114 protein-coding genes and 1 tRNA gene (2 of these 115 only partly in view) are annotated in these 109,410 nt (G+C 69.1%); 43 read left to right on the forward strand and 72 right to left on the reverse strand.

Features of this window, described 5'->3' with window-relative positions; all coding sequences use genetic code 11:
- A protein-coding gene (locus tag AVJ23_RS04780) for a DUF6749 family protein (RefSeq protein WP_157772614.1) crosses the window boundary here: on the reverse strand, positions 1 to 440 show its 5' portion. It extends 160 nt beyond the left edge of the window; only the first 440 of its 600 coding nucleotides appear in the window; it begins with the start codon at positions 438 to 440; its stop codon lies beyond the left edge, outside the window.
- A 470-nt stretch (positions 441 to 910) separates the two neighbouring features.
- Between AVJ23_RS04780 and xth the strand changes: the two genes are divergently transcribed.
- The 4 genes from xth (at position 911) to AVJ23_RS04800 (ending at position 3,551) form a co-directional block, all read left to right on the forward strand.
- The gene (gene xth / locus AVJ23_RS04785; RefSeq protein WP_058861019.1) at positions 911 to 1,693 is read left to right on the forward strand and encodes an exodeoxyribonuclease III; all 783 of its coding nucleotides are present in this window, start codon (positions 911 to 913) and stop codon (positions 1,691 to 1,693) included.
- 76 nt (positions 1,694 to 1,769) lie between these two features.
- Positions 1,770 to 2,006, forward strand: coding sequence for a BolA/IbaG family iron-sulfur metabolism protein (locus AVJ23_RS04790; RefSeq protein ID WP_058861020.1), 237 nt, complete (start codon positions 1,770 to 1,772; stop codon positions 2,004 to 2,006).
- 349 nt (positions 2,007 to 2,355) lie between these two features.
- Positions 2,356 to 2,718 (forward strand): Grx4 family monothiol glutaredoxin, encoded by a 363-nt coding sequence (gene grxD, locus AVJ23_RS04795; protein ID WP_058861259.1) that lies wholly within the window; start codon positions 2,356 to 2,358, stop codon positions 2,716 to 2,718.
- Between the two features lie 128 nt (positions 2,719 to 2,846).
- A complete protein-coding gene (locus AVJ23_RS04800) occupies positions 2,847 to 3,551 on the forward strand; it encodes a hypothetical protein (protein ID WP_058861021.1) in 705 nt (234 codons plus the stop codon).
- A 24-nt stretch (positions 3,552 to 3,575) separates the two neighbouring features.
- On the opposite strand, the gene AVJ23_RS04805 is transcribed toward AVJ23_RS04800, so the two are convergent.
- Positions 3,576 to 3,983, reverse strand: coding sequence for a cell division protein ZapA (locus AVJ23_RS04805; RefSeq protein ID WP_058861022.1), 408 nt, complete (start codon positions 3,981 to 3,983; stop codon positions 3,576 to 3,578).
- Complete coding sequence (locus tag AVJ23_RS04810; RefSeq protein WP_058861023.1) at positions 3,983 to 4,975, reverse strand: coiled-coil domain-containing protein; 993 nt, start codon at positions 4,973 to 4,975, stop codon at positions 3,983 to 3,985. The genes AVJ23_RS04805 and AVJ23_RS04810 overlap by 1 nt, the downstream gene beginning before the upstream one ends.
- Positions 4,976 to 5,184: 209 nt before the next feature.
- On the opposite strand from AVJ23_RS04810, the gene tkt reads away from it, so the two are divergent.
- Entirely contained in the window at positions 5,185 to 7,203 is a 2,019-nt protein-coding gene (gene tkt / locus AVJ23_RS04815) for a transketolase (protein ID WP_058861260.1), read from the forward strand.
- Between the two features lie 246 nt (positions 7,204 to 7,449).
- On the opposite strand, the gene lpxB is transcribed toward tkt, so the two are convergent.
- The 11 genes from lpxB to frr form a co-directional block, all read right to left on the reverse strand.
- A complete protein-coding gene (gene lpxB, locus AVJ23_RS04820) occupies positions 7,450 to 8,598 on the reverse strand; it encodes a lipid-A-disaccharide synthase (RefSeq protein WP_058861024.1) in 1,149 nt (382 codons plus the stop codon).
- Positions 8,595 to 9,419, reverse strand: coding sequence for an LpxI family protein (locus tag AVJ23_RS04825; protein WP_058861025.1), 825 nt, complete (start codon positions 9,417 to 9,419; stop codon positions 8,595 to 8,597). Before AVJ23_RS04825 ends, lpxB begins: the two co-directional genes overlap by 4 nt.
- Before the next feature lie 5 nt (positions 9,420 to 9,424).
- Entirely contained in the window at positions 9,425 to 10,201 is a 777-nt protein-coding gene (lpxA, locus tag AVJ23_RS04830) for an acyl-ACP--UDP-N-acetylglucosamine O-acyltransferase (protein WP_058861026.1), read from the reverse strand.
- Between the two features lie 32 nt (positions 10,202 to 10,233).
- Complete coding sequence (gene fabZ, locus AVJ23_RS04835; protein WP_058861027.1) at positions 10,234 to 10,695, reverse strand: 3-hydroxyacyl-ACP dehydratase FabZ; 462 nt, start codon at positions 10,693 to 10,695, stop codon at positions 10,234 to 10,236.
- Between the two features lie 78 nt (positions 10,696 to 10,773).
- A complete protein-coding gene (locus AVJ23_RS04840; RefSeq protein WP_058861028.1) occupies positions 10,774 to 11,415 on the reverse strand; it encodes an OmpH/Skp family outer membrane protein in 642 nt (213 codons plus the stop codon).
- Between the two features lie 4 nt (positions 11,416 to 11,419).
- Positions 11,420 to 13,819, reverse strand: a complete 2,400-nt coding sequence (gene bamA, locus AVJ23_RS04845; RefSeq protein ID WP_084794300.1) for an outer membrane protein assembly factor BamA — start codon at positions 13,817 to 13,819, stop codon at positions 11,420 to 11,422.
- A 318-nt stretch (positions 13,820 to 14,137) separates the two neighbouring features.
- Positions 14,138 to 15,481 (reverse strand): RIP metalloprotease RseP, encoded by a 1,344-nt coding sequence (rseP, locus tag AVJ23_RS04850; protein ID WP_058861029.1) that lies wholly within the window; start codon positions 15,479 to 15,481, stop codon positions 14,138 to 14,140.
- A gap of 14 nt (positions 15,482 to 15,495) precedes the next feature.
- Positions 15,496 to 16,668 (reverse strand): 1-deoxy-D-xylulose-5-phosphate reductoisomerase, encoded by a 1,173-nt coding sequence (gene dxr / locus AVJ23_RS04855; protein ID WP_058861030.1) that lies wholly within the window; start codon positions 16,666 to 16,668, stop codon positions 15,496 to 15,498.
- Complete coding sequence (locus AVJ23_RS04860; RefSeq protein WP_058861031.1) at positions 16,668 to 17,456, reverse strand: phosphatidate cytidylyltransferase; 789 nt, start codon at positions 17,454 to 17,456, stop codon at positions 16,668 to 16,670. Before AVJ23_RS04860 ends, dxr begins: the two co-directional genes overlap by 1 nt.
- Positions 17,453 to 18,178: an undecaprenyl pyrophosphate synthase gene (gene uppS, locus AVJ23_RS04865; RefSeq protein WP_240484520.1), complete on the reverse strand. Its 726-nt coding sequence runs from the start codon at positions 18,176 to 18,178 to the stop codon at positions 17,453 to 17,455. Before uppS ends, AVJ23_RS04860 begins: the two co-directional genes overlap by 4 nt.
- Positions 18,179 to 18,348: 170 nt before the next feature.
- Entirely contained in the window at positions 18,349 to 18,912 is a 564-nt protein-coding gene (gene frr, locus AVJ23_RS04870; protein WP_058861032.1) for a ribosome recycling factor, read from the reverse strand.
- Between the two features lie 190 nt (positions 18,913 to 19,102).
- Between frr and AVJ23_RS04875 the strand changes: the two genes are divergently transcribed.
- Complete coding sequence (locus tag AVJ23_RS04875; RefSeq protein ID WP_157772615.1) at positions 19,103 to 20,062, forward strand: GlxA family transcriptional regulator; 960 nt, start codon at positions 19,103 to 19,105, stop codon at positions 20,060 to 20,062.
- On the opposite strand, the gene pyrH is transcribed toward AVJ23_RS04875, so the two are convergent.
- A complete protein-coding gene (gene pyrH / locus AVJ23_RS04880) occupies positions 20,053 to 20,811 on the reverse strand; it encodes a UMP kinase (protein WP_058861034.1) in 759 nt (252 codons plus the stop codon). The two genes, AVJ23_RS04875 and pyrH, sit on opposite strands and share 10 nt — an antisense overlap.
- Before the next feature lie 132 nt (positions 20,812 to 20,943).
- Between pyrH and miaA the strand changes: the two genes are divergently transcribed.
- The 6 genes from miaA to AVJ23_RS04910 all read left to right on the forward strand — a co-directional run bounded on the left by miaA (position 20,944) and on the right by AVJ23_RS04910 (position 29,402).
- Complete coding sequence (gene miaA / locus AVJ23_RS04885; RefSeq protein WP_058861035.1) at positions 20,944 to 21,852, forward strand: tRNA (adenosine(37)-N6)-dimethylallyltransferase MiaA; 909 nt, start codon at positions 20,944 to 20,946, stop codon at positions 21,850 to 21,852.
- Positions 21,849 to 22,706: an AraC family transcriptional regulator gene (locus AVJ23_RS04890; RefSeq protein ID WP_240484522.1), complete on the forward strand. Its 858-nt coding sequence runs from the start codon at positions 21,849 to 21,851 to the stop codon at positions 22,704 to 22,706. The genes miaA and AVJ23_RS04890 overlap by 4 nt, the downstream gene beginning before the upstream one ends.
- Positions 22,707 to 22,919: 213 nt before the next feature.
- Entirely contained in the window at positions 22,920 to 24,593 is a 1,674-nt protein-coding gene (locus AVJ23_RS04895) for an ABC transporter substrate-binding protein (protein WP_058861036.1), read from the forward strand.
- Between the two features lie 129 nt (positions 24,594 to 24,722).
- A complete protein-coding gene (locus AVJ23_RS04900) occupies positions 24,723 to 25,769 on the forward strand; it encodes an ABC transporter permease (RefSeq protein ID WP_058861037.1) in 1,047 nt (348 codons plus the stop codon).
- Between the two features lie 10 nt (positions 25,770 to 25,779).
- A complete protein-coding gene (locus AVJ23_RS04905; protein ID WP_058861038.1) occupies positions 25,780 to 27,222 on the forward strand; it encodes an ABC transporter permease in 1,443 nt (480 codons plus the stop codon).
- A gap of 92 nt (positions 27,223 to 27,314) precedes the next feature.
- A complete protein-coding gene (locus AVJ23_RS04910) occupies positions 27,315 to 29,402 on the forward strand; it encodes a dipeptide ABC transporter ATP-binding protein (protein WP_058861039.1) in 2,088 nt (695 codons plus the stop codon).
- Positions 29,403 to 29,448: 46 nt separating this feature from the next.
- On the opposite strand, the gene AVJ23_RS04915 is transcribed toward AVJ23_RS04910, so the two are convergent.
- Positions 29,449 to 30,405 carry a hypothetical protein gene (locus AVJ23_RS04915; protein WP_157772616.1) on the reverse strand — a complete coding sequence of 319 codons (957 nt, stop codon included), beginning with the start codon at positions 30,403 to 30,405 and terminating at the stop codon, positions 29,449 to 29,451.
- Between the two features lie 76 nt (positions 30,406 to 30,481).
- A complete protein-coding gene (locus AVJ23_RS04920; protein WP_058861041.1) occupies positions 30,482 to 31,099 on the reverse strand; it encodes a lytic transglycosylase domain-containing protein in 618 nt (205 codons plus the stop codon).
- A 146-nt stretch (positions 31,100 to 31,245) separates the two neighbouring features.
- Between AVJ23_RS04920 and ssb the strand changes: the two genes are divergently transcribed.
- Together ssb and AVJ23_RS04930 are read left to right on the forward strand one after the other, a co-directional pair.
- Positions 31,246 to 31,755, forward strand: a complete 510-nt coding sequence (ssb, locus tag AVJ23_RS04925) for a single-stranded DNA-binding protein (RefSeq protein WP_058861042.1) — start codon at positions 31,246 to 31,248, stop codon at positions 31,753 to 31,755.
- A gap of 96 nt (positions 31,756 to 31,851) precedes the next feature.
- Entirely contained in the window at positions 31,852 to 32,916 is a 1,065-nt protein-coding gene (locus tag AVJ23_RS04930) for a site-2 protease family protein (RefSeq protein WP_058861043.1), read from the forward strand.
- A gap of 213 nt (positions 32,917 to 33,129) precedes the next feature.
- Here AVJ23_RS04930 and cysE read toward each other — a convergent pair whose 3' ends face one another.
- Positions 33,130 to 33,936, reverse strand: coding sequence for a serine O-acetyltransferase (cysE, locus tag AVJ23_RS04935; RefSeq protein ID WP_058861044.1), 807 nt, complete (start codon positions 33,934 to 33,936; stop codon positions 33,130 to 33,132).
- Positions 33,937 to 34,001: 65 nt separating this feature from the next.
- Here cysE and AVJ23_RS04940 point away from each other — a divergent pair, with 65 nt between their 5' ends.
- Positions 34,002 to 34,358, forward strand: coding sequence for a TraR/DksA family transcriptional regulator (locus tag AVJ23_RS04940; RefSeq protein ID WP_240484524.1), 357 nt, complete (start codon positions 34,002 to 34,004; stop codon positions 34,356 to 34,358).
- Positions 34,359 to 34,368: 10 nt separating this feature from the next.
- Here the strand turns inward: AVJ23_RS04940 and AVJ23_RS04945 are convergent, their stop codons facing one another.
- The 18 genes from AVJ23_RS04945 to AVJ23_RS05030 form a co-directional block, all read right to left on the reverse strand.
- On the reverse strand, positions 34,369 to 34,662 hold the full coding sequence (locus AVJ23_RS04945; protein WP_058861045.1) for a DUF7742 family protein: 294 nt from the start codon (positions 34,660 to 34,662) through the stop codon (positions 34,369 to 34,371).
- Positions 34,659 to 38,597: a baseplate multidomain protein megatron gene (locus AVJ23_RS04950; protein ID WP_058861046.1), complete on the reverse strand. Its 3,939-nt coding sequence runs from the start codon at positions 38,595 to 38,597 to the stop codon at positions 34,659 to 34,661. Before AVJ23_RS04950 ends, AVJ23_RS04945 begins: the two co-directional genes overlap by 4 nt.
- On the reverse strand, positions 38,597 to 39,031 hold the full coding sequence (locus AVJ23_RS04955; protein WP_058861047.1) for an NlpC/P60 family protein: 435 nt from the start codon (positions 39,029 to 39,031) through the stop codon (positions 38,597 to 38,599). Before AVJ23_RS04955 ends, AVJ23_RS04950 begins: the two co-directional genes overlap by 1 nt.
- Complete coding sequence (locus tag AVJ23_RS04960) at positions 39,028 to 39,915, reverse strand: phage/gene transfer agent baseplate hub protein (protein ID WP_058861048.1); 888 nt, start codon at positions 39,913 to 39,915, stop codon at positions 39,028 to 39,030. The genes AVJ23_RS04955 and AVJ23_RS04960 overlap by 4 nt, the downstream gene beginning before the upstream one ends.
- Positions 39,912 to 40,544 carry a DUF2460 domain-containing protein gene (locus AVJ23_RS04965; protein ID WP_058861049.1) on the reverse strand — a complete coding sequence of 211 codons (633 nt, stop codon included), beginning with the start codon at positions 40,542 to 40,544 and terminating at the stop codon, positions 39,912 to 39,914. Before AVJ23_RS04965 ends, AVJ23_RS04960 begins: the two co-directional genes overlap by 4 nt.
- A 12-nt stretch (positions 40,545 to 40,556) precedes the next feature.
- Positions 40,557 to 41,219: an RcGTA-type gene transfer agent tail tape measure protein gene (locus AVJ23_RS04970; protein WP_058861050.1), complete on the reverse strand. Its 663-nt coding sequence runs from the start codon at positions 41,217 to 41,219 to the stop codon at positions 40,557 to 40,559.
- Positions 41,216 to 41,416, reverse strand: a complete 201-nt coding sequence (locus tag AVJ23_RS04975) for a rcc01693 family protein (protein ID WP_058861051.1) — start codon at positions 41,414 to 41,416, stop codon at positions 41,216 to 41,218. Before AVJ23_RS04975 ends, AVJ23_RS04970 begins: the two co-directional genes overlap by 4 nt.
- Complete coding sequence (locus AVJ23_RS04980; protein ID WP_058861052.1) at positions 41,403 to 41,735, reverse strand: gene transfer agent family protein; 333 nt, start codon at positions 41,733 to 41,735, stop codon at positions 41,403 to 41,405. The genes AVJ23_RS04975 and AVJ23_RS04980 overlap by 14 nt, the downstream gene beginning before the upstream one ends.
- Entirely contained in the window at positions 41,735 to 42,157 is a 423-nt protein-coding gene (locus tag AVJ23_RS04985) for a phage major tail protein, TP901-1 family (RefSeq protein ID WP_058861053.1), read from the reverse strand. The genes AVJ23_RS04980 and AVJ23_RS04985 overlap by 1 nt, the downstream gene beginning before the upstream one ends.
- A gap of 59 nt (positions 42,158 to 42,216) precedes the next feature.
- Complete coding sequence (locus tag AVJ23_RS04990) at positions 42,217 to 42,633, reverse strand: DUF3168 domain-containing protein (RefSeq protein WP_058861054.1); 417 nt, start codon at positions 42,631 to 42,633, stop codon at positions 42,217 to 42,219.
- Complete coding sequence (locus tag AVJ23_RS04995) at positions 42,630 to 42,968, reverse strand: head-tail adaptor protein (RefSeq protein ID WP_058861055.1); 339 nt, start codon at positions 42,966 to 42,968, stop codon at positions 42,630 to 42,632. The genes AVJ23_RS04990 and AVJ23_RS04995 overlap by 4 nt, the downstream gene beginning before the upstream one ends.
- Entirely contained in the window at positions 42,965 to 43,558 is a 594-nt protein-coding gene (locus AVJ23_RS05000; protein WP_058861056.1) for a head-tail connector protein, read from the reverse strand. The genes AVJ23_RS04995 and AVJ23_RS05000 overlap by 4 nt, the downstream gene beginning before the upstream one ends.
- 143 nt (positions 43,559 to 43,701) lie before the next feature.
- Complete coding sequence (locus tag AVJ23_RS05005) at positions 43,702 to 44,883, reverse strand: phage major capsid protein (RefSeq protein WP_058861057.1); 1,182 nt, start codon at positions 44,881 to 44,883, stop codon at positions 43,702 to 43,704.
- 27 nt (positions 44,884 to 44,910) lie between these two features.
- A complete protein-coding gene (locus tag AVJ23_RS05010; RefSeq protein WP_058861058.1) occupies positions 44,911 to 45,453 on the reverse strand; it encodes an HK97 family phage prohead protease in 543 nt (180 codons plus the stop codon).
- A 24-nt stretch (positions 45,454 to 45,477) separates the two neighbouring features.
- On the reverse strand, positions 45,478 to 45,705 hold the full coding sequence (locus tag AVJ23_RS05015; RefSeq protein WP_058861059.1) for a GTA head formation protein, RCAP_rcc01685 family: 228 nt from the start codon (positions 45,703 to 45,705) through the stop codon (positions 45,478 to 45,480).
- Positions 45,698 to 46,888 carry a phage portal protein gene (locus AVJ23_RS05020; RefSeq protein ID WP_058861060.1) on the reverse strand — a complete coding sequence of 397 codons (1,191 nt, stop codon included), beginning with the start codon at positions 46,886 to 46,888 and terminating at the stop codon, positions 45,698 to 45,700. The genes AVJ23_RS05015 and AVJ23_RS05020 overlap by 8 nt, the downstream gene beginning before the upstream one ends.
- Before the next feature lie 353 nt (positions 46,889 to 47,241).
- On the reverse strand, positions 47,242 to 48,504 hold the full coding sequence (locus AVJ23_RS05025) for a DNA-packaging protein (protein WP_058861061.1): 1,263 nt from the start codon (positions 48,502 to 48,504) through the stop codon (positions 47,242 to 47,244).
- Positions 48,505 to 48,523: 19 nt separating this feature from the next.
- A complete protein-coding gene (locus AVJ23_RS05030; RefSeq protein ID WP_058861062.1) occupies positions 48,524 to 48,889 on the reverse strand; it encodes a hypothetical protein in 366 nt (121 codons plus the stop codon).
- A gap of 246 nt (positions 48,890 to 49,135) precedes the next feature.
- On the opposite strand from AVJ23_RS05030, the gene AVJ23_RS05035 reads away from it, so the two are divergent.
- The 5 genes from AVJ23_RS05035 (at position 49,136) to AVJ23_RS05055 (ending at position 52,158) form a co-directional block, all read left to right on the forward strand.
- On the forward strand, positions 49,136 to 50,320 hold the full coding sequence (locus AVJ23_RS05035) for a pyridoxal phosphate-dependent aminotransferase (RefSeq protein ID WP_058861063.1): 1,185 nt from the start codon (positions 49,136 to 49,138) through the stop codon (positions 50,318 to 50,320).
- Positions 50,313 to 51,125, forward strand: a complete 813-nt coding sequence (locus AVJ23_RS05040; protein WP_058861064.1) for an isocitrate lyase/PEP mutase family protein — start codon at positions 50,313 to 50,315, stop codon at positions 51,123 to 51,125. The genes AVJ23_RS05035 and AVJ23_RS05040 overlap by 8 nt, the downstream gene beginning before the upstream one ends.
- A complete protein-coding gene (locus tag AVJ23_RS05045; RefSeq protein ID WP_058861065.1) occupies positions 51,122 to 51,472 on the forward strand; it encodes a TfoX/Sxy family protein in 351 nt (116 codons plus the stop codon). Before AVJ23_RS05040 ends, AVJ23_RS05045 begins: the two co-directional genes overlap by 4 nt.
- Positions 51,473 to 51,553: 81 nt before the next feature.
- Positions 51,554 to 51,733, forward strand: a complete 180-nt coding sequence (locus AVJ23_RS05050) for a YqaE/Pmp3 family membrane protein (RefSeq protein ID WP_058861066.1) — start codon at positions 51,554 to 51,556, stop codon at positions 51,731 to 51,733.
- A 5-nt stretch (positions 51,734 to 51,738) separates the two neighbouring features.
- The gene (locus tag AVJ23_RS05055; protein WP_058861067.1) at positions 51,739 to 52,158 is read left to right on the forward strand and encodes a DUF4112 domain-containing protein; all 420 of its coding nucleotides are present in this window, start codon (positions 51,739 to 51,741) and stop codon (positions 52,156 to 52,158) included.
- Positions 52,159 to 52,224: 66 nt separating this feature from the next.
- On the opposite strand, the gene ndk is transcribed toward AVJ23_RS05055, so the two are convergent.
- Positions 52,225 to 52,647, reverse strand: a complete 423-nt coding sequence (gene ndk / locus AVJ23_RS05060; protein ID WP_058861265.1) for a nucleoside-diphosphate kinase — start codon at positions 52,645 to 52,647, stop codon at positions 52,225 to 52,227.
- 198 nt (positions 52,648 to 52,845) lie between these two features.
- Between ndk and AVJ23_RS05065 the strand changes: the two genes are divergently transcribed.
- The 3 genes from AVJ23_RS05065 to AVJ23_RS05075 all read left to right on the forward strand — a co-directional run bounded on the left by AVJ23_RS05065 (position 52,846) and on the right by AVJ23_RS05075 (position 56,074).
- The gene (locus AVJ23_RS05065) at positions 52,846 to 54,696 is read left to right on the forward strand and encodes an ABC-F family ATP-binding cassette domain-containing protein (RefSeq protein WP_058861068.1); all 1,851 of its coding nucleotides are present in this window, start codon (positions 52,846 to 52,848) and stop codon (positions 54,694 to 54,696) included.
- Between the two features lie 104 nt (positions 54,697 to 54,800).
- Entirely contained in the window at positions 54,801 to 55,427 is a 627-nt protein-coding gene (locus tag AVJ23_RS05070; protein WP_058861069.1) for a MarC family protein, read from the forward strand.
- Positions 55,428 to 55,492: 65 nt separating this feature from the next.
- Positions 55,493 to 56,074: a retropepsin-like aspartic protease family protein gene (locus tag AVJ23_RS05075; RefSeq protein ID WP_058861070.1), complete on the forward strand. Its 582-nt coding sequence runs from the start codon at positions 55,493 to 55,495 to the stop codon at positions 56,072 to 56,074.
- Between the two features lie 246 nt (positions 56,075 to 56,320).
- On the opposite strand, the gene AVJ23_RS05080 is transcribed toward AVJ23_RS05075, so the two are convergent.
- Together AVJ23_RS05080 and AVJ23_RS05085 are read right to left on the reverse strand one after the other, a co-directional pair.
- Positions 56,321 to 56,779 (reverse strand): DNA polymerase III subunit chi, encoded by a 459-nt coding sequence (locus AVJ23_RS05080; protein WP_058861071.1) that lies wholly within the window; start codon positions 56,777 to 56,779, stop codon positions 56,321 to 56,323.
- Positions 56,780 to 56,833: 54 nt separating this feature from the next.
- Complete coding sequence (locus tag AVJ23_RS05085) at positions 56,834 to 58,303, reverse strand: leucyl aminopeptidase (RefSeq protein ID WP_058861072.1); 1,470 nt, start codon at positions 58,301 to 58,303, stop codon at positions 56,834 to 56,836.
- A gap of 152 nt (positions 58,304 to 58,455) precedes the next feature.
- On the opposite strand from AVJ23_RS05085, the gene lptF reads away from it, so the two are divergent.
- The 6 genes from lptF to rsmA are packed head-to-tail and all read left to right on the forward strand — an operon-like array spanning position 58,456 to position 65,842.
- Positions 58,456 to 59,571: an LPS export ABC transporter permease LptF gene (gene lptF / locus AVJ23_RS05090; protein ID WP_058861073.1), complete on the forward strand. Its 1,116-nt coding sequence runs from the start codon at positions 58,456 to 58,458 to the stop codon at positions 59,569 to 59,571.
- Positions 59,568 to 60,665 (forward strand): LPS export ABC transporter permease LptG, encoded by a 1,098-nt coding sequence (lptG, locus tag AVJ23_RS05095; RefSeq protein WP_058861266.1) that lies wholly within the window; start codon positions 59,568 to 59,570, stop codon positions 60,663 to 60,665. Before lptF ends, lptG begins: the two co-directional genes overlap by 4 nt.
- Positions 60,665 to 62,827, forward strand: coding sequence for an LPS-assembly protein LptD (locus AVJ23_RS05100; RefSeq protein WP_058861074.1), 2,163 nt, complete (start codon positions 60,665 to 60,667; stop codon positions 62,825 to 62,827). Before lptG ends, AVJ23_RS05100 begins: the two co-directional genes overlap by 1 nt.
- Positions 62,824 to 64,038, forward strand: coding sequence for a peptidylprolyl isomerase (locus AVJ23_RS05105; RefSeq protein ID WP_099045466.1), 1,215 nt, complete (start codon positions 62,824 to 62,826; stop codon positions 64,036 to 64,038). The genes AVJ23_RS05100 and AVJ23_RS05105 overlap by 4 nt, the downstream gene beginning before the upstream one ends.
- Positions 64,035 to 65,006 (forward strand): 4-hydroxythreonine-4-phosphate dehydrogenase PdxA, encoded by a 972-nt coding sequence (gene pdxA / locus AVJ23_RS05110; protein ID WP_058861076.1) that lies wholly within the window; start codon positions 64,035 to 64,037, stop codon positions 65,004 to 65,006. Before AVJ23_RS05105 ends, pdxA begins: the two co-directional genes overlap by 4 nt.
- Positions 65,003 to 65,842, forward strand: coding sequence for a 16S rRNA (adenine(1518)-N(6)/adenine(1519)-N(6))-dimethyltransferase RsmA (gene rsmA / locus AVJ23_RS05115; RefSeq protein WP_058861077.1), 840 nt, complete (start codon positions 65,003 to 65,005; stop codon positions 65,840 to 65,842). The genes pdxA and rsmA overlap by 4 nt, the downstream gene beginning before the upstream one ends.
- Before the next feature lie 88 nt (positions 65,843 to 65,930).
- On the opposite strand, the gene AVJ23_RS05120 is transcribed toward rsmA, so the two are convergent.
- The 18 genes from AVJ23_RS05120 to AVJ23_RS05205 form a co-directional block, all read right to left on the reverse strand.
- The gene (locus AVJ23_RS05120; protein ID WP_058861078.1) at positions 65,931 to 66,707 is read right to left on the reverse strand and encodes a DUF4167 domain-containing protein; all 777 of its coding nucleotides are present in this window, start codon (positions 66,705 to 66,707) and stop codon (positions 65,931 to 65,933) included.
- 219 nt (positions 66,708 to 66,926) lie between these two features.
- The gene (prmC, locus tag AVJ23_RS05125; protein WP_058861267.1) at positions 66,927 to 67,769 is read right to left on the reverse strand and encodes a peptide chain release factor N(5)-glutamine methyltransferase; all 843 of its coding nucleotides are present in this window, start codon (positions 67,767 to 67,769) and stop codon (positions 66,927 to 66,929) included.
- 70 nt (positions 67,770 to 67,839) lie between these two features.
- A complete protein-coding gene (gene prfA, locus AVJ23_RS05130) occupies positions 67,840 to 68,889 on the reverse strand; it encodes a peptide chain release factor 1 (RefSeq protein ID WP_058861079.1) in 1,050 nt (349 codons plus the stop codon).
- Positions 68,890 to 68,938: 49 nt separating this feature from the next.
- Positions 68,939 to 69,349: a DUF1499 domain-containing protein gene (locus AVJ23_RS05135; RefSeq protein WP_058861080.1), complete on the reverse strand. Its 411-nt coding sequence runs from the start codon at positions 69,347 to 69,349 to the stop codon at positions 68,939 to 68,941.
- 106 nt (positions 69,350 to 69,455) lie between these two features.
- The gene (gene speB, locus AVJ23_RS05140; protein ID WP_058861081.1) at positions 69,456 to 70,415 is read right to left on the reverse strand and encodes an agmatinase; all 960 of its coding nucleotides are present in this window, start codon (positions 70,413 to 70,415) and stop codon (positions 69,456 to 69,458) included.
- 71 nt (positions 70,416 to 70,486) lie between these two features.
- Positions 70,487 to 71,647, reverse strand: a complete 1,161-nt coding sequence (locus tag AVJ23_RS05145) for a M20 aminoacylase family protein (protein ID WP_058861082.1) — start codon at positions 71,645 to 71,647, stop codon at positions 70,487 to 70,489.
- 128 nt (positions 71,648 to 71,775) lie between these two features.
- Positions 71,776 to 72,537, reverse strand: coding sequence for a hydroxypyruvate isomerase family protein (locus AVJ23_RS05150; RefSeq protein ID WP_058861083.1), 762 nt, complete (start codon positions 72,535 to 72,537; stop codon positions 71,776 to 71,778).
- Positions 72,534 to 73,184: a 3-oxo-tetronate 4-phosphate decarboxylase gene (otnC, locus tag AVJ23_RS05155; protein ID WP_058861084.1), complete on the reverse strand. Its 651-nt coding sequence runs from the start codon at positions 73,182 to 73,184 to the stop codon at positions 72,534 to 72,536. The genes AVJ23_RS05150 and otnC overlap by 4 nt, the downstream gene beginning before the upstream one ends.
- Positions 73,181 to 74,440, reverse strand: a complete 1,260-nt coding sequence (otnK, locus tag AVJ23_RS05160) for a 3-oxo-tetronate kinase (RefSeq protein WP_058861085.1) — start codon at positions 74,438 to 74,440, stop codon at positions 73,181 to 73,183. Before otnK ends, otnC begins: the two co-directional genes overlap by 4 nt.
- A complete protein-coding gene (gene ltnD / locus AVJ23_RS05165) occupies positions 74,437 to 75,324 on the reverse strand; it encodes an L-threonate dehydrogenase (protein WP_058861086.1) in 888 nt (295 codons plus the stop codon). The genes otnK and ltnD overlap by 4 nt, the downstream gene beginning before the upstream one ends.
- 90 nt (positions 75,325 to 75,414) lie before the next feature.
- Complete coding sequence (locus AVJ23_RS05170) at positions 75,415 to 76,197, reverse strand: alpha/beta fold hydrolase (protein ID WP_058861087.1); 783 nt, start codon at positions 76,195 to 76,197, stop codon at positions 75,415 to 75,417.
- Complete coding sequence (locus AVJ23_RS05175) at positions 76,181 to 77,119, reverse strand: isopenicillin N synthase family dioxygenase (RefSeq protein WP_058861088.1); 939 nt, start codon at positions 77,117 to 77,119, stop codon at positions 76,181 to 76,183. Before AVJ23_RS05175 ends, AVJ23_RS05170 begins: the two co-directional genes overlap by 17 nt.
- A complete protein-coding gene (locus AVJ23_RS05180; RefSeq protein ID WP_058861089.1) occupies positions 77,119 to 78,117 on the reverse strand; it encodes an isopenicillin N synthase family dioxygenase in 999 nt (332 codons plus the stop codon). Before AVJ23_RS05180 ends, AVJ23_RS05175 begins: the two co-directional genes overlap by 1 nt.
- Before the next feature lie 78 nt (positions 78,118 to 78,195).
- Positions 78,196 to 79,569, reverse strand: coding sequence for an amidohydrolase family protein (locus tag AVJ23_RS05185; RefSeq protein WP_058861090.1), 1,374 nt, complete (start codon positions 79,567 to 79,569; stop codon positions 78,196 to 78,198).
- Positions 79,566 to 80,411, reverse strand: a complete 846-nt coding sequence (locus AVJ23_RS05190; RefSeq protein WP_058861091.1) for an ABC transporter permease — start codon at positions 80,409 to 80,411, stop codon at positions 79,566 to 79,568. Before AVJ23_RS05190 ends, AVJ23_RS05185 begins: the two co-directional genes overlap by 4 nt.
- Position 80,412: 1 nt before the next feature.
- A complete protein-coding gene (locus AVJ23_RS05195; RefSeq protein ID WP_058861092.1) occupies positions 80,413 to 81,192 on the reverse strand; it encodes an ABC transporter ATP-binding protein in 780 nt (259 codons plus the stop codon).
- 4 nt (positions 81,193 to 81,196) lie between these two features.
- Positions 81,197 to 82,189 carry an ABC transporter substrate-binding protein gene (locus AVJ23_RS05200; protein ID WP_058861093.1) on the reverse strand — a complete coding sequence of 331 codons (993 nt, stop codon included), beginning with the start codon at positions 82,187 to 82,189 and terminating at the stop codon, positions 81,197 to 81,199.
- A 41-nt stretch (positions 82,190 to 82,230) separates the two neighbouring features.
- Complete coding sequence (locus AVJ23_RS05205) at positions 82,231 to 82,701, reverse strand: nucleoside deaminase (protein ID WP_058861094.1); 471 nt, start codon at positions 82,699 to 82,701, stop codon at positions 82,231 to 82,233.
- A 113-nt stretch (positions 82,702 to 82,814) separates the two neighbouring features.
- Here AVJ23_RS05205 and AVJ23_RS05210 point away from each other — a divergent pair, with 113 nt between their 5' ends.
- The gene (locus AVJ23_RS05210) at positions 82,815 to 83,717 is read left to right on the forward strand and encodes a LysR family transcriptional regulator (RefSeq protein WP_058861095.1); all 903 of its coding nucleotides are present in this window, start codon (positions 82,815 to 82,817) and stop codon (positions 83,715 to 83,717) included.
- Between the two features lie 6 nt (positions 83,718 to 83,723).
- Here the strand turns inward: AVJ23_RS05210 and AVJ23_RS05215 are convergent, their stop codons facing one another.
- Entirely contained in the window at positions 83,724 to 84,212 is a 489-nt protein-coding gene (locus tag AVJ23_RS05215) for a toxin-activating lysine-acyltransferase (protein WP_058861096.1), read from the reverse strand.
- A 78-nt stretch (positions 84,213 to 84,290) separates the two neighbouring features.
- Here AVJ23_RS05215 and AVJ23_RS05220 point away from each other — a divergent pair, with 78 nt between their 5' ends.
- Together AVJ23_RS05220 and AVJ23_RS05225 are read left to right on the forward strand one after the other, a co-directional pair.
- Positions 84,291 to 84,485, forward strand: coding sequence for a hypothetical protein (locus AVJ23_RS05220; protein ID WP_058861097.1), 195 nt, complete (start codon positions 84,291 to 84,293; stop codon positions 84,483 to 84,485).
- A gap of 185 nt (positions 84,486 to 84,670) precedes the next feature.
- Positions 84,671 to 85,477, forward strand: coding sequence for an HpcH/HpaI aldolase family protein (locus AVJ23_RS05225; RefSeq protein ID WP_058861098.1), 807 nt, complete (start codon positions 84,671 to 84,673; stop codon positions 85,475 to 85,477).
- Positions 85,478 to 85,591: 114 nt separating this feature from the next.
- Here AVJ23_RS05225 and AVJ23_RS05230 read toward each other — a convergent pair whose 3' ends face one another.
- From AVJ23_RS05230 to AVJ23_RS05245, 4 genes are all read right to left on the reverse strand, one after another.
- Positions 85,592 to 86,536: a 2-hydroxyacid dehydrogenase gene (locus AVJ23_RS05230; protein ID WP_058861099.1), complete on the reverse strand. Its 945-nt coding sequence runs from the start codon at positions 86,534 to 86,536 to the stop codon at positions 85,592 to 85,594.
- A gap of 34 nt (positions 86,537 to 86,570) precedes the next feature.
- Positions 86,571 to 88,067: a tripartite tricarboxylate transporter permease gene (locus tag AVJ23_RS05235; protein WP_058861100.1), complete on the reverse strand. Its 1,497-nt coding sequence runs from the start codon at positions 88,065 to 88,067 to the stop codon at positions 86,571 to 86,573.
- 7 nt (positions 88,068 to 88,074) lie between these two features.
- The gene (locus AVJ23_RS05240; RefSeq protein WP_058861101.1) at positions 88,075 to 88,548 is read right to left on the reverse strand and encodes a tripartite tricarboxylate transporter TctB family protein; all 474 of its coding nucleotides are present in this window, start codon (positions 88,546 to 88,548) and stop codon (positions 88,075 to 88,077) included.
- A 104-nt stretch (positions 88,549 to 88,652) separates the two neighbouring features.
- Positions 88,653 to 89,624, reverse strand: coding sequence for a tripartite tricarboxylate transporter substrate binding protein (locus AVJ23_RS05245; RefSeq protein WP_058861102.1), 972 nt, complete (start codon positions 89,622 to 89,624; stop codon positions 88,653 to 88,655).
- 267 nt (positions 89,625 to 89,891) lie between these two features.
- On the opposite strand from AVJ23_RS05245, the gene AVJ23_RS05250 reads away from it, so the two are divergent.
- Positions 89,892 to 90,812 (forward strand): LysR family transcriptional regulator, encoded by a 921-nt coding sequence (locus AVJ23_RS05250; RefSeq protein WP_240484526.1) that lies wholly within the window; start codon positions 89,892 to 89,894, stop codon positions 90,810 to 90,812.
- An 84-nt stretch (positions 90,813 to 90,896) separates the two neighbouring features.
- On the opposite strand, the gene AVJ23_RS22170 is transcribed toward AVJ23_RS05250, so the two are convergent.
- The 7 genes from AVJ23_RS22170 to AVJ23_RS05285 form a co-directional block, all read right to left on the reverse strand.
- On the reverse strand, positions 90,897 to 93,266 hold the full coding sequence (locus AVJ23_RS22170) for an AAA family ATPase (RefSeq protein ID WP_058861104.1): 2,370 nt from the start codon (positions 93,264 to 93,266) through the stop codon (positions 90,897 to 90,899).
- Positions 93,267 to 93,448: 182 nt separating this feature from the next.
- Complete coding sequence (locus tag AVJ23_RS05260; protein ID WP_058861105.1) at positions 93,449 to 93,742, reverse strand: anti-sigma factor family protein; 294 nt, start codon at positions 93,740 to 93,742, stop codon at positions 93,449 to 93,451.
- A gap of 285 nt (positions 93,743 to 94,027) precedes the next feature.
- Entirely contained in the window at positions 94,028 to 95,449 is a 1,422-nt protein-coding gene (locus AVJ23_RS05265; RefSeq protein ID WP_240484527.1) for a dynamin family protein, read from the reverse strand.
- 310 nt (positions 95,450 to 95,759) lie between these two features.
- Positions 95,760 to 96,095, reverse strand: a complete 336-nt coding sequence (locus tag AVJ23_RS05270) for a hypothetical protein (protein WP_058861106.1) — start codon at positions 96,093 to 96,095, stop codon at positions 95,760 to 95,762.
- Positions 96,096 to 96,130: 35 nt separating this feature from the next.
- Entirely contained in the window at positions 96,131 to 97,144 is a 1,014-nt protein-coding gene (locus tag AVJ23_RS05275) for a DUF2333 family protein (protein ID WP_240484528.1), read from the reverse strand.
- A gap of 252 nt (positions 97,145 to 97,396) precedes the next feature.
- Positions 97,397 to 97,483, reverse strand: a tRNA-Leu gene (locus AVJ23_RS05280).
- A gap of 99 nt (positions 97,484 to 97,582) precedes the next feature.
- Entirely contained in the window at positions 97,583 to 98,086 is a 504-nt protein-coding gene (locus tag AVJ23_RS05285) for a DUF2306 domain-containing protein (protein WP_058861107.1), read from the reverse strand.
- Between the two features lie 99 nt (positions 98,087 to 98,185).
- Here AVJ23_RS05285 and AVJ23_RS05290 point away from each other — a divergent pair, with 99 nt between their 5' ends.
- Together AVJ23_RS05290 and lipB are read left to right on the forward strand one after the other, a co-directional pair.
- Positions 98,186 to 98,965, forward strand: coding sequence for a LytTR family DNA-binding domain-containing protein (locus AVJ23_RS05290; protein ID WP_157772617.1), 780 nt, complete (start codon positions 98,186 to 98,188; stop codon positions 98,963 to 98,965).
- 5 nt (positions 98,966 to 98,970) lie between these two features.
- The gene (gene lipB, locus AVJ23_RS05295) at positions 98,971 to 99,621 is read left to right on the forward strand and encodes a lipoyl(octanoyl) transferase LipB (protein ID WP_058861109.1); all 651 of its coding nucleotides are present in this window, start codon (positions 98,971 to 98,973) and stop codon (positions 99,619 to 99,621) included.
- 79 nt (positions 99,622 to 99,700) lie between these two features.
- Here the strand turns inward: lipB and AVJ23_RS05300 are convergent, their stop codons facing one another.
- Positions 99,701 to 99,907: a hypothetical protein gene (locus tag AVJ23_RS05300; protein WP_058861110.1), complete on the reverse strand. Its 207-nt coding sequence runs from the start codon at positions 99,905 to 99,907 to the stop codon at positions 99,701 to 99,703.
- Positions 99,908 to 100,157: 250 nt separating this feature from the next.
- On the opposite strand from AVJ23_RS05300, the gene ctaD reads away from it, so the two are divergent.
- The 3 genes from ctaD to AVJ23_RS05315 all read left to right on the forward strand — a co-directional run bounded on the left by ctaD (position 100,158) and on the right by AVJ23_RS05315 (position 103,544).
- The gene (ctaD, locus tag AVJ23_RS05305) at positions 100,158 to 101,831 is read left to right on the forward strand and encodes a cytochrome c oxidase subunit I (RefSeq protein WP_058861111.1); all 1,674 of its coding nucleotides are present in this window, start codon (positions 100,158 to 100,160) and stop codon (positions 101,829 to 101,831) included.
- Positions 101,832 to 102,126: 295 nt separating this feature from the next.
- Positions 102,127 to 102,618 carry a DUF2244 domain-containing protein gene (locus AVJ23_RS05310; protein ID WP_058861112.1) on the forward strand — a complete coding sequence of 164 codons (492 nt, stop codon included), beginning with the start codon at positions 102,127 to 102,129 and terminating at the stop codon, positions 102,616 to 102,618.
- Positions 102,619 to 102,635: 17 nt separating this feature from the next.
- Positions 102,636 to 103,544, forward strand: coding sequence for a hypothetical protein (locus tag AVJ23_RS05315; RefSeq protein ID WP_058861113.1), 909 nt, complete (start codon positions 102,636 to 102,638; stop codon positions 103,542 to 103,544).
- A 20-nt stretch (positions 103,545 to 103,564) separates the two neighbouring features.
- Here the strand turns inward: AVJ23_RS05315 and AVJ23_RS05320 are convergent, their stop codons facing one another.
- On the reverse strand, positions 103,565 to 104,029 hold the full coding sequence (locus AVJ23_RS05320; protein WP_058861114.1) for a GatB/YqeY domain-containing protein: 465 nt from the start codon (positions 104,027 to 104,029) through the stop codon (positions 103,565 to 103,567).
- A 194-nt stretch (positions 104,030 to 104,223) separates the two neighbouring features.
- Here AVJ23_RS05320 and carA point away from each other — a divergent pair, with 194 nt between their 5' ends.
- Positions 104,224 to 105,378 (forward strand): glutamine-hydrolyzing carbamoyl-phosphate synthase small subunit, encoded by a 1,155-nt coding sequence (gene carA, locus AVJ23_RS05325; protein WP_058861115.1) that lies wholly within the window; start codon positions 104,224 to 104,226, stop codon positions 105,376 to 105,378.
- 102 nt (positions 105,379 to 105,480) lie between these two features.
- On the forward strand, positions 105,481 to 107,373 hold the full coding sequence (locus tag AVJ23_RS05330; protein ID WP_240484529.1) for a glycosyltransferase: 1,893 nt from the start codon (positions 105,481 to 105,483) through the stop codon (positions 107,371 to 107,373).
- A 3-nt stretch (positions 107,374 to 107,376) separates the two neighbouring features.
- Here the strand turns inward: AVJ23_RS05330 and AVJ23_RS05335 are convergent, their stop codons facing one another.
- Entirely contained in the window at positions 107,377 to 108,027 is a 651-nt protein-coding gene (locus AVJ23_RS05335) for a GntR family transcriptional regulator (protein WP_058861116.1), read from the reverse strand.
- Positions 108,028 to 108,128: 101 nt separating this feature from the next.
- Between AVJ23_RS05335 and AVJ23_RS05340 the strand changes: the two genes are divergently transcribed.
- The 3 genes from AVJ23_RS05340 to AVJ23_RS05350 all read left to right on the forward strand — a co-directional run.
- Positions 108,129 to 108,797 (forward strand): pyrimidine 5'-nucleotidase, encoded by a 669-nt coding sequence (locus AVJ23_RS05340; RefSeq protein WP_240484530.1) that lies wholly within the window; start codon positions 108,129 to 108,131, stop codon positions 108,795 to 108,797.
- A gap of 108 nt (positions 108,798 to 108,905) precedes the next feature.
- Positions 108,906 to 109,112, forward strand: a complete 207-nt coding sequence (locus AVJ23_RS05345; RefSeq protein ID WP_058861118.1) for a hypothetical protein — start codon at positions 108,906 to 108,908, stop codon at positions 109,110 to 109,112.
- 55 nt (positions 109,113 to 109,167) lie between these two features.
- On the forward strand, positions 109,168 to 109,410 hold the 5' end (the start) of the coding sequence (locus tag AVJ23_RS05350; RefSeq protein WP_205626828.1) for a UbiH/UbiF family hydroxylase. The gene runs 945 nt beyond the window's last position; 243 of the gene's 1,188 nt are visible here — the first part of the coding sequence; the start codon lies at positions 109,168 to 109,170; its stop codon lies beyond the right edge, outside the window.

Below are 109,410 nucleotides of genomic sequence, written 5' to 3' on the forward strand. Positions count from 1 at the left end.
ACGTTGTCACCGGTTTTCGCGTCGCCGTTCGCGGGGCCCGACCAGCTGACGAAGGCCTCGACATTGTCGCCGGTCTTGGCATCGCCGTTCGCGGGGCCCGACCAGGAGACGAAGGCCTCGACATTGTCGCCGGTCTTCGCATCGCCGTTCGCGGGAGCCGACCAGCTGACGAAGGCTTCCACGTTGTCACCGGTCTTGGCGTCGCCGTTCGCGGGGCCCGACCAGGACACGAAGGCCTCGACATTGTCGCCGGTCTTGGCATCGCCATTCGCGGGGCCGGACCAGGACACGAAGGACTCGACATTATCCCCACACTCCATGCGACCCTCTTCCGGGCCCGACCAGGAGACGAAGCTTTCCACCAGATCACCGCACAAAGCGGAGGTTTCGGCCTTGGAAACGGTTTCTTGAGAGATGCTGTGCTTAAGTTGGGCGGTCATTTTCCTGAACTCCTTCAAGGGCTTGTGGTTGGTCCCTCAACGATGCGCGCAAAACGCGTTTGCAAAAAAGTTAATTCTTGTTAAGGTTGATTAATCTCGCGGTTATGCACAACCCAGGGGTTGCGCACCGATTTCGAATTTCGAAACAATGCGAGATATCCACAGAATTGAATTTCTTGGGGATAAGTTTGGACTTTGCAGCGCAACGGCTGTTTGCAAAGTCCAAAACCCCGAATCATCGCGCGAATCCGATGCGTTCCGGCGTCAGGAATCGGTCACGTCCTGCCGCGTGGCGGACGCGATTCGGCGCCGGTTCCGCGCCGGCAAGAGGCGGGTCCGGGTCAATCGGCTTGACCTTGTGGCAGCAAAGCGGTCTGGATTGCGCGGTATCGCACCGGGGCCGACCAAAGGAATTTTCCCCGGCTGCAAAGCCCGGGCCACGCCCCGGCCGGGACCGGACAGGAGGCGCCATGAAGATCGCGACGTTCAACATCAACGGCATCAAGGCCCGCCTGCCCGCGGTCACCCAGTGGCTGGACGAGGCGCAGCCCGACGTGGTGCTCTGCCAGGAGATCAAGTCGGTCGACGAGGCCTTCCCCCGCGAGCCCTTCGAGGAGCGCGGCTACAATGTCGAGACGCATGGGCAGAAGGGTTTCAACGGCGTGGCGATCCTCTCCAAGCGCCCGCTGGAGGATGTCTGCCGCGGCCTGCCCGGCGATGACAGCGACGAACAGGCGCGCTGGATCGAGGCCACGGTGATGGGCGACAGCCAGGCGGTGCGGCTCTGCGGGCTCTACCTGCCCAATGGCAACCCCGCGCCGGGGCCGAAATACGACTACAAGCTGGCCTGGATGGAGCGGCTGGAGGCGCGCGCCCGCGCCCTGCTGGAGGAGGAGATGCCGGCGGTGATGGCGGGCGACTACAACGTCATCCCGCAGGCCGAGGATGCCGAGCGCCCCGAGGCCTGGGCCGAGGACGCGCTGTTCCTGCCGCAAAGCCGCGCCGCCTTCCGCCGGATCCTGAACCTCGGCTTCACCGAGGCGTTCCGCGCCCGGACCGACGCGCCCGGGCAATACAGTTTCTGGGACTACCAGGCCCGCGCCTGGGAGCGGAACAACGGCATCCGCATCGACCACATGCTGCTGACGCCCGCGGCGGCCGACCTGATGACGGAATGCCGGATCGATGCCGAGATCCGCGGCCGGGAAAAGCCCTCGGATCACGTGCCGGTCTGGATCGAGCTGGCCGCCTGAGCCCCGGGCGCCACCTTGCACGCACCGCGGCGGCACACTAGGTTTTGGCGCAACCACAGCAGACACGGAGACGCCTATGCCCATGCATGCCCAGGAAATCGAGGATCTGCTGCGGCAGAGCTTCCCGGACGCGAAGATCGCGGTAGAGGGCGATGACGGGGTGCACATGTCGGCCATGGTCATCGACGAGAGCTTTCGCGGTTTGAACCGCGTACAGCAGCAGCGTGCGGTCTATGCCGCGCTCAAGGGCAAGATGGACGGCCCGGCCGGCGAGCTTCATGCGCTGGCCCTGACCACGAAGGCGCCCGACTGATCCCATGGATCTCGGCACCTGGGCCATTCTCCTTCTGCTGCCCTTCCTCGCGATCTTCGTCTACGCGGCCTGGCACGAGAACCGCCGCTATCGCAAGGAAGGCAAATCCACCTACGGTTTGACCTATGATCCCGAATCGAACACCACCTTCGTGGCCGCGATCCCGGAGGATTCCGAAAGCTTCGATCCCGAGGATTTCAACCCCGAGGACACGCCCGACCCCTCGGGCGACGGCCCCGACAAGGACGCTGATACGGACACTGAGACGGGCACTGAGACTGGCACCGACGGGCGGGACAGACCGGACACCCCAGACGCAACCGACGACATTGAACAGGATGGCCGCAACATGACGGACGCGAAGACCCAGATCGACGACACGGTCAAGACCAACGACGTGGTGCTCTACATGAAGGGCACCAAGACCATGCCGCAATGCGGCTTCTCCAACCGGGTGGCCGGCGTGCTGAACTACATGGGCGTCGAGTATACCGACGTGAACGTGCTCAGCGACGAGGAGATCCGGCAAGGCATCAAGGATTACTCGGACTGGCCCACCATCCCGCAGCTCTACGTCAAGGGCGAGTTCGTGGGTGGCTGCGACATCGTCACCGAGATGACGCTGTCGGGCGAGCTCGACCAGCTCTTCGACGACAAGGGCGTGGCCTATGACAAGGCCGCGGCCGAGCGGATCCGAGAAAGCAATTCGTGACCCTGCTCTCCGGGCGCGTGCGTCCCGGGGGCAGAGAATCCGGACTTTGACCGTCGGCACGGACGGTTAGGATGACCGGGCGGGGCCAGTCCCTGCCCGGTTTTTTCGTGTCTGTCCGAAGGTGTCCCATGGATCTGCTCATTGTCTTCGTCCTGCTTGCCGCGTCCTTCGCGGGGAGCGCGCTGATCTTTCTTGCCATCCGCAAGAGCCATCTGCGCCGCGAGGCGCAGGCCGCGCTGGCCGCCGAGAAGGGCTGGCGCTTTCACCACGCGCCCGGGCGTGGCGGTGCGCCCGCGCGCACCTCGATCTCGGACCCAGAGGAAGGCTGGGTGCTGACCCTGAACGTGACATCCAGCGGCCGCGGCGGTTCGGTCTCGCGCTGGACCCTGTTCGAGGATCCGCGCCCGGCGCTCGACCAGGGCATGGCCCTGCTCGGCCCCGAGATCCCCGACAGGACGGCGGCCATGGCCGACCGCATGCTGGATCGCGCGGACGCGGCCGGAGGGATTGGCGGGCGGATCATGCAGGTGATGATGAACAAGCTGACCGGCGGGCTCGGCGCCGAGGCGGCCGACCTGCGCGCGGTGCCCGGAGACGGGCCCGGGACGCTCTTTGCCACGCCGGGGGCCGAGCATGCGCTGGACGGGCTGCGCGACGCGCCCGAACTGGTGCGCGCCCGCGCCGAGGGCAACGAGATGACCCAGCCGGTGATCCTGCGCGGCCCCGAGGGCCTGCGGATCCGCCGCAACGTGGCTCTGCGCAGCCCCGAAGAGATCGAGCGTTACGTCGCGCTCTGCCGCGGCCTGTCGGCCCGGTTGCAGGCCCCCGCCTGACGGGGCCGGCAAAGGGCCCGCGCGTCAGGAGGCGGCCTTGGCCTTTTCCTCGACCGTGTCGGCCAGCGCCTCGGCCCGCGCGGTCAGCTCGGCCAGCGCCTCGCGCATGTCCTCGGGCACCACGGGCACCTCGACCTTGTCGGGTTTCGGGCCGGGGCGGGATTGCAGCTCCTTCAGCTCGGCCTTCAGCGCCGCGGCGCGTTCCTCGGATTCGCGCAGCCGCTCTTCCAGCCCGGCGGTCTTGTCGGCCAGCATCAGCCCCGCCATCAGCAGCATGCGCGCCTCGGGCATGCGGCCGATCTGGTTGACCAGCACCTGCGCCTCGGTGTCGAGGAAGCGGGCTGCCGCCAGCAGGTACTGTTCCTCGCCCTCCTGGCAGGCCACCTCGAAGCTGCGTCCGCCGATCTTGATCTCCACCTCGATCTGCGCCATCAGCGCGCCTCCTCTTCGATGCCGGGCGCGGCCTCGGCCAGAAGCGGCTCGAGCGCGTGCAGCACCGCACGGGTCTCGGCCGATTCCGCGGCGCGCGCGGCCCGGATGCTTTCCAGTTCGGCCGCCATGGCGGCGTTGATCAGCTCGGCATCGCCGACGCCCTGCGCATTGGCCTCGCGCAGCCGGGCGGCGGTCTCCTCGAGCGTGGCATTGGCGGCGCGCAGCTGCTGCAGCTCGGTATCCAGCGCCTCGAACGCGGCGCGCTGCGTGGCCTCCTGCGCGCGCAGGCTCTCGGTCTCCTCGGCCTGCCGGGCCTTGAGGCGGCGCAGCCGTTCCTCGAGCTGGGCATTGGCCAGTTTCTCGTCCTCCAGCGCCTCGCGCAGCTGCGCCAGCTCTTCCGGATCGGCTTCGGGGGCGGCCGGTGCCGGCTCGGGCGTCTCCGGCGCGTCCTCGACAGGCGCTTCTGCGCTCTCCGAATTCTCGGCACGCTCGGCCTCTGGGGCCGCGTCCGGCGTAGCCTCGGCCGCCGCGCGCAGCGCCTCGATCTCGGCCTGCGCGGCACTCAGTGCCGCCCGCGCCTCCGAGGCCTCGGCCCGCGCCTCGGCCAGCGCGGCATTGGCGGTGGCGGCCGCGGCGACCGCGGCGTCCTTCTCGGCCTCGGCCTCGGCGCGGGCCTGGCTCACCGCCATCTCCAGCGCCTCGGCCTGGTCGGTGCGCTGCGTCTCCTCGGCCTCGGCAAAGGCCTCGGCCCGGGCCGCCTCGATGGCGCCCGACAGCTCGGCCTTGGCGGCCTCGGCGGTCTCGGTCGCCTCGGCGGCCACCGTCTCGGCCTTGGCCAGCGCCGCCTGCGTCTCAGCCAGCCGGCTTTCCGCCTCGGCCAGCTTGTCGGCCAGCTTGTCGGACGATGCGCCCGTATCCCACGCCTCGACGCCGCGCGATATCCGGTCGAGCGCGCGCGTCATCCGGCCCTGCAAATCCTCGATCTGGGTCATTCGGTCCCCTTTGTCCCTGACGCCGCGCGTGTGCGAATCAGCCCGCGTCTTGTTTTGAAGAAGATTACCAAGCGAAAAAGAAAAATGCGCCCCCTTGTGTTCCAATACCTTAGGCGCCGGCCTTCATCCGCCTTCCGCCGGCTTTGCTTGAACTCTCCCGCCACGCTGCTATGCAGCCTGAAACGCCTGATCCGAAGGAACCTGTTTTGGTGGATATCCAAGAGCTCCGCACCCGCACTCCCGATCACTGGATGCGCGCCACCGCGCTTCGGGCCCTTGCGCTCGACGCGGTCGCCGCCGCCAATTCCGGCCATTCCGGCATGCCCATCGGCATGGCCGACGTGGCCACCGTGCTGTGGTCGAAACACCTGAAATTCGACGCCGCGACCCCCGACTGGGCCGATCGCGACCGGTTCATCCTGTCCGCCGGGCACGGCTCGATGCTGCTCTACGGGCTGCTCTACCTCTCGGGCGATCCCGAGATCACGCTGGAGCAGATCCGCAACTTCCGCCAATGGGGCGCCAAGACCGCCGGCCACCCCGAGAACTTCCTTGCCCGCGCGATCGAGACCACGACCGGCCCGCTGGGCCAGGGCCTGGCCAACTCGGTCGGCTTCGCCATGGCCGAGGAGATGCTGCGCGCGCGCTTCGGCCGCAAGCTGGTGGACCATTACACTTATGTCATCGCCGGCGATGGCTGCCTGATGGAAGGCGTCAGCCACGAGGCAATCGGCCTTGCGGGACGCCAGGCCCTGTCCAAGCTGATCGTCTTCTGGGACAACAACGGCATCACCATCGACGGCAAGGTCTCGATCGCCGACCGCACCGACCAGATGATGCGCTTCAAGGCGGCCGGCTGGCACGTGCAGGAGATCGACGGCCACGACCCCGAGGCGATCGACGCCGCGATCACCGCCGCCAAATCCGCCAACGCGCCCTCGATGATTGCCTGCCAGACGCATATCGCGCTGGGTCACGCCGCGCAGGACACCTCCAAGGGCCATGGCGCGCTCACCAATGACGAGCAGAACATGGCCGCCAAGGAGGGCTGGGGCTGGACCGCGGCGCCCTTCGACGTGCCCGCCGAGATCAAGAGCTGGTGGGAAGAGGTGGGCGCCCGCGGCGCCGCCGAGCGCGAGGCCTGGGAGGCGCGGCTGGCCGAGGCCTCGGCCGCGCGACAAAAGGAGTTCGCCCGCGTCATGGCCGGCGAGACACCCAAGAAGCTTTCGGCCACGATCAAGGCGCTGAAGAAGCAGGTCTCCGAGACCACGCCCAAGGTCGCCACCCGCAAGGCCTCCGAGATGGCGCTCGAGGTGATCAACCCGGTGATGCCCGAGACGGTGGGCGGCTCGGCCGACCTGACCGGCTCGAACAACACGCTGACGGGTGACCTCGGCGTGTTCGACATCGGCGAGCGCAAGGGTCGCTACGTCTATTACGGCATCCGCGAACACGGCATGGCGGCGGCGATGAACGGGATGTCGCTGCATGGCGGGCTGAAGCCCTATGGCGGCACCTTCATGGCCTTCACCGATTACGCCCGCCCCGCGATGCGGCTGGCCGCGCTGATGAAAACGCCCACCGTCTTCGTGATGACCCATGACAGCATCGGTCTTGGCGAGGACGGCCCGACCCACCAGCCGGTCGAGCACCTGGCGATCAGCCGCGCGACGCCCAACACGCTGGTCTTCCGTCCCGCCGACGCGGTCGAGACCGCCGAGGCCTGGGAGATCGCTCTGGGCCAGACCGCGACCCCCTCGGTCCTGTCGCTGACCCGCCAGGGCGTGCCCACCGTGCGCACCCAGCACAAGACCGCGAACCTCGTGGAAAAGGGCGCCTACGTGCTGGCCGAAGCCGAGGGCAAGCGGCAGGCGATCCTGCTGGCCACCGGCTCCGAGGTCTCGGTGGCGCTCGCCGCGCGCGAGCTGCTGCAGGCCGAGGGGATCGGCACACGCGTCGTCTCGATGCCCTGCTGGGAGCTGTTCGAGCAGCAGGAGGAGAGCTATCGCCGCCGCATCCTGCCGCCGGCGGGCCCGGTGCGCGTGGCCGTCGAGGCCGGCATGCGCATGGGCTGGGACCGCTGGCTCTGCGGCGAGCGCGGCCGCCACAACAAGGCGGGTTTCGTGGGCATGGACAGCTTCGGCGCCTCGGCCCCGGCCGGCACGCTGTTCGAGAAGTTCGGCATCACCGCCGAGGCCGTGGCCGCCGAGGTCAAGGCGCTGCTCTGATCATTTGCGCGGGCAAGGCCTTTCGAAAGGCCTTGTCCACGCGGTTTGAAACCGCGTCAAAGCCGCTTCGAAGCGGCTTGCCCCGGGACATCGGCCACGTGCCGCAACAGCCCTGGGTCTCGACCAAAGGGTGGTCCGGGTGCCAAGGCCTTTCGAAAGGCCTTGGAAACGCGGTTTGCAAACCGCGTGGAAGCCGCTTCGAAGCGGCTTTCCCCCGGCGCCACCGCTGCGCGACAAAAAGCTTCTTCAGCGCTCCATCCGGGACAGGACCGCCGCCGCCGCGCGCGTGCCGGGCGCGGCACCTCCGCGGCCCAACCGTTGCATGGTCAGCTCCATGGCGGCCTTCTGCGCCGCCGGTGCGTCGAGCACCTGCCCCACCCCCGCGGCGATCGGGCCGGGACGGCAGGCCGGGCCGATGAATTCCGGCACGGCGCGGGTCTCGGACACCAGGTTGACCAACGTCACCGTGTCCACCAGCAGCATGCGCCCGATGATCTGGCGCGACAGCCAGCTCATGTCATAGGCGATCACCATGGGCGTGCCCGCCGCGGCCAGTTCCAGCGACACCGTGCCCGAGGCCGCCAGCGCCACGTCGGCGGCGCGGAAGGCGGCACGTTTCGCCGAGCCGTCGATGTCCTGCCGCGGATCGATCACCAGCGGCGCGCCGGGCCAGCTCGACACCGCCTCGGCCACGAACCCCGCCACGGGCCCCGCCGCCGGCAGAACCAGCCGCAGCCCGGGGCGCGCGCGCAGCAGCTGTTCGGCCACCTGCCGGAAGATCGGCAGCAGCCGGGTCACCTCGGACCGGCGCGAGCCCGGCAGGAACAGCGCCATCTCGCCCCCGATCCCGTGCTGCGCGCGGAAGGCCCGGGCGTCCTCCTCGCTGGCCTGCGGGTCCGTCACCACCGGGTGGCCCACGAAATCGCAGGCGATGCCCGCGGCCTCCATGTAGGGCGGCTCGAAGGGCAGCAGCGCAAGCACCTGGTCCACATGGGCGGCCATCTTCGCGGCGCGTTTCGGCCGCCAGGCCCAGACCGTGGGCGCCACGTAATGCACGATGCGGATCTCGGGCGCGACGGTCTTGACCAGCCGCGCCACGCGCAGGCTGAACTCGGGCAGGTCGATGGTCACCACCACGTCGGGCCGCGCGGCGAGGATCGCGTCGGCGGTCTGGCGGATGCGCGCCTTGAGATGGCGATACTCGCGCAGGATCTCTCCGATCCCCATCATGCTGATCTCGTCCATGGGGAACAGGCTGTCGAGCCCGGCGGCGATCATGCGCTCGCCCCCCACGCCCTGGAACGTAACATCTGGCACCAGCCCCTGCATGCCGCGCATCAGCGCCGCCCCCAACCTGTCGCCCGAGGGCTCTCCGGCGGTGAGGAAGACCTTCACAGGCCCAGCTCCCGCGCCACCACGGTCACGCCCTGCGCCTCGGCCTCGGCCAGCAGCGCTTCGCGGTCGAGCAGCAGCGTCCGACCCGCCTGCACCACGATCGCGCCCAGCCCGCCGCGGGCGGCGTGGCGCAGCGTATCCGGCCCGATGGCGGGCATGTCGACGCGCAGGTCCTGTCCCAGCTTGGGGCCCTTGACCAGCACGCCGGCCGGGCCGCGGCGGAAGCGCGGCTCGCTTGTCGCAACAAAGCCCAAGAGCGCATCGGTGCCCTGTGCCGTCTCGATGCCGAGGCACCCGGCCGCGCCGATCACCACCGACTGGCCAACATCCAGCGGCGAGAGCGCCTGCAGGATCGCGGCACCCTGCCCGATCATCGGCTCAACCGCTTCCGGCAGCGGCTGCGGCCCCGCGGCAAACCCCGCCGGCGCGACCAGCTCGGGGCAGATCTCATGCGCGGCGCGCACCGCCATGCCCGCCTCTTCGAACAGTCCCATCACCGCGCGCAGCGCGGCGTCGTCTCCGCTGGAAAGCGCCTTGAGGATCCGCTCCACCAGCGGCGCGGTGGCGGCGTCGATCTGCGCGGGGTCCAGCGCCGGGCGGGCGATGGCGCCGGCAAAGCAGATCTCGGTCACGCCGGCGGCGCGCAGATCCTGCAGCACGCTGCCCAGATGTTCGATCCGGAAGCTGCGCCACGTGGCGGCGGTGGGCAGATCGCTGCCCACGCCCTCAAGCGTGGCGACCAGCGGCGCACGGCCCCCGGCGCTCAACGCCCGGTTCAGTTCCACCGGCAGCGCGCCGCGGCCTGCGATCAGCGCCAGCACGCGGCTCAGCCCGGCGTCAGGAAATGACGGTCGCTGTCGCCGAGGATGAACTCGACGATCTCGCGCACGTAGTCGCTCTGGGTCTCGTCGCCCAGCCGGCGGGCGCGGTCGGCAAAGGCGCCCTCGCCCTGCGCCAGCATCTGGAAGGCGGCGCGCAGCGCGGTGATGTCCGAGCGCGCCACGCCGCGGCGCTTGAGCCCCACGAGGTTCAGCCCGTCCAGCTTGCCGCGCGGCGCCTGCACCAGCCCGTGCGGGATCACGTCATTGGTGACCATGGTGACCGCGCCGATGATGGCGCCGCGCCCGATACGGACGAATTGGTGCACGCCGGACAGCCCGCCCACGATCACCTCGTCCTCCAGCACGCAATGCCCGGCCAGCGCGGCATTGTTGACGAGGATCACCTTGTTGCCGACCTGCACGTCATGGGCCACGTGGCAGCCGGCCATGAACAGCCCGTCATCGCCCACGCGGGTGACGCCGCCGCCGCCCTCTGTGCCGGTATTCATGGTCACATGCTCGCGGATGCGGTTGCGCGCGCCGATCTCCAGCGCGGTCTTCTCGCCCTGGAATTTCAGGTCCTGCGGGATCTCGCCGATCACCGCGAAGGGGAAGATCACCGTCTCGGGGCCGATCGTCGTGCGGCCGGCCACGACCACGTGGGATTTCAGCTCGACGCCGTCGCCCAGCACGACCTCGGGGCCGACATGGCAGAACGGGCCGATGCGCACGCCCTCGCCCAGCTGCGCGCCCTTTTCGACCACGGCGGCCGGGTGGATCATCGTGCCGCCGCCCGGATCCTGACTGCCGCCGGTCAAGACGGCAGGTCCATCATCGCCGTGAACTCGGCCTCGGCGGCCATCTCGCCCTCGACCTCGGCGACGCCCCCGAACTTCCAGACCTTGCCGCCGGGCTTGCCGCGCAGCGTGGTCAGGCGCATGCGCAGCACGTCGCCCGGCACCACCTTGCGGCGGAACTTGCAGCGGTCGATCGCCATGAAATAGACCTTCATCTCGCGATCGGCCATGCCCAGCGAGGTGCCCACCATGACCGCGGCGGTCTGCGCCATGGCCTCGACGATGGTGACCCCGGGCATGATCGGCAGGCCCGGGAAATGGCCCTGGAAATGCGGCTCGTTCATGGTGACGTTCTTGATGCCCACGGCCGAGGAGGTGCCGTCGATCTCGTCGACCCGGTCCACCAGCAGGAACGGGTAGCGATGCGGCAGGATCCGCTGGATCAGCTGGATATCCGCGCTCCGGGGCGTGTCACTCATGGGGTCCGACCTTCCTGAAGAATGCGTCTTGCGTGGACCTTCCCCTAGCAATCGCGGGCCGAGGGGGCAAGCGGGCGGTCACTCGGCCGGCAGGCGGGGCGGCGCGGGCTCGAGCGTATCGCCGGGCTCGGCCTCGGGCTCGGGGGCGGGCGGCGCCGGGGCGAGGCCCGAGCCGTCGCCGATGGCCGCGTCGATGGCGGCGATGGCCTCGTCTGTGACGTCGATGGCGCCCGCGGCGGCAAAGACGGTGCGGCGTTCGAGGATCACGGCGGCATTACTGTCGCGCATCAGCCGCTCCAGCACGGGCTGCGCGGCAGCAAGGAAGCGGCGCTGCGCCTCGTCCCGCCGCGTGGCCAGCGAGCGCGCCTTGGCATCCTGCGCATCGCGCAGCGACTGCACCTTCTCGTCGAAAGCATCGGCCAGGGCGCGGAATTCCTCGGGCGGCAGGTTCGGCCGCTCGTCGGTCAGCGCGCGCTCTTCCTCGGTCAGCTCGGCCTCGATCCGGCGGTTCTCGGCGGCGATGGCCGCGCCGTCCTGCTCGATCTGCGTGGCGACGCGCTGGCCGAAGGCGCTTTGCGAATAGACGCGGTCGAACTCGATCACAAGGATCGGGCTCTGCACCACACCCGAGGCAAGCGGCCCGCCCTGCGCCTGTTGCGCGGCGCCCGGCAGGCCGGTCAGGCCAAGGCCGAGCGCCAGCAGGATCGCCGTCAGGCGCATGGGATCAGAACCGGGTCGAGACGGTCAGGTTGAAGTTCAGCGGCTTGTCCCACTTGGTCTTCTTCAGCGGTTCCGAGAAGTTCAGCCGGAGCGGCCCCAGTGCACTGTCCCAGAAGACCGAGACACCGACCACGTGGCGCAGGTCGAAATCGGGCGACACGACCGAGTTGCCGGCCGTGGTGGCGATGTTCGAATAACCGTCATTCACGCCCCAGACCGAGCCCACGTCGTAGAACACGCCGCCCGAGATGCCGTATTCCTCGGGCAGGCCCAGCGGGAACTCGGCCTCGAACTTGGCCACGGCGTAGAAATTGCCGCCAAGCGCGTCATCCACGCCGCCCGGCCCCACTTCGCGCGGGCCGATGCCGCCATATTCGAAGCCGCGCATGATGTTCGGCCCGATCAGGAAACGGTCGGTGGTACGGCTTTCGCCCTGCGAATAGTTCAGCGCCCCGCCCTGGAAACTGGCGCGCAGCGTCACTTCCTCGCTCAGGACCTTGGTCTGCGCGATGGCCCGGACCGAGGTCTTGATATGGGTGGTGTCGCCGCCCACCCCGGCGAAATCCTGGCCGAATTCCAGCAGCACGCCGGCATTGGGGTTCAGACCGGTGCGGCGCGTGTCGTAGCTGTAGGTATAGCCCAGCGAGCTGTCGATCCGCTCGCCGCTGGTCGCCTCGGCGAACACGATGCCGCCCAGATCGGCGGGCTTGGGCTGCGAGGGGTCGATATTGCTGAAATCGGTGTATTCCAGCGTGTAGCGCAGCTGCAGCTGGCCGTTCTCGGAGACCGGGAAGCCGATGAAGGGCTGAAACACGCCGCGCGTGGTGTTGTAAACCGAGTCCTCGTAATCCGTCTCGGTGTAGCTCAGGTTCACGCCGAAGGTCAGGTCGCGGCCCAAGAAGGCCGGCTCGATGAAACCGATGGAGTAGCGCTGCGCCGAAGAGGCAGTGTTGATGGAAAAGTTGAATGACTGCCCGCGGCCGAGGAAGTTGGTCTCGGAGAAGGAGATCGCCGCGCCGAACCCGTCGGTCGTCGAGTAGGAGCCGCCGAAGGAGAGCGAGCCGGTGGGCTGTTCCTCGACATCCACGTCGATGATCACCTGCTGCGGGGTCGAGCCCTCGCGCGCCTCGACATCGGCATTGGCGAAATAGCCCAGGGCCCGGATGCGCTCGGCGCTTTCGCGGATGGCGCGCGGGTTGAACGGGTCGCCCTCGACCACCTCGAACTGGCGCCGGATCACCCGGTCCATCGTGGTGGTATTGCCCTCGATGTCGATGCGCTCGATGAAGACGCGCGGCCCGCGGGTCAGCATGAACTCGACATCCAGCGTCAGGTCGCGGTCGTTGCGGTTGATGCTGGGCTCCACCCGGACGAAGTTCAGCCCCTCGCGGATCGCCAGCCGTTCCAGCCGGGCGATCTCGTTCTCGACCAGCGTCGGCGAATACACCACGCCCTCGCGCAGTTTCACGCGCGAGCGGAACAGGTCGGGATCGACATCCGGCAGGTCCGAGGTGACCGAGACGTCGCCGACACGGAATTGCTGGCCTTCCTCGACATTGAAGGTGACGAAATAGGCGTCACGCTCCTGCGCCAGCTCGGCATTCACGCCGGTGACGCGGAAATCGACATAGCCGCGGGACTGGTAGAAGTCGCGCAAGAGCTGTTTGTCGAACTCGATCCGGTCCTCGATGAAGGTGTCGCGCCGGATCAGCGCGCGCAGCAGCCCGGCCTGCTTGGTGTCCAGCACGCGGCGCAGGCGCCGGTCGGAATAGTTGCCATTGCCGACAAAGCCGATGCGCTCGATCTCCGAGACGCCGCCCTCGAAGATCTCGAAGACAAGGTCGACGCGGTTGTCGCTGCGCCGGATCACCCGCGGGCTGACCCGCGCGGCCAGCCGGCCCTCGGTCGAATAGGCCTCGGAGATGGCCTGCGCATCGGCCTCGGCCACGCGCGGGCTGAACACCCGCCGCGACTGCGACTGGATCACCCCGGTCAGGTCCTCGTCCTTGATGCGCTGGTTGCCCTCGAAGGCGATGCGGTTGATCGTCGGATATTCCACGACCCGGATCACGAGGCGCGAGCCCTGCGGCTCGATCACCACGGTCTCGAACAGGCCGGAATTCAGGATCCGCTGATAGGCGTCGTTCAGCTCGGCCGCGGTGACCGCCTGCCCCCGCGCGATACCCGCATAGGACAGGATCGTGCCGGATTCGATCCGGCGATTGCCCTCGATCGTGACGCTGTTGAAGCTGTAGGTCTGCGCCACCGCCATCTGCGGCAGGGTCGCGATCCCGCCGGCGCCGGCGCCCAATGCGATGGACAGCGCGACCACCCTGGCGGCCTGGCCGATACGCGCCGTGTTCTTGTTCTCTTGCGCACTGCGCGCGCCAATGACCCCCGCCATTCTCGCACTCCACTCAGACATCCCTCGGAAAGTGAGTATCGGGAATGCCGGGGCTTGTCAAAAGCCTGCGCGGGTCATTTTCGCCCCCTGTCGCGGGGCCGCCCCTCAGTGCAGCAGCGAGCCCAGATAGGCGCCGAAGAACAGCGCGAAGACGATGGTGGACACGTAGAGCAGCCGGTCCCAGTTGATGGAAACCAGCAGGCTCATGCTGCGATATCCGGCCTGAAGCGTGTGCATCGATTCTTCCCCTTTCGGATCTGCCCGACCTTGATGACAGGTGAATCGGGCAGATTTTGGGCGAAGCGCCGGAAAACGTCCTCAGGGGCAGAACAGATCGTTGGACAGCGCGAAGACCATCAACGCCAGCACGACGGTCAGCCCGATCGACATCAGCACGCGCAGCGCCTTGTCACTGGGCGGACGCCCCGAGACCGCCTCGTAGGCGTAGAAGACCAGGTGGCCGCCATCCAGCGCCGGCACCGGGAACAGGTTCAGCAGGCCCACGGCGGTGCTGAGCACGGCGATGAACCAGATGAAGTTCGTGGTGCCCTGGCTGGCCATGTCGCCGCTGGTCTCGGCGATGCCGATCGGGCCGGACAGGTTGCAGGTGCTGATCGCGCCGGTGGCCATGTGCCACAGCCCCGAAAGCGAGCCCTCCATGATGCGGCCGACCTGCGACACGCCCCCCCAGAGCGCGGTGCCCACGCCCGGTGTCTCGGTGGCGGGCTCGAACAGGATGCCGCCGACGATGCCGATCCGGTAATAGGTCTGGAACCCGCCCTCGGGCTGGGGTTCGTCCACGCGGCGCGGGGTCAGCTCCATCGGCAGGATGTCGCCATCGCGCCACACGTCCAGCGCCAGCGTGGCGCCCTCGGACCCCTCGACCCGCTCCTTGAGCTGGTCGAAGGCATAGATCTCGTCGCCGTCGATTCGCACGATCACGTCGCCGGCGCGCATGCCGGCATCGCCCGCGGCCGAGCGCGGCGCGATCTGGGTGGCGATGGGCGGGTAGACATAGGGCCCCTCGACCACCTCTTCGCGGCCGTCGCGCAGCACGGTGTAGTCGAGCACCGGCTGCTGCGGCAGGCCTTTCATGAAGGCCTCGTAGGCGACGGGGTCGTCGAAGCTGGGCGGCGCCTTGTCGGCGATGGCCAGGATCCGGTCGCCCTCCTGCAGCTCCTGCGCGGTGGGCAGGGTGCGCAGCTCGCCCACGGTCAGCGGCTCCGCCACGGTGCCGCGGAACAGGATCACGGCGGTGAAGATCACGATGGACAGGGCAAAGTTGAATAACGGGCCCGCCGCCACGGTGGCGGTGCGCGCCCAGAGCGGCGCGCCGCTCATGGTCGAGCGGCGTTCCTCGGCATCGAGCCCCTGCATCGCCTCTTCGTCCACCCCGCCCGAGGGGTTGGCGTCACCGCGGAACTTGACGTAGCCGCCAAAGGGCACGGCGGCGATCTGCCATTTGGTGCCGTCGCGGTCAAAGCGCGACCAGATCACCGGCCCGAAGCCCAGCGAGAAGACCTCGGGGTAGATGCCCGTCTTCTTGCCCACGATGTAATGGCCGTATTCGTGGATCGCGATGATCACGGACAGCGCAAGAACGAAGAACACGACGGTCCAGAGAAAACCCCCGAATTGCGGGATCAGTGTCGTCAGGTCCAAGTCTCGCCCCCTTGTTATGCCCTGCGGGCCGCCATCACGTCGTCGGCCACATGCCGAGCGAGATGGTCCGCCTCGGCAACGTTATCAAGTGTAATCGCGTCGGGATTATGTCGCGCCTGGGACGAAAGCCGGTCCAGGACCTCCTCGACCACGGCCGCCATCTCGCCGAATCCGATGCGTTCGGCGATGAAGGCGTCCAGCGCGCGCTCCTTGGCGGCGTTGAACACCGCCCCCATCAGGCCGCCCGCCTGCATCACCTCGCGCGCCAGCCGCAGCGCCGGCCAGCGCGTCTCGCACGGCGTGCGAAAGCTGAACTGCCCCAGCGCGACAAGGTCCAGCCGCTCGACCGGCAGGTAGGCGCGGGCCGGGTAATGCAGCGCGAAGCCGATGGCATGGCGCATGTCCGCCGGGCCCACATGCGCCATCAGCCCGCCGTCGCGGAACCCCACCAGCGCGTGGATCATCGATTCCGGGTGCACCACCGCCTCGATCTGCGACGGCTTCAGCCCGAAGAACTCGCGCGTCTCGATCAGCTCCAGCGCCTTGTTGAACATCGAGGCGCTGTCGATCGTGATGCGCTGGCCCATGTCCCAGTTGGGATGCGTGGCCGCCTGCGCCGGCGTGGCCCGCGCGAGGTCCTCGAGCGGCCAGTCGCGGAAGGCGCCGCCGCTGGCCGTGATGATCACGCGTTCGACCGCACCGATATCCTCGCCGATCAGCGCCTGGAACACGGCCGAATGCTCGCTGTCCACCGGCAGGATCTCGGCGCCCGAGCCGCGCGCGGTGCGCAGCATCAGGGGCCCGGCGCAGACCATGCTTTCCTTGTTGGCCAGCGCCAGCGTGGCGCCCTGTTCCAGCGCGCGCAGCCCCGGCTCCAGCCCGGCGGCGCCCACGATGGCCGACATCACCCAGTCTGCCGGGCGGTGCGCCGCCTCGACCAGTGCCGCGCGCCCCGCCGCGGCCTCCACGCCCGAGCCTGCAAGCGCGGCGCGCAGATCCTCCAGCCGGCTCTCGTCGGCGGTCACCGCGATCTCGGCCCCCAGCGCGCGCGCATCGGAGGCCAGCTGCGCGATATTGGCGCCACCCGTCAGCGCGACCACGTCATAGCCCGCCGCGTCGCGCCGGATCAGGTCGATCGTGTTCTGCCCGATGGAGCCGGTGGCCCCGAAAATCGACACCCTGCGCATCACACCCCCGGCGGGAAGCCCACCGCCTGCCCGGCGATCATCAGGAAGACCGAGGCGCCCAGCATCCCGTCGAACCGGTCCAGCAGCCCGCCATGGCCCGGGATCAGCGACGAGCTGTCCTTGACGCCGGCGCGCCGCTTGATCGCGCTTTCCGAGATGTCGCCGATCTGGCTGGCCATGCTGACCGCGATCGAGATCCCCGCCAGCCCGGCCCCCGCCGGCGTCACTCCGGCAAAGAACAGCCCCACGATGGCGGCGCCAGCCCAGCCCGCGATGGTGCCCGACCATGTCTTCTTGGGGCTGACACGCGGCCAGAAGAGCGGCCCGCCCAGCGACTTGCCCGCGAAATAGCCCGCCACGTCGGTGACCACGACCACCGTCACCAGCCACAGCATCCAGCGCAGGCCGATATCGTCGCGCAGCACGATCATCCCGTAGCCCGCCAGCAGGATCAGCGCGGTGAAGACCGCGTAGGTCACCCCGCCCTTCTCCATCCGCGAGAAGCCCAACATCGAGGGAAACAGCAGCAGCGGAAAGGCAAAACCCGGCGGCACCCAGGCCACCACCAGCGCGGTTGCGAAACCGGCGGCGCCCAGCACGTACTGGCTCTTGGTGCGGCCGCTGTCGACCATGCAGACCAGTTCCCAGATCATCATGCCGCAGATCAGTGCCACCAGCAGGTGGAACCAGACCCCGCCCAGCCAGACCGCCACCAGCCCCACGGTGACCATGGCCGCGCCCGAGGCAAGCCGCGGCGCGAGATCGTCCCAACGGCGTCCGGCGCTCATACGGGGACGGCTCCGAAGCGGCGCTCGCGCCCGCCATAGGCTTCGACCAGCCGCCGCAGCTCATCCTTGCTGAAATCGGGCCAGAGCGTGTCGACGAATTCGTACTCGGCATAGGCAGATTGCCACAGCAGGAAGTTCGAGATCCGCGCCTCGCCGCTGGTGCGGATCACGAGGTCGGGATCGGGCAGCACATGCGTGTCCAGATAGCGCGGCAGCGTCTCCTCGTTGACATCGGCCGGGTCCAGCCGCCCGGCGGCCACATCCTGCGCCAGCCGCTGGGTGGCGCGCGCCACCTCGTCACGGCCGCCATAGTTCAACGCGATGGTCAGGTTGGTGCCGGTGCAATGCGCGGTCAGCGCCTCGGCCTCGTCCATCAGCCCGCGCAGCTTGGCATCCAGCCGCGGCCGGTCACCGATGAAGCGCACGCGGACGTTCTCCTTCACGAAGGCCTGCATCTCTTTCATGATGTAGCGCCGGAACAGGCTCATCAGCCCGGCCACCTCGACCTGCGTGCGTTTCCAGTTCTCGGTCGAGAAGGCGAAGATGGTCAGGTATTTCACGCCCAACTCGGGGCAGGCCTCCACCACCTCGCGCACCCGCCGGGCGCCGGCATGGTGCCCGAACAGGCGCGGCCGCCTGCGCTGCGTGGCCCATCGCCCGTTGCCATCCATGATGATGGCGATGTGGCGCGGTCCGCCGGTGAATTCGCGCGGTGCGGTCATGCCCGTGGTCCTCGTGATCGGTCGCGGCGTCTGCGTCATTCCCTCGTCATAGAGCATGGCCGCGCCGAACATAAGGGGGCGCGACCGGCGGATTTCCCCACCCCGGAAGGCGCCCGTTTCGTACGCTTCGGCGAAAATCGCCGCCGTTTCGTGCGAAACGGACACAAAGCTCAGACCTGCATGATCTCGTCCTGCTTGGTCTCCAGCATCGCGTCCACCTTCTTGATGTAGGTGTTGGTCAGCTCCTGCACCTCGGATTCCCAGATCTTCTGGTCATCCTCGGACATGCCGTCGGCCTTGGCCTTCTTGATCTGGTCCATGCCGTCGCGGCGCACGTTGCGCACCGACACGCGGGCATGCTCGGCATATTGCGCGGCGACCTTGGACAGCTCGCGGCGGCGCTCCTCGTTCAGCTCGGGGATCGGCAGCATGATGATCGTGCCGTTCATCTGAGGATTGATGCCCAAGCCACTGTCACGAATGGCTTTTTCTACCTTGTTGACCAGCCCCTTGTCCCACACGTTGATGGTGACCATGCGCGGCTCGGGCACGTTCACGGTGCCCACCTGGTTGATCGGGGTCATCTGGCCATAGGCCTCGACCTGCACCGGTTCCAGCATCGAGGCCGAGGCGCGCCCGGTGCGCAGGCTGGCGAATTCGGTGCGAAGATTGGCCATGGCGCCGTCCATGCGGCGCTCGAGATCGTCTGTGTCGAGGATGAAGTCGTCTGACATGTTGCAGTCCTGCCTGAAGTTCTGGGGCCCTGGGACAAGACGCTTATCCCGGTCGGGCGTCCAGATCAATTGCCCAGCGGTTTCCGGGCCGTAGAAGCCTGCATGGCCCCGCGATCATGCAGGAAAGGCCGCAGATCATGCGGATTGCGCCGAATGGCCCGGCGCGCGGTAGCCATATGTTAATTCTTGGGTGGCAGAGAGAGCGGGTTCCCGCGCGGATGCGACGCCGATGCATGTCTGCCTGATCCTCTTTCCCGGCTTCCCGATGCTGGCCCTGTCGCTGGCGCGCGAGGTGCTGCGCCGGGCCAATGCCTGCGCCGGGCATCAGCTGCTCTCTTGCCACACCCGTACGGTCACCGGCGCCCCCGTGGACTGCGCCGACGGCACGAGCGTGGCCCCGGATCGCAGCGGCTGGTCCGGCGTGCAGGGGATCGACCTTGTCCTGCTGATCGCGAACCCCGCCCCATCGCATTTCTTGCCACTGGGTCTGCGCAGCTTCCTTGAAGAGGCGACCCGCGCCGGAGCGATGCTGGGCGGTGTCTCTGCCGGGGTCGGGATCCTCGACCGGCTGGGGGTCCTCTCGGAGCCTCCGACGGAGCCACGCTGCAGAATGCAGATTACGAATTTAAATCAGCACCCTGCAGGAAACAGCTCATCCTTCACCCTGGATCGGCGCCGCTTGCTCGTTCCCGACAGCTTCGGCCTGGCCGAGGCGCTGATCGGCTGGATCGCGCGGGCGCATGACCCGGGCCTCGCGCTGAAGACTGCCGCATCGCTCGGGCTGGATCACGTGGCCCATCCGCATGCGACCGCGGTGCGCGATCCCGATCTCACGCGCATGCAGGCGATCATGGCGGCGCATCTCGATGTGCCCCGGCCGCTGCCCTGCATCGCCGAGGATCTCGGGCTCAGCCCCAAGCAGCTGCGCAACCGCTGCCGCGCCGCCCTTGGACGGACCCCGGCACAGGTCTACACGGAAATGCGGCTGGCGCGCGCCGATGCGCTGGTGCAATCCACCGCGCTGCCAGTCGGGGCCGTGGCGCGCGCGGCGGGGTTCGCCTCACCCTCGGCCTTCACCCGCAGCTATCGCGCGCATTTCGGGCAGGCGCCGCAGGACCGACGCCGCCAACGCGCCCCGCCTCAGGCGTAATCGGTGCTCGCGCGGCTTTCGCCATGGACCCGCGTATAGGTGCCCTGCCCGGCGAGGATGCCCTGGAAGCCGCCCGGCTCGTCCAGCGAGAAGACGATGATCGGCAGGCTGTTGTCGCGCGCCAGCGCGATGGCCGAGGCATCCATCACCTTGAGATTGCGGGCCAGCACCTCGTCATAGGTGACCGTGTCATAGCGCACCGCGTCGTCATGCTTGACCGGGTCCTTGTCATAGACGCCGTCCACCTTGGTGCCTTTGAAGATCGCCTCGCAAGCCATTTCATTCGCACGCAAAGTTGCCGCCGTGTCCGTGGTGAAATAAGGGTTGCCCGTACCGGCCGCGAAGATGCACACGCGCTTCTTTTCAAGGTGGCGCACGGCGCGGCGACGGATATAGGGCTCGGCCACCTCGTCCATGCGGATGGCCGAGATGACGCGCGTGAACACGCCTAGCCCTTCCAGCGCGGACTGCATGGCCAGCGCGTTCATCACCGTGGCAAGCATGCCCATGTAATCGGCCGTCGTGCGCTCCATTCCCTGCGCGCTGCCGGCCAACCCGCGAAAGATGTTGCCGCCGCCGATCACCATGCAGATCTCGACGCCCATCTCGTGCACCGATTGCACCTCGCGGGCGATGCGCTGGACGGTCGGCGGGTGCAGGCCGAAGCCCTGGTCGCCCATCAGCGCCTCGCCCGAGATCTTGAGCATCACGCGGCGGAAGGTCGTCTTCGGCGTGTCGCTTTGGCTCATGTTGCGCTCCGTCCTGGCCCCGGGATATGATGCGCGCAGTCTTGGCGGAAAACCCGGCCGTCTGCAATGCCGCGGCGGTCAGAACCGGGCAGCGCCGCGCAGGGACGGCACGGGGACAGGAGGCGGTACGGCATGACGCGGGCAGCGGCAGCGATCGAGGCATGCGTCGACGGGCTCGATCCGGCGCGTCCGGTGCTGATCGCCGGGCCCACCGCCAGTGGCAAATCCGCGCTCGCGCTGGCCATCGCCGAACGGCAGGGCGGCGTGATCGTCAATGCCGATGCGATTCAGGTCTTCTCGGACTGGCGCGTGCTGACGGCGCGCCCCTCGCCGCAGGACGAGGCGCGCGCGCCGCATGCGCTCTACGGCCATGTTTCGGGCAAGACCCCCTATTCCGCCGGGCACTGGCTGCGCGATCTGGCGCCTTTCCTGCATGATGGCCCGCGCCCGATCATCGTGGGCGGCACCGGGCTCTACTTCACGGCGCTGACCGAGGGGCTGGCCAGGATCCCCCCGATCGCGCCCGGGATCCGGGCCGAGGCTGAGGAGAAATTACGCGCAGATGGCCCGGCGGCGCTGGTCGCCGAGCTCGATGCCGAGAGCGCGGCGCGAATCGACCAGCGCAACCCCGCCCGCGTGCAGCGCGCCTGGGAGGTGCTGCGCCAGACCGGGCGCGGCATCGCCGAATGGCAGGACGAGACGCCGCCACCGCTACTGCCGCTGCAGAACGCGCAGCCGATCCGGATCGACGCGGGCAAAGAGTGGCTGACCCCGCGCATCGCGGCGCGGTTCGACCGGATGCTGGAGGACGGCGCGCTGGAAGAGGCGCGTGCCAACCGGCCCGGCTGGGACCCCGCCCAGCCCTCGGCGAAAGCGATCGGCGCGGCCGAGCTGATGGCCTGCCTCGACGGCGACATGACGTTGGAGGCCGCGGCCGAGCGCGCCACCATTCTGACCCGCCAATTCGCCAAGCGGCAGCGCACCTGGTTTCGTGCGCGCATGGCGCATTGGCCGGGACTCGACGCGGCCGCGCTGGCATGAGCGGCCGTCCCGGCTTTCTGCGCAACCCGATGCCGCCTGCGCCGCGGCGCCCATCCGCCCCGATCCGCTGCGGCTCGTTCCAGGTGATGCAGCAAGGCGCCAGCTGGCGCTTTGCCCTCTGCCATGCGCGCGACCGCAACCTGCTGATCTGGGTGACGCGCGGCCAGGGCCGGGTGATCGTGAACGGCATCCGCCGCGGCATCAGCATGAACAACGCGCTCTATCTGCCTGCAGGCACGCTTTTTTCCGTCGATCTGCCCCAGGGCGTTCAGGCGCTGTTGGTGGAAAGCCCCGCCGGGCTGACCGGGCGGTTGCCGCAGGCGCCGCTGCTTCTGCGGGTGCGCGACAGCCTGGCCCAGGCCGAGCTGACCGGCGAGATCGACGCCATGAGCCGAGAGCTGTCCCGCGACCGGCCGCATCTGCAGGAGGCGCTCGAGGCGCATGTGCGGCTGATCGCGGTCTGGCTGCACCGGCAGGTCGCCGCGGGCGCCGCCGACCAGCCGCCCGAGAGCGCGGCCGAGCGCCTGGCGCGACGCTACGCGATGGCGCTGGCGCGCGGGTTCCGACGCGGCGCGGGCATGGCCGGCTATGCCGAGGCGCTGGACGTGACGCCGACCCACCTGTCGCGCACCTGCCGTGCAACCTGCGGCAAGACCGCGGCCGAGCTTCTGACCGAATGCCGGCTGCATGCCGCGCGCTCGGCGCTGGAGGCCCCCGCGCCGGGCGTGCAGGAGATCGCGCGCGACCTGGGCTTTGCCTCGCCGGCCTATTTCTCGCGCTTCATCCAGACCCATACCGGGCGGACACCGACGGCCCTTCGGGCCGCGTGGCAGGCCCGGCAGGGCCGTGGCTGAGACGCCGCCGCCCCCGGTCATGTCGCTTTTGGATTGTCTTGATGTCGTTTTTGTGGTCCGAAACGACGAAACCAACCGTTGACGGGACACTGGATCTCATGCGCAATGGGCACAGAGCCTGGGGCGCACGACGCCGGACAGGGCCACTGCGCCCCGACCGGACCGTTCAATGACCCCGGCGATACCAGAAAACGACACAGGGAGACCCACCACATGACATCCATGGACACCGTGCGACAGGTCCATCCGGCCGCCAAGATGTATGCCCGCGAGTTCAAGCAGGGCCAGATGAGCCGCCGCGAGTTCCTCGCACGGACGACGGCGCTGGGGATGACGGCAAGCGCGGCCTACGTGCTGGGCGGCCTGGGCCAGCCGGCGCAGGCAGCGGGGCATGCACAGCGCGGCGGCACGATCCGCCTGCAATCCGAGGTGCGCGCCCACAAGGACACCCGCACCTATGACTGGACCCAGATGGCCTATGTCACCCATGGCACGCTGGAATACCTGATCGAATACAACAATGACGGCTCGTTCCGGCCGATGCTGCTGGAAGGCTGGGAGGTCAATGACGACGCGACCGAGTTCACGCTGAAGGTTCGCCAGGGCGTCACCTGGAACAATGGCGACGCCTTCACCGCCGAGGACGTGGCACGCAACATCACCCGCTGGACCGACAGCACGGTCGAGGGCAACTCGATGGCCGCGCGCATGGCCTCGCTGGCCGATGACGAGACCGGACAGGCGGCCGATGGCGCGATCACCGTGGTCGACGAGCACACCGTGGTGCTGAAGACCAAGCGGCCCGACATCACGCTGATCCCCGGCATGGCCGACTATCCCGCGCCCGTCGTGCACAGCAGCTACGACCCGAACGCGGATCTGTCGGAACTGGTCGGCACCGGCCCGATGCAGGTGGTCCAGAACGAGGTCGGCGTTAAGGCCGTGCTCGAGAAATCCGGCCACCCCTGGTGGGGCGACGAGGCGCTGGAAGGCGGCGGCTGGTTCATCGACCGGCTCGAGATCATCGATTACGGCCAGGACCCGGCGGCCTGGATCGCGGCGGCCGAATCCGAGGAGGTCGACGTCTTCTACGAGACCGTGGGCGATTTCATCGACATCATGGATGCGATCGGCTGGCAGAAATCCGACGTGGCCACCGGCTCGACCATCGTGATCCGGCCCAACCAGCTGGCCGAGGACGAGAACGGCAACAAGATCTACGGCGACAAGCGCGTGCGCCAGGCGCTGGCCATGGCGGTGGACAACGCGGTCTGCCTTGAGCTCGGCTATGCCGATCGCGGGCTGGTGGCCGACAACTGCCACGTGGGGCCGGTGCACCCGGAATATGACGACAGCGTCACCCGCCTGCCCCATGACCCGGCCAAGGCGCTGCAGCTGATGGAAGAGGCCGGCATGGCCGATTTCGAGCACGAGCTGCAGTCGATCGACGATGACTGGCGCAAGAACACCACCGATGCCGTGGCCGCGCAGCTGCGCGATGCCGGCATCAACGTGCGCCGCACCATCCTGCCCGGCTCGACCTTCTGGAACGACTGGACGAAATACGCCTTCTCCTCGACCAACTGGAACCACCGCCCGCTGGGCACGCAGGTTCTGGCGCTGGCCTACAAGTCGGGCGTGGCCTGGAACGAGTTCGGCTTTGCCAATGACGAGTTCGACACGCTGCTGGCCGAGGCGAACTCGATCGCCGACGTGGACGCGCGCCGCGAGGTGATGGGCAAGCTGCAGGCGATCCTGATCGACGAAGGCGTGACGATCCAGCCCTACTGGCGGTCGCTCTACCGTCACTCGGCCCCGAACATCCAGGGCGCCGACGCGCATATCGCCTACCTGCCGCAGGCCTACAAGTGGAGCCTGAGCGCGTAACGCGCCCCACGGGCTGATCGGGCCGCCCCGCTTCCCCGGGGCGGCCCTTTTCCGGACGGCGCCATACGGGCGCGCCAGCATCGGTGACGCGGGCCCGCCGCCGGCACCGAGCCAGCACAGGGGGCTGACATGGGCATGTTCATATTGCGGCGCGTGGGGGTGATGCTGCTCACCGCGCTCTGCCTGACCTTCCTGGTCTTCTATCTGACCAACCTCTATCCCAATCTCGAAAAGCTCGCCAAGACGCAGGGCAATTTCCGCATGTCGGACGAAGCCGTGGCCTCCTGGCTGGAGAAGGGCGGCTATCTTCAGCCCACGCCGGTGAAATATGCCGAGTGGCTGGGCGTCGTGCCCTCCTACCGCTTCGAGGCCGAGGACGGCACCGTCACCGGGCGCTGCATCCTGCCGGGCATGGAGGCCAGCGAGGCGCCGCGCTATTGCGGCATCCTGCAGGGCTACTGGGGCTGGTCCACCGTGTTCCGCGACCCTGTCTCCGAGATCATCAGCACGCGCCTGGCGCTGACCGGCAAGCTGATGCTCTGGGTGATGCTGCTGATGGTACCGGGCGCGCTGATCATCGGCGTGCTGGCCGGCATGCGCGAGGGCAGCCCGCTGGACCGGTCGCTGTCGACCTTCTCGATCACAACCACGGCGACGCCGGAATACGTCTCGGGCGTGCTGTTCATCGCGGTCTTCGCCTCGTCGGCGGTGGGGCTGAAATGGTTCAAGGGCACCGCGACCAGCGCCATGGAGAACGCCACCTTCGAGAATTTCTTCCTGCCGGTGCTGACCATCGCGCTGTACGGCATGGGCTATATCGCGCGGATGACGCGGGCCTCGATGGCCGAGGTGATGACCGCGCAATACATCCGCACCGCGCGGCTCAAGGGCGTGTCCTTCCCGAACATCGTCCTGAAACACGCGCTGCGCAACGCGCTGATCGCGCCCTTCACCGTGATCATGCTGCAATTTCCATGGCTGCTGAACGGCGTGGTGATCGTCGAGACCCTGTTCAACTACAAGGGCTTCGGCTGGACCCTCGTGCAGGCGGCCGGCAACAACGACATCGAGCTGCTCCTGGGCGTCTCGGTCGTCTCGGTGATCGTGGTCCTGGTGACCCAGCTGATCTCGGATATCGGCTATGTCTACCTGAACCCCCGCATCAGCGTGACATGAGGAGGCTGACATGGAAGACCTGACCTGGACCGGCAGTCTCGGGACGTTTCTCGACCCCCTGCTCTTCGTGCTGGTGCCGCTTTTCGCGCTGGCCGTCGTGGCGCGCATCCTGCTGAGCTTCTTCGAACCCGATACGGGCACGCAGGCCAATCCCGACGGCACGCTGGTCGCCACCGGCGGCATCTGGAGCCTGTCGGCGCGGATCATGACCTGGCTGGGCGCGGCGCTGGTCGTGCTGGTGCTGCTTTATGTCGTGCTGGGCGTGGTGATGGGCACCGGCGCCGGCATCCTCGGCGGCATCAGCCAGCGGCTCACCCCCGTCTGGATCGCGTTGATCGTGACCTTCTGGGTCTCGATCCATTTCAAGCGGCGGCTGGGCCTCTACGGCAAGCTCTTCGACTCGACCATCGGCATGATCGGCTTCGGCCTGGTGATGTTCTGGGTCTTCGTCGCCGTCTTCACCGGGCTGTTCGACTGGATCGCCACGCATGACGCGCTGAGCCAGGTGTCGGGGATGAAGAACAAGGGCCCCGGCATCCCGCTGCGCGGCGCCGAGCAGGGCGAGTACCCCTATTACCTGCTGGGCGGCGACAACCTGGCGCGCGACGTGTTCAGCCGGGTCATCAAGGGCTCGACCATCGTGATCGCCATCGCACCGCTGGCCACGCTATTCGCTTTCATGGTGGGGATCACGCTGGGCCTGCCGGCGGGCTATTACGGCGGCAAGCTGGACACGCTGCTGTCCTTCCTGGCCAACCTGATCCTCGCCTTCCCGGTGATCCTGCTGTTCTACCTGCTGGTCACCCCCGAGATCGTGCTGACCGGCCTGCCGCAATACATGGGCGTGGTGCTGTTCGCCTTCCCGCTGATCTTCTTCGGGGTGCTGATCCAGTCGCGCTTCCGCACCCAGCCCGAGAAGAACTCGCTCTGGCTGGCCATCGTGCTGATCCCGCTCTTCCTCGCCTACATGTCGCTGATCAACGAGGACGGCTCCAAGATCTCGTTCTGGCCGCTGGACTTCTTCGACATCAATGCCGGGATCCTCGTGGTCTTCGTCTCGGTGGTCTTCGTGAACTCGCCCACCGTGTTCCGCATCGTCCGGGGCCTCGCCATGGACATCAAGACGCGCGACTACGTGGCCGCGGCGCAGACACGGGGCGAGCGGCCCTGGTACATCATGCTGTGGGAGATCCTGCCCAATGCGCGCGGGCCGCTGATCGTCGATTTCTGCCTGCGCATCGGCTATACCACGATCCTTCTGGGCACGCTGGGCTTCTTCGGGCTGGGCCTGCCGCCGGAAAGCCCGGACTGGGGCTCGACCATCAACGAGGGGCGCAAGCTGCTCTCGATCTACCTGCACCCCGCCCTGCCGCCCGCCATCGCGCTGCTCAGCCTCGTGCTGGGGCTGAACCTGCTGGCCGATGGCTTGCGCGAAGAGAGCCTGCGGGATTGAGACCGGGCCTGCGGGCGCGGGCGGACATCGCTTCGCGCCCGCGCCACATGTGACATTTCTCGGGCGCACCGGCCCGACAGGGAGAGACGGACATGAAAGACGCCCATGACGGCCCCATCCTCGAAATCGACGAGCTGTCGATCTCCTTCTTCACCCGCCTGCGAGAGATCCCGGCGGTGATGGACTTCTCGGTCCGGGTCATGCCGGGCGAGGCCGTGGGGCTCGTGGGCGAGTCCGGCTGCGGCAAGTCCACCGTGGCGCTGGGGGTCATGCAGGACCTCGGCAAGAACGGCCGCATCGTCGGCGGCTCGATCAAGTTCAAGGGCCAGGACCTGAACACGATGAGCCAGGACGAGCTGCGCGAGATCCGCGGCAGCCAGATCGCGATGATCTACCAGGAGCCCATGGCCAGCCTGAACCCGGCGATGAAGATCGGCAAGCAGCTGATGGAAGTGCCGATGATCCATGCCGATGTCAGCCAGAAAGAGGCCTATGACCGCGCGCTGCAGGTGGTCACCGACGTCAAGCTGCCCGACCCAAAGCGCATCCTCGACAGCTATCCGCACCAGCTCTCGGGCGGGCAGCAGCAGCGCATCGTGATCGCCATGGCGCTGATGGCCGAGCCCTCGCTGCTGATCCTCGACGAACCCACCACCGCGCTGGACGTGACGGTCGAGGCGGCGGTGGTCGAGCTGGTCAAGGAGCTGGGCCAGAAATACGGCACCTCGATGCTGTTCATCAGCCACAACCTTGGCCTCGTGCTGGAGACCTGCGACCGGATCTGCGTGATGTATTCCGGCGAGGCGGTCGAGACCGGCGATATCGAGGACGTGTTCGACCAGATGCGCCACCCCTACACGCAGGCGCTGTTCCGCTCGATCCCGCTGCCCGGTGCCGACAAGAACGCCCGCCCGCTGGTGGCGATCCCGGGCAATTTCCCCCTGCCCCATGAACGCCCGCCCGGCTGCAATTTCGGCCCACGCTGCGACTATTTCGAGGAGGGACGCTGCGACGCGGTCGAGCGCGTGCCGATGGAGACGGTGCCGGGCGACGAGCGTCACCGCTCGCGTTGTCTGCGCTTCAAGGAGATCGACTGGGACGCGCCGCCGCTCAACGTCTCGACCAAGGAAAAGTCAGAGCCGGGCCGCGTCGTGCTCAAGATGGACGAGCTGAAGAAATATTACGAGGTCGCGGCCAACGCGCTGTTCGGCGGCTCGGGCGCCAAGAAAGTGGTCAAGGCGAACGAGACGCTCAGCTTCGAGGCGCGCGAAAGCGAGACGCTGGCCATCGTGGGCGAATCGGGCTGCGGCAAGTCGACCTTCGCCAAGGTGCTGATGGGGCTGGAGACCGCGACCGACGGCGCCATCGTGCTGGACAACCGCGAGATCCAGGACATCCCGATCGAGGCACGCGACACCAAGACGGTCGCGGACGTGCAGATGGTGTTCCAGAACCCGTTCGACACGCTCAACCCCTCGATGTCGGTCGGCCGCCAGATCATGCGCGCGCTCGAGATCTTCGGCGAGGGCAAGGATGATGCCGAGCGCCGCGAGAAGATGCTGCGGCTGCTGGATCTGGTGAAACTGCCGCGCGAATTCGCCGACCGCATGCCGCGGCAACTCTCCGGCGGGCAGAAGCAGCGCGTGGGCATCGCGCGCGCCTTTGCCGGCGGCGCGCGGATCGTGGTGGCGGACGAGCCGGTCTCGGCGCTGGACGTCTCGGTGCAGGCGGCGGTGACCGACCTGTTGATGGAGATCCAGCGCGAGCAGAAGACCACGCTGCTGTTCATCAGCCACGACCTGTCCATCGTGCGCTATCTCAGCGACCGGGTGATGGTCATGTATCTGGGCCACGTGGTCGAGCTGGGCACGACCGAGCAGGTCTTTGCCCCGCCCTACCACCCCTATACCGAGGCGCTGCTGTCCGCCGTGCCGATCGCCGACACCCATGTCGAGAAGAAGCACATCGTGCTCGAGGGCGACATCCCCTCGGCAATGAACCCGCCTTCCGGCTGTCCCTTCCAGACGCGGTGCAGCTGGAAGCAGAAGGTGCCCGGCAATCTCTGCGAGACCGAGGTGCCGCCCGTGCGGATCATGGCCGATGGCCACCAGATCAAGTGCCACCTGGCCGATGCCGAGTTCGACAACATGGAGCCGGTCATCAAGATCGCAGCGGAGTGAGGCGCCAGACGGATCGGACGGGGCGCGACGACACGCGCGCCCCTTTTCAGACAAGCTCGTCCGCAAGGCCCGGATCCGCGCCGAACCCCTTCTTGATGTAATAGGGCGAGATCGTGGACTGGGTGAGCAGCGCGCGCTGCGCCTTGAGCGACAGCGCCCGGACAAACCGGAAATCGGCCACCGGCCCGTGGATCGCGCTGATGCGCGCGGGCAGGACCGTACCCTCGAGGTCGACGGCCTGTTCGCCCGCGGCCAGCCCGGGCAGCGCGGATTCGAACGCCTCGAAATCGGTCGGGTAGAACCGGCAGCCGCCCCGCCCCAGCGTGATCACCAGCCCTTCGATGCGGGCGTCGGCCACCAGAAGGACGGCCGGGATCCGGCAGGCCTTGCGGTTGTAGACCAGCGCCATGATCCAGCGGAACCCGGCATCGAAGAGGATCAGCGCCGCGGTGAAGCCCAGCACGCCCGACAGGATCACGCCCAGCCCGACCACGCCGCTGCCATTGGCGCGGCGGGCCAGTTCCTGCAAGTCCACCCCGTCATCGAACAGCCCACCCACGCGATCCTGCTGAAGGCGCTGGTAGATCGTGCTGCGGCTTTCGGCACAGGCCCGCATCAGCGCCGCATCGAACTCGGCCAGCACCTCGTCGAGATAGCCGGGATTGCGCCGCGTGCCGCTGTCGGCGAGGTGCCGCGCCTCGGCCAGCAGGCTGAGCACGCTGGGGGTCAGCGCCTGCAGCCCGCCGGCGTCGAGCGCCGCCAGCATCCGCCGTTCGTTCAGCCCGTCCAGGATTTCACCGATGCGCGCGCGCCGCCCATCGCTCAGCCGATCGCTGCCCGGTGGCAGGGCCGACAGCGTGGCCGCAAGGCCCAGCAATTCCGCGGGCGGGCGGCACCAGTTCTGCGCGCTGGCCATCGGCACGGCAGCGTATAGCAGCACCACGGCCAGCATCAGGGTCCGGACCAGCCCTGCCCCGCATCGCCACGCCTTGTCTGCCTGCATTCGCCCTGCCCCGCACCGGTCCCGTTCGCGGGCCAGTCTGGCAGCAAAGCCATAAGGACAGATTAAGCGCCGCGGCTCAGCTGCCCCAGATGATCTTGACGTAGTTGCGGGTCTCGCGGAAGGGCGGGATGCCGCCATGTTTCTTCACCGCGCCCGGCCCCGCATTATAGGCCGCCAGCGCCAGCTTCCACGATCCGAAGGCGCGGTACTGCATCTTGAGATAGCGCGCACCTCCTTCGAGGTTCTGGCGCGGGTCATGCGGATCCACCCCCAGCACCTTGGCGGTGCCCGGCATCAGCTGCGCCAGCCCGATCGCCCCCTTGTGCGACCGCGCCTTGGCGTTGAAACGCGATTCCTGGTGCACCAGCCGCAGGAACAGGTCCTCGGGCACACCATGCTTGCGCGCCGCGACGCGCGCCATGTCGGCATAGGGCCCGTTGTAGCGGCCGCGATACTTGGGGATCACCCCGCCCTCGCTGCCCGGCGCGGGCCCGTACTTGGTGGGCGTGACCACCCGCGGTGGCTGCAGCCGGACCGAGTTGTTGTATTGCTGCGAGGCGCGCGAATCCAGCACGCTGGTCTGGCTGGAGAAGAGCCGCGCGCGGCTTTTCGTCGACAGAATGTCCGCGGCTGCCAACTGGGCACTCAGCCCGAAGACAACGGTCAGGCTTACGCCAAGGCGCGTTGCAATCATCCCTCGTCACCGCCTGTTGTTCCTCGTTGCGGGGGACTATAACGAATTCTGCCGAATCCGCCAGTCCGACGGGGCCCCTTATGGTCGCCCGGTCGCTGGTATAGGGTCGGCAGACATTCGCCGACGCAGATTCGAAAGGACAAGGCATGGCAGGTTCGGTCAACAAGGTGATCCTGGTGGGCAATCTGGGACGCGACCCCGAGACGCGCACCTTCCAGAACGGGGGCAAGGTCTGCAACCTGCGCATCGCCACCTCGGAGAACTGGAAGGACCGCAATACCGGCGAGCGGCGCGAGCGCACCGAGTGGCACTCGGTCGCGATCTTCTCGGAGCCGCTGGCCCGCATCGCCGAGCAATACCTGCGCAAGGGCTCCAAGGTCTATCTCGAGGGCCAGCTCGAGACCCGCAAGTGGCAGGACCAGTCCGGTCAGGACCGCTATTCCACCGAGGTCGTGCTGCGCCCCTATCGCGGCGAGCTGACCCTGCTCGACAGCCGCTCCGACAGCGGTGGTGGCGGCGGCGGGTATGGCGGCGGCGGGGGCGGCGGCTATGACGACCCGGGTTATGGCGAGCCCGATCGCGGCTATGGCGGCGGCTCGGGCTCGGGCCCCTCGCGCGCGCCGGCCCGCGACATCGACGACGAGATCCCGTTCTAGGACGTCACGCCGCGCCCCCGGCCAGGCGGCGCGGCTTTGGATCACCGGCGGGCGGGCCTATGTAGAGGGCACGAACAGCCCGATACGGAGATCGTCATGACCTGGTCCTTTCCCCTCGGCCGCCTGCTGGGCTCGGAGCTGCGGGTGCATGCCACCTTCTTCCTGCTGATCGCCTGGGTCGCGGCTTCGGCCTGGGCCGACGGGGGCGCGGCGGCGGCGCTGTCCAACACGCTGTTCATCTGCGCGCTTTTCGCCTGCGTGGTGGCGCATGAATACGGGCATGCGCTGATGGCGCGGCGCTACGGCATCGCGACGCCGGACATCACCCTGCTGCCCATCGGCGGCATGGCGCGGATGGAGAAGATGCCCGACAAGCCCGGGCAAGAGGTCGCCGTGGCGCTGGCCGGTCCGGCCGTGAACGTGGTGATCTGGGCGGTGCTGATGGGCGCGGGCGCCTCGACCGAGTTCGACGCGCTGACCGATCCGACGACGACGCGCGATTTTCTCGGCCGGCTGGCGGCGGTCAACCTGTTCCTTGCCCTGTTCAACCTGATCCCGGCCTTCCCGATGGATGGCGGACGTGTGCTCCGTGCGCTGCTGGCCTCGCAAATGGACCGGGTGCGCGCCACGCGGATCGCGGCGACGGCGGGCCAGGTCGCGGCCTTCCTCTTCGGCTTCTGGGGGCTGAGCTCGGGCAACCTGATCCTGCTGCTGATCGCGGTCTTCATCTTCCTCGCCGCGCAGGCGGAATCGAACGATGTGGCCAGCCGCGACATCGCCCGCGATCTTGCGCTGCGCGACGCGATCATCACCAGCTACGAGACCCTCTCGCCCTCGGACCCGCTGCATGTCGCCGCCCAGACCCTGATCCGCACCACGCAGCACGAGTTTCCGGTACTGGATGCCGAGGGCCGGCTCGCCGGGTTCCTGACCCGCACGGCGCTCTTCACTGCCATGGCCGAGGGGCAGAACACGCGCCCCGTTGCCGAGGTCATGGTGGCCGAAATTCCGACCCTGCCGTTGGCTGCCCCGCTGGAGGAGGCGCTGAACGCGCTGGCCGAGGCGCCGGCCGTGGCAGCCGTCGACCGGTCGGGCCATGTGCTGGGGTACACGACGCGCGAGAATGTGGGCGAGTTGATGGTCTTGCGCGGGCGCCGCTAGGGGCAAGGCGCTTCGAAGCCCTTACCGCCCGGTCCACGGGTGCGCGCTGTCCAAAAGGCAGCGCGGTCTTCACCGGCCCAATGCCACGCCTGCCAAAGAAAACCTGTGTTGGAACGTCTGATCCGGTTCCCAAGGGGCACCAAGGCGCTTCGAAGCGCCTTGCGGGAAGCGGCTTGCAAGCCGCTTCCGCCGCCCGACCGGAAAAGGGCCGCCTTATTCCCCGCGGAACAACTGGTCCATCTCGACCGAGGGCTGGTCGCAACCTGCCTCGCCCACGATCCGCGCCGGAACGCCCGCCACCGTCTTGCAGGGCGGCACCTCGCTCAGCACGACGGACCCGGCAGCGATGCGCGAGCAATGGCCCACCTTGATATTGCCCAGCACCTTGGCCCCCGCGCCGATCAGGACGTTGTCACCGATCTTGGGATGGCGGTCCTGCTCTTCCTTGCCGGTGCCGCCAAGCGTCACCGAATGCAGCATCGAGACATTGTCGCCCACCACGGCCGTCTCGCCGATCACGATGGAATGCGCGTGGTCGATCATGATCCCGCGCCCGATGCGGGCTGCGGGGTGGATGTCGATACCGAAGACCTCAGAGCAGCGCATCTGGAAGAAATAGGACAGGTCGCGCCGCCCTTCGCGCCACAGCCAGTTGGCCACGCGATGCGCCTGCACCGCCTGGAACCCCTTGAAGAAGAGCAGCGGCTGCAGGAAGCGGTGGCAGGCCGGATCGCGCTCAAACGTGGCGGTGATATCGGCCCGTGCCGCCAGCGCCAGGTTTGGATCCGCGCCATGGGCCTCGTCGCAGATCTCGCGCAGCATCTGCTCGGACATCTCGCCATTGGCGAGCTTGAGCGAGATGCGATAGCTCAGCGCCCGTTCGATCGTGGGGTGGTGCAGGATCGAGTAATGCACCATCCCGCCCAGCAGCGGCTCATCGGCCACGGCGGCCTCGGCCTCGCCCATGATACGGGCCCAGACCGGGTCCAGTTGGGCCAGTTTCGCGCGTTTCTCTGCCATCGGGTCCCTCCTTTGACGACGCCAACCTAGCAGATAGGATCGGGGGACCGAAACGCAAATCCGTGATGACGGGGATCGCAACCATGGATGACAGCGACGCGGACGCCTTTCGCGCCCGGATCGCCGCGCGGCTGGAGGCGCTGGACGAGGAGGATGCGCTGGGACGCCAGGGGCAGGCCACGGTCGAGCTGGACCAGCAATCGGTGGGCCGGCTGTCCCGGCAGGACGCGCTCTTGAACCAGTCCATGGCCAAGGCGACACAGGCAAGGCGCGACGCCGAGCGGCGCGCCCTGCGCGCTGCGCTGGCCCGCCTCGACCAGGACGCGTTCGGTTGGTGCGAGGAATGTGGCGAGCCGATCGCGATCAAGCGGCTGGAGCTCGACCCGACCGCCCGGCGCTGCATCTCCTGCGCCAGCGGGTGACGGGCTCCGGTCAGCCGGAGCGTGTCGCCTTTCGCGCTTGCAACCGCGCCAGAACGGTGGTCAGGCAGTGGATATAGTCCGGATCGTCGAGCCGCGGCTCGCAAGGCACGTCCCCCACCAACGCCGCCGCGCGCAGCGTGCCGTTGCCCCAGAGGTGGTGCGCGCGACCGAACCGGCGGCGATAGCGGTCGGCCGCATCGGCCGCGTCGAGCAGCCGGTCCGCCGCGGCGGCCCGCATACCGGGCGGCAACGGCAGCAGCGCACGCGCCGCGGCCGACAGGTCGCCCGGCCTGACCGGCCTCATGCGCTCAGCGGCAGCCGCGCGAAGAGACCCGGCCCGTAGCGCTCCGACAGCTGCGCCACCGTGATCTCGAAGGCGCCGCTCAGCCCGTCATCGCTGACCATCGCGCCGGTATAGGTCCAGCCCGGGGTCGAGACCTCTGCCTCGCGGATGACCGTCTCGCTCTGCATGACGCGCACGAGATATCGTTCGCGCGCCTCGCCCAGCGGCACCTCGGCCAGGTCCCAGCTGTCGCCGTCGATCCGCGTGCGGCGGATCCAGCCGATCTGCCAGCCGCCGCCCTGCGGCGTGGCGCGCAGGTGCACCGGGCTGTAGGGCCGCAAGCCGTTGCCGTCGAAGGCCTGCACCGTGTGGACATAGGACGGGTCGTCGATCGGGCGGCGCGCCGGGCCGATCCGGTAATGCCGTGCCAACCGCCGCTGCGCCGCGGCCAGGCCGATCTGCGTGGGCGCGCCGTTCATCAGCACCACGACCGAGCCCGCGGGCCAGACCTCGGGCATCAGCGCATCGCTGCCCGCCTGTCCGCGCAGCCGGTGCGACAGCAGCCAGCGATTGTCCAGAAGCGGCGCGGCATCGCGGAACTGGAACAGCTCCCACCGGTCGGACGAGCCGTCGCCGATCGCCATCAGGTTGCCGCCATTCAGCAGCCCCGCATCCGAGATAGACTGCAGCGCCCCATCCAGCAGCCGTACTTCCAGCGGCGCCCCCCGGTCGATCCGCCCGGCGGGCGCGGCGAAGAGCGGCGTCTCGGTGACGCCCACCACCGATTCCGCGGCGATGATCTCGTTCAGCGCGTAGTCGGCATCCTCGGCCGCATCGTAGACCGCGACCGATCCGGGCCAGGGCTCGGCCGTCAACGCGAGATGCGGCGCGTGGGGCACCTCCTCGCCGGTCATCAGCGGCAGGTCCATGAAGAAGGGTGTCACCGGCACGGCGGGGGTGAAAGGCCGCAGGGCGGCGGCATCCTCGGGGAACTCCGAGGGCCGGAACACGTCGGGCTCGATCCGTACCGCATCGATCACCTGGTGCTCCATGACCTCGACCTTGTCGATGCGCGCAAGAACCGGGCCGGATTTCGCCGGCAGCCGCACCACGTCGCCGGCACCCAGCGCCAGCTGCGAGGGCGGCAGGGCAAAGCGCATCGTGTCGCGGGCCACCCGTGCCTCGGCCAGCCAGCGCTCGGCGGTCTGGCGCCCCTCGGCGCGGGTCAGCACCATGGACAGGTCCGAGGCCGAGACGGCATGGGTCTCGTGATCGGGCAACACGGCCTCCTCGCTGGCCACCTGGTGGTCGGAATCGGCCTGGAAAAAGCCTACGCGCACCCGGCCCGACATCTCGGCTTCGCCGGCGCGGGTCTCGGCCAGCGCGCCCTCGATCTCGTCGCTGACCGCCAGCGTGTCGGGCGAGACGTCGATCGCCTGCCGCCCGTCGCGCATGCGGAACACCAGCTTGCCGTCCCGCTCGATCGCGTCGAACCCGTGTGCCAGCATCAGCGGCTGCAACGCCTGCCGCGCGTCGCCCACATGCGGTACCAGATAGCCCTTCACCGTGCCCAAGAGCTGGCTGGTGTCGATCTCGGTCAGGCCGACCCGGGCGCAGATCTCGCGCACCACAGAGGCAAGGCTGCGATGCGAGATCCGCCCGTTCAGCCAGTGTCCGCGGCGATAGTTGGGCCCGTCGCTCCACAGCGCGTCATTGCCGGGAAACCACGGGTAGGGCCGCGCATCCCAGGCCCAGACAAAGGCCCGCGACATGTCCAGCATCGGCCCGCCATAGACCTCCGAGACCGGGTTCACCCCCGGATCACCCCAGTAGCCCAGCACCGCCTGCAGGTAATGCCGCTGGATCAGCTCGTCGCGCAACCCGTTGGAATAATGCGGCAACTGCGATTCCGAGCTCTTGGGATCGAGGAACTTGTTGGGCTGGTTCGTGCCCTTGTCCACCGCGGCGCAGCCCAGCTCGGTGAACCAGACCGGTTTCGACTGCGGCTGCCAGTCGGTAGGCAGTTTCTGCCGCACGCCGCCGATGCGCTCGAAATGGCGGTTCTGCCACCAGTTTCGGATGTCCTTGTAGCGCCAGACCCAGGGCTCGCCATGGGCGTCATCGGTGATCGGGTCGCGGCGCTGCGCATCGCGCGCCTCTGGCGTCTCGTAATACCAGTCATAGCCCTCGCCGCCCTCGATATTGGCGCGCAGGTAATCGGGGTTGTAGATCGCCCCCCAATGCGCATCCGCGTGCTCCGTGCCCTCGCGCCAATCCGACAGCGGCATGTAATTGTCGATCCCGATGAAATCGATCTCGTCATCGGCCCAGAGCGGATCGAGATGAAAGTACAGATCGCCCGACCCGTCCTGCGGGTGATAGCCGAAATATTCCGACCAGTCCGCAGCATAACCGATCTTGACCTCCGGCCCCAGCAGGGCCCGGCATTCGGCCGCCAGCGCGCGCAGCGCCAGCACGGCCGGAAAGCCCGCCGCGCCGCGGATCTGCGTCAGGCTGCGCATCTCGGTGCCGATGCAGAAGGCGGTCACGTTGCCTGCCACGGCGCAGAGCGCCGCCTGGTGCAGGATGAAGCGCGAAAAGCTCCACTCCTCCGGCCCGCTATACGAGACCGACTTGTTGCCGATGCCGAAATCCGCCGCCGTGGCGGTGCCGAAGAAGGCCGCGACCTCGGCCTCGGCCGCCTGCGTGCCGTCCGGGCTGTCCTCTCGTCCCGGCGCCACGCTGGTGGTGATGTGCCCGCGCCAGGGCAGCTTCGGCTGGTCCTCTGCGCCGGTCCAAGGATCGGTCCGGCCATTGCCCGGCATCTGATCCATCAGGATGAACGGGTAGTAGAGAACCTCGAGCCCCTGCTCGCTCATGCGCCGGATCGCCTGAATGACCGAGGCATCGCTGGGCGTGCCGCCATAGACCGGGCGGTCGGCCTCGCGCGGGACGGTCTGCGCCTCGGCGCGGGTCAGCCCCGAGACGCTCCAGCGGTGTTTCTCCTTGGTGGCGTCGAACTCGGTCTGCTCGACCTTGGGCCGGATCGTGCAGCGGTCGCAGCGCAGGTCATCGCCGAACCAGCTGACCACCAGCGACACGGCCCGGCAATTGGGCGCCTCCTCGGTCAGGTGGTTCAGCGAGACCTCGAAGTCGGGCAGCTCGCCCGGCGTGTTGACGTTCTCGACCTTCTTCTTCGCAAGATCGGGCGCGAAGACCAGCGTGCCGATATTGGTCGTGCCGCTATAGACCGTGCTGGTCGACAGCGCATATTCGCCCGTGCCGGGGATCATCGCGACGCCCTCGACCAGCGCGGGCACATCTGCCTCGGACAGGTCGGGGCGCGTCACCTCGAAGCTGAACTGCGGCACGCGGTTGCCATAGGCCTTCAGCCTGAGATCCTCGATCACCACATAGGCCGTGCCGCGATAGGCAGGCACCAGGCCCACGCCCTCGACCGCCTCCATCTTGGGATCGGGCAGCTGGTCCGGTGTGCCGTAATGCACGCGCATGTTCAGATCGCTCAGCGGGATCTCGGCCCCATCGGCCCAGACCCGGTGCACGCCGGTGATCTCGCCTTCGCACAGCGCCAGCGCAAGGCTGACCGAATAGCTGTAGGTCTTGACCTCGGGCTGCGAGGGCGCGCCCTTGCCGCCACCACCCCGCGTCTTGACGTGCTCGCGGAACTCGGTCGACCAGATCACGTGCCCGCCGACGCGCATCCGGCCATAGACCTGCGCGATCGGCGCCCCCTCGCCCGCGCCGGTCAGGCGGAAGCGCTCGATCTTGCCGGTCTCCACCGTCTCGGAGCCCTGCCCCATCAGACGCTGGTCGATGGCCCGGCCGACCGAGGCGCCGACGAAGCGGCCCACCGCCATCATCGACAGGCCCAGGAAGGATCCGCCGATGGACGAGCCGATGGCCGCACCGGCCGCGGAGAGAAGGATAGTCGCCATTAGTCGTTCTCCGTTGGAAGCGCGAACCGTGCCACGATCCGCCGGGTCCAGCTCCGGCCCAGCGGGCTCTCGATCACGCCGTGCCCGCTATAGGCATGGATGACACTCGCCGCCGGGCCGATCCGTGCCTGGATGCCCACATGTTTCGCCACCGCACCGTCGCGCATCCGGAACAGCAGCACGTCGCCCAGCGCCGCGCGGTCCAGCGGCCTTGGACGCAGATGTTCCAACCCCGCACGCCACAGCCGTTCATCGCCCTGCGGCTCGGACCAGTCGCGGCTATAGGCCGGCACGGGTTCCGGCTCGGGGCCGATCACCTCGCGCCAGACCCCGCGCAAGAGCCCAAGGCAGTCGCAGCCCGCCCCCTTGACCGAGGCCTGGTGCACATAGGGCGTGCCGATCCAGCCGCGCGCCACGTCGACCACCCGGCTCATCGCCGGCTCCCCCCGTCCTTGCGCCGGGCCAGCGAGGGATGCACCGTCACCCAGTCCTCCTCCGGCAGGTCGGGAAAGCCCTGGAAGTTCAGAAGGTTGTTGAATTTCAGCCGGCAGGTCTCGAACCGCTTGTCGCAGCCGGCCTCGATCCGCACGCTGTCACCCGGCACCACCGGCGCGCGCAGCGGCTCCCAGATCTCGATCACCCGCCGCCCATCTTCGCGGAACCGGTCGCGCTTGATCGCACCGCTCAGCCCATGCGCGGCGCCGTCCTGCACCACCAGCCGGCCGCGTTGAAACCAGCCCGGCTCGAAGCCCGGCAGCGGGCCGAACAGGAAGACCCGACCCTCCTCCACATCCTCCAACGCGCCGGTATGGACATAGCCGGGCGTGTCGAGGTCGAAGCGGCAGCTGTCATCGCCCAGCACCGCCGTACAGGGTTTCTGGAAGGCCCGTCCCACGGGGCGGTTCAGCGTCTCGGTCAGGCCGCGCAGCTCGGCATGGAACGCGCCCGCGCCGCGGCGCAGCTCGCCGATATGACCGCGGAACATCACCCGGCGCGCCGTGACATCGGCCCAGTTGACCAGCCAGGCCACCACCTCGGCCCCGTCGAAGCGGCCCGCGGCGATATCCTCCTCGCGGATCGCGGCATCGCTCAGCGCGCCCATCGCCTCGGTATTGTCCACCGACAGGCCCGTCGCCTGGCTGAGCGCGCGCGCCGACAGGCCGGTATCGGCGCGAAAGGTAATCCCGTCAAAGACCAGGTCCCGGTCGTGATCGGTAAAGCCGTAGCGCACCCCGTCGGTACGCGTCACGGCCCAGGCCCGCGCGACCGTGGTCTGCCCGGTCGCGAGGTGGTCATGCAGCGCCTCCTGTCCTGTCACAGCCGCACCTCCATCACCGGCACGTCCGGCACCTGTCCGGCCCGAAAGCTTGCCACGCTGACATTGATCCGGTCGGTGTCGAAGCGCACCGGCACATCGAACTCATAGCCGGCGGTGATCTCGGCCTGCGCCAGCGGCGGCTCGGCGAAGGTGATGACACCGCTGCCGGGCGCGATCTCGAAATGCACACCCTCGCGCATCTCGACATTCTGCACCGCCGCGGTGACGCTGCCCGCCACCGGCTTGGCAATGGGCCTGGCATAAACCTGCGCGCCCGAGCGGTAGGTCTTGATCAGGGGAAAGCTGCGCGTGACCCCGTCCCCCCGCGCGATCACCTGGTCGGTGGGTTCCGGCTTGCGCGAGGGTTTGCACGACTTGTAGTCGGCCCAGTCCTTCCAGCGGAAGCCGTAAAGCTGGCCCTGCCGCGCCTCGAAGAAGGCGATCAGCGCCGCGACATCGTCGAGCGAGCGCAGCCCAAGCCCGGCATCGTAGCGCCGCCGCGAATGGGCCCAGGGCGTGTTGCGCTCCTCGAACCCGCTGGTCAGCGCCACGATATCCGTGCGCCGCTCGGGCCCGCCCACCGAGCCAAAGCTCAGGTCGGCGGGAAATCTCACCTCGTGAAAGGCCATGCCATCCTCCTATCAGCGATTGCGCGCGCCACGGCTCAGCGCCTGGCTCATGCGGGCGGCGATCTGGCTCTGGCTGCGCTGGAACCCGGCCACATCCGGGGTCTGCACGTTCATCACCACGGTGACCGGCTGGCCGCCGCCTTGCGCGCGCACGCCCAGCTTGCCGTCCGGGCCGCGGCTCAACGGCATGATCGCCTCGGGCCCCGCCTCGCCCATCAGCCCTGTGCCGCCGCGCATCGGGAACGTGGTCGGCCCCAATACGACACCGCCATTGGCAAAGGGCATCACGCGCCCCTGTACGAAGGACCCGCCATAGGCGAAGGGTGACAGCCCGCCGAACACCGCCGAGACACCGCCCGCCAGCATGCCACCCACGTGGTCGGCCACCGGCTTGACCGCTGCCTTCCACGCCGCGTCGATCATCGACTGCGCCACGGTCTGCAGTGCGTCCGACAGTTTCATGCCGTCCAGCACCACCCCGTCGATGGCGCGCGCCACGCCGCGGCTCAGCGTCGCCTCCAGCCGGGCCGCACCGCGTCCCGTGGCCGAAAACGTCTCGTGGATGCGCTTCAGCTCGGCATCGAACTGCGCCGCCATGCCCACCGCGCCGCCCAGCGACGTCTCGAGCGCGGCAACCTCGTCATCCAGCGCCTCGATCATCTCGGTCTCGCTCATTCCGCCTCACCTCCCTGTGGATCGGGAAAGGCCGCCATCAGCTCGTCGAGCCGCGACCGTCCCATCGGTGCCGCGCCCGAGCCCTCGCCCAGGAGCAGCTGCAACTCGGCCGGGGTCAGCGCCCAGAACTCGTGGGGCCGCAGCCCCAGCCCGCGCATCCCCGCCCGCATCAGCGACGGCCAGTCAAACCCCGCCATCGCCCGTCTCCGGCAGCATGAAGGCCCGCGCCAGCAGCTCGGCCGCCGCCCGGGCCGCGGCCATCGGCCCGCCCTCGATCTCGGCCGACAGCAGGTCCGGCGCCCGGCCCTGCCAGCCGCCGCCGCGCAAGCCCGCCACGATCAGCGCCAGCACGTCGCGCGTGCTGAAACCGCCCGCCTCGAAGCGCTGCACCAGCTCCACCAGCGAGCCGCGCTCCAGCCCGGCCTCCAGCTCGGCCAGCGCGCCCAGCGTCAGCCGCATGACGTGGCGCTCGCCATCGATGGTCAGCGCCACGTCTCCCCGCCACGGATTGACCATCAGGCCACCGGCACCGCGACGAATTGCAGCTCGCCCGCCGAGGCCAGCGAGAGCTCGTAGGTCGCCTCGCCGTTATGCGAGCCGGCATATTCGATGCTGGCCACCTGAAACGGCCCCTCGACGGTGCCGAAATCGGGGATGATGACCTGGAAATCCGGCGTCTCGCCGTCAAAGAAGATCTGGCGCGCGCGCTCGTCCGTGTCGTCATCCTTGAACACGCCCGAGCCCGAGATACTGGCCGTCTTGACCCCGGCGCCGGCCAGCAGCTCGCGCCAGCCGCCCTGGCTTTCCAGCGTGGTCACGTCCACCTGTTCTGCGTTGAAGCTGACGCGCGTCGCGCGCAGCCCCGCCATCGTCCGGAACTGTCCGTCGCCGGTCAGGTCCACCTTGATCAGAAGATCCTTGCCGTTCTGAGCACCCATCTTGAAACTCCTTCGCTGGGATCCGGGCCGCGCCCGTGTCGTGATCGTGCCGCCGCGGATCAGGCCGCGGCGCTGTCCTCCACGCGGGCGCGGAAGGTCAGGTCGATGCGCCTGAGCCCGCCCGTCTCGCGCGCGGCCTTGGCCTTGAGAAACCACAGCCCCACCACCTGGCCGCGGCTCAGCGTCATCTCGGCACCGCAGAGCGCATCGCTGATCGCCGCGGCCGCCTGCTTGGCGCCTTGGAACCCCGCGCTGCCGGTCACCACCGAGACGATGAAATCATGCAGCGCGCCGCCATCGCTGCCATCGCTGGCATCGCGCACCCGCTCGGGGCCGAGCGCCACGTAGAGCGCGGGCAGCGGGCCCGCCGGCAGTGCGTCATAGACATGGTCTCCAACCAGCGCATCCAGCGCCGCATCGCCGCTGAGCCGGGCATAGACGGCCGCCTGCAGCGGTCCGGACAGGGCATAGGTCATGCCGCGACCTCCTCTTCGCAGTGGCAGATCAGGTACAGGCCGCGCGGCTCGTCCTCGGTCACCGCCTCGATGCGGAAGATCCGTCCCGCCATGCGGAAGCGCTGCCCCGGCTCCGGCCGGTTCGACTGGCCCACGGGCGCGCCGCGCACGCGGATCCGGAACCCGCCGACCGAGACGGCGCCGGTCTCGCCATTGGCCAGCCGCCCGCTGCGCGGTGTGATCTCGGCCCAGAGCGTGCCGAGCGCGGTCCAGCTCTCGGTGAACCCGCCGGCGCCGTCGCTGCTGCGCACCGCGTGCTCCAGCACCAGTTGCCGGTTGAGACGCGCCCCGCTCATGCGCCCAGCCCCAGCCGCACGGGACGGTAGCGCGCGATCAGGCTGGTGACGCCGAAGGGCATGCAGCCCTCGCTCAGCGCGGTCTCGTCGCGATACTCGTAGTAATGCGCGGCCAGCAGCAGCACGGCCTGTTTCAGGTCGTCCGGCAGCGCGTCGAACGCGGCGCCATAGCCCGCCTCGAAACGGATCTCGGCCGCGCCCCCCTCGGGGATGCTGGGCAGGTAGCTCGCCTGCGGCACCAACCGCGGCGCAAAGCTGTCGGGCTGCAACCGGTAGGCGCCGGGCGCGATCTGCGTGGCGCCGCCGAACCGGTCCACGATGGTCAACTCGGTCACGGCGGTGACCGGCGCCACCGGCAGGACCTGCCCGGTCATGTCGCGCCAGGTGCTGAACGTGGCCAGGAAACCCCGCGTGATCAGCGCCTTGCCGGTGCGCGCCTCGATCGCGGCCAGGGCGGCCCGCAGGAACGAGCCCAGCACGGCCTCCTGCACGTCATCCTCGGCAAAGCCGCTGCCCAGCCGCAGGTGCCGCTTCAGCGCCTCGACCGGAAGCGCCGCCTCGGGCACCTGAGTTTCTTCGACCAACATCATGTTTCTTCTCCGAAATCCTGACCCGCCCCGCGGATGTCCCCGGGCCCGTCGCGCCGCCATGATCCGCCCGGGCACCCCCGGCAGCCGCCACCGGCACAGACCCGACGGGGGGCGGCGCACCGCCCCCCCAAGGCCGCGCCGCCTTACGCGGCCACGCAGCTCAGCAGCTTGATCGCCGCGAAGTCGCTGACATCGCCGCCCACGCGCTTGGTGGCGTAGAACAGCACATGCGGCTTGGCGCTGAACGGGTCGCGCAGCACGCGCAGGTCGGGACGCTCGGCGATGGTGTAGCCGGCCGAGAAATCCCCGAAGGCGATCGGGCTGGCCCCGTCGGCAATGTCGGGCATGTCCTCGGCGATCAGCACCGGGTAGCCCAGCAGCCGCGCCGGCTCGCCCGAGGCGAACCCGTCGCTCCACAGGTGGCGCCCGTCGCTGTCCTTGAGCTTGCGCAGCGCGCCCGCGGTCTTGGAGTTCATCACGAAGGTCGCGTTGGCGCGGTAGCGCGCACCCAGCGTGTAGACCAGCTCGATCAGGTCGTCGCCGCCGGCGAAATCGGTGCCCAGCGTCGAACTCACGCTGCCCAGGTTGCCCCAGCTCCAGCTGGCATTGTCCACCGTGGGATGATCGAGGAAACCGCGCGGCTTGTCATTGCCGTCACCGCTGACAAAGGCCGCGGCCTCGGCCCGGGCGAACTTGTCGGCGATGCGGCCCGCCAGCCAGGCCTCCACGTCGAAGGCGCTGTCATCCAGCAGCCGCTGCGACACCTTGGGCAGCGCGTTCAGCTCGTAGAGCGCGATCGAGATGCGCTCGATCCCCGGCGTGCCCGTCTCGGTCGTGGCCGAGGTCTCGTCCGCCCAGCCCGCGCCGGTATCGTTGCGGTCGATCAGCACGTCGAAGGCCGAGGCCTCGACATTGACCACGTTCGAGATCGCGCGGATCGAGGCGGTGGCGGCCAGTACCGACTTGATGCTGTCGGCGGTGACCGGGTCGACGAGATAGCCGCCATCCGAGTTCACCTGCGTCGACATGGCCTTGCCCTCCATCTCGAGCCCACGCAGCCCGGCATCGTCGCCGGAACGCAGGTAGGCGTCGAACGCCTTCTGGTGGGGCGCCTCCACCTCGGCCGAGGTCGAAAGCACGGGGCGGCCCGCACGGGCGGTCTTGTGATCCAGCATGGTCAGTCGCTCTTCCTGTTTCTGAAGTCTGTCTTGAAGATCGGCCTGCAAGGCCTTGAAATCCCCGACCAGTCCCGCCATCGCGGCACTCACCCGGGCGACCGGAGACGCATCTTCCCCGGTCCGAGACTTGGTCTCGGCTGTGCTCATCGTCGTTTCCCTCATGAGTGGCGCGCGTCAGCCGCCCGCCAGGTTGCGGCGCAGCCCTTCGAGGGTCTCCGCCAGGTCACGCAGGCCGTCCTCGACCGGGCTCTCGCCCTTCGAGGCCACCCGCGCACTGGGCAGCATCGGAAAGGTCACCAGCGACACCTCCCAAAGCTCCAGCTCGTGCAAGAGCCTCTGGCCCTTGTCGTTCTTCGCGGCCGTCACGGTGCGATAGCCGATCGACAGCCCGTCGATCGCGCCCGCCGCGATCAGCGCGGCTGCCTCGCGGCCGCGGGCGACGCTGTCCAGCAGCCGGCCCTTGACGTAAAGGCCGCGCGCATCCTCGCAGACCGTGTCCCACAGCCCGATCGGCTGCGCCGGGTCGTGCTGCCACAGCATCTTCACCGCGCGCCCCTCGTCGATCATCCGGCGCAGCGAGCGTGCATAGGCGCCCTTCGAGACGATATCGCCCCCCTGGTCCACCGTCCCGAAGAGCGAGGCATAGCCCTCGATGATCGTGCCGTCCTTCACCGTCACATCGGCGCCCAGCCGGCAGAACTTGTGCTCAAGATCCATGGAAAATCCCCTTGTTCCGGCGCGTTACGGCGCCGCGTTCATCAAGCCCTGGAAGGCCTCGGCCAGGATCACCCCGGCCACGCCGTAGACGGTCAGCCACAGCCGCCGTTCCAGCCGCTCCAGCAGCGCCTCGAGGCGCGCCAGCTTGTCGTCGAGCGCGGCGAATTGCAGGCTGCTCAGCCGCTCATGCGCCTCCAGCCGCAGGCCCGGCGCGCAGGCAAAGCTCTCGTGGCGCGCGCGCGGCTCAGTCACCGCCCGCCTCCTCGGCCAGCGCCGGCAGGCCCAGCATGCGCCGCTTCTCGGCCGCGGTCAGGAAATCGGCGCCGGCCACGCGCGACCATTGCGCATCGCGCTCGGCCGCCAGCGCCGGCACCTGGTCCAGGTCGGGACCCAGCGCCACGTCCTCGCCCGTGTGCGCGGCCAGCCAGCGGCCCACCTGCGCCGTCACCTTGGTGGCCAGCGGCAGCACGGTCTGGCGATAGAAGGCGCGGTGCGCCTCGGCGTAATTGGCATAGGTCGCCTCGCCCGGGATTCCAAGCAGCATGGGCGGCACGCCGAAGGCCACGGCGATCTCGCGCGCCGCCGCCTCCTTGGTCTTCTGGAACTCCATGTCGCTGGGCGAGAAGCCCATCGGTTTCCAGTCCAGCCCGCCTTCCAGCAGCATCGGCCGGCCAGCATTGCGCGCACCCTGGTGATGGCTCTCCATCTCGACCACCAGCCGGTCATATTGCTCGGCCGACAGCTGGCCCTGGCCCTCGGCCCCTTTCCAGACGATCGCGCCCGAGGGCCGCGCCGCGTTGTCCAACAGCCCCTTGGACCAGCGCGAGGCGCTGTTATGCACGTCCACCGCCTGCGCCGCCGCCTGCAGCGGCGACAGCCCGTAATGGTCGTCCTGCGGGTGGAAGGCCTTGACGTGGCAGATGGGCGCCACCGGCCCGCTCATGTCGAAGCGATGGCTGCGCGCGCCGACGCTGTAGGTATAGGCCACGGGCCAGCCATCAGCCCCGGGCACCACCCGCATCCGGTCCGAGCGCAGAACGTGCAGCTCCAGCGGCAGCCCGGTCGCGCCCGCGACCGCCTCGACATAGCCGTCCCCCGACAAGAGCAGCTGGCTATAGAGCGCCTCGAACAGTTCGGCCCGCCCCTGCACCCCGTTGGGCGCCCCGATCAGGCGCAGAAGCGGATGATCGGAGAACCGCGTCTCGGGGCTCTGCAGCACCAGCGGCAGCGCGGCGGCGGCCTCGGCGATCAGCTTGACCGCGCGAAACCCCACCGGGTTGCCGGTAAAGGCCTGCCGGGTGAGCGAGACGGTGTCCCGCGGGCTCCAGGCCACGTGCCCCGCGCTGACATGCGCCACCAGAGGCCCGGTCGCAGATGCCTTGCCTTCCGGCGCCCCGCCCGCATCGCCGCGCTGCCGCAGAAAATCGAAAACCATCCAGCTCGCTCCTGTCTGACCGTGGTGACGGGGCCGTCCCCCGACGTTGAAAAACACCCTAGGCGGCGCGGATTAACGCGGGTTCACGGCACCGCGCGGTGGGTGTTGCACCAAAGGTGCACAAAAACGAAGCCACCGAAGGTGCACGAAAAATGAATCCGCCGAAGGTGCACAAAGTAGACCCCGCCACACCCGCACGCAGAAAACCCGCCACTGCACAAACGCCTTCCCAACCAAACCAACCGCCAGCCCAACCAAGCCCAAAGACCCTTTCATCTTTCCGAAAATACTCCGGGGGGCCCGCAGGGCGGGGGCAGCGCCCCCTCCAGCGCCCGCCACGCAGACCGGCCGGTTCATCCCAGCACCCGCAGTTTCGGCTGCTGCCAGCGTGCTGCCGGCTCGATCATCAGCTCGGTCAGCGCCCAGACCAGCGCATCCACCCGGTCCGGGCTGCCCGCGCCCTCGAAACCGCCCTGCGTCATCAGGCACATCTGCGCCTCGAGCGCGTCCAGCCCCGGCCCGTGCCACACCCGGCCCTGCTCGTAGAGCGCGGCCACCGGCTCGGCGCGCGCCGCCTTGCCGCGCGTCGCGTGGACCAAGCGCATGGGCAGCAGCGGGTCGACCTGGCGCAGCACGGCTTCGACCATGGCGCCGCCCTGGTTGACCTCGGCCACCACCCGCTCGGCCTGCCAGCGTCGCGCGGCGGCCACCGCCGCCGCGGCCCAGCCCGCGGGCGAGCAGCCCTGCACGCTGGCATCCTCCAGCACGTAGGCCCGCCACTCCTGCGGCGGACCGTGGGCCACCACGCCGGCCACCACGATGCCGCAGGCATCCGCGCCGGTGCTGGCCCCGGCCGGCGGGTCGACCGCCACGACCACGCGAGTCAGCTCCGGCACCGGCCCGCTGCGGCAGGCCACCAGCCCCTCGCGCGACCACAGCGCGCCGTCGATCTCGTCCAGCAGGATCCCGTCCAGCTCCTGCAGCCCCAGCCGCGAGCCCGCGTAGCGCGCCCGCACCTCGGACAGGAAGGACGCCGCCAGGTTGGCGCGGTTGGCCTCGGTCGGCGCCCGCGTCACCACGGTCGAGGGCAGCTCCAGCAGCGCTTTCAGCACCGCGACATTGCGCGGCGTGGTGGTCACGCAGACCCGCGGATCATCGCCCAGCCGCAGCCCGAACTGCAGCATGTCCCAGGTCTCCTGCGCCTTCTTCCATTTGGCCAGCTCGTCCACCCAGGCGCCGTCGAATTGCGGCCCGCGCAGGCTTTCGGGATCATGCGCCGAGAACACCATCGCCTCGGCCCCGTTCGGCCAGACAAGGCAGCGCCGGGTCGAGACCCAGCTGGGTTTGCGATCGGGCGGCGAGCAGGCCATGATCCCGCTGTCGCCGAAGATCATCACCTCGCGCGCCTGGTCCAGCGTCTCGCCCACCAGCGCAAGCCGGCGGCAGCGCCCGGGGTCCAGCGGCTTCGCCCCCTCGACCATGCGGCGCACCCATTCCGCCCCGGCCCGCGTCTTGCCGGCACCGCGCCCGCCCAGGATCACCCAGGACCGCCAGTCCCCCTCGGGAGGCAGCTGGTGGTCATGCGCCCAGAACTCGAACAGGTAGGGGAGCGCCATGCGCTCCCCTGCTGTCAGCTCATTCAGGAACGCGCTCTGCACCGCAGCAGGTGCGGATGCGATGAAGGCGGCACCCGATCGCACGCTCGGCCGCGTCGAGGTCGAGCCCGTATCCGTCGCCGATTCCGGCCTGTTTTCGTCTGATCGCTTCAAGTTCAGCCTCCGTATCCCTGGCCGCCCGCAGCCAGTATCTCAGGTCGCCCAGCAACTTGCCGGTCTCGGTCCTGCTCTCGAACGTGCCCTGTCGCAGCCGCGACTGGATCTCGCGGATGTCGCGGACCAGCTCGCCCAGCGTCTGTTCGATCTCGGCGCGCTGCGCCTCCAGCCGCCCGGCCTCGTCCGCCGCGGTTACAAGAACCGGACGGTGCTCTTCAGGTCTTTCCATGCTCGACACCTTATTTGCCTGTATGACGTGCCTGCTCTGGCCGGTGGCGGGGGCCCGTCTGCGCAGACCTCCCGCACCGACCGGCACGCGCTCATCCTGCGGCACAGGTCTTTCCACCGGCTTCCCGCACCGCGCGGCGCGGCCCGATCCGCGTTTACTTTCCCCCGGGGGCTGGATTAACCAAGGGGCGACCGCACCGTGGCGCGCCCCGCACCCCTGCGCCAAGATATTGAAAGGTTTACCGAAATGCCCCAGCTCTCGCCCCGCATCACGCAGCTCAACGAGGGCGGCTCCGACGGGTGGGAGGTGTTCTACCGCGCCCGCGCGATGGTCGCCGCGGGGACCGACGTGACCGAGTTGACGATCGGTGAACACGACATCCGCACCGCGCCCGCGATCCTCGACGCGATGCACGAGGCGGCGCATGGCGGTCACACGGGCTATGCCATGGTGCCCGGCATCCCCGCCCTGCGCGCAGCACTGGCCCAAAGGTTGACCGAGCGCACCGGCGTGCCGACCACGGCCGAGAACATCCTCGTCACGCCGGGGGGCCAGGCCGGGCTCTTCTCGGCCCATATGGCGGTGCTCGATCCCGGCGACGCGGCGCTCTATGTCGACCCCTACTACGCCACCTACCCGGGCACGATCCGCGCCGCCTCGGGCCGTGCGGTGCCGGTGCAGACCCGGGCGCGCGATGCCTTCCTGCCCGATCCCGCCGCCGTGTCCGAGGCGGCGGCAGAAAGCGGCGCGAAAAGCCTGCTGATCAACACGCCCAACAACCCCACCGGCACGATCTATCCGCAAGCGACGCTCGAGGCGCTGGCAGAGGTCTGCCGCGACCGCGATCTCTGGCTGATCTCGGACGAGGTCTATGACACGCAACTCTGGGAGGGTGCCCATCTCAGCCCGCGCACCCTGCCCGGCATGGCCGAGCGCACCATGGTGATCGGCTCGATGTCGAAAAGCCACGCCATGACAGGCTCGCGCATCGGCTGGATCGTCGCGCCGGCGCCGGCCATCGAGCGCCTGATCGACCTCGCCACCGCCACCACCTATGGCGTGCCGGGCTACATCCAGGATGCCGCGCTCTTTGCCCTGACCCGGGGCCCCGATCTCGAGGAACGCATCGCCGCGCCGTTCCGCCGCCGCCGCGCGCTGGCGCTGGAGGTGATCGCGCGGCAGGATACCGTGACCGCGATCCCCTCGCAGGGCGCCATGTACCTGATGCTGGACATCCGCGCGACGGGCCTGTCGGGGCGCGATTTCGCGGACCGGCTGCTGGACGCGCATCACATCGCTGTCATGCCCGGCGAAAGTTTCGGGCGCTCGGCGGCCGGCCATGTCAGGGTGGCGCTGACCGTGGACGATGCCCGGCTGGACGCCGCCCTCGGGACCCTCTGCGCCTTTGCCGAAAGCCTGACCCATGAATGACACCGCGACCCGCTTCCGCGACCTGCACCGCCCCGGCGACCCGTTCATCCTCGCCAATGCCTGGGACGCGGGCAGCGCGCGGATGCTGCAGGCGCTCGGCGCGCCCGCGATCGGCACGTCTTCGGCGGCGCATGCCTTCACGCTGGGCCGGCCCGACATGGGCCGGGTCACCCGGGACGAGGCGCTGGCCCATGCGCAGGATCTGGTCGCCGCCGTCACCGTTCCCGTGTCGGGCGATTTCGAGAACGGCTTCGGCGCCGCCCCCGAGACCTGCGCCGAGACCGTGCGGCTGGCCGCCGAGATCGGGCTGGCCGGCATCTCGATCGAGGACACCGCCTTGCCCGATGCCACACCCTATGACGCCGCGCTCGCAGCCGAGCGCATCCGCGACGCCGCCGCGGCCGCCCGCGCCCTGAAGCGGGACTTCGTGCTGGTGGCGCGCGCCGACGGGGTGATGAACGGGCAATACGACCTCGACGAGGGGCTGGCCCGCATCGCCAGTTTCGAGGACGCCGGCGCCGATTGCCTCTACATCCCGATGCCGCCCGCCTTCGCGGATCTCGCCCGGATCTGCGCCGCCACGACGCTGCCGGTCAACGCGCTGGTGGCCGGCCCCTATACCGCCCATGACCGCACCGCCTTCGCCCGGGTCGGGGTGGCGCGGCTCTCGCTGGGCTCGTCGCTGGCACGCGCCACGCATCGCGTGATCCATGATGCCGGGAAACAGATGTTCGGCGAGGGGCGCTTCGACCTGCTCTCGCATTCGATCGGCGGCGACAGGATCGACGCGCTTCTGGGGTCATGAGCGGCACGCCCGTCTCCACCATCCGCAATCTCGGCCCCGCCTTCCAGGCCGAGTGCACCCGCGCGGGCATCCCCGATGCCGAGACGCTGCGCAGCCTCGGCGCGCACGAGGCCTATCGTCGCCTGCTGGCGGCCGGCACGCGGCCGCATTTCATCGGCTATTTCGTGCTGCACATGGCGCTGCAGGGCCGGCCGTGGAACGACTGCCGCGGCGCCGAGAAGACCGCCCTGCGCGCGCAGTTCGACGCGCTGCGCGCCGAGGCCCGTCCGGCACCCGAGGATGCGTTTCTCGCCCGTCTCGACGAGATCGGCGTGATCGCCCCGCGCCGCCCCGAAACCGACGGCTGAGCCACTCTCCCGGGACGGCAAGGGAACGATCCGGGCCCGCGCCTCGTTTCCCCGCCGAAGACTTCGACACGGAGAGACATCATGGACATCCTGCGCATCATCCTCGCCATCCTGCTGCCGCCCCTGGGCGTGTTCCTGCAGGTCGGCATCGGCAAGCATTTCTGGATCAACATCCTGCTGACCATCCTCGGCTACATCCCCGGCATCGTGCACGCGGTCTGGGTCATTGCCCGCACCGGCCCCGACATCCAGCGGGTGTAAGCGCCATGGCCGCCGCGACGCAGACCCGCCCCGCGCAGGCCGATTTCGACCGCGTCGAGACGGCCGAGCGCGTGGCGCGCCGCATGGACAGCGCCTTCCGCCTGCCGCTGACCCGGATCACCATCGGTTGGGATTCGATCATCGGCCTCGTCCCGGGCGTGGGCGATGCGCTGGCACTGGCGCCCGCCGCCTACATCCTCAAGCTGGCCCATGACAGCGGCGCATCGCGCCCGCTTCTGGCCCGGATGGCCGGCAATGTCGGGCTCGACTGGCTGATCGGCCTCGTGCCGCTGCTGGGCGACGTGCTCGACGTGGGCTTCAAGGCCAATCTGCGAAACGCCGCGCTGCTGCGCGCCCATGTGGAGGCCCGCCACGCCACCGTGGCCCGCCCGCCGGTCGCCCCGGTCGAGGCGGCCCCGGCCTGACCCAGAATATAGACACAAAAAAGCGCCCCGCGGGGCGCTTTTTCACGTCTTGCGAACCGTACCGGTTCAGCCGACCAGTTCGAGGCCCGAGAAGAAGAACGAGATCTCTTCCTTGGCTGTGTCCGGCGCGTCCGAGCCGTGGACCGAGTTCTCGCCGACCGATTCCGCGAACTCGGCGCGGATCGTGCCCGGCGCCGCGTCGGCGGGGTTGGTCGCGCCCATCACTTCGCGGTTCTTGGCAATGGCGCCCTCGCCTTCCAGCACCTGCACGACGACCGGCTCGGAGGCCATGAACTCGCACAGCTCGTCGTAGAAGGGACGCTCCTTGTGCACGGCGTAGAACTGGCCGGCCTGCGCCTTGGTCAGCTGGATGCGCTTCTGCGCGACGATGCGCAGGCCCGCCTCCTCGAACTTGGCATTGATCTTGCCGGTCAGGTTGCGGCGGGTGGCGTCGGGCTTGATGATCGACAGGGTGCGTTCGGTGGCCATGCTGTGCTCCATAGAATGACAGGCCGGACCCCGTGCCCGGCCGAAATACCGCGCGAGCGCCTAGCACGCCCCCCGCCCCTTGAAAAGACCCGGAGCGCGCGGCCCGCGGGTCGGCGGGCGGGCGCCTTTGCGCAGCAAACAGAGCCGCCCGTCGACAGCCACTGGCCCCGCCGCACAGGCTCTGCTACAGCCCGCCCCATGCTGCGCATCGAGAACATCGCCTATTCCGTCGAAGGCCGCCCGCTCTTCGAGACCGCCTCCGCCACCATCCCCGAGGGGCACAAGGTCGGGCTGGTCGGGCCGAACGGCACCGGCAAGACCACGCTGTTCCGCCTCATCCGGGGCGAGCTCACGCTGGATTCGGGCGAGATCTCGCTGCCCAGCCGCGCCCGCATCGGCGGTGTCGCGCAGGAGGAGCCCGCCACCGAGGACAGCCTGATCGAGACGGTGCTCGCCGCCGATACCGAGCGCGCCCGCCTGATGGAGGCCGCCGAGACCGCCACCGGCACCCACATGGCCGAGGTGCAGACAAGGCTGGCCGATATCGACGCCTGGTCGGCCGAGGCCCGCGCCGCGACCATCCTCAAGGGGCTGGGCTTCGACGACACCCAGCAGCGCCGCCCCTGCTCGGCCTTCTCGGGCGGCTGGCGCATGCGCGTGGCGCTGGCCGGCGTGCTCTTCGCCCAGCCCGACCTTTTGCTGCTCGACGAGCCGACCAACTATCTCGATCTCGAGGGCGCGCTCTGGCTGGAAAGCTACCTCGCGAAATATCCCCACACGGTGATCGTGATCAGCCATGATCGCGGGCTGCTCAACCGCGCGGTGGGGTCGATCCTGCATGTCGAGGACCGCAAGCTCACCTTCTACCAGGGCCCCTACGACCAGTTCGCCCGCCAGCGGGCCGAACGCCGCGCCCAGGCCGCCGCCATGGCCAAGAAGCAGGAGGCGCGCCGCGCTCATCTGCAATCCTATGTCGACCGCTTCCGCTACAAGGCCGACAAGGCCAAGCAGGCGCAATCCCGGCTCAAGATGATCGAGCGGATGGAGATGGTCTCGGCCCCCGAGGATGCGGCGAAACGCGTCTTCACCTTCCCCCAGCCCGACCAGCTCTCGCCGCCGATCATCCACATGGAGGGCGGTGTCACCGGCTATGGCGACACCACCGTGCTGCGCCGGCTCGACCTGCGCATCGACCAGGACGACCGCATCGCGCTGCTGGGCCGCAACGGCCAGGGCAAATCCACCCTGTCCAAGCTGCTGGCCGACCGGCTGCCGCTGATGATGGGCAAGGTGACGCGCTCCTCCAAGCTGCGCATCGGCTATTTCGCCCAGCACCAGGTCGACGAGCTGCATCTCGACGAGACGCCCCTGCAGCACCTGCAGCGCGAACGCCCCGACACGGCCCCCGCGAAACTGCGCCCGCTGCTGGCCGGGTTCGGCCTGATGGCCGCGCAGGCCGAGACCGAGGTGGGCCGGCTCTCGGGCGGGCAGAAGGCGCGGCTGTCGCTGCTGCTGGCCACGCTGGACGCGCCGCACCTGCTGATCCTCGACGAGCCCACCAACCATCTCGACATCGAGAGCCGCGAGGCGCTGGTCGAGGCGCTGAACGCCTATTCCGGTGCGGTGATCCTCGTCAGCCACGACATGCATCTTCTGTCGATGGTGGCCGACCGGCTCTGGCTGGTCTCCGACGGCACGGTCAAGCCCTATGAGGACGATCTCGACGCCTACCGCGCGATGCTCTTGTCGCGCGACACGCCCGCCAAGGCCGAGAAGCCCAAGGAGGCCAAGCCCAAGCGCCCCTCGCGCGACCAGATCCTCGACCTGCGCGCCGAGCTGCGCAAATGCGAGGCCCGCGTCGCAAAGCTCGAGGAGATGCGCGAGAAGCTGGCCGCCAAGCTCGCCGATCCCGCCCTCTACGAGGATGGCCGCGTGAACGAGCTCGAGACCTGGAACAGGAAATATGCCGAGGTCATGGAAGGGCTCACCCGCGCCGAGGCGCTCTGGGAAACCGCCGTCGAACGCCTCGACGCGGCCGAGAACGCCTGACAACCGCGCCTTCCACCGGGCCCCTGTCATCCGCCCCCCATATCCACGCGCCTCGTCCCTTGCGGGCCTTGCCCCGCGGGGCCAAACATGCTTGAGCGCATGACATGGACCCGGCCTTTCTCATCACCGCCTTTGCCACGCTCTTCGTGATCATCGATCCGATCGGGCTGACGCCGATCTACATCGCGCTCACTCAGGGCATGGAGACCGCGGCTCGGCGGGCCATCGCGCTGAGGGCCTGTGTCATCTCCTTCGTCCTGCTGACGCTCTTTGCCTTCTTCGGCGAGGCGGTGCTAGGCTTCATCGGGATCACCATGCCGGCCTTCCGCATCGCCGGCGGCGCGCTGCTTTTCCTGACCGCGCTGGACATGCTGTTCGAACGGCGCACCAAGCGGCGCGAGGACCAGGCCGAGGATATCGAGGATCCCGACCCGTCGGTCTTTCCCATCGCCATCCCGCTGATCGCCGGGCCGGGCGCCATCGCCACGATGATCCTGCTGGCCGGACAGGCCGAGGGCGCGGCCGGCATGGCGGCGGTGCTGGGCGTCATGGGCGCGGTGCTCGTGCTGGTGATGGGGCTCTTCCTGCTCGCCGCCCCGATCGAGCGCGCGCTGGGGCGGATCGGCATCAACGTGGTCACGCGCCTGCTGGGCATGCTGCTGGCCGCGCTGTCGGTGCAGTTCATCCTCGACGGGCTGCGCGCCTTCGGGATCGGCGGCTCGGCCCCCTGAGCCGCCCGGCCCCCTGACATTCCGCGCCCGGGCCCCTACATTGCCCATAGCGAAGAGGGCAATCCATGACCGGCGATCAAACCGCATCCCTGATCTATCTCGTGCTGCTGGGCGGCGTGATCCTGACCTGGTACGTCGTGGCGAACCGCGGCGGGCTGGGCAAGATGGCGCAGCACCTGGCCGCCTGGGGGCTGATCTTCCTGGGCGTGATCGCGGCCTACGGGCTCTGGGCCGATATCCGGCAGACCGTGATGCCGCAGCAATCGGTCTTTGCCGAGGAAGGCCGGATCGAGCTGCCGCGCGCCCCCGACGGGCATTACTACGTCACGCTGGACGTGAACGGCCAGCCGCTGCGCTTCGTGGTGGATACCGGCGCCTCGGCCATGGTACTGACACAAGAGGATGCCGCGCGCGCGGGGCTGCAGCAGGACGAACTCTTCTTCTTCTCCGAGGCGATGACCGCCAATGGCGCGGTGCAGACCGCCCCCGTCACGCTGGACCGCGTCGCGCTGGGGCCGGTCACCGACCGCAACGTGCGCGCCTATGTCAACAGCGGCGAGATGAGCCAGTCGCTTCTGGGCATGTCCTATCTCGACCGTTTCGCGCGGATCGAGATCTCTGGCGGCAAACTCGTGCTGGAACGCTGATCCCCGACCCTCGCGCCCGGATCCCGCCCGGCACCGTCAAAGAACCTCAACACGCCCCCCGCCAAACAGGCCCCCGCCCCCGACGATCCGACGCGCCCATGCAGCGCCAAACCCGAGCCACAGCCCCGCGCCGAAACACCGCTCATCTTTGGTCCCCAAATATCCCGGGGAGCGCGAGGGGCTGGCCCCTCGCTCCCGCCCTCTCAGCCAACACTGCGCGTCACCAACACACCAAACCGAAGCCCCTCAGGCCTCGGCCTTCTTCTCCCAGCGCCCCGATTCCTCGGACCAGTACTGCGCCGCGCAGCCTGCCCCGGTCAGCGTCTTCCATTGTACCCGGGCGGCCTGCATCGCGTCGGGGTCGTGCCCGTCGAAGAGGATGCAGACCCGTTCCAGCGCCTGCACCTCCTCCGCCGCCACCTCGGCGCCGTCGATGCTCATCAGGCAGGCGGGGCGGTTGGGCGCGGTACGGTCCAGCGTCAGCAGGACCGGCTGGTCGGCATCATGCGGCCCGCCCGCGACGCCGTGCGGCAGGAAGCCGTCCTCGGGGCCCAGCCACAGTTTCTGATCCAGCCAGTCCAGCCGCTCGGCGGCGCGGGCGCGCACCGCCACGCGCCAGCCCGCCTGAAGCGACTTGCCCAGCAGCGTGGCCAGCGTGTCCTCGACCGGGCGGCGGGTCAGGTGGTAGAAATAGGCTGCGCCCATGGGGTCAGCCCCGGACGGGCGCCCGCCCGTCGCGGGCGCGGGATCCAGCGGCGATCATTCCTTGCTCTCGAACCGGTCGCGCACCAGCCGGTCCAGCGCCATCACGCCCCAGCCCGTCGCGCCCTTGGGCGACAGTTCGGTGTCCTTGGAGACCTGCGCCACCCCGGCGATGTCGAGATGGATCCATGGCATGCCGTCCTTGACGAAACGCTGCAGGAACTGTGCCGCGGTGATCGAGCCCGCGGGCCGCCCGCCCACGTTCTTCATGTCGGCCTTCTGGCTTTTCAGCTGGTCGTCATAGGCCTGGCCCAGCGGCAGGCGCCACGCGCCCTCGCCCTCGCTCGCGGCGGATTTCAGGAAATCGCCGGCAAAGCCGTCATCATTCGAGAAGACAGCCGCGTTCTCGTGGCCAAGCGCGATGATGCAGGCCCCGGTCAGCGTGGCGAGGTCGACCATCGCGGCCGGCCCCTCGGCCGCCTGCGCGTGCCACATCACGTCGGCCAGCACCAGCCGGCCCTCGGCATCGGTGTTGATGACTTCGATCGTGTCGCCCTTCATCGAGGTGACGATGTCGCCGGGGCGCTGCGCGCGGTCCGAGGGCATGTTCTCGACCAGCCCGACAAGGCCCACCACGTTGGCCTTGGCCTGCCGCAGCGCCAGCGTCTTCATCACGCCCGAGACGACGCCTGCGCCGCCCATGTCCATGGTCATGTCCTCCATGCCCTGCGCGGGCTTGAGGCTGATGCCGCCGGTGTCGAAGACGACGCCCTTGCCGATCAGCGCCAGCGGCGCGCCTTCGCCGCCCTTCCAGCGCATGATCACCAGCTTGGAGGGCATGGCCGATCCCATGCCCACGCCCAGAAGCGCGCCCATGCCCAGCTCGGCCATGCGGTCCTCGTCCAGCACTTCGACCTCGACGCCCAGCTCGCGCAGCGCCTCCAGCCGGTTGGCGAACTCGACGGTGCCCAGCACGTTGGTGGGCTCCGAGACGAGGTCGCGGGTGAAGAACACGCCCTCTGCCACGGCGCGGCGGTCGGCATAGGCCTCGGCGGCCTCCTCGGGGGTCTTGCACTGCACCGTCGCGCCCGCGGGCGTCTCGGCAGGCGCGGATTTGCGCGCGGTGAAGGCATAGCCGCGCAGCACGAGGCCCAGCGCCAGCTCTTCGGGGAAGCGGGTGTTCTCGGCCAGCACGCACAGGGCCGACTTGCCCGCCGCGACGGCCAGCGCGGCGCCGGCCTTGCGCGCCTCGGCGCGGGTCGGGCGGCGTTCGAGCTTTACAAGGTCGACCGCCTCTGCCGCCATGCCAGCCGGCCAGGCCAGCGTCAGCACCTCGCCGGGCTTCAGCCCCGACCAGCCTTCGCTCTCGACGGCGCGGGCCACGGCGCCCTTGGTCAGCCGGTTCAGCCGGCGCGCGCCCGGGCTCAGCGTGCCCTCGGCCGGGATCAGCACCGCGACCCGGCCCTCGGCCCCGGCCAGGGCCTCCAGATCCACCCCGGCGAATTCCACGCTGCGCAGCTCGGTCATGTCCCACTCCCTTTCAGCCAAACCTTGCCCAGACCTAGCCCCCTGCCGTCCGGATGACCAGAGCACCTTTCCCCCCGCGATGCGATCCATTAGGCTCCGGCCCAAGATTTGTTCCGGGGGGGGACGCAGGCTTGCAAAGATTCGACAGATACGTGCTGTCGCAACTCATGGTGCTGTTCGGCTTTTTCGCCCTCGTCCTCGTGGCCATCTACTGGGTGAACCGGGCCGTGATCCTGTTCGACCGGTTGATCGCGGACGGCCATTCCGCCGGCGTTTTCCTCGAATTCACGGCGCTCTGGCTGCCCTCGGTGATCGCGCAGGTGCTGCCCATGGCGTCCTTTGCCGCGGCGGTCTACGTGACCAACCGGATGATGGGCGACAGCGAGATGACCGTGGTGCAGTCGACGGGCTATTCGCCCTGGCGGCTGGCCCGGCCGGTGCTCGCCTTCGGGCTGATGATCACCGTGATGATGTCGATCCTTACCCATGTGCTGATGCCCGCCTCGCTCGAGCAGCTGCGCCTGCGCGAACAGGAGGCCTCGGGCTCGGTCACGGCGCGGCTGCTGCGCGAAGGCGCCTTCCAGCACCCCGCCGAGGGCGTCACCTTCTACACCCGCGGCATCAGCGCCGAGGGCGAGCTGCGCGACGTGCTGCTGTCGGACCGGCGCGTCGAGGGCCGCAATGTCATCTTTACTGCGGAGCGCGCTTATCTCGTCAGCGACGACGAGGGCTCCAAGCTGGTGATGCTGGCGGGCATGGCGCAGACGTTGGACGTGGCCGAGCAGCGCCTGTCCACGACGAATTTCACCAACCTGACCTATGACATCTCGACCCTGCTGATCCCGCCGGCGAAGAAGCGTCGCAAAATCGAGTACATATCCACGCTGGAGCTGCTGACCCGGACCGCTGCAGTGGCCGAGGAGGTCAATGATCGCCCCGGCGAGGTGCTGGAAGAGGCGCATATGCGCTTCGAGGGGCCGCTCCTTTGTCTTGTCGCGGCGCTGATCGGCTTCTCGGCGCTGATGGTAGGCGGCTACTCGCGCTTCGGCGTGACCAAGCAGATCGTCTTCGCGATCTTCCTGATGATGAGCGTCAAGGTCGTCGAAGGCGCGGTGACCGATCCGGTGCGCGGCAACCCGGCGCTCTGGCCGCTGACCTACCTGCCCAGCGTGCTGGGCGGACTGGTCGCGACCACGCTGCTGTGGCGCGCCGCCCGGCCCTTCCGGCCGCGGCGCGCCGCCCTGCCGGAGGCGGAGGCGCCGGCATGACGCTGCATCTCTACTTCGCGCGCCGTTTCCTGTGGACCTTCCTCGCCATACTGACGGTGCTGGCGATGCTGCAGGCGCTGGTCGACCTCGTGGACGAGCTGCGTCGCACCGATGACAGCGTCAGCTTCGGGCAGGTGCTGCAGCTGGTCGCGCTGAAACTGCCCGAGGGGATCTACGGCATCCTGCCGCTGGTCATGATCCTGGCCACGGTGGCGCTGTTCCTGGCACTTGCGCGCTCGTCCGAGCTGGTGGTGGCGCGCGCCTCGGGGCGCTCGGGGCTGGCCTCGCTGACCGGGCCGCTGGCCGTGTCGCTGATCCTCGGCGGGCTGATCGTGGGCATGTTGAACCCGATCGTGGCGGCCACCTCGAAACGCTATGCCGATCTCAGCGAGAGCTTCGAGAATGGCGGCGCCTCGGCCCTGTCGATCGGGGCCGAGGGGCTGTGGCTGCGCCAGGGCGGGCCCGAGGGCCAGGCCGTGATCCGCGCCACCCGCGCCAATCCCGAGGCCACGGTGCTCTATGATGTCAGTATCGTCACCTACGCGCCCGACAATGGCGGCCCGACCCTGCGCGTCGTGGCCGAGGAGGCCGCGCTGGCAGAGGGCCAGTGGCGGCTGAGCAATGCCAAGGCCTGGCCGCTGGCCCCGGGGCTGAACCCCGAGACCGGCGCGCGGCGGCACGAGACGCTGACCCTGCCCTCGACGTTGACGCGGGAGAGCATCCGCGACCGGTTCGGCAAGCCCTCGGCGATCTCGATCTGGGACCTGCCGCAGTTCATCTCGGATCTCGAACAGGCCGGGTTCTCGGCGCGGCGCCACGTGGTCTGGATGAATATCGAGCTGTCGCGCCCGCTCTTCCTGGCCGCGATGGTGCTGGTGGGGGCCGCCTTCACAATGCGCCCCGCGCGTCTTGGCCGCACCGGGCTGATGGTGCTGTCGGGGATCCTGCTGGGCTTCGGCCTGTACTACGTGCGCAACTTCGCGCAGATCCTCGGCGAAAGCGGGCAGCTCTCGCCCCTGCTCGCGGCCTGGGTGCCGCCCGTGGCCTCGATCCTGCTGGCGCTGGGGCTGGTGCTGCACATGGAGGACGGCTGATGCGTGCCCTGCTGAGCCTTCTGCTCGCCCTCGCCCTTGCGCTGCCCGCCCAGGCCCAAACCCAGGCCCAGACCGACGAAACCGCCGATGCCGCCCTGCTGGTCGCCGACCAGGTCTTTGTCGAGGGCGAGGAGCGGCTGGTCGCCACCGGCAATGTCGAGGCGCTTCAGGGCGACACCCGGCTGACCGCCACGCGCATCACCTATGACGGGACGACCGATACGCTGAGCATCGACGGGCCCATCCGCATCGTCGACCCCGCAGGCAACGTGCTGGTGGCCGACCAGGCCGAGCTCGACCAGGAGCTGACCAACGGGCTGCTGGTGGGCGCGCGGCTGGTGCTGGACCAGCAGCTGCAACTGGCCTCGGTCGAGGCGCGGCGTGTCGAGGGGCGCTATACGCAGCTCTCCAAGGTCGCGGTGACCTCCTGCCAGGTTTGCGCCGACAGCGGCCCGCCGCTCTGGCAGATCCGTGCCCGCCGCGTGGTGCATGACCAGGAAGAGCGCCAGCTCTATTTCGACGGCGCGCAGTTCCGCGTGCTGGACATCCCCATCGCCTATATCCCGCGCCTGCGCCTGCCCGACCCCACGCTGGAGCGGGCGCGCGGCTTCATGATCCCCTCGGTGCGTTCCTCCAGCCTGCTGGGCTTCGGCATCAAGATCCCCTATTTCATCCCGATCGGCGACCACCAGGACATCACGCTGACCCCCTACCTCGCGCGGGAAAGCCGGACGCTGGAATTCCGCTATCGCCGCGCCTTCTACCGCGGCGACCTGACCGTGACGGGGGCCATCTCGGACGACACGCTGATGCCCGACACGGCGCGCGGCTATCTCTTTGCCGAGGGCGCCTTCCGGCTGGAGAACGACTACCAGCTGGAATTCGACCTCGCCGCCGTCTCGGACATCTCCTATCTCAACGATTACGGCGTCGCGGGCGGCGACCGGCTGGACAGCACGCTGTCGCTGACGCGCATCCGGCCGGACGTGTTCTTCCAGACCAACCTCGTGCATTATCAGTCGCTGCGCGCCTCCGAGGACAATGACACCCAGCCGACGCTGGTCGGCGACATCCGCTACGAGCGGCGGCATTTCCTCGACCGGCTGGGGGGCGAGCTGCGCCTGACGGGCGAGGCGCACACGCATTACCGCTGGTCTTCGCTGAACGTGGACGGGCCCGATGCCGATACCGAGGTGGACGGCCGCGACGTGGCCCGCGTCAATGCCGAGATCAGCTGGCGCGACCGCTGGACCCTGCCGGGCGGGCTGCGCGCCGGGCTGTCGACGCATCTGTGGCTCGACCATTACAGCACGCGGCAGGACGCGACCTCGGCCGCCGAGGTGTCGCGCGCGACGCCCGGCGTGGCGGTGGAGCTGCGCTGGCCCTTCCAGCGGCAGGGCGCATCGGGCGGGCGCACGCTGATCGAACCGGTGGTACAGATGGGCTGGGTCGGCGGGTCGCGCCCGCGAAACCCCAATGACGAAAGCACCCGGGTCGAGTTCGACGAGGCCAACCTGCTGTCGCTGTCGCGCTTCCCTGCCGCCGACCGGCGCGAGCATGGCGCCACGCTGGCCGCCGGGCTGCGCTGGATGCACCGGGCGCCCGCCGGCTGGACCACGGCGCTGACGCTGGGCAAGCTCTGGCGCGAGGACACCGATCCCGAGTTCAGCCGCTCCTCGGGGCTGGAGGGCGAGGAAAGCGACTGGCTGCTGGCCGGCCGCTTCGCCCACCCGGTGGGGCTGACCCTGTCGGTGCGCGGCCTGCTCGACCGCGAGGCGCGCCTGTCCAAGGGCGAGGCACGGGCCGGCTGGTCGAATGCGCGCATGGATCTCGGCGCCTCCTACCTGCTGCTGGTCACCGATGCCGACGAGGACCGCGCCACGGCCCAGTCGGAATGGACCTTCGACGGGCTCTGGCGCGTGAACGAGCGGTGGTCCACCTCGCTCGAGGCGCGCTATGACCTGGCCGATGCCCGGCTTGACCGCACGGGGATCGGCCTGCAATACCAGAACGAATGCGTTCAGGTGGATTTCTCGGCCTCGCGCAGCTACGCCTCGGCCACCAACCTGGAACCCTCGACCGATTTCGACCTGACCGTCGCGCTGAAAGGCTTCAGCACCGGCGGCAGCGCCAAGGAGTATCGACGCTCATGCGATCAATGACCCGCCTTCTTTCGCCGCTCATGACCGCGCTCGCCCTGGCGCTGGCCCCGGTCGGCGCCTCTGCCCAGGGGCTTTTCGCGCCGGCGATCATCGTCAACGAGAAGGTCATCACCGGCTACGAGCTGGAACAGCGCGAGCTGATGCTGCGCGTGCTGAACGCGCCGGGCAACGTGGCCGAGGTCGCGCGCGAGCAGCTGATCGACGACCGGCTGCGCCAGCAGGCGGCCGAGGATGCCGGTATCCGCCCCTCGGAAGAGGACATCCTCGAAGGGATGGAGGAATTCGCGCAGCGCGCCAATCTCAGCCGCGAGGAATTCACCCAGGCGCTGGCGCAGCGCGGCGTGTCCGAGCAGACCTTCCGCGATTTCGTGCGCGCGGGTCTTGGCTGGCGCGTTCTGGTACGCCAGCGCTTTGCCGGCCGCTCGGCGGTGAGCGAGGCCGAGGTCGACCGCGCCCTGTCGGCGCAGGGCGGCGGCAGCGAGGTGCGCGTGCTGGTCTCGGAGATCATCATGCCCGTCACTCCCGGCAACGAGGCGCAGGTGCGCGCCCGGGCCGAGCGGATCTCGCAGCTGACCTCGCCCTCGGCCTTCTCGGCCCAGGCGCGGCGCTTCTCGGCCACGGCCACGCGCGGCAATGGCGGCCGCCTGCCCTGGCAGCCGCTCAGCGACCTGCCGCCGCCGCTGCAACCCCTGCTTCTGGGCCTGCGCCCGGGCGAGGTGACCGACCCCATCCCGCTGCAGGGCGCCGTGGCGCTGTTCCAGCTGCGCGACATCGAGGAATCGGGCTATACCGCGCCCGAGGTCACGGCCGTGGAATACGCCGCCTATTACATGCCGGGCGGCCGCTCGGACGAGACGCTGGCGCGGGCCCGCGTGCTCGAGGGCCGGGTCGACCGCTGCGACGACCTCTACGGCGTGGCCAAGGGCCAGCCGGCCGAGGTGCTGGATCGCGGCACGCTGCCCCCGAGCGAGATCCCCACGGACATCGCCTACGAGCTGTCCAAGCTCGACCCCGGCGAGGTCTCTACCGCGCTGACCCGCGCCAACGGGCAGACGCTGGTCTTCCTGATGCTCTGCGGCCGCAGCACCGCGATCAGCGAAGGCGCCGACCGGCAGGAGATCACGCTGGGCCTGCGCAACCAGCGCATCTCGCAACTGGCCGAGGGCTACCTGGCCCAGCTGCGCGCCGACGCCCGCATCATCGACCAATGAGCCCGGCGCCGCTCGCCGTCAGCTGCGGCGAACCGGCCGGGATCGGCCCGGAACTGGCCGAGGCCGCCTGGGCAACCATGCGCGGCGCTGTGCCCTTTGCGTGGATCGGCGACCCGGCCCACCTGCCCGGCACCGTGCCCGCGCAGGTGATCGACGCCCCGCAGGACGCGGCCCGGGTGGCGCAGGACGCGCTGCCCGTGCTCGCCCTGCCCTTCGGCCCGCCCCGCCGCCCCGGCACGCCCGACCCGGCCCATGCCGCCGGCGTCATCGCCGCGATCGAGCGTGGCGTAGCGTTGGCGCAGGCGGGCGCGGTCTCGGGGCTGTGTACCCTGCCCATCCACAAGAAGGCGCTGGCCGACGGGGCGGGGTTCGCCTTTCCCGGCCATACCGAGTTTCTCGCCCATCTGGCCGGTGTCGAGGAGGTGGTGATGATGCTGGCCTCGGACCAGCTGCGCGTGGTGCCGGTGACGATCCATATCGCGCTGGCCGAGGTGCCCGCAGCGCTGACGCCCGCCCTGCTGGAGCGGCGTATCCGCATCACCCACGAGGCCCTTGTGCGCCACTGGGGCCTGTCGCGCCCGCGCCTCGCCGTGGCCGGGCTGAACCCCCATGCAGGCGAAGGCGGCAAGATGGGCCGCGAGGAGATCGCGCTGATCGCCCCGGTGATCGACCGGCTGGCGGCCGAGGGGATGGACATCACCGGCCCGCGCTCGGCCGACACCATGTTTCACGCCGCCGCGCGCACGGGCTATGACGTGGCCATCGCCATGTATCACGACCAGGCGCTGATCCCGATCAAGACGCTGGATTTCGACCGCGGGGTGAACGTGACGCTGGGCCTGCCCTTCATCCGCACCTCGCCCGATCACGGCACGGCCTTCGACATTGCCGGGACCGGGCAGGCCAACCCCTCCTCGACCATCGAGGCGCTGCGGCTGGGCTGGCGGCTGGCGGGCGGCACGCCATGAGCGGCATCGACACGCTGCCGCCCCTGCGCGAGGTCATCGCGCATCACCAGCTTTCGGCGCGCAAGGCGCTGGGGCAGAACTTCCTGCTGGACCTGAACCTGACGGCGCGGATCGCGCGGGTGGCGGGCGATCTTGGCCAGACCGACGTGCTGGAGGTCGGCCCCGGCCCCGGCGGGCTGACCCGCGGGCTGCTGGCCGAAGGCGCGCGCCGCGTGCTGGCGATCGAAAAGGATCCGCGCTGCCTGCCCGCGCTGGCCGATATCGCCGCCGCCTATCCCGGCCGCCTCCAGGTGATCGAGGGCGATGCGCTGAAGATCGACCCGCTGCACCACCTGACCGCGCCCTACGCGATCTGTGCCAACCTGCCCTACAACGTGGGCACCGAGCTCTTGGTGCGCTGGCTGACCCCGCCCAGCTGGCCGCCGGACTGGCGCTCGCTGACGCTGATGTTCCAGCGCGAGGTGGCCGAGCGGATCGTGGCCCAGCCGGGCAGCAAGGTCTATGGGCGGCTTGCCATCCTGTCGCAATGGCGCTGCGAGGCGCGCATCGCGCTGACCCTGCCGCCGGGAGCCTTCACGCCGCCGCCCAAGGTCAGCTCGGCCGTGGTGCACCTGACGGCGCTGCCCGAGCCGCGCTTTCCGGCGCAGGCGAAACTGCTGGAGCGGGTGGTGGCCGCGGCCTTCAACCAGCGGCGCAAGATGCTGAGGGCCGCCCTGAAGGGTCTCGCCCCGGATATCGAGGATCGCCTGCAGGCCGCCGGGATCGCGCCCACCGAACGGGCCGAGCAGGTGCCGCTGGAGGCGTTCTGCGCGCTGGCCCGCCAGTTCGAGAGCTGATCAGTCCAGCCCCGTGGTCTGGCGCGGCGGCGTCGTGGGGCTGCCGCCAAAGGCATGCGCCCGGCCCTTTTGGCCGGGCCACAGGCGCTCATTCGGCGGCGTCGGGTGCGTTGCTGTCGGTCGCGGCCGGTGCCGTTTCAGCCGGCTTCTGGCTCTCGTCCGCCGCGGGCTCGGCCGGGGTGTCGCTGGCCTTCTTGCGCGGCTTGCGCGGCGCGCGCGGTTTCTTGGGCTTTTCCTCTGCCTTGGGCGCGTCATCGGCCAACTCGGCCTGCGGCGCGGCATCGCTCTCGGCCTTCGTCTCGGATTTCGGCTCGGCCGATTTGCGCGACCGGGTACGGGGCTTGTCCGAACGGCTCTCGGGCGTGTCCACCAGGCCCGGCCCGTCATCATCGCTGCCCAGATCCAGCACCTCGGGCTGCTGAGACGGCTTGCCCTGCTCGCTGCGCTGGCTGTCACGTTGCTGGTTGTCGCGCGGCTGGCTGTCGCGGGACTGCGCATCGGGCTGCGACTTGTCGCCGTCCTCGCCCTGCCCGCCATCACGCTGCGCGCGCTCGCGGTCGCGCTGCGCCTGGCGTTCGCGGTTCTCCCGCTCCTGCTGCTCGCGCTTGGCCTCCTGCTCGCGCTGCGCCTCGCTCAGCAGACGCATGTAATGCTCGGCATGCTGCTGGAAATTCTCGGTCGCCACGCGGTCATTGCCGAGCGCGGCATCCCGGGCCAGCTGGTTGTACTTGTCGATGATCTGCTGCGGCGTGCCGCGCACCTTGCCTTCGGGACCGTTGCTGTCGAACACGCGGTTGACGACATTGCCCAGCGAATTGCGGTTGCGGTTGTTCTTGTTCCGCGAGCGGGATTTGGATGAACGCATGTTTTCTGATATCCAGTCCGGTTTGCGACTGTGGGGTGACCGATCCGAGCGCAACCTGCGCCTGCCTCCAATTCGTGTCACCTGGATGTTCGGCTTGGCGCCGGGGGGATCCGCATTCGCCAATCGCCTGCCCGACTGGAACTGAATATGCACATGACCTGCCCCGAGACAAGAGAGAATGCCCGCGAATACGCCGTTTTGACGCAGGTTTCGGCGGTTTCAGGCGGAAAAACGCGCGCAAACGACCCGATCACGCCCGTCGAGATCGGCAATCACCCGGACCGCCTCCAGCCCCGCCGCACGGCAAAGCCCCGCCACGGCCGCCCCTTGCGTGGGCCCGATCTCGAGCAAGAGCCGCCCGCCCGGGGCCAGCCGCCCCGTCGCGCCGGCCAGGATCGCACGGTAGGCACCCAGCCCGTCGCCTTCGTCGGTCAGCGCCATGCGCGGCTCGTGCTCGCGCACGTCGCGTGACAGGCCCGCCATCTCGGCGCGCGCGATATAGGGCGGGTTCGAGACGACCAGATCGAAGCGCAGATCCGGCTCGGACAGCGCCGCGTACCAGTCGCCCTGACGGAACTCGGCCCGCGCCTGCAGCTCCAGCGCGACGGCATTCTCGCGCGCCACGGACAGCGCGGCCGTGCTCAGATCCGTGCCAAGCCCCACCGCCTGCCCGCGTTCGGCCAGGAGTGTCAGCAGGATGTTGCCCGAGCCGGTGCCCAGATCGAGCACCGAGGCAAAGGGCTCCGCCAGGGCCGCCTCGATCAGGATCTCGGTCTCGGGCCGCGGGTCGAGCACGTCGGATGTGACGCGGAACGACCGGCCGTAGAAGGTGCGCTGCCCGGTCAGCTGGCTGACCGGCACATGCGCGGCACGCCGATCGACCAGCGCCTCGAGCCGCGTTTCGACCTCCGGCGCCACCGGCTCGGGCAGGACAAGCGTCAGCCGCCCGGGCGCGACCCCCAGCGCATGGGCCAGCAGGCGGCGCGCATCCCGCCCGGGATCCGGCAGGCCCGCCGCGGTCAACCGGGCCGTGACGCGCATCAACAGGTCGGTGCCCCGCATCCTCACCGGCGCCCGCGCAAATTCCATGAATGGAATTTGCAAATTCTGTTCACAGAATTTGCGCCCCGCCTCATCCGTCGAGCTCCGCCAACTGCGCGGCCTGATGCTCGGCGGTCAACGCGTCGATGATCTCGTCGAGATCGCCCGCCAGCACCTGCTCCAACCGGTAGAGAGTCAGCCCGATCCGGTGATCCGTCAGCCGCCCCTGCGGGAAGTTGTAGGTCCGGATCCGTTCCGACCGGTCGCCGGAGCCCACCTGCGCCTTGCGGTCGGCCGAGCGCGCGGCGTCCGATTTCTGCCGTTCCATGTCGAAGAGCCGCGCACGCAGCACCTGAAGCGCGATCTCGCGGTTGCGATGCTGCGATTTCTCCGAGCTCGTCACCACCAGGCCGGTCGGCACATGGGTGATCCGCACGGCCGAATCGGTGGTGTTCACGTGCTGTCCGCCCGCGCCCGAGGCCCGCATCGTGTCGATTCGCAGGTCATTGGGGTCGATGCGGATATCGACCTCGGCCGCCTCGGGCAGTACGGCCACGGTCGCGGCCGAGGTATGGATGCGCCCGCCCGATTCGGTCTCGGGCACGCGCTGAACGCGGTGCACGCCGGATTCGAATTTCAGCCGGGCAAAGACACCCTCGCCCGCGATACGCACGACCAGTTCGCGCAGCCCGCCCAGGTCCGAGAGCTGTTCCTCGATCACCTCCCAGCGCCAGCCCTGTGCCTCGGCATAGCGCTGGTACATGCGCGCGAGGTCCCCGGCAAACAGCGCCGCCTCCTCTCCGCCCGTGCCGGGCCGGATCTCGAGCACCGCCGGCCGCGCATCGGCCGCGTCGCGCGGCAACAGCGCCAGCTGCACGGCGCGCTCGGCCTCGGGCAGGCGCGCGCGCAGGGCCGGCAGCTCCTCTTCCGCCAGCGCGCGCATCTCGGGGTCTTCCAGCATCGCCTCGGCCTCGGACAGGTCCTCTTGCAGCCGTTCCCATTCGGCGATCTGCGCCACCACGGGCTTGAGCTCGGCATATTCGCGCCCCAGCGCGGCGATGTCGCCGGCGCCCTCGGCCATGCGCGCCTCGACATAGCCGAGACGGTCCTTGATCTGTTGCAATCGGTCTGACGGGATCATGCGGTTCCATTGCCCATGCGGGCCGGGCCGTCAAGCACCGGGCGGCGGATCACTCCGCCTCGGCGGCGCGCAGCGTCTCCAGCCAGCCGGTCACGCGCGCCCGGTTGACGCCCATGTCCGAGCTGCCGAAGCGCAGCCGCGCCCAGAGCTCCAGCACCTCGCCATTCTGCTGAACCGTGGTGTAATCGGGAAAGCCCATCCATTGCGACCGGGTGACATAGGTCACGTGCCCCTCGGCCGGGCTGCCGGCCAGCACCTCGGTGCGCGGCGTCTCGAGGATGATCGCGTGCAGCCGCGCCAGCGTGTCGCCCCGGTCGGGAATGCGCCGCCGCACCCCGTCCGACAGGTCCTGGTCGGCCGTCACCTTCGGGTCGACATGCCAGTCCGCCGGGTCGGATGGCGCCAGGCGGATCCAGGCCAGCCCGCCCGCCACGATGATCAGGATCGCGAAGAAAACCATGCGCAAGATATGGCCCACCGTTCTGCAAAGTCATCCCCCGCACATGACATGCACGGATCGGCGCGATTCTGAAAGGGCCCGCGCCGCCCGCCCCGCGGAAGCCGGCTCAGCGCCGGGTCCAGCCCCACAGGCAGAGCAGCTCGGTCGCCACATGCGCTGCGGCCACCGCAGTGGCGCCGGCCGGGTCGAAGGGCGGCGAGACCTCGACCACGTCGCCCCCCTTGAGGTCGATCCCGGCCAGCCCGCGCAGGATCACCGCCGCCTGGTGGCTCGACAGCCCGCCCCAGACCGGCGTGCCCGTGCCCGGTGCGAAAGCCGGGTCGAGCGCATCGATGTCGAAGGTCAGGTAGCAGGGATGGCCGCCGACGATCTCGTGCACGCGGCGTGCCACCGCCTCGGGGCCCATGCCATGCACGGCGCGCGCATCGAGGATCCGGAAGCCCAGCGTGTCGGGATTGTCGGTGCGGATGCCGATCTGGACCGAGCGGTCGGGCACCACGATCCCCTCCTGCACGGCCTTGTACATGAAAGTGCCGTGATCGACGCGCGTCGCGTCATCATCGGCCCAGGTGTCGGTATGGGCATCGAACTGGATCACGCTGAGCGGCCCGTGTGTCGCGGCATGCGCGCGCAGCGCACCATGGGTCACCGAATGATCCCCCCCCAGCGCGATGCAGGCGGCCCCGGCCTGCAGGATGCCCGCGACGTGGGCACGGATCCGCTCGGGCACCTCGGCGGGGGCGGCATAGTCGAAGGCCATGTCCCCGGCATCGGCGATGGCGAACTCCGAGAGCACGTCGTAGCCCCAGCCATAGGGCGCGTCGCAGGGCTGCAGCAGGCTCGCCTCGCGGATCGCGCGCGGGCCCAGCCGCGTGCCCGGCCGGTTTGTCACCGCCTGGTCGAAGGGCAGCCCCGTCACCGCGATGTCCACCCCGGCCAGGTCCTTGGAGTAGCGCCGCCGCAGGAAAGAGGGCGCGCCGGCAAAGACATTCTCGAACGAGGGGCCCTTCAGGTCCTCGCGGGTGAAGGCATGGTCGATCTGGGTCTTGGCGTCTTCAAGGGACATGGGCGGGCCTTTTCCGGGCGACGGGGGGGTGGGCGGGCGGCGACCGGAAAAGGCCGGCCCGCGACGCGGCTCTACACCGGCAGCGCGGTCTCGACCAGCCGGGCAAAAAAGCTCGCCCCGATGGGCGCGATGCGGTCGTTGAAATCATAGGCCGGGTGGTGGCACATCGGCGTGTCGCCCTGCCCCAGGAAGAGATAGGCGCCGGGCCGCGCCTCGAGCATGTAGGCGAAATCCTCGCCGGGCATGATCGGCGGACAGTCGTCCTCCACCCGCTCGGCCCCCACCACCTCGCGCGCGACCGCGGCGGCAAAAGCCGCCTGCGCGGGATGGTTGATTGTCGGCGGATAGCCCTTGTCGTAGTCCAGCGTGGCACTCATGCCGAAGCTCTGCGCCTGGAAGGTGGCGATCTCCTCCATGCGCGCGATCACCACCGCCTGCACGTCCTTGTCGAAATAGCGCACCGTGCCGTTGATCACGGCACTGTCGGGCACGATGTTCATCGCGGTGCCGGTATGGATCTGCGTGACGCTGACCACCACACGCTCCAGCGCGTCGACATTGCGCGACACGATGGTCTGCAGCGCCATCACGATCGAGGCCGCCGCGACCACCGGGTCGCGCGCCTGTGCCGGCACCGCCCCGTGCCCGCCCTTGCCCTGGATGCGGATGGTGAACTCGTCCACCCCCGCCAGCAGCGCGCCGGGATTGGTCAGCAGGTGCCCTTCGGGCGCGCCGGGCGAGTTGTGGAGGCCGTAGACCTCGGCGATCTCGAAGCGCTCCATCATGCCTTCCTCGACCATGATGCGGCCACCGCCCTCGTTCTCCTCGGCGGGCTGGAAGATCAGCGCCACGCGGCCCGAGAAATTGCGCGTCTCGGCGAGGTATCGCGCGGCGCCCAGCAGCATGGTGGTGTGCCCGTCATGGCCGCAGGCATGGGCCATGCCCGGCACCTGCGAGGCATGGTCGGTGCCCGAGAGATCCTCCATCGGCAGCGCATCCATGTCGGCCCTCAGCCCGATGGTCCGCCCCGGGCCGCGCCCCTCGATGATCGCCACCAGCCCAGACCGCGCCAGCCCGGTATGGATCTCGGTGATGCCGAAGCTGCGCAGCCGCTCCTCGACGAAACCGGCGGTGCGGAAACAGTCCAGCCCCAGCTCGGGCACCTGGTGCAGCTGGCGGCGCCAGGCGGTCAGCTCGTCGGACATGGCGGCGATGGAATTGATCAGCGGCATCAGGCACCTCCTGGCGCGACTGTCACCCGTCCCACGCCCGGGTGCAAGCTCTCCGCCCCGCGCGAGGGTGCAAAAGTTTTCCTGAAAACTTTTGCAAATTCCATCCATGGAATTTGCCGGCGCCCGGCTCAGCGGGCTGTGCGCAGGGCCTGCATCCAGCCGAGGCTTGCCCCGGTGTCGCCGCCGGGCCGGTACTCCGCCCCCAGCGGTTGCGTCCAGCCCAGCGCCGCGATCCGCTCGAAGACGAAGCGGTAGTCCAGCTCGCCATGGTCCGGCGCGCCACGATCGGGGACGGCGGCGAACTGGATATGGCCGATCCGGGGCAGCAGCGCCGCCAGCCGCGTGGTCACGTCGCCCTCGCTGCGCCCCACGTGGTAGCAGTCGAACATCAACTTGACGCCGTCGCGACCCAGATCGGACAGGAGCGCCGCAGCCTGCTCGGTGTCCTGCAAGAAATAGCCCGGCACATCATGGCGGTTGAGCGGCTCGATCAGCAGCGTGATCTCCTCCGGACAGGTGTTCCGGGCAAAAGCGAGATTCTCAAGAAACGTCTCCCGCGCCGCCGGACCCGATGCAAAGCCGGCCATGACATGGATCGCCCCTGCGCCCACCGCATCGGCATAGGCGATGGCCTGCTCGATCGCGGCGCGGGCCTCCGCCTTGCGGCCGGGCAGCGCGGCCAGCCCGTTCTCGCCCGCCGGGCCGCGCACCGTGTTCAGCCCCAGCATGGGCAGGCCGGTCTCCTCCAGCGCGGCGCGGGTCTCGGCCGCCGGCACGTCATAGGGCCAGTGGCATTCCACCGCGTCGAACCCCGCGGCCGCGGCGGCGCGGATCGCCTGCGGCAACGGCCGGTCGGTCCAGAGAAAGCCGAGATTGGCCGAGAATTTCATGCATCCCACTCCACGTCGAAGGTCGTCACCACCGCCCGAACCTGCCCGGGGTCGAGCCCGCGCGGGTTCAGGCCCCGGGTCATCATCGCCAGCCGCGCCGTGTCCTCCAGCTCCTCGATGGCGGTGCAGGCGGCCTCCACATCCTTGCCCGCCACCACGGGGCCGTGATTGGCCAGCATCACCGCCGAGCGCCGCCCGGCAAGGCCGCGCACCGCCTCGCCCATGGCCGAGTCGCCGGGCAGGAAGAAGGGCAGCAGCTTGACCCGGCCCAGCTTCATGATCCCGTAAGGCGTGAGTGGCGGCAGGAAGTTCTCGGGGTCCACATCCGGCATCATCGACAGCGCCACGGCATGGCAGGAATGCAGGTGCACCACCGCACCGGCGCTGGAGCGGGTCTCGTAGAAGGCGCTGTGCAGCGGCATCTCCTTGGTGGGCGGGTCACCGTCCACGTGGCGGCCCTGCGCATCGAAGCGGCTGAGCCGGCCCGGGTCCAGCCGGCCGAAACTGGTGCCCGTGGGCGAGACCAGCAGCCCGCCATCCGCCGTCCGGGCCGAGATGTTGCCGGTGCTGCCATGGGTCAGCCCGCGCGCAAAGAGCGACGCGGCCAGCATGCAGATCTGCTCGCGCAGGGCGGTCTCGTCGCTCATGACGCGGCCAGCGCGTCGCTGAAGAAGGTCTCGACGCCGAAATTGCCGGATTTCAGCGCAAGGCCGATCCGGTGCCCGCCGCTGTCGCAATAAGTCCAGGGCACGCCAGGCGCGATCTCGGCACCGATATCCAGCCGGGCCACGTCCAGCGCGCGGGTCACCGCGCCCGAGCTTTCGCCCCCCGCAACGACGACGCGGCGCGCACCGGCATCGCGGGCGGTCCGCGCACAGGCGGCCAGCGCGGCCTCGACGATCGCGCCGGCCCGGTCGCGGCCCAGCTCGGCCTGCGCCGCCTTGACCGCCGACGGATCGGCCGTGGCATAGATCAGCGGCGCGGCGTCCAGATCCTGCGCTTCCAGCCAGTCCAGCGCCGGCTGCACGCCATCGCGGGCCAGCGCCAGGGGGTCGAGCTGCAGGCAGGGCGCGCCCGTGGCGCGATAGGTCGCCACCTGCGCATTGGTCATGGCGGAACAGCTGCCCGAGAGCAGGATCGCGGCGCGCGGCAGGTCGGGCGCTGCCTGCGCGGGCGCCTCGGCCAGCGCGCCATCGGCGCGGTAGAGCGCGGGGAGCGGCATGGCGAGCGCGCTGCCCCCGGTCATCAGCGCCATGTCGCGGCAGGCCTCGGCGATCACGGCCAGGTCGTCATCGGCCACCGCATCCACCACCAGATGGGCGGTGCCGGCGGTCCGTGCCTCGGCCAGCGCGCCGCGCAGCGCCTCCGGCCCCCGGGCGACGGTCAGCCGGTCGACCAGCCCGACCGGGCGCGTCACCTGCGGGGTCAGCAGCCGCACCAGGTTGCTGTCGCGCATCGGGGTCAGCGGGTGATCCTTCATCGGGCTTTCGGAGAGCAACTGCTGGCCCACGAAGAGATGGCCCATGAAGACCGCGCGGCCGTTCTCGGGAAAGGCCGGGCAATAGACCGTCTGCTCGGCGCCCAGATCGGCCATCAGCGCCTCGGCCACCGGGCCGATATTGCCCTCATCGGTCGAATCGAAGGTCGAGCAGTATTTCCAGAAGAACCGCTCGGCCCCGGCGCGGCGCAGCCAGTCCAGCGCGGCGCGGCATTCGGCCACCGCTTCGTCCACCGGGGCGGTCCGGCATTTCAGCGCGATCACCTCGAAGGGCGCGGTGTCGGCGGGTGGCGTCTCGGGCACGCCGATCCGCAGCGAGACCTGCACGCCCGAACGCGCCAAGAGCCCTGCGAGGTCAGTGGCGCCGGTGAAATCATCGGCGATGCAGCCCAGAACCGTGCTCATGTCGTCTCTCCCGGCAGGGTCAGCCCGGCATTGCGGGCATAGACCTTGGTCAGGGCGGCGTCATCCTCGGCGCCCAGCCCCATGCCCACGGCCACCATGTATTGCTGCAGCGCCGTCGCCGTCAGCGGGGCCGAGAACCCGGCCGAGCGCGCCACGTCCAGCACGATGCCCAGGTCCTTGGGCCAGATATTGACCTGGCTGCGCGGGCTGTAATCGCCCTCGGCCACGTGGGGGGCGCGGTTCTCCAGCATCCAGCTGGTGCCGGCACATTTCGGGATCACCTCGAGGAACTGCTCGGGCGAGATGCCCTGCGTCATGCCCAGCGCCAGCGCCTCGGACATGGCAGCGATATGCACGCCGGCCAGCAGCTGGTTGACCGCCTTCATGGCCGAGCCCGGCCCGGCCGCATCGCCCAGCTCGAACACCGTCTCGGCGCAGGCTTCCAGCACCGGGCGCGCGGCGTCGAAGGCCGGCTCGCTGCCCGAGGCCATGATCGACAGCGCGCCGGCGGCCGCCTTGACCGCCCCGCCCGAGATCGGCGCATCGAGATAGAGAAGCCCGGCCTCGGCGCAGCGCGCCTCCATCTGCCGGGCGAACTCGGGCGGCACGGTCGCGCAGGAGATGACCACCGTGCCTTGCCCCATGCGTGCGGCCAAGCCCGCCTCGCCGAACAGCACCGCCTCGGTCTGGGCGGCGTTCAGCACCACGATCACCAGCGCGTCGAGATCGCCGGGCAGATCGCCACTGGCGCCGCCCTCGGCGCGAAAGCGCGCCTCGGCCTCGGGGTTGATGTCCTTGCCCCATGTCTCGTGCCCGGCCTTGAGACAGGACGACGCCATGCCGTATCCCATTGAGCCCAATCCGACGACGCCTATCCGTGCCATGTCCCCTCCCGGATCATCGCCCCTCGAAAGGCGACCCGTGCGGGCGCCCCGGCGGCGTTGGCGCCAACCTCGCGCCGGGGGGCCGTGGCGTCAAGGGCTGGTTCCGGGCCCCTGCGGTTGGTCCGGCCCGCCGCCCCGCAACCAGCGGTCGAGCCGCGCGGCCAGCTCGGCGGCGCGGGTCAGCTGGGGCACATGGCCGGCGGCGATCTCCTCGACCGTGAGCTTCGGAACGCCATCGCACATCAGCCGCTGCGCCTGCGGCAGGACCGAGCGGTCCTGCGTGGCCAGCAGGTAGTATTTGGGCAGCGCGTCGAAGCCCGCCGCGCGCGTGACCCGCATCCGGTGCCCGGCGGCGGGTTGCGGGGTCAGCCGGGCGGCGGCGGCACGGGCCGTCTCGGGCTCGGCATCGTTGAAGAAGAGCGCCGCGGCCTTGTCGACCGGCACGGTGGAGGACGCGCCGTCGGGCGCGACCACCACATGCGACGTGATGCCGAAACGCTGCCCCGGCCCGGCCACGGCCTGCTGGATGTCGTCAAAGCTCTGCCCGTCGCGCAGCAGCATGCCCGCGATCCAGGCCGCGTGGCTGACCCGGTCGGGGCAGAGCGCGTGTCCCGCGGTCACCAGCATGCCGCCGCCCGAATGACCGACCAGCGCCACCGGGCCCGGCCCGTCCGCGATCGCGCGCGCCAGCGTGTCGCGGTAATCCTGCGCCGTGACGCGCCCCGCCGGGATCGGGTGCGCCCCGTCGCCGGGCAGGTCCAGCGCCTCGGCCGGCCAGCCCAGCGCGGCCAGCTCCGGCACCAGCGCCTCCCAGACCCACGCCCCGGCCCAGGCGCCGTGGATCAGGATCAGCCGCTCAGGTCGCGGCGGCATAGGTGCGGGCATACATCGCCTTCAGATGCGCCTCGACCGAGACGGCAGGGTATTTCGGCACCTCGCCGGGCGCCAGGCAGGTCGGCACGCAGCGTGTCACGTAATCGGGATTGCCGGTATAGAAGAACGGCACCGAGTAGCGCTCGCGTCCCGAGCGGTTGATCACCCGGTGCAGGGTCGAGCGGTAGCGGTCATTGGTCCAGCGCGCGATCATGTCGCCGAGGTTCACCACGTAAGCCCCCGGCACGGGCGGCGCCTCGATCCAGCCGGTGTCGGATTTCACCTGAAGCCCGCCGACCTCGTCCTGCATCAGCAGGGTCAGCGCGCCGAAATCGGTATGCGCGCCGGCGCCCAGCTCGTCGGGTTCCTCGGGGCGCGCGGGCGGGTAATGCAGCAGGCGCAGCGTGGCGATAGGGCGGTGGGTGAACGGATCGAGCGCGTCCTCCTCCAGGTCCAGCGACAGCGCGATGCCGCGCATCAGCCGCGCGCCCACCACGCCCAGCGCGGCGTAATAGGCCATCATCACCGGGCGGAATTCCGGCAGGTCCTGCGGCCAGACATTGGGGCCGTGGTTGAACCGGCCCATGCGCGGATCGCCCTCGGCGATCTCTTCCGAGATGTAATAGCCCTCCTTGCGGTCGGGCATGGCGCCGGGTTGCAGGGTCTGCCCGCCCAGCTGCTCGTATCCGCGGTTGCAGAACGAGTGCGCCTTGTCCAGCGCGTCCTTGGCCGCGTCGGGCAGGTCGAACAGCGCGCGGGTCTGCGCCATCACTGCGTCCATCAGTGCCTGAGGCACGCCATGCCCGGTGCAGTAGAAGAACCCGTGGTCGAGGCAGGCCGTCCGCAGCGCCTCCCCCACCGCGCGGCGCGCGGCGGGGTCCGAGGCGGCCAGGCCCGAGATGTCGATGACCGGCAGCCCCATCACTTCTTTCCGAAATTGGCGCCAAGGCGCATCTGGATGTAGTCATGTGCGGTCATCGGCGGGTACTTGCCCCCCGGCCCGGCCAGCACCGTGTCCATGTTGGCCTGCGCGAAATAGGCGATCGAGTAGCGCGGCCCGAGATATTCCTGCGGCTTCGGCATCCGCACGCGGTGCAGGTTGGACAGCAGCCGGTCATCGGACCAGCGCATCAGCATGTCACCGATATTGCAGGTGATGACGCCGCCCAGCGGCGGCACATCGGTCCATTGCGTGGCGCGCCCCTTCTCGTCCTTGCCGGGGCAGAGTTGAAGCCCGCCCTGCCCCTCCTTCTGGTGCAGAAGCGTCAGGCAGTCGAAATCGGTATGCGCCCCGGCGCGCCAGAACTTGAAATCCTCGGGCTTGGCATCCTCCATCCCGAGGTAATGGATCAGCCGCAGCGTCGACTGGTATTCCCTTGTGTCCGGGTCATGACCTTCGGTGAAGAAGCCGGGCGGAAAATCCAGCCGGCTGGCGAAACAGTCCAGCACTTTCATGGCCACGGCCCAATTGTGCCGCTCGAAGGCCAGCATGGTCTCCTTGAAGCCGAAGATCTCCTCGCCCGTGGGCCAGAGCCCGGACATGCGCGGCAGGGTGATCTGGTAGCTTTCCTTGCGGTCCGCCGTGCCCGTCGAGGGACGCACCTGCGCCATGTATTCCCATCCGGCATTGGTGCCGGGCTTCAACGGGTATTGCTCCTTGGTGTCGGTGGGCAGCGCGAAGAAGCCGGCCGACAGCGCGAAGGCGTCGTCGATCAGCGTCTGCGGGATACCGTGATTGGTCAGCTGGAAGAAGCCGATCCCGGTGGCCGCGTCCCAGAGCGCCTCGGTGATCTCGTCCTTGCGGTTGAAATAATCCGACATATCGATCTGCGGAATGTCGCGGTCGACCTCCTCGCCATAGCCGCCGAACCCGGCCTCCTTCTTCAGCTCGTCGAGCGCGTAGTCCTGTGTTTCTGCCATCTTTGGTCTCCTTCGGGTCAAGGGGAGCAATGACCGACGCCCATGTGGCGCTGACAGCTTCTACTCCGGGGGAAAGGCTCAGGCGGGCTCGGCCTCCGGCTGGCGGGCCAGCCGGGCGGTGACGCGCGCGGCATCGCGGCCCAGCGCCGACAGGTCGAGCCCGGGGATCTGCCCGTCGCGCACCACGGGGCGGCCGGCGACAAGGCTGTGGCGCACCGGCGCGGCGCCGGTGATGACGGGGGCCAGCGCGGGATCGTGCAGGCCAAGGTGGCGCGGCGCGGAGAGGTCGAACAGCACCAGGTCCGCCGCCATGCCCGGCGCGATGCGCCCCAGCCCCGGCAGGCCCAGCACGCGCGCCCCGCCCATCGTGGCCCAGTGCAGCACGGTGGCGGCATCCACCGCCCCCACCCCGCCCCGCGCGCGGTGCAGCGTAAAGGCCGCGTAAAGCGCGCCGCCCATGTCGGCGGCCTCGTTGGCGCCCGCCCCGTCCACCGCCAGTGAAACGGGCGCGCCGCCTGCGTGCAGCGTCGGCGCCGGCGCGATGCCCGAGCCCAGCCGCGCATTGGCCTGCGGGCAATGCGCCATGCCGGTGCCGCTCTCGGCCAGAAGCGCGATCTCGGCCGCATCCAGGTCGACGAGATGCGCGAACCAGACATCCGGGCCCAGCCAGCCCTGCCCCGCCAGCCATGGCACCGGGCGCTGGCCGAAGGCCTTCAGCGTCTGCGCCGCGTAGCCGGTATTCTCGGACAGGTGGGCGTGCAGGCGCAGGCCAAGGTGGCGCGCCTCCTGCGCGATCTCGACCAGCTCGCCCGGGGTGAAGTTGAAATTGGGCGTGGTGGGCGCGCAGGCCACGCGGGTCATCGCCCGGTTCGAGGGATCGTGCCAGCGGCTTGCGGCATCGCGCAGCCCGTCGAGGAAGGTGCCAAGGCTCTCGACCGGCGGCGGCGGCATGTCGGCCCCGTCAAAAGCCCGTCCGCGGGTCATGCCCCCGCGCGCAAGGACGAAACGCAGCCCCATGCGCGCGGCCTCTTCGACCAGCACCTGCGAGGGGTCGTAGTCGTAGCGGTCGGAATAGACGTAGTGGTGGTCGCAGACCGTGGTCGCGCCGCTCAGCGCCAGCTCGGCCAGCCCGATCCGGGCCGAGACGCGCAGGGCCTCCTCGTCCAGTCGCGGCCAGTAGCGATAGGGCACCTCGGCCAGCCAGCGGTCCAGCGCCACATCCATGCCCGCGGGCACGCCCTTGAGCACCGACTGGAACAGGTGGTGATGGGTGTTCACCAGACCCGGCGCCACGACACAGCCCGAAGCGTCCAGTACCTCTTCGCCGGGGCGCGGGGTCAGCGCGCCGGTCTCGACGATCAGCCCGTCGGCAATCCGGATGGCGCCGGACAACCGCGTGCCGTCGGCATCGCCGGTCCAGCCATGCGCGATATTGGTGACCAGCAGGCTCATCGGTCGCCCTTGGGCAGCGACCACGGGAAGGCCAGCCGCTGGATCAGGCTCACCGCCTGGAACAGCAGCAGCGACATGGCCACCAGCAGCACCAGCCCGGCCCAGGCCTGCGGCAGCTTGAACATCGAGGTCGAGAACTGGATGAAATAGCCGATCCCCTTCTCGGCGGCGACGAACTCTGCCACCACGGCGCCGATCACCGCCAGCGTGATCGAGATCTTGAGCCCCGAGAAGATGTAGGGCGTGGCATAGGGCAGCCGGATCTGGCTGATCTCGCGATGCTGCGGCGCGCGCAGCGAGCGCGACAGCTCGATCAGCTCGGGCGGGGTCGCCATCAGCCCGGTGGTCATCGACACGACCAAAGGGAAGAAGGAGATCATGAAGGTGATGACCACGCGCGGGCTGTCATCGGTGCCCAGCACCACGATGATGATCGGCGCCACCGCGACCACGGGCACCGACTGGATCACCACCAGGAGGGGGTAGAGCGCGCGGCTGAGCATGCGCGACTTGGCCAGCCCCACCGCGATGGGCAGCGAGACGAGGATCGCCGTGACATAGCCCATCAGCGCGACGCGCAAGGTGGCCCAGACATGTTCGACCCAGCGCGAGAAATCCACCGCGTCGAACCCGCCCAGGATGCGCGTCGGCGCGGGCAGGATGAAGCTGGGGATGGCCAGCGCGCGGGTTGCCCCCTCCCACAGCAGCAGGATCACCGCGAAGGTGGCCAGCGGCAGCACGGCGGGCATGCGGATCAGCCGCTCGCCCAGCGGAACGCGCGGCAGTGCCTCGGGCTGGGGCGGCGTGGCCCGGCGGGCGGGCTCGGTCGTCTCGGCGCTCATGTCACGCGACCTCCTTGTGGATCAGCAGCCCGCGCAGATGCGCCATGTAATCCTGCATCTCGGGCGTGCGCAGCGCGTTCTCGTCCCGCGGGCGGCCCAGCGGCACGCGCAGATCCGCGATCACCCGGCCGGGGCGCTTGCTCATCACCACGACGCGGTCGGCCAGCAGGACGGCCTCGGGGATGGAATGGGTGATGAAGAGCACGGTCTTGGGGCTGGCCTGCCAGAGGCGCAGCAGTTCGAACCCCATGGCGTCGCGGGTCAGCGCGTCCAGCGCCGAGAACGGCTCGTCCATCAGCAGGATGTCGGGGTTGAGGAACAGCGCGCGCGCGATGCCCACGCGCTGCTGCATGCCGCCGGACAGCTCGCCCGGCAGGCGTTGCTCGAAGCCCTTGAGCCCCACTGTCTCGATGATCGCCTGCGCCTGCGCGCGGTCCTGCGCATCGACCCGGCCGCGCATGTGGCGGGCCGGGAAGACGACATTGTCGGCGACACTGGCCCAGGGCAGCAGCGTGGCCTGCTGGAAGACGATGCCCACGTCGTCGCGCGGCCCGTCCACCGGCTTGCCGAAGACGCTGACCCGGCCGGCCGTGGGCGTCATCAGCCCCGCGGTCAGGCGCAGAAGGGTGGACTTGCCGCAGCCCGACGGGCCCAGCACGGCGACGAATTCGTGCTGGTCCAGCCGCAGGTCCACCCCGCTCAGCGCGGTCAGCGGGCCGGTATCGGTCAGGAAGGTCTGACCGACACCGTCAAAGGCGATTGCGTCCTTGACCAGCGCCACCGGCTCACTCCGGAAGGAAGGAGCGGTCGACGATGCTCTCGGGGTCGAGCGCAGCCTCGTCCAGCCCCTGGCTGGCGGCGACGCGGGTCCAGGTCGCTTCCAGCCGGTCGGGGTCCAGCGCGCCCAGCCCGTACATCTCGGTCACCTCGTTGAAGGCCAGCTTGGAGGCGTCCAGCCACGAGCCCGCCACGTCCTCGGCGCTGAGCTCGGGCACCACCGCGGCCACCGCCTCGGCCGCCTTGTCGGGATTGGCGTGGGCGAATTCCATCGACGCCTTGAAGGCCGCGACGAAGCGGCGGGCGACATCGGGACGCTCGGCCAGGAAACTGTCCGAGGCGACCAGCGAGGCGGAGTAGAGTTCCAGCCCGGCATCGGCCCAGGGCAGGATCACGATCTCCTTGCCCGCCTCCTCGGCCTGGTTGGTATAGCGCGACACGTCCGTCAGCCAGGCGATGATCGCATCGGCCCGACCGGTCATCAGCAGCGGGCCCAGCGCGCCGGGATCGGATTTCGTCAGCGTGATGTCGTCCTCGCTCATGCCGTTCTCGTCCAGCACCAGCGGCAGGAAGACGTTGGAGGAGGTGAAGGGCGAAGTCGCGATGGTCTTGCCCGCGACATCGGTGATGCTCTCGATGCCCGAGCCGGCCGTGGTGTAGAAGGCATGGGGGCCGGTGTTGAAGATGTTCATCACCGCGGTGACGGGCACGCCCTCGGTGGCGCGGGCGGCCATCAGCGCCTCGATCCCGGCCGAGCCGATATCCGAGGTGCCGGTGGCCAGCTTGGTGATCGCCTCGGAGGAGCCGCGGCCCGGCTCGATCGTGACCTCCAGCCCGGCTTCGGCGCAGATGCCTTCATGGATGCAGACATAGATCGGCGCCTTGTCGCCGCCGGGCAGCCAGTCCAGCTGGTAGGTCACCTTGTCCTGCGCCTGGGCCGGGGCGGCCAGCAGGGCCGCCGCAAGGGCGGGCGCGGAAACGGTCAGGGCAAGTCTCGTCATCTGGGGTCATCCTCTGCTGTGTGTCGTCGGGTTCGGCGCTGTCACCAAAACCCCTCATGGGTGCGCACGATCTCGTCCTCGAGCTCGGGAAACGGGCCCGCCACCTCGACCGGGCGCTGGCCCGCGCCCAGCACCTGCCGGCAGGGCAGCGACATGGTCAGGTTCTCGGGATTGTCGCCGGTCATCTCGGCCAGCCGGGTCTCGGAGACACCGTAGACCAGCCGGCCGATCCCGGCCCAGTAGGTCCCGCCCGAGCACATGCTGCAGGGCTCGATCGAGGTATAGAGCGTGCAGGTTTCCAGAAAGGCCGGGTCGTAGCTGCGCGCCGCCTCGCGCGCGACATTCATCTCGGCATGGCCCGGCCCCTTGTCACGGGTATAGCTGTTGCCATGCTCGATCAGCACGCGGCCCTCGGCATCGGCCAGGAGCGCCCCGAACGGGTGGTTGCCGGCGGCGCGTGCCGCCTCGGCGATCTCGACCGTGCGCCGGAGCAAAGCGATATCGTCCCGCATGAAATCCTGTCCGTGATTGCGTCCTTGCCCGGGACGGTAGCGGATGGACTTTCGTTCGAAAAAGTAGAAAGAATCTCACATGGCAGTGCATGAATTCTTACACCCGAGGGGGCATGTCCGCTTTTTCGCGTGAAATCCGGTCCTTCGTGGTGGTCTCGCAATCGGAATCGATCCGCGCCGCGGCGGACCGGCTGAACATCTCGGCCCCCGCGCTCAGCCGGCAGATCCAGATCCTCGAACGCAGCTACGGCACGCCACTGTTGGTGCGCAGCGCCGGCGGCGTGGCGCTGACCGCGGCCGGCGAGGCGCTGCGCGACGAGGCGATGCGCTGGATGGCCGACGACACGCGCTTCATCCAGCGCCTGCAGCAGGAGAAGAGCCCCACCGACCTGCGGCTGCGGCTGGGCGTGATGGAGGGGCTGGTGCCCACGCTGGTGCAACCCCTTCTGGCGCGGCTCGAGGCGCAGTTTGGCTTGGTCGAGTTGGATCTGACGGTGGGCACCACCGCCGACATCATTTCCCGCGCCGAAGCGCTGGAGCTGGACATGATCGTGGCCTTCAACCTGCCCCGCCTGTCACGGCTGGTCGTGGTGCAATCCGAGGAATATCACCTCGGCGTGGTGCACGCGCCCGGCCACGGCCCCGCCGGCACCGGGCCGATCACCTTGGCCGAGGCGCTGCAATACCCGCTCTGCCTGCCCAGCGCGGCGCTGTCCATGCACACCCGCCTGCTGGCCGAGATCCTCAGCGTGCGGGTGAACCCGCGCGTCACCTTCGCCAGCAACTCGATCGGCGCGCTGCTGAATTTCATGCGCCTGGGCAAGGGGTTGGGCTTCCTGACCTGGGTGGATGTGTGCAGCGACGTGACCGAGGGCCGGCTGGTCTTCCGGCCGCTGGACAGCCGCCGCCTGACCGAGACGCTGAGCGTCACGATCTGCCGCGGCAACAGCCTGGGCGAGGCGACCGGCCCGGTGATCGAGGCCATCCAGGAGCTGCTGGCCGGGCTTGGCCGCTAGGGCGGCTCATTCGCGGACCGGCGGCAGCCGGCGCACCACCTTGACCCCGTCACGGGTGAAGGCCACCACCCGCCGGTCGCCCCGTTTCGACGGGCGCAGCACGAAGGCGCGCTCATGCGCGCGGAAGAGCGGGCCGAACGCATCCTGCACCACCTGCTTGACCACCGGACCCTGCGCGATGATCGACAGCAGCCACAGATCCGGCCCCGAGGTCCAGGCCGCGACGTCCGGCAAGCGCCCGGTCTCCAGGTAGGTCTCGGCCATCTCCTCGCTCAGCATCGCCCAGATCAGCGCCCCGGCCGGGCGACCGGCCTCGTCGAGATAGATGCGGAACTGCCCGGTCATCAGCGCGCCGTGCAGGATCGATACCGCGTGGTCCAGCCGGTGCCGTCCGAAGGTCGCGGTGGTCGCCCCCAGCAGCGCCAGCCGTCCCAGGTTGCGGTCATAGGCGTCGGGATCGCGACGCGGATCACTGGTCTCTGCTGTCAAATTCATGATCTGGCATTTTTCCTGTTTGAAATTTTCTTACCTTGCGTCACACTCACCTTATCGCGCAACAAACGGAGGTACAGCATGAGTCACAAGATCCGTAACGTGAACGATCGTCTTTTTGGCCTGGTGAGCGCCGCAGCCCATATGGAGGAAGAGGAGAGGATCTACTCCAAGAAAGCGCGCAGTTTCGACGAGGACCTGACCGGCGCACAACGCCTTGAGTTGCAGTCCATGCTGGGCCAGGGCACCGCGACCAAGGTGGTCGCCGCGGGCTGAGACCCTGTACAATCCAATCTCAACGGGCGGCGGGCCGAATCGGTCGCGCCGCCCGTTTCATGTGCACCCCCTGCCCGTGATCGCTTTGACAATGGCCCCCGCCAGGCCCGATCATGCACCGGGCCGCGCCGTTAGGGCCGGCCCTGAAGCTCCCCGAGAGCGCGGCAAGGAAAAGGACGACGCCCATGATCGAGAACAGGGTCAAGCAGATCTGGGCCGAGGGGCGCCCAGTGCTCAATGGCTGGCTGAGCGTGGGCAATGCCTTCGTGGCCGAGGTCATGGCCGCGCAGGGATATGACGCGCTCACCATCGACGTGCAGCATGGCGCGCTGGACTATTCCGACGTGCTTCCCATGATGCAGGCAATGCGCGCCTCGGGCGTGGTGGTCGGGGCGCGCGTGCCCTGGCTGGAGCCCGGGATCATCATGAAGATGCTCGATGCCGGCGCGCTGCAGGTCATCTGCCCGATGATCAACACCGCCGAAGAGGCCGCGCGTTTCGTCTCTTTCCTGCGCTATCCGCCCGTGGGCCAGCGCAGCTTCGGGCCCAGCCGCGCGGTCTATGCGCAGGGCGGCAACATCGCCGCCGAGGCCAATGACCGGGTGATCGGATGGGCCATGGTCGAGACGCGCACCGCGCTGGACAATCTCGAGGCCATCGCCGCGACGCCGGGGCTCGACGGGATCTATGTCGGCCCGGCCGACCTGACCTTTTCGCTGAGCGAGGGACGGCTGGCCCCAGGCTTCGACCGCGACGAGCCCGAGATGGTCGAGGTGCTGCGCCGCATCGTCGATGTCTGCCACCGCGCCGGGATCAAGGCCGCGCTGCATTGCGGCACGCCCGACTATGCCGCCCGTGCCGTGGCCTGGGGCTATGACATGACCACGGTCAGCGGCGATTTCCGCCTGATGGCCGACGCCGCCACCGACAGCATCTCTCGCTTTCGAGAACTGACCGGGACGGCGGGGCCGGAAGGAACGGTCGAGACCTGAGCACGAACCGCATTGGCAGTCGGCGCGCCATGAGCCGAGGTCGACACCGCGGCACGACCCACCCGCCGATCACCGCGCCCGTCCGGCACCGGAAAGCGCCCCCCTGCCCGGGCCTCAGACCACCGGGGTGGGGACAGGCTTCCCGTGCAGGTGGGCTTGCAGGTTGCGCACGACGAGGTCGCCCATGGCGGCGCGGGTCTTGTGGGTGGCGCTGCCCTGGTGGGGCAGCAGCACCACGTTGTCGATCGCGCGCAGCGCCTCGGGCACGTGTGGCTCCTGCGCGAAGACATCCAGCGCGGCGCCGGCGATGCGGCCCTCGGTCAGCGCGGCGATCAGCTCGGGCTCGTCCACGAGGTCGCCGCGGGCCACGTTGACCAGACGCCCCTCGGGGCCCAGCGCATCCAGCACGCGGCGGTTGACGATGCCGCGGGTCTCGTCGGTGCTGGGGGCGATGACCACCAGCCAGTCGACATCGCGGGCCATGGCCTCGGGGTCGGCATAATACTGGTAGGGCTGGTGGTCCTGCTCGCGGCGCCCGTGATAGACCACGCGCATGGAAAAGGCCTGCGCCAGCCGGGCGATCGCCTTGCCGATGCGGCCCAGCCCGATGATGCCCACCGTGCGGCCGGTCAGCTCGGCGGTCAGGGGGAAGTTGCCCTCGGCCTCCCAGCGGCCCTCGCGCACGTAACGCTCGGCCTCGGGCAGGCGATGGGCCAGCGCCAGCATCAGCGCCAGCGTCACCTCGGCCACGCAATCATTCAGCACGTCGGGCGTGTTGGTCACCCGCACGCCATGCGCGCGCGCAGCGGCCACGTCGACCGCGTCATAGCCCACCCCGAAGGAGGAGATGATCTCGAGCGCGGGCAGCGCCTCGATGATCTCGCGCGAACAGCCCGTGCCGCCGCCCGTGGCGAGGAAGCGCACCCCCTCGGGCAGCGCAGCAAGGAAGGCCGGCTTGTCCTCGGCATCGCAGTAGCGGTGCAGGGTGAAATCGGCCTCGAGCTGGTCGGTCACGCGCGGGCCCAGGTCAGCGGCAAGCAGCAGGTCGGGTTTGGTCATGTCAGTCAGCGTCTTTCGGGTTCGGGTGTGGGGATCAGGCGCCCTGCGCGGCGCCGCGGCGGCGCAGCACAAGCAGCACCAGCGGGATGGACCAGACCGCGATGGTGAACAGGCCAAGGCCGGCCGCGATGGGGCGTTCGAAGAAGGCGATGAAGCTGCCCTGCGACTTGATCATCGAGGTGACGAAATTCTGCTCCAGCATCGGGCCCAGCACGAGGCCGAGGATCGCCGGCGCGATGGGGATGTCGTTCTCCTCCATCAGGAAACCGATAATGCCGAAGACCAGCATGATGCCGATGCCGAAGACCGAGTTGTTGATCGCGAAGGAGCCCACCATGCAGAACATCAGGATGATCGGCATCAGCACCTTCTGCGGGATCGACAACACCTGCCGCGCGCCCTTGATCGCGATCCAGCCCAGCGGCAGCATGATCAGGTTGGCCAGCAGGAAGGTGATGAAGACGGCATAGATCATCTGCGGCTGGGTGATGAAGACCATCGGCCCGGGATTGATGCCCTTGATATACAGCACGCCGATCACGATGGCGGTGATGGAATCGCCGGGAATGCCGAAGACCAGGGCCGGGATCCAGGCGCCCGACATGGCGCCATTGTTCGAGGCGCCCGATTCCACGAGCCCCTCGACATGGCCCTCTCCGAATTTCTCGGGCGTCTTCGAGAATTTCTTGGAGATCGCGTAGGAGATCCAGGCCGCGATATCGGCCCCCGCCCCGGGCAGCGCGCCGATCGCCGTGCCCAAAGCCGAGCCGCGCAGCGCCTGCACCGGGTAGGTCACGAGGTTCTTCGCCTGCTCGCGGAAGATTCCGCGCCCCGAGGTGGGCGGCGGGCGCACATCCGCGCCGCGCTTGATGAAGGCGCGGATCACCTCGGACACGGCAAAGAGCCCGATCATCGCGGGGATGAACTGCACCCCGCCCATCAGCTCGACCGAGCCGAAGGTGTAGCGCGGCGCGCCGGCGGGGTTCTCCAGCCCGATGGTCGCTGCGAACAGCCCGATGAAGAGCGAGATCAGCCCCCGCGCCGGCGAGCCGGGCGAGATGAAGACGGCGCAGGACAGGCCCAGCACCACCAGCCAGAAATACTCGAACGACGAGAATTTCAGCGCGATCTCGGCCAGCACGGGCGAGGCGGTGATCAGCACCAGCGTGCCGAAGATGCCGCCGATGGCCGAGAAGACCAGCGAGGCGCCCAGCGCGGATTCCGGCCGGCCCTTCTTGGTCAGCGCATAGGCATCCTGCACATAGGCCGCGCTGGCCGGCGTACCGGGCATGCGCAGCATGGTGCCGGGAATGTCGCCGGCAAAGATCGCCATGGCGGTGGCGGTGACGATGGTGGCGATCGCCGGCACCGGGTCCATGAAGAAGGTCACCGGCACCAGCAGGGCCGTGGCCATGGTCGCGGTCAGCCCGGGAATGGCGCCGACGAACATGCCGAAGGCGGCCGAGCCCAGGATCACCAGCAGGACATAGGGTTGGAAGACGAGGCTCGCGGCTTCGATCAGGGTCGACATGCGGGGGTCACCACAGGAAGGTCAGGAATTCGGTGCGCGGCAGCGGCACCAGGAGAAGCCGGCCAAAGGCCTGCTGGATGGCCAGCGCGGCCACGGCCGACAGGGCAAACGCCACGGGCCAGCGCACGCCGAGGATCAGCATCGCGGCCAGCATCACGCCGAAGGCGGTGGGCAGGAATCCCACCAGCGGCGAGACCAGGATATAGACCACGATCAGCCCCAGAACGGCCACCAGCCGTGCCAGCGCCGCGCCGCTGCGCGTCCAGTCGGCCAGTCGCAGGCCCGGCACGCGCTCGCCCGCGATCAGGGCCTTCACGATGATGAAGAGCCCCGTCAGCACGGTGACGAAGGCGATGGCGCGGGGCATGGTGCCCGCCCCGTAGGCCTGTCCGGGGATCGCCTTGAACCCCATGGCCGAGATGTAGATGGCGATGCCGCCCAGCAGGGTCAGCAGTCCCAGGGTCAGGTCGGTCACGCGCATGGTGGGGATCCTGTCGGCTTGGCGTGCGGCAAGGGTGCGGCGACGGGAATGGGGCCGGCGCGGGGATGCCCCCGCCGCCGGCCCCGCCCGGGCGCCCTGGTGCTTTACTCGGCGGCGAGCCCGGCCGCCTTCATGACCTCGCCGAAGGCGGCGTCGTCATTGGCCACGATCTCGGTCGCGTCCTCGCCCCGGGCCCAGCGCAGGCCGAAGCCGCGATCCTGCATGAAGCTCTGGTACTCCTCCGAGTTGTAGGCCGCCTCGACCGCGTCCATCAGCCGGGTCTTGACGTCCTCGGGCAGCCCGTCGGGCGCCGCCACCGAGCGCCAGACCGCAACGGTCCAGTCGGAGCCGGTGGATTCGGCCAGCGTCGGCACGTCGGGGAAGGCCTCCTGCCGCTCGGCGGACATGGTGGCCAGCGGCAGCACGCGATCGGCCTCGATCATCGAGCGCCCCTCGGCCAGCGAGGACGGCACGATATCCACGCCGCCCGCGACCATGTCGGCAAGGCCCGGCGCGGCGCCCTGGCTGGGCACGAAGGTCACGTGATCGGGGGCCAGATCCTCGGAGAGCAGCCAGCCGGCCAGCCCCACGTGCCAGATGCCGCCCTGCCCGGTGCCAGAGGCGGTATAGGTGCCCGGCGGGTTGCTCTTGATCGACTCGAGAAGCCCCTCGACGCTGTCCCACTCGGAATCGGCCGAGACCATCACCCCGCCGGGATCGGCGTTGACGATAGCCAGGATGTCGTAATCCTCGTAGGTCAGGTCGGTCAGGCCCTGCCAGTGCATCATGTCGATCTCGATCGTCATGATGCCGATCGTGTAGCCGTCGGCTTCGGCATTGGCGATGGCGCTGTGGCCCACCACGCCCGAGCCGCCGGTGCGGTTCACCACGTTCACCGGAACGCCCAGTTCTTCCTGCATCTGCGCGCCCAGCAGGCGGCCCACGGCGTCGGTGCCGCCGCCGGCCCCCCAGGGCACGATCAGCTGGATCGGGCGTTCGGGATAGTCCTGCGCCCAGGCGGCACCGGTCATCGCCAGCACGCCGCCGATGGCTGCGGCCGTTTTCACGAAATGCATGCAAATCCTCCTCGTTTGCTCGGCCCCGGCCCGTGCCCACCCGGCGGCGCTCGCATCATGGGCGGACCGCTGGCGGCGTCGGGGAAGGTGCCGGTTGCGGGCCCTCGCCGCATTGGCGGATCGGGTCCCGGTCCGGCGGGCGATGCCCGGCCTCCCCCCTTTGGCCCGGGGCTGTGCGTTGACGCTAATCAGCGGACTGATAACCTTCCAATGAATAAATCTGGCTCTGCGATCGCGAAACGCGATCACTCGAAAGGACGGCCCGACATGGACCGCGACATCACCGCCAATCTCAGGATGCGGCACATGGCGCTGCTGGTCGCGCTGGCCGATCACGGCACCACGCATCGCGCCTCCGAGGTGCTGAACATGACGCAATCCACCGCGTCCAAGATGCTGCGCGATGTCGAGGAGACCTTCGGCGCCGAGCTGTTCGAGCGCGCCGCGCGCGGGCTGACCCCGACGCCTCTGGGCGAATTCGCTATCGCCAATGCGCGCGAGCAGCTGTCGCGGCTGCAGCGCTTCTCGGCCGAGTTCCAGGCCCGCCGGGCGGGCGGCTACGGCACGCTGGCGGTGGGCGCGATCACCGGGGCGGCGCCCGACCTGGTGGCGCGCGCCGTGGCCGAGATCAAGCGCGCCCGGCCGCAGCTCATGGTCTCGCTGCATGGCGAGACCAGCGACGCCATCCTCGAAGAGCTCGAGGCCGGGCGGCTCGACCTTGCCGTCGGGCGGTTCAGCGCGGTGCGCCACCGCACGATCTTCGCCTTCGAGCCGCTGGCCGAGGAACGGCTGGTCGTGGTGGCGCGCACCGGGCACCCGTTGGCCCGCACCGGCCCCTGCACGCTGGCCGAGGTGGCGGGCTGTTCCTGGGCGCTGCAGCCGGAATCGAACCCCTCGCGCCAGGTGCTGGACGCCGCCTTCGGCCAGGCCGGCCTGCCGCGGCCGCAGGACATGATCGAATGCTCCTCGCTGCTGCTGATCCTGAACCTCGTGCAGGTCTCGGACGCCATCGCGCTGCTGCCCGAGGCGCTGGTCGAGGCGCATCGCCGCGCCGGGCTCTTCACCGTGCTGCCCATCCGCCCCGAGATCCGCCTGACCGGCTTCGGCCTCGTCACCCGCCGCCGCGAGACCCTCGGCGAAGCCGCCCTGACCTTCTGCGACATCCTCCGCGCCCGCGCCGCGCTGTAGCAGCCGCGCCGCGGGACGCTCATGCCAAACGAAAAGGCGGCGACCTCCCGGCCGCCGCCCTGTCATACCGTGCGCTGGTGCGCCCTACCCCGCGACGCGGGTCAGCAGGGTCTCCCAGGCCGACAGGCTGTCGGACGGGAGCGCTGCGGGGTCCATGTCGAGGATCCGTGCCTTGCCGCGCAGGGCGAGGTCGCGGCGCCAGTCGGCGGTGAGGGTCACGCCCTCCTGCGCAGCCCAGCGTTCGACCTGCGCGACCAGCGGCAGACCCGGGCGGGCGACGTCGACGAAGAGCCGGTCGGGGCGCCGTTCGACGCGGTCGACCAGCGGGGCGAGCATGTCGAAGCCCACAAGGTCCTCGATGCCGGCCCCGCGCAGCCCGGTCACCTCGTCCAGCGCCACCATCCGCTCGGACGCGGCATCCCCCAGCGCGCCGCCACGACCGCGTCCGGAGACGCTGTCGACGATCATCGGCGGCTTGCGCGACGCATCGCCGGACAGAAGCTGGACCATGGTCTGCAGCGTGTCGGGCCCGGCGGCGGGTGCGAAGACAAGGTCGCGCTCGGGGCGTAGCCGGCCTTCGCGGATCAGCAGCGTCTTGATCGTGGACAGGTAGATCTGCTCGACCGTGCCCTGCACCAGCACCGGCGCCGCACCCAGCAGCATGGCATCGGCCACCGAGATGCTCAGCGCCGCGCGCACGGCAAAGCTGGCGCCGCGCTTGGTGTCGGTGCCCTCGTCCCGGCCGAGGTCGCCGGTCACGCGGGTGGAGCCGTCACCATCGACAAAGACCTTGCGCGCGCGCTCCAGCCGGTCCGCCCCCACGAGGAAGGGCGAATGCGTGGTGTAGAGGATCTGGTTGTTGGCGGCGAGCCCCTCGAAAAACATCGACAGGTCGCGCTGGGCCAGCGGGTGCAGCGAATGGCCCGGCTCGTCCAGCAGCAGCACGGCATTGCGATGCGCCCCCCCGCTTTCATGCAGGAACACCAGGAAGAAGCTCAGGAACCATTGCAGCCCGGTCGAGCGGTTCTCCAGCTCGACCTCCTGCGGGCGGCGCGCATCGGCCACCCAGATGCGGAAATGGTTGCCATCCGCCTCGAAACGGAAGCGGTAATCGCCCTGCATCCACCATTCGCCGAAATGCTCGGTCAGCTTGGTGCTGGCCGATTGCAGCAGGATCGATCGGGTGCGCTTGGCCTCGGCGATCTGCGCCAGCGTCTCGGGATCGGGCTCGGTCTCGGTGGCGCGGACGCGTTCGATCAGGCTGCGCACCATGCCGGGCTTGCCTTCGCGCTTGGCGCGCTCGGCCTTCGCCTCTTCGTGAATGTCGCGGAAGTCGCGGCCCAGCTGCAGGATCTCGGAGGCCTCCAGCCCGACGAAGCCGAAGAGCACGCGCAGGGTACGCGCCTTGGCCGCCTCCTTGGCGCCCAGATCGACCCGCTTCATGTTCTCGACCACGTGCGGCAGGTAGATCTCGGAGTCGAGATTGCCATAATTCGAGTAGTAGACAAAGACCGGCATCCGCGAGAGCACGAAATCGCGCACCGCCTGGATCTGGCCCGGATCGGGCGCGAGGATCTTGGCCATGCGCTCGCCCAGCTGGGTGCGCAGCGCCTCGAGCGCGGCGACCAGTTCGGGCGAGACATGCGGCTTGGGCGCCTCTTCGGCCTCGGGCGCCTGCTCGGCCTCCTCTTCGGCGGGGGCGGCTGCGGCGGCGGCCGGCTTGCCCGCGGGTTTCGGTGCGGGCGGGGCGGGTTTCGGCGCGGGCTTGGCGGCGGCCTTGGCCTCGGGCGCCTCGACGCTCTCCTCGGGCACCAGCGCGCCGACACGGTTGCGCAGGCGGATCAGGTCGTTGGCCGTCAGCGGCTCGGCGCCCGAAAGCTCGTCGCGCATCTCTTCCAGCGTGTTCATCGCCTCGGTGAACAGCTCGCCCGTCGCGCCGGGCAGCGTGGGCAGGCGCGTCAGCGCCTGCTTGACCTCGGCGCGCACCTCTGCGCGGTCATCGGTCTTGCGCGGCCGGTGCTGCGGGAAGCTGACCAGGTGGCTGCCGTCGAAGGCGCGGCTGACCGCGACCAGCCCGGCCGCCTCCTTCGGGAAATTGCCCAGCTTGGCGATCTCCTCGGCGGCGGCGCCGGTCTCGAACTCGGCGGTGATGAAATGGAAATTGCCGGGCGCCTTGCGGATCGTCCCGAACAGCGCCTTGGGATAGTCCGAGATCGGGTCGAGCTCGCCATCCCCGGCGGGGTTGAGCTTCCACAGGGGCAGCAGCAGGTTGGTCTTGCCGGATTCGTTCACGCCGATCAGCGCCGTGACATCGTCGAGGTCGAGATAACCCGAGTCGTTGACCGACCGGAAATTCGTCACACGGTAGCGGCGCAGGCGGAACTCCTTGCGCGCCGTGCCCTCCTGCTCCGTGGTGACGGCCTCGGCCGGCGTGATTGTCTTGGCCTGATGCATGATCCTTTGCCCTTCTGAACTGCGCGGATCGCGCGCCATCGCGCGCGCGCCGCCTGGTCTGTGAATAGCCGCCCTCCCCCGGGCGACTGTCCTTCAAAGAACGCGCCAGCCGGCGCTTTCATCCCGGAAACCGGCGCCGCGGCAGGTCTTTTCAACGCCGCGGCGCCGGGCTCCGGGATGGGTCAGCTCGGCTTGAGCACCGGCACCTCGACCGGCACGGGACGCGCTGCCGAGAGCTGCCGGTAGAGCGCCTGTGCCAGCCGCGCCTGCAACCGCGCCGTGCGCTTCTGGGCCGGCGATGGCCGGTCCAGCGCCTCGAGTGCACGGGTGATCGCCTCTTTCTGTTGCCAGAGCGCGTCGAACAGCGCCCGGGCCCCCTCATCGCTTTCAAGCTGCGCCTCGACCTCGCAGGCCTCGTCCGGCCCCAGTTCCCCGTCGATGTAGAAATCGATCTCGCAGAGATGGATCAGCGTCATTGTCGTCTCCTCGCATGACCACTGTGAGTATGTGGTCGCCGCACCGGGTCTTTCGGCGCGGCGGCCGCGACCGCAGTCTCCGGCGGCAGGCTGGCGTGACGGGTCGCCCCCCTGCCGGGATCACGGCACTTCGCCGCGTCCCTGCCGGATATCCGGTCCGCTTCTGCAGACCCGCGGGCCCTGTCCGGCCCCACTCGCACAAACGCGCGGCGCGGCGCTTTCATCCGCACCGGATCGGCAACGCAGGGTTTCCGGACAGGGACCGGGGTCCGCGCCGCATGCGCGTCAGACCGACTTGCGCAGCTGGGCGAGGAAGGGGCGGTCCTCCTCCTCGTCGGAGGAGACCACCTCGGAGAGATGCGGCAGCACCGGCTCGGGCCGGTCCTCGGTCTTGCCGAACTTGCCGTAGAGCTCGCTGCGCAGCTGCGGGATCGCCTCGTCGATCAGCTCGTTGAGCTTGGCGCGGTCCGACCGCCCCAGCCGGGCAAAGCTCTGCAGCCCGCATTTCGTGGCCACGTCGCGGGCATGCGGCTTGACCTGGTCCCAAAGCGCGCGCAGGTCCATGTCGCGATCCCGCATCAACAGCTCGCGCCCGTGGATCTGCTCGAAGATGGCGTCGAAGCGCTCGACCATGCGGCGCTTGCGGCCGGGCAGGATCAGCGCCTCGACCATGATGGCCAGGATCACGAAGGCGGCGACGACCCCCGGCAGCGCGATCACCATGCCGGTGGCGACCGTCGCGCCCATTGCCGCCGCGAACAGGGCCAGCAGGGCGATGCGCCATTGCAGGCGGACACGCCGATAGGCCCGCGCCGCGCCGTCGATGACGAAGGAATGCAGGCGCAGCCGTTCGGCAAAGGTCTGCATCTGCGTGATCATGTTGTCGAGCCGCCGCGTCGGCGCGCGGCGCAGCTCTTCGACCAGCCCTTCGCGCGCCTCCTCGAAATCGTCGAGCGGCAGCTTTGAGCTGGGCTTGCCCATGGTCGGCGTGTAGGTGTTGTAGATCAGCGGCAGGTCCTTGCGCATGGTGACCTTGCCCAGGTTCCAGCACAGCGCCCCGTAGGCCCGCGCAAAATCGTGCAGGTTCTGGAACTGGTCCATCTTGTTCATCGCGATCAGCAGCTTGTGGTCGATGCCGGTCAGCGATTCCTTGAACACCTGCAGCGTCTCGCCGGTGGTGCCGGGCTTGTCGGGGTCGAAGAAGACGATCACCAGGTCGGCGCGCTCGGCGAACCAGCGCACGGCGCCCGGAAAGTCGTAGCCGCGCCCGCCCTCGGCCTTGGCCTCGTCGATCATGCCGGGGCTGTCGATCAGCGTCACCGTGCGCAACAGCTCGGAGGGGCGCTGTTTCAGCCGGACATGGCTGACCAGCTGGTCGCCGAAATGGCGCAGCCCCTCGTAAGGCAGGTCGGGATTGCTGACCACCGCCGGCCCGTCGCGATCGGCCCGGTCCGTGCCATGGGTGATGATGGTGAAACTGTCATCGGTGGGCGCGACGCCGGTCTTCTGGATGTCCTGCCCGAGCAGGTAGTTGATGAAGGTCGACTTGCCCGAGGAGTGGTTGCCCAGCAGCAGGACCTGCGGCGGGCGTTGCAGCTCGCCGATGGTCGGCGGCCGTCGGAACATGAATTGCTGCGAGAGCGGTTCGAGCGGATCCTCGTAGAAGTCGCGGATCCGGTCGGCGAAATCCTCGGTGACATGCTGCACGAAATTGACCTCTTTCTGGTGACCTGGGGGTCTTGGGTGAAACGCGCCGCGCAAGCCCCGGACGGCCGGGACGCGGGCGGCATGGCTGCGCCCGCGGGGTCCGGCCCCGTCACGGGCAAACCTTCGGGCTGGCTGGGATCTCGGCCTTCTGGCCGGCCGGCGTGCAAAGCGCCCGGGCCGTCCCCGTTCCTCGGGGCGCGAGCTCGGGCCGGTGCGTACCGGGATGCGGCGGGCGCGCCCATCTGGCGCGCGCGTCACGCGCGGGGGTCGGGAAGGCGGCACCCGCCCCCTTCCCGCTTGGGGATGACGGTCAGGCCGCCTCGGAGGCCGCCCGGCTCTCGGGCGCCGCTTCGGGCCGATCTTCGCGGCCCTCGTCCTCGGGTGCGACCGGCGGGTTCTCGAGCAGCTCGATCGCCTCGCGGCCCATCCGGCGCTCTTCCTCGGCGCGCAGCATCAGGTCCGAGACCGCCTCGAACAACTCCTCGCGGCGCATCCCGATCAGGGCAAGACGGCGATCCGAGAGCCGGTCGAAACAGGCCATGATGGCGGTCACATCGCCGCTGAACCGCCAGCTGGCATAGCGCTCGCCCAGCGAGCGGGGCCCGTCCTCATCCGAAGACCGGTTTCCGAAAAAACGCGTGAACATCTCAGGTGTCCTTCCTGCAAGACTTGTGGAGTGGATCAGATCGCCATCACGCCGACGGCTTCTTCGAACTGCAGGATCGCGCGTTTCATGTAGAAACCCTGCAGCGCGAGGTGGTTGGCAAAGATCGAGCTTTCGAGATCCCCGTTCAGCACGATGGCCGGGTTCAGCTCGGCGCCCTGGCGCAGGCCCGAGAGCGCCTGCTCCCAGACATTGGCAAGGTTGCGCTCGCGGATGACCGCCTCGAAATCCTCTCCCAGTGCCGAGAGGATGACGTAATAGCCGTAGAGCACGCCCTTGTTGTAGTAGAACACGTCATCGGCGGTGTTCGAGAACACCCACCAGCCGGTCTGCTGCGCGCGGTCCAGCTGCGCCGTGAGCGAGCCGATATCGGCCGAGATCCGGGTCAGCGTGTTGGCCAGCGTGTCGGCGCGCGGCTCGAACACCGCGTCGCCCGCCGAAAGCCGCGCATTGTAGCGCATCAGCGCGGCCAGCCCGTCACGGTACTGGCTCTCCGAGGGCACGGTCGGCAGAAGCGAGCGCGTCGGCTGCCACATCCAGATATCGGGCGGGAACTGCAGGAAGCCGGTGGCGCGCTCCAGATCGGCATCCGAGCTGGACGAGCCCCGGGTCCGCGCGATCTGGTCCAGCATCTCGAAGCTGAACCGCCCCACCGCCTGCCGGATCCCGGCCTGGAAGTTCGGCATGTTGTCGAGCAGCGCCGTGGGCGCGAAGAACGGGTCGTTCGGCGTCCAGCCGTTCTGGTTCACCTCGCGGTCGATCAGCGCCGCGGCGGTCGCCACGGCCGAGCTGCCGCCCTCGGGGATCTCGGTCGCGCGGAAGGCGGGATCATTGTCGATGTCATGGGCCAGCGTGCCCAGGATGCCGTAATTCACCGTCGCCGCCAGCACGAGGGCCAGCGCCGTGTACTTGATGCCCCGGCCGCCGATGCGCCGGATCTTCACCCCGCGCCCCTCCCGGGCGTCCGTCTCGACTTCCGAAACCAGCGCGTCGGAGATCTCGGAACTGTTCTGTGCTGTCGCAGTGGTCACATCTAGCCTCGCTCTGGTCGTTTCGAGACAAGAACGCCCGCGGCGCCCGTTTCATCCGCCTTGCGCGGGGAACGGGGATAACAAAGAGTTTAAGGGAATTGGCGGGATGAAACCGGCCGCAAATGCGTTGCGGGAAGGTCGAGCGGCTGGAACGGGCCATGCCTGTGTCCCTGTGTGGCGTCGTTGGAAGAACGGACGAACACCATGATCCCGCAGCGCGGGATCAACCGGATCGGATTTTCGGGGATGAGATGGTGCGGTCGAGAAGACTCGAACTTCCACGGGAGTTACCCCACAGCGACCTCAACGCTGCGCGTCTACCAATTCCGCCACGACCGCACTGTCTAGGCTTGGTGAGGGGCCTCTTATCGAAGCCTTTCGGCGATGTGAAGAGGGTTTTCGGGTCCAGGTGCAGATTTCTGGACCCGGCGGGCCGGCTCAGGCCGGCCGCGGCGATGCCATGCGGGTGCGTGTGCGGAGCGCGAAGCCCGCCAGCGCCAGCCCGCCCGGCACGATGACCAGCCAGCCCAGCCAGGGCGCGGCGCCGAACAGCGTCTCGTTCATCAGCCGGCCCGGCAGCAGGGTCAGCAGCCCGGCGATGCCCAGCGCCTGCCAGTAGAGGCTGCGCATGGTCTCGGCATGGCGGGCCTGGGCACCGGCGCGGATCGCACGGATGCCCTGCCAGAGCGCCACGAAGACCGCGAGGCAGAGCAGGTGGATCGGGCCGAACCCGGCCACGATCGGCAGGATGCCGGCGGGGATGAACAGGCCGCTGGCCGCGGTCAGCGCCATTGCCGTGACCCAGCCATAGCCCGCGACCCGGTGCAGCCGGTCGCGCCGGCGCCGATAGAGCGCCAGCGGCCCCAGCAGCAGGGCGGCAAGCGCGGCAAGCGCGTGGATCTGGATGGTGACCGGGGCGTGCAGCAGGGGATCGAGCGTCATGTCATGTCTCCGTGTTCGGGGCGTCTTGGTGATGCCCTGCACTGGACAGATCGGCCGCGCCCGTGCCATCCGGAATGCGCCGCCGGAGGGAGAGGCTTCGTGAGTGACAGGCAACCGCAATCCGCGCTTCGTGAATGGCGCCGCCACATGACGCACCCCGCCACGCTGGCGAGCCTTGCGGGAATCGGCGCGGTGGCCGGGATCGCGGGGCCCTTCGGCACCGATGCGCTGCTGCCGCTGGTGCCGCGGCTGGGCTACTGGCTGGTTCTGGTGACGGCGACCTACGGGGCGGGCGTTCTGGCGGGCGAGGTGCTGGGCCCGCGCCTGGGCCGCCAGCCGGCCTGGCTGCGCGTGACGGCCGTGGGCAGCCTGACCGGCGTGCTGGTCTGGGGCGTCGTTCTGGGGCTCAACCTGCTCTTCTTCGCCTACCTGCCCGGGCCGCGCGAGCTGCCGGGCTTCCTGGCGACGCTCTTCGTGATCGCCCTGATCGTGACGGCGGTGCTGCACGTGGCCGGCCGCCACCTGCACCCGGCCGCGCCCGAGGTCCCTGCCCCGACCAAGCCACCCGCCCTGCTGGAGCGCCTGCCGCTCGACAAGCGCGCGCCGCTGGTGGCGCTTTCGGTCGAAGACCACTATGTGCGGGTGCGAACGACGAAGGGCGAGGAGCTGCTGCTGATGCGGTTGGGCGATGCGATCCGCGAGACGGACGGGGTGCGGGGCGCGCAGGTGCACCGCTCGCATTGGGCCGCCTTCGGACAGGTGCAGGGCGCGCGGCGCGTGGGCGACCGGGCCATTCTGACCATGACCGACGGGACCGAGATCCCGGTCAGCCGCGCCAATGTCCCCCGGATCAGGGAGGCGGGGCTGCTGCCCCGGTAGAACGCATGGTGGAATGGCGGATCAGCGAGGCCCCGGTGCCCTATGACGAGGCGCTGGAGTTCATGGAGGCGCGGGCCTCGGATATCGCGGCGGGCCGGGCCGAGGAATGCGTCTGGCTGCTCGAACACCCGCCGCTCTACACGGCAGGCACCAGCGCGCAGGCTGCGGATCTGCGCGATCCGGACCGCTTCCCGGTCTACGAGACGCGCCGCGGCGGGCAGTACACCTATCACGGGCCGGGCCAGCGCGTGGCCTATGTCATGCTGGACGTGAGTCGGCGCGGCCGCGACGTGCGCTGCTTCGTGCGCGATCTCGAGGCCTGGGTGATCGCCACGCTGGACGCCTTCAACCTCAAGGGCCATGTCCGCGAGGGCCGTGTCGGCGTCTGGATCGAGCGTCCCGACAAGCCGCGCCTGCCCGACGGGCGCATGGCCGAGGACAAGATCGCCGCCATCGGCATCCGCCTGCGCAAATGGGTCAGCTTTCACGGCATCTCGATCAACGTGGAGCCGGACCTGTCGCATTTCGACGGGATCGTGCCCTGCGGAATCTCGGATTACGGGGTGACCAGCCTTGTCGACCTGGGCCTGCCGGTCACGATGGATGATCTCGACGTGGCGCTGCGACAGCAGTTCGACCGGGTCATGACGCGCTGAACAGGTCCGACACGTCCGCGGGCAGACCTGCCTACGGACGTCCATACAAGACCGGGCGGCGCCCGCCCGGCCGGCGGCGTCAGCCCTTGCGCGAGAAGACGTGCAGCAGGATGTCTTCGCGCGCGATGCCAAGACGGGCGAGCTCGGCATCGGACATGGCGCGCAGCTCCTCGACCCGGCGCGCCACGCGGCGATAGCGGCGGTCGAAGGGCGTGTCGAACAGGCGCGCAACGCGCTGGCGCAGGGTCCGGCGGTCCGAGATGAAGCTGGGATCGAAATAGGCCATGATGCGGGTCCTTCCGGGGGCGGTTGCAGCGAGCAGGTATACAGAAAGCCTACGCCGCGGCGCGTGGTTCCATAAGTCCGGAAAGCCTGACCCGCCGCAGCCTGCCCGCCCTGCGCAGGGTGCGACAATTATGTTTGATCTGCGTCAAATCCCTGCATTGCCGGCCCGCGGCACACATTCTAAAAAACCGTGGGAACGGCATGGTGGAGTCTGTCCGCGCATGCCCGACGGTTTCAACAGGAGGCACGACATGGCAGACGCCGCCATTCACGGCCACGAGCATGAAGACAACCGGGGGTTCTTCACCCGCTGGTTCATGTCCACGAACCACAAGGATATCGGGATCCTCTACCTGATTACCGCGGCGATCGTGGGCTTCATCTCGGTGGCCTTCACCGTTTACATGCGCATGGAGCTTATGGAGCCCGGTGTGCAGTACATGTGCCAGGAAGGCATGCGCTTCACCGCCGCCGCGGTTGGGGATTGCACGCCCAACGGCCATATCTGGAACGTGACGGTCACCGCGCACGGCATCCTGATGATGTTCTTCGTGGTGATTCCGGCGCTGTTCGGCGGCTTCGGCAACTATTTCATGCCGCTGCAGATCGGCGCGCCCGACATGGCGTTCCCGCGCATGAACAACCTGTCCTTCTGGCTGTATGTCGCCGGCACCACGCTGGCGGTCTGCTCGGTCTTCGCACCGGGCGGCAACGGGCAGCTGGGCTCGGGCGTGGGCTGGGTGCTCTACCCGCCGCTCTCGGTGCGTGAAGGCGGCATGTCCATGGATCTCGCGATCTTCGCGGTGCACGTCTCGGGGGCATCGTCGATCCTCGGCGCGATCAACATGATCACCACCTTCCTGAACATGCGTGCCCCGGGCATGACCCTGTTCAAGGTGCCGCTCTTCTCGTGGTCGATCTTCGTCACCTCGTGGCTGATCCTGCTGTCGCTGCCCGTTCTGGCCGGCGCGATCACCATGCTGCTGACCGACCGCAACTTCGGCACGACCTTCTTCGACCCGGCCGGCGGCGGCGACCCTGTGCTCTACCAGCACATCCTGTGGTTCTTCGGCCACCCCGAGGTCTACATCATCATCCTGCCCGGCTTCGGCATCATCAGCCACGTGATCGCCACCTTCTCGCGCAAGCCCGTCTTCGGCTACCTGCCGATGGTCTGGGCGATCATCGCGATCGGCGCGCTGGGCTTCGTCGTCTGGGCACACCACATGTACACCGTGGGCATGAGCCTGACGCAGCAGAGCTACTTCATGCTGGCCACCATGGTCATCGCGGTGCCCACGGGCGTGAAGGTGTTCAGCTGGATCGCGACGATGTGGGGCGGCTCGATCGAGTTCAAGACGCCGATGCTCTGGGCCTTCGGCTTCCTGTTCCTGTTCACCGTCGGCGGCGTGACCGGCATCGTGCTCAGCCAGGCGGGCGTGGACCGGGCCTATCACGACACCTACTACGTCGTGGCCCATTTCCACTACGTGATGAGCCTGGGCGCCGTGTTCGCGATCTTCGCGGGGATCTACTTCTACTTCCCCAAGATGACCGGCCGCATGTACAACGAGACCTTCGGCAAGATCCACTTCTGGGCGATGTTCATCGGCGCCAACCTGACCTTCTTCCCCCAGCACTTCCTGGGCCGTCAGGGCATGCCGCGCCGCTACATCGATTACCCCGAGGCCTTCGCGCTGTGGAACTACGTCTCGAGCTGGGGGGCTTTCATCTCCTTCGCGTCGTTCCTGTTCTTCTTCTACGTGGTGTATCACGCGCTGACCCGCGGCGCGCTGTCGACCGCCAACAACCCGTGGAACGAATACGCCGACACGCTGGAATGGACCCTGCCCTCGCCCCCGCCCGAGCACACGTTCGAGCAGCTTCCGAAGCAGGAAGACTGGGACAAGGGCCACGCGCACTGAGCGCCGTGATCCAACAGACGACAGGACAGAAGGCCCCGGAGAAATCCGGGGCCTTTTTCTTGGGCGGCCCCAGCCTGCCCGCATGTCCGATGCGGCACGCGATGCGTGCGCGACACGTCACGCGCCTGCGGCATTTCGCACCGGTCCGCCCCGCGCCCGGCCATTTGACTTGGCCCCGGCGCGCGGTAGGTTTTGCGCCAGCCAAGGAGAGTGCCCATGCGATCTGCCCCCTGCCCCTTTGCCGTTGCGCCCGCCGGACTGCGCGGCATGGCCTGCGGGGCACGGGGCTGAGCGCATGCCCTATCGCTGGTCGCCCCCTGCCGAGACGCCGCTGGAGCTGCAGCTCTGGCCGCACAACTCTCTGCCGCCGCAGGGCTTCGCCGCGATGATCCTGGGCTTCTTTCTGTTCGCCTCGATCCCGCTTTACGGGCTTCTGGGCACGGTGCTGCTCTGGGGGATCCTGCCCTTCATGCTGGCCGCGACGGCGGCGCTCTACTACGCGCTCCGGCGCAATGCGCGCGACCGGCAGATCCTCGAGGTGCTGACCATCACGCCCGACATGACGCACCTGACCCGCACCAATCCCGACGGCGCCGTGCAGGACTGGGAGTCCAACACCTACTGGGTTCAGGTGGCCCTGCACGAAAAGGGCGGGCCCGTGCCCTTCTACGTGACGCTCAAGGGCAAGGGACGAGAGGTTGAGATCGGCGCGTTTCTGAGCGAAGACGAACGCAAGGCGCTGTTTTCGGAACTCCAGGACCGGGTGCGCGCCGCCAACACGCCCTGAGCTCCGAAAGGCCGCCCATGTCCCAGCTCCCCGCCCCGTCCAAGTTCCACCGCGCGGCCATGCTGGCGGCGGCCATGGCGGGGCGCACGGACTGGCTGGAGCGGCTGAACCCGATCGAGAGCGAACGCGCCGCGCTGCAGCTTCGCGCCGCCGCCGAGGCGCGGATGCCGCCGCGGCGCAAGACGGTCACCTTCCTGATCCCGCTGGTCGGACCGCATCACGTGGGCGATTGGGATGCGGTCTGCGACCGGCTGGGCGACACGCTGCGCTGCTTTCTGGCGCAGGACAATCCCAACTGGCAGGCGGTGATCTGCGGACAAAAGGCCCCGCCCCTGCCCGACGACCCCCGGCTGATCTTTCTGCCTTTCGACACGCCGGTCGAGGGCAATGACAAATGGGCCAAGCTGCAGAGGCTTTGCGATCACCTGCCCGAAATGGCCCTGCCCCCGGGCTACGTGATGAGCTTTGACGCCGACGACCTGCTGCGCCAGGGCGTGGTGGCCGAGATGCTGCGCCGGCAGGCCCCCAACGGCTATGTCGCGCAATCGGGCTATGTCATGGATGCGGCCACGGGGCAGATCGCGCTGGCCGATGCCCCCACGCTGCGCGAGCCGGCGCGCAAGCCCTTCTGGAAGCTCTGCGGCTCCTGCGCGGCGCTGGCGCATGACCCCGACATGCCCGAGAGCACCGCCTTCCTGCGCGCCATGGTGGCGCATGAGCACCGGATGTTTCCCTATCTCGCCGCGCTGGCCGGGCGGCGGCTGGCCGCCTTCGCCCACCCCTCGGTGCTCTACGTGCTGAACCATGGCGAGAATTTCGGCGCGCGGCGCGGGCGCACCAGCTTCAAGGCGCGGTTCGTCGAGCGTTTCGCGATCGAGGATCCCGACGCGCTGGCCGAGATCGCCGAGGCCTTTCCCCAGCCCTGACCGGGGTCCGGGCCGCGCGCTCAGGTGCCGGCCAGCCGGTCCTTGACCCGCGCGCCGGCGGCGCCGAAATCCATCTGGCCGGTATATTTCGACTTCAGCACGCCCATCACGCGCCCCATGTCGCGGATCGACTGGGCGCCGACCTCGTCCACCGCCTGGTCGATCGCCTTGTCGACCTCCTTTTCGGAGAGGGTGCGGGGCAGGAATTCCTGGATGACCTCGATCTCGGCCTGCTCGTTCTCGGCAAGGTCGAGGCGGCCGCCCTCCTCGAAGGTCTTCACGCTCTCGCGGCGCTGCTTGACCATCTTGTCCATGATGGCCAGCACCTGCGCGTCATCGACCCCGGTCTCGTTGCCGGCGGCCCGCGCGGCGATGTCGCGGTCCTTGATCGCGGCGTTGATCAGGCGCAGCGTCGACAGGCGTGCCTGGTCCTTGTCCTTCATGGCCTGTTTGACCGCGCTGTTGACGCGAGTTCTCAAATCCATCGACCTCATCCCCGAATGCAGGGCCGCGTTTTCGGCCCAAGCCCGGACCCTATCGCAAGGTTTGCGCCCGCGCAACCACGCGCGCTGCGGCCAAACCCTTGATAATACGCGATTTCGCTTTTTCCATCGGCTCTTGACCGTGACCCTGCAGACACATAGGTTCCGCACGATTTGCCCGCCACCGGAGAGCCGCCATGTCCACTGATCCGCAGAAACCCACCGCCTGCCTCGCGCTTGCCGACGGCACGATCTTCTACGGGCAGGGCTTCGGCGCCACCGGGCAGACCGTGGCCGAGCTGTGCTTCAACACGGCCATGTCGGGCTACCAGGAGATCATGACCGATCCCTCCTATGCCGGGCAGATCGTCACCTTCACCTTTCCGCATATCGGCAATGTCGGCGTGAACCCCGAGGATGACGAGACCGCCGACCCGGTCGCCGCGGGCATGGTGGTCAAGTGGATGCCGACGCAAAGCTCCAACTGGCGCTCCGCGCAGGAACTGGGCGCGTGGCTGGCCTCCCGCGGGCGCATCGCGATCGGCGGCGTGGACACGCGGCGGCTGACCCGGGCGATCCGCCAGCAGGGCGCGCCACACGTGGCGCTGTCGCATGACCCCGAGGGCAATTTCGACATCGGTGCGCTGGTCGCGGCAGCACGCGGCTTTGCCGGGCTCGAAGGGGTGGATCTCGCGCGCGACGTGACCTGCGCGCAGAGCTACCGCTGGGACGAGATGCGCTGGGCCTGGCCAGAGGGCTATGCCCGCCAGACCGAGGCGCGCCACAAGGTGGTCGCGGTGGATTACGGCGCCAAGCGCAACATCCTGCGCTGCCTCGCGTCGGCGGGCTGCGACGTCACCGTGTTGCCCGCGACGGCCAGCTATGACGAGGTCATGGCACATGAGCCCGACGGCGTCTTTTTGTCGAACGGCCCCGGCGACCCGGCGGCGACCGGCGAATATGCCGTGCCGATGATCCGGGCACTTCTGGACAAGACCGAGGTGCCGATCTTCGGCATCTGCCTCGGCCACCAGATGCTGGCCCGGGCGCTTGGCGCGCGCACCATCAAGATGAACCACGGTCATCACGGCGCCAACCACCCGGTCAAGGAGGTTTCAACCGGCAAGGTCGAGATCACCTCGATGAATCACGGCTTTGCCGTGGACAGCCAGAGCCTGCCCGACGGGGTCGAGGAAACCCATGTCAGCCTGTTCGACGGCTCGAATTGCGGGATCCGCATGACCGACCGTCCGGTCTTCTCGGTGCAGCACCACCCCGAGGCCAGCCCCGGCCCGCAGGACAGCTACTACCTCTTCGAACGCTTCGCCGCCTCGCTCGGCGCGGGCCGTTAAGCTCGGCGCGGGCCGTTAAGCTTGCGTTAACTATTTGAGTTAACTCAAATTTAAGCTTCATTGTGCAAATCCTACCGTCGGGGGGACGGAAAGGATCTGCACATGAACCAGGAACGGCTTCACCCCGACCTGACGTCCCTGCGGCAATCCGGCGCCCAGCGCGGCCAGCCCCTTGGACATATCCTGATGGAGGCCGGACAGGTCGCGCCCCGCTCCATGCTGGGCGCACTGGCCGAGGCCGGGCGCATCGGCCGGCCCGTCGAGCAGGTGCTGGCGGCCGAGCGCATCGCCACGCGGGCCGAGGTGCTGTCCGCGCAGGCCCGCCACTTCGGCGCCATCGTGCTGCGCCGGGCCGAGGCGCCGCCAGATCCCGACCTTGTCGGCACGCTGCCCCCGGAATTCTGCCTGGCCCATGGGGTGCTGCCCTGGCTGCGGCTGGGCGAGACACTGGTCCTGGCCACCGCCCGGCCCGAACGGTTCGAGGCCCTGCTGCCGCTTCTGCCGGCCGATATCGGCCCGGTCATGATGGCGCTGACCCATGAGGCCGATATCCAGGACGAGCTGGCCGAGCGCTGCGGTGCCGAGCTGGCCCGCGCCGCCGAGACCTGGCGCCCCGAACAGGAAAGCTGCCGCGATTTCAACCATGCCGCCCCCGCCGCGCGGGTGATGGCGGGGCTCTGCGGCGCGCTCTGCCTCGCGCTTCTGGTCGTGGCGCCGGTGGCGTTGTTCGGGGCGGCGCTGGCGTTGGCGCTGGCCTCGCTGATCGTGGCGCAGGGGCTGAAGCTGGCCGCGCTGGTCGCCACGCCGAACCGCCCCCCGGACCGGGCCGCCGTCACCCTGCCCCGGTCGCCTCCTCGCGTGACGATCCTCGTGCCGCTCTTCCGCGAGGCCGAGATCGCCACGACGCTGGTGACGCGGCTGTCGCGCGTGACCTATCCGCGCACGTTGCTCGAGGTGATCCTCGTGCTGGAAGCCGAGGACGCGGTGACGCGCGCCGCGCTGGCCCGGACCGAGCTGCCGCCCTGGATGCGCGTCGTGGTCGTCCCGCCCGGCCCGGTCACCACCAAGCCGCGCGCGCTGAACTATGCGCTCTGTTTCGCACTGGGGGATATCGTGGGCATCTACGATGCCGAGGATTCGCCTGCCCCCGACCAGATCGACCGCGTGGTGGCCCGCTTTGCCGAGGCTCCTGCGGATCTGGGCTGCCTGCAGGGGATCCTCGATTTCTACAACCCGCGCGCCAACTGGCTGTCGCGCTGCTTCGCCATCGAATATGCCAGCTGGTTCCGCATCCTGCTGCCCGGTCTGGTGCGGCTGGGCTTTGCCATCCCGCTGGGCGGGACCACCGTCTTCTTCCGCCGCGAGGCGCTGGAGGATTGCTGCGGCTGGGATGCCCATAACGTGACCGAGGATGCCGACCTGGGCCTTTGGCTGGCCCGCGCCGGCTGGCGCACCGAGATGCTGCCCACCGTCACCCGGGAAGAGGCCAACAACCGCGCCTGGCCCTGGGTCAAGCAACGCTCGCGCTGGCTCAAGGGCTATGTCATCACCTGGTGGGTGCACAGCCGCCGCCCCCGCGCGCTGCTGCGCGACCTCGGCCCACGCCGCTTTGCCGGCATGCAGATGCTGTTCCTGACCACGATCGTGCAATTCACCCTGGCCCCGGTGCTGTGGTCCTTCTGGCTGTTCTTCGCCGGGCTGCCGCACCCGCTGGATCCCTATCTCAGCCAGGATGCGCTGGTCTGGCTGACCGCGCTGTTCCTCGGCGCCGAGGCGACGGCGCTGCTGATCGGGCTGGCGGCAGTGGCGCGCACGCCGCATCGCGGGCTGATGCCCTGGGTGCCGACGCTCTTCGCCTATTACCCGATGGCCACGCTGGCGATCTACAAGGCCCTGTGGGAGACGGTCACCCGCCCCTTCTACTGGGACAAGACCCAGCACGGCCATTCCGCGCCGGACGGGCCCGGGGCCGACCTGCCCACCGATACGGGCTGAGCCTCAGAACTCGTGCCGCTCCTTCGAATCGAGCTTGAGCCGCGTGACGAAGGCCACCGAGATATGGTCGCGCAGCGCGGTATAGGCGGCATCCTCGTCACGCCGCGCGATGGCGTTCACGATGGCCAGGTGTTCGGCCAGCGCGTCATCGCCCCGCCCCTGCGCCGCCAGCGAGGTGGTCGCCATCAGCGCCATGGAGCGATGCACCAGGTCCAGCTGCTGCACGAGAAAGCGGTTATGCGAGGCCAGGTGGATCATCTTGTGAAAACGCCGGTTGGCCCGCGCCAGCGCGCCGGGATCGTCCAGCAGCGCGCGGTCCTCCTCGACCATGTCGCGCAGCACCTGCACCTCTTCCTCGGTCGCGTGGCGGGCGGCCAGCCGCGCGGCCAGCCCTTCCAGCTCGGTGCGCACGGCATAGAGCTCGGCCATCTGGTTGTGATCCAGCGAGGCCACGATCAGCGACCGGCCGTCCCGGGTCAGCAGCGACTGCGTCTCGAGCCGTTGCAGCGCTTCGCGGATCGGCGTGCGCGAGACGCCGAACCGATCGGCCAGCTCGCTCTCGACCAGCCGGTCGCCGGGACGGTAGACACCGCCATCGATGGCCTCGAGGATCATCGTGTAGGCGTCTTTCTGCGGGCTGCGCACCTGCGTCATCATCTTCTCCTGAGGTCTGGGAGCCACGATAGACATGCGGGGACCACAGCCGCAAGCGGCACGGCTGGACGTGCGACATCGCCGCGCCTAGGTAGGTCCTCATGACATCACCGCTGCGCCTGCCCGACCTCATGCCCGATTTCGCCCATGTCCGGGCCTGGGTCTTCGATCTCGACAACACGCTCTATCCGCCTGCCATGCGGCTCTTCGACCAGATCGAGGTCCGGATGACCGAGTTCGTGCGCCGCACCGTCGGCGGCACGGAGGCCGAGGCCGACCGGCTGCGCAAGGCCTACTGGGCGCAATACGGCACCACGCTGGCCGGGTTGATGCGCGAACATGACGTGGATGCCGATGCCTACCTGGAGGAGGTGCACGACATCTCCTTCGACGCGCTGGCGCCCGATCCCTACCTGGCCGAATGCATCAAGGCGCTGCCCGGGCGGCGCATCGTCTACACCAATGGCAGCGCGCCCTACGCCGCCCGCGTGCTCGAGGCGCGCGGGCTCTCGGCCGCCTTCGACGCGATCTATGGTGTGGAACATGCCGGCTATGCGCCAAAACCCGAGGCTGGCGCCTTCCGCCGGATCTTTGCGCGCGACGGGCTGGACCCGCGGGCGGCCGCGATGTTCGAGGACGACCCGCGCAACCTGGCCGCGCCCCACCAGATGGGCATGCGCACCGTGCACGTGGCCGAAACGCCGGTCGAGGCGCCGCATGTGCAGCATTTCACCGACGATCTGGGCGCCTTCCTGTCGCGCCTGCGCTGAGGCGCCGGGGCCGCGGCACGGCGCCCTTGGCGCGGATGCGACATTTCGCACGTTTCACCCAGCGGCCCAGTGCTTACGTCGGGGACATCACAATCAGGAGCGCCAAGAATGTCCACCGAGACCGACACACATGCCGACGAATCCCAGCCCCACTTCATGGAGACCACGCCGGGCATCCTGCTGGGCGTGCTGGCATTCCTCGCCATCGTCGCGGTGGCGACGCTGATCTGGGGCCTGCCGGGCCTTGCCATGGTCATGCTGGCCACCGTGCCGGTCGTCTTCGGGGTGCTGATGCTGATCACCGTCGGCAAGTAGGCCGCATGGTCAATCCGGCCCCCGCCCCCTAGGTTGCCCCGCAAGGAGAGAGATGATGGACACCGATATCCTTGTGGCCGGCGGCGGGATCGCCGGGATGACCGCCGCGGCCGGCTTTGCGCAGGCCGGCTTCCGCACGATCTGCGTGGATCCCGGGCCGCCCCCCGCCGCCGATGCCGCGGCCGAGGGCGCGGACCTGCGCACCACGGCCTTTCTGCAATCGGCCCGTGATTTCCTCGACGAGATCGGACTCTGGCCGCGGCTCGACGCCCATGCGACGCCGCTGCAAGTAATGCGC

It is taken from the genome of Pseudoponticoccus marisrubri (assembly GCF_001482405.1).
In the GTDB taxonomy this organism is placed as follows: Bacteria; Pseudomonadota; Alphaproteobacteria; order Rhodobacterales; family Rhodobacteraceae; genus Pseudoponticoccus; species Pseudoponticoccus marisrubri.

Bases quoted from the DNA above. Each gene is read 5' to 3' on its own strand.
- AVJ23_RS04840 (WP_058861028.1), bottom strand. From the start codon at position 11,415: ATGCGCCTGACGGCGATCCTGCTGGCGCTCGGCCTTGGCCTGACCGGC.
- AVJ23_RS04905 (WP_058861038.1), top strand. From the start codon at position 25,780: ATGGAAGACCTGACCTGGACCGGCAGTCTCGGGACGTTTCTCGACCCC.
- AVJ23_RS04805 (WP_058861022.1), bottom strand. From the start codon at position 3,983: ATGGCGCAGATCGAGGTGGAGATCAAGATCGGCGGACGCAGCTTCGAG.
- AVJ23_RS05025 (WP_058861061.1), bottom strand. From the start codon at position 48,504: ATGGCGCTCCCCTACCTGTTCGAGTTCTGGGCGCATGACCACCAGCTG.
- AVJ23_RS05225 (WP_058861098.1), top strand. From the start codon at position 84,671: ATGATCGAGAACAGGGTCAAGCAGATCTGGGCCGAGGGGCGCCCAGTG.
- AVJ23_RS04965 (WP_058861049.1), bottom strand. From the start codon at position 40,544: ATGGCCTTTCACGAGGTGAGATTTCCCGCCGACCTGAGCTTTGGCTCG.
- AVJ23_RS05050 (WP_058861066.1), top strand. From the start codon at position 51,554: ATGGACATCCTGCGCATCATCCTCGCCATCCTGCTGCCGCCCCTGGGC.
- AVJ23_RS04810 (WP_058861023.1), bottom strand. From the start codon at position 4,975: ATGACCCAGATCGAGGATTTGCAGGGCCGGATGACGCGCGCGCTCGAC.
- AVJ23_RS05035 (WP_058861063.1), top strand. From the start codon at position 49,136: ATGCCCCAGCTCTCGCCCCGCATCACGCAGCTCAACGAGGGCGGCTCC.
- AVJ23_RS05260 (WP_058861105.1), bottom strand. From the start codon at position 93,742: ATGACGCTGATCCATCTCTGCGAGATCGATTTCTACATCGACGGGGAA.
- AVJ23_RS04860 (WP_058861031.1), bottom strand. From the start codon at position 17,456: ATGAGCGCCGGACGCCGTTGGGACGATCTCGCGCCGCGGCTTGCCTCG.
- AVJ23_RS05270 (WP_058861106.1), bottom strand. From the start codon at position 96,095: ATGTTCACGCGTTTTTTCGGAAACCGGTCTTCGGATGAGGACGGGCCC.
- lipB (WP_058861109.1), top strand. From the start codon at position 98,971: ATGGTGGAATGGCGGATCAGCGAGGCCCCGGTGCCCTATGACGAGGCG.
- AVJ23_RS04985 (WP_058861053.1), bottom strand. From the start codon at position 42,157: ATGGGTGCTCAGAACGGCAAGGATCTTCTGATCAAGGTGGACCTGACC.
- AVJ23_RS05285 (WP_058861107.1), bottom strand. From the start codon at position 98,086: ATGACGCTCGATCCCCTGCTGCACGCCCCGGTCACCATCCAGATCCAC.
- AVJ23_RS04915 (WP_157772616.1), bottom strand. From the start codon at position 30,405: ATGCAGGCAGACAAGGCGTGGCGATGCGGGGCAGGGCTGGTCCGGACC.
- frr (WP_058861032.1), bottom strand. From the start codon at position 18,912: ATGTCAGACGACTTCATCCTCGACACAGACGATCTCGAGCGCCGCATG.
- AVJ23_RS05040 (WP_058861064.1), top strand. From the start codon at position 50,313: ATGAATGACACCGCGACCCGCTTCCGCGACCTGCACCGCCCCGGCGAC.
- AVJ23_RS05315 (WP_058861113.1), top strand. From the start codon at position 102,636: ATGTCCCAGCTCCCCGCCCCGTCCAAGTTCCACCGCGCGGCCATGCTG.
- ssb (WP_058861042.1), top strand. From the start codon at position 31,246: ATGGCAGGTTCGGTCAACAAGGTGATCCTGGTGGGCAATCTGGGACGC.
- AVJ23_RS05230 (WP_058861099.1), bottom strand. From the start codon at position 86,536: ATGACCAAACCCGACCTGCTGCTTGCCGCTGACCTGGGCCCGCGCGTG.
- AVJ23_RS04995 (WP_058861055.1), bottom strand. From the start codon at position 42,968: ATGAGCGGGGCGCGTCTCAACCGGCAACTGGTGCTGGAGCACGCGGTG.
- AVJ23_RS04955 (WP_058861047.1), bottom strand. From the start codon at position 39,031: ATGAGCCGGGTGGTCGACGTGGCGCGCGGCTGGATCGGCACGCCCTAT.
- AVJ23_RS04950 (WP_058861046.1), bottom strand. From the start codon at position 38,597: ATGGCGACTATCCTTCTCTCCGCGGCCGGTGCGGCCATCGGCTCGTCC.
- ltnD (WP_058861086.1), bottom strand. From the start codon at position 75,324: ATGGCACGGATAGGCGTCGTCGGATTGGGCTCAATGGGATACGGCATG.
- carA (WP_058861115.1), top strand. From the start codon at position 104,224: ATGTCCACTGATCCGCAGAAACCCACCGCCTGCCTCGCGCTTGCCGAC.
- AVJ23_RS05220 (WP_058861097.1), top strand. From the start codon at position 84,291: ATGAGTCACAAGATCCGTAACGTGAACGATCGTCTTTTTGGCCTGGTG.
- speB (WP_058861081.1), bottom strand. From the start codon at position 70,415: ATGTCCCTTGAAGACGCCAAGACCCAGATCGACCATGCCTTCACCCGC.
- cysE (WP_058861044.1), bottom strand. From the start codon at position 33,936: ATGGCAGAGAAACGCGCGAAACTGGCCCAACTGGACCCGGTCTGGGCC.
- AVJ23_RS05135 (WP_058861080.1), bottom strand. From the start codon at position 69,349: ATGGTTTTCTTCGCGATCCTGATCATCGTGGCGGGCGGGCTGGCCTGG.
- bamA (WP_084794300.1), bottom strand. From the start codon at position 13,819: ATGGCGGGGGTCATTGGCGCGCGCAGTGCGCAAGAGAACAAGAACACG.
- AVJ23_RS04940 (WP_240484524.1), top strand. From the start codon at position 34,002: ATGACGGGGATCGCAACCATGGATGACAGCGACGCGGACGCCTTTCGC.
- AVJ23_RS05065 (WP_058861068.1), top strand. From the start codon at position 52,846: ATGCTGCGCATCGAGAACATCGCCTATTCCGTCGAAGGCCGCCCGCTC.
- xth (WP_058861019.1), top strand. From the start codon at position 911: ATGAAGATCGCGACGTTCAACATCAACGGCATCAAGGCCCGCCTGCCC.
- AVJ23_RS05330 (WP_240484529.1), top strand. From the start codon at position 105,481: ATGAACCAGGAACGGCTTCACCCCGACCTGACGTCCCTGCGGCAATCC.
- AVJ23_RS05070 (WP_058861069.1), top strand. From the start codon at position 54,801: ATGGACCCGGCCTTTCTCATCACCGCCTTTGCCACGCTCTTCGTGATC.
- ndk (WP_058861265.1), bottom strand. From the start codon at position 52,647: ATGGCCACCGAACGCACCCTGTCGATCATCAAGCCCGACGCCACCCGC.
- AVJ23_RS05340 (WP_240484530.1), top strand. From the start codon at position 108,129: ATGACATCACCGCTGCGCCTGCCCGACCTCATGCCCGATTTCGCCCAT.
- AVJ23_RS05020 (WP_058861060.1), bottom strand. From the start codon at position 46,888: ATGGTTTTCGATTTTCTGCGGCAGCGCGGCGATGCGGGCGGGGCGCCG.
- AVJ23_RS05000 (WP_058861056.1), bottom strand. From the start codon at position 43,558: ATGATGTTGGTCGAAGAAACTCAGGTGCCCGAGGCGGCGCTTCCGGTC.
- AVJ23_RS05180 (WP_058861089.1), bottom strand. From the start codon at position 78,117: ATGGCAGAAACACAGGACTACGCGCTCGACGAGCTGAAGAAGGAGGCC.
- AVJ23_RS22170 (WP_058861104.1), bottom strand. From the start codon at position 93,266: ATGCATCAGGCCAAGACAATCACGCCGGCCGAGGCCGTCACCACGGAG.
- AVJ23_RS04930 (WP_058861043.1), top strand. From the start codon at position 31,852: ATGACCTGGTCCTTTCCCCTCGGCCGCCTGCTGGGCTCGGAGCTGCGG.
- otnC (WP_058861084.1), bottom strand. From the start codon at position 73,184: ATGAGCGACGAGACCGCCCTGCGCGAGCAGATCTGCATGCTGGCCGCG.
- AVJ23_RS04910 (WP_058861039.1), top strand. From the start codon at position 27,315: ATGAAAGACGCCCATGACGGCCCCATCCTCGAAATCGACGAGCTGTCG.
- pdxA (WP_058861076.1), top strand. From the start codon at position 64,035: ATGAGCCCGGCGCCGCTCGCCGTCAGCTGCGGCGAACCGGCCGGGATC.
- lpxA (WP_058861026.1), bottom strand. From the start codon at position 10,201: ATGATCCACCCGGCCGCCGTGGTCGAAAAGGGCGCGCAGCTGGGCGAG.
- AVJ23_RS04920 (WP_058861041.1), bottom strand. From the start codon at position 31,099: ATGATTGCAACGCGCCTTGGCGTAAGCCTGACCGTTGTCTTCGGGCTG.
- AVJ23_RS05335 (WP_058861116.1), bottom strand. From the start codon at position 108,027: ATGACGCAGGTGCGCAGCCCGCAGAAAGACGCCTACACGATGATCCTC.
- AVJ23_RS05145 (WP_058861082.1), bottom strand. From the start codon at position 71,647: ATGCCGCTGATCAATTCCATCGCCGCCATGTCCGACGAGCTGACCGCC.
- rsmA (WP_058861077.1), top strand. From the start codon at position 65,003: ATGAGCGGCATCGACACGCTGCCGCCCCTGCGCGAGGTCATCGCGCAT.
- AVJ23_RS05190 (WP_058861091.1), bottom strand. From the start codon at position 80,411: ATGAGCGCCGAGACGACCGAGCCCGCCCGCCGGGCCACGCCGCCCCAG.
- AVJ23_RS04980 (WP_058861052.1), bottom strand. From the start codon at position 41,735: ATGGTCAATCCGTGGCGGGGAGACGTGGCGCTGACCATCGATGGCGAG.
- AVJ23_RS05240 (WP_058861101.1), bottom strand. From the start codon at position 88,548: ATGCGCGTGACCGACCTGACCCTGGGACTGCTGACCCTGCTGGGCGGC.
- AVJ23_RS05010 (WP_058861058.1), bottom strand. From the start codon at position 45,453: ATGGATCTTGAGCACAAGTTCTGCCGGCTGGGCGCCGATGTGACGGTG.
- dxr (WP_058861030.1), bottom strand. From the start codon at position 16,668: ATGCGCAGGGTGTCGATTTTCGGGGCCACCGGCTCCATCGGGCAGAAC.
- AVJ23_RS05235 (WP_058861100.1), bottom strand. From the start codon at position 88,067: ATGTCGACCCTGATCGAAGCCGCGAGCCTCGTCTTCCAACCCTATGTC.
- AVJ23_RS05210 (WP_058861095.1), top strand. From the start codon at position 82,815: ATGTCCGCTTTTTCGCGTGAAATCCGGTCCTTCGTGGTGGTCTCGCAA.
- prmC (WP_058861267.1), bottom strand. From the start codon at position 67,769: ATGCGGGGCACCGACCTGTTGATGCGCGTCACGGCCCGGTTGACCGCG.
- AVJ23_RS05245 (WP_058861102.1), bottom strand. From the start codon at position 89,624: ATGCATTTCGTGAAAACGGCCGCAGCCATCGGCGGCGTGCTGGCGATG.
- AVJ23_RS05150 (WP_058861083.1), bottom strand. From the start codon at position 72,537: ATGAAATTCTCGGCCAATCTCGGCTTTCTCTGGACCGACCGGCCGTTG.
- AVJ23_RS05170 (WP_058861087.1), bottom strand. From the start codon at position 76,197: ATGCCGCCGCGACCTGAGCGGCTGATCCTGATCCACGGCGCCTGGGCC.
- AVJ23_RS04895 (WP_058861036.1), top strand. From the start codon at position 22,920: ATGACATCCATGGACACCGTGCGACAGGTCCATCCGGCCGCCAAGATG.
- AVJ23_RS05175 (WP_058861088.1), bottom strand. From the start codon at position 77,119: ATGGGGCTGCCGGTCATCGACATCTCGGGCCTGGCCGCCTCGGACCCC.
- AVJ23_RS05045 (WP_058861065.1), top strand. From the start codon at position 51,122: ATGAGCGGCACGCCCGTCTCCACCATCCGCAATCTCGGCCCCGCCTTC.
- AVJ23_RS05105 (WP_099045466.1), top strand. From the start codon at position 62,824: ATGACCCGCCTTCTTTCGCCGCTCATGACCGCGCTCGCCCTGGCGCTG.
- AVJ23_RS05080 (WP_058861071.1), bottom strand. From the start codon at position 56,779: ATGGGCGCAGCCTATTTCTACCACCTGACCCGCCGCCCGGTCGAGGAC.
- AVJ23_RS05300 (WP_058861110.1), bottom strand. From the start codon at position 99,907: ATGGCCTATTTCGATCCCAGCTTCATCTCGGACCGCCGGACCCTGCGC.
- AVJ23_RS05205 (WP_058861094.1), bottom strand. From the start codon at position 82,701: ATGCGGGACGATATCGCTTTGCTCCGGCGCACGGTCGAGATCGCCGAG.
- miaA (WP_058861035.1), top strand. From the start codon at position 20,944: ATGACGCGGGCAGCGGCAGCGATCGAGGCATGCGTCGACGGGCTCGAT.
- AVJ23_RS04975 (WP_058861051.1), bottom strand. From the start codon at position 41,416: ATGGCGGGGTTTGACTGGCCGTCGCTGATGCGGGCGGGGATGCGCGGG.
- AVJ23_RS04890 (WP_240484522.1), top strand. From the start codon at position 21,849: ATGAGCGGCCGTCCCGGCTTTCTGCGCAACCCGATGCCGCCTGCGCCG.
- uppS (WP_240484520.1), bottom strand. From the start codon at position 18,178: ATGACCGCACCGCGCGAATTCACCGGCGGACCGCGCCACATCGCCATC.
- prfA (WP_058861079.1), bottom strand. From the start codon at position 68,889: ATGATCCCGTCAGACCGATTGCAACAGATCAAGGACCGTCTCGGCTAT.
- AVJ23_RS05250 (WP_240484526.1), top strand. From the start codon at position 89,892: ATGGACCGCGACATCACCGCCAATCTCAGGATGCGGCACATGGCGCTG.
- AVJ23_RS04945 (WP_058861045.1), bottom strand. From the start codon at position 34,662: ATGAGGCCGGTCAGGCCGGGCGACCTGTCGGCCGCGGCGCGTGCGCTG.
- AVJ23_RS05005 (WP_058861057.1), bottom strand. From the start codon at position 44,883: ATGAGCACAGCCGAGACCAAGTCTCGGACCGGGGAAGATGCGTCTCCG.
- otnK (WP_058861085.1), bottom strand. From the start codon at position 74,440: ATGAGCACGGTTCTGGGCTGCATCGCCGATGATTTCACCGGCGCCACT.
- AVJ23_RS04790 (WP_058861020.1), top strand. From the start codon at position 1,770: ATGCCCATGCATGCCCAGGAAATCGAGGATCTGCTGCGGCAGAGCTTC.
- AVJ23_RS04990 (WP_058861054.1), bottom strand. From the start codon at position 42,633: ATGACCTATGCCCTGTCCGGACCGCTGCAGGCGGCCGTCTATGCCCGG.
- AVJ23_RS04970 (WP_058861050.1), bottom strand. From the start codon at position 41,219: ATGAGCGAGACCGAGATGATCGAGGCGCTGGATGACGAGGTTGCCGCG.
- AVJ23_RS04800 (WP_058861021.1), top strand. From the start codon at position 2,847: ATGGATCTGCTCATTGTCTTCGTCCTGCTTGCCGCGTCCTTCGCGGGG.
- AVJ23_RS04900 (WP_058861037.1), top strand. From the start codon at position 24,723: ATGGGCATGTTCATATTGCGGCGCGTGGGGGTGATGCTGCTCACCGCG.
- AVJ23_RS05185 (WP_058861090.1), bottom strand. From the start codon at position 79,569: ATGAGCCTGCTGGTCACCAATATCGCGCATGGCTGGACCGGCGATGCC.
- AVJ23_RS05310 (WP_058861112.1), top strand. From the start codon at position 102,127: ATGCCCTATCGCTGGTCGCCCCCTGCCGAGACGCCGCTGGAGCTGCAG.
- AVJ23_RS05030 (WP_058861062.1), bottom strand. From the start codon at position 48,889: ATGGAAAGACCTGAAGAGCACCGTCCGGTTCTTGTAACCGCGGCGGAC.
- ctaD (WP_058861111.1), top strand. From the start codon at position 100,158: ATGGCAGACGCCGCCATTCACGGCCACGAGCATGAAGACAACCGGGGG.
- AVJ23_RS05320 (WP_058861114.1), bottom strand. From the start codon at position 104,029: ATGGATTTGAGAACTCGCGTCAACAGCGCGGTCAAACAGGCCATGAAG.
- AVJ23_RS05100 (WP_058861074.1), top strand. From the start codon at position 60,665: ATGCGTGCCCTGCTGAGCCTTCTGCTCGCCCTCGCCCTTGCGCTGCCC.
- fabZ (WP_058861027.1), bottom strand. From the start codon at position 10,695: ATGAGTGACACGCCCCGGAGCGCGGATATCCAGCTGATCCAGCGGATC.
- AVJ23_RS05200 (WP_058861093.1), bottom strand. From the start codon at position 82,189: ATGACGAGACTTGCCCTGACCGTTTCCGCGCCCGCCCTTGCGGCGGCC.
- AVJ23_RS05215 (WP_058861096.1), bottom strand. From the start codon at position 84,212: ATGAATTTGACAGCAGAGACCAGTGATCCGCGTCGCGATCCCGACGCC.
- AVJ23_RS05085 (WP_058861072.1), bottom strand. From the start codon at position 58,303: ATGACCGAGCTGCGCAGCGTGGAATTCGCCGGGGTGGATCTGGAGGCC.
- grxD (WP_058861259.1), top strand. From the start codon at position 2,356: ATGACGGACGCGAAGACCCAGATCGACGACACGGTCAAGACCAACGAC.
- AVJ23_RS05055 (WP_058861067.1), top strand. From the start codon at position 51,739: ATGGCCGCCGCGACGCAGACCCGCCCCGCGCAGGCCGATTTCGACCGC.
- AVJ23_RS05345 (WP_058861118.1), top strand. From the start codon at position 108,906: ATGTCCACCGAGACCGACACACATGCCGACGAATCCCAGCCCCACTTC.
- AVJ23_RS05075 (WP_058861070.1), top strand. From the start codon at position 55,493: ATGACCGGCGATCAAACCGCATCCCTGATCTATCTCGTGCTGCTGGGC.
- AVJ23_RS05120 (WP_058861078.1), bottom strand. From the start codon at position 66,707: ATGCGTTCATCCAAATCCCGCTCGCGGAACAAGAACAACCGCAACCGC.
- lptG (WP_058861266.1), top strand. From the start codon at position 59,568: ATGACGCTGCATCTCTACTTCGCGCGCCGTTTCCTGTGGACCTTCCTC.
- pyrH (WP_058861034.1), bottom strand. From the start codon at position 20,811: ATGAGCCAAAGCGACACGCCGAAGACGACCTTCCGCCGCGTGATGCTC.